Origin of the sequence: Bacillus sp. RC240 (assembly GCF_044907945.1) — a bacterium.
Lineage (GTDB): Bacteria > Bacillota > Bacilli > Bacillales > Bacillaceae_G > Bacillus_A > Bacillus_A mycoides.
Window position 1 is genome coordinate 1 of record NZ_JBIYCT010000010.1, and the last position, 115,343, is coordinate 115,343.

The following is a 115,343-nucleotide window of genomic DNA, read 5'->3' on the forward strand; positions in this document are numbered from 1 at the left end:
GTCTTCAAACGAAAAACACCTCCATTGAATTTGCATACTTAGTATGCGAATTCAGGAGGTGTTTTTTTCATGTACCACTATTCGGGTTCACTTCAATCGCTATAAGGGGTTTTTATTATATTTCGAATATTTATTCCTTCTCAATATTCATCTATATCTTTGTTATAATGGAAAAGTTATTTCTTTCGACTAATACACAAGGAGGATGTTATGGAACAATTTTATTACATTTTAAAATATTTAATTCTTGGTCTATTCCAAGGACTAACAGAACCAATTCCGATTTCTTCAAGCGGTCACCTCGTTTTAGCACAGCATTTGCTAGGACTAAAAATAGAAGGATTTAGCTTTGAGCTACTTGTTAATTCAGCTTCATTATTAGCTGTATTACTTATTTATAGAAATGACTTAATTCGTCTAACAAAGAATGGTCTATCTTATATATTCACAAGAGCAGAAGATGCAAAATCAGATTTTTTCTTTATTATTTACCTTGTTATTGCAACCATTCCAGCAGGTGTAATTGGAGTTTTATTTAAAGATTATATCGACCACTATTTAAAAGGTGTTAAAATGGTTGGGGTTTCCCTTCTTATTACTGCTATCGGCCTTTGGATTATTCGAAACTTGCGTGGACGTAAAAGTGATGGCGACCTTTCTATGAAAGATGCAATCATTATTGGTCTAGCACAAGCTTGCGCACTAATTCCTGGTATAAGCAGGTCAGGTGCTACAATCGTAGCAGCAATGTTACTTGGTATGAAGCAAGAAACCGCTCTTCGTTTCTCATTCTTACTATACATCCCTGTTAGCTTAGGTGGTTTATTGTTAAGTATTACAGACATTGCAAACGATCCAAATTTAGATACATTATTTGTACCTTATATTGTTGCTTTCATCGCAACATTTGTCATGACATATATTTCATTAAAATGGTTTATGAACATTATGGCGAAAGGAAATTTAAAATATTTCTCTTTCTACTGTATTATCGTAGGTGTGCTAACTATCATTTTCTTATAAAGTGAAACTTTAATCAGTGGGGGTTTTGTTCATCCCCCCTGATTATTAGCCCTCACCAATCGGGATTTTACGGGCAGCAGGGCTCCCACCTAACTTCTTTGCTCCGGTCGAATTTTGAGGTGGAAGTTTTACTGCCCACAAATAGCGGGATAAAAAAAGCCTCTTACTGCCCTCATACAGTAAGAGGTTTTTCCTTATGCATAAACTTTCTTTTCCTGACAATACAAGCGAATAACATGTGTATTTTTTTGAAACAAATCATGTGTTAAGCGAATAATAATAAAATTTCGTTTTGTATTATCATCATGAACAAAAATCTGTTCTCCCTCTTGAAAACGCCACGCGCTTTCAAAAGTTGTAATATGATCCCCACTTACAGAAAAAAGCTCATATCGCATGTCTTGTACCCTCTCTCAACTTATAATAATCATAATATCCTTATATTAAATTTAGTATAACTTAATTTCGATAAAATTTGTAATTCTTTCTATTTCGAAATATTTTAACTTTGTTTTAAACTCCTTTTAGCGCTATAATGATAAACGAATTTTCATTGAAAGGAGTTTCATTTTGACTGCATATTTATTTCCAGTAAAAACAGCATTTATTTTATTTCCTATTTTAGCAATGTTTCTCTTAATCCCTTTTTTAATATTTAATTATCGAAAATACGGTTATTTAAATAAATGGCGTTCATTTATTTTGTATTCATTACTACTCTATTTATTAAATGCCTATTTTCTTGTTATTTTGCCGTTACCACAAACGTATGATACTTGTAGCCTACAACCCGCTAATACACAGCATATGCAACTCTCACCATTTTATTTCATACAAGAGATTAGTAATCATACATCGGCAATTTTAACGAAACCTACTACTTATTTCTTGTTATTAAAAGAATCTGCATTTTTACAAGTTGCTTTTAACGTTCTATTAACCGTTCCATTCGGTATTTACTTACGTTATTATTTCCGACGTAGTTTCTTCCAAACAGTGTGCATTTCTTTTTGCCTTTCACTGTTCTTTGAATTAACACAAGTAACTGGATTATATGGTATTTATAATTGTGCATATCGCTTATTCGATATCGACGATCTGTTTTTAAACACACTAGGCGGCGTAATCGGTTTTATCATTGCACCAATATTTACGTACTTCCTGCCAAAAACAAGCGAATTAGATAGTCATATTGATTTGGAAACGAAACCAGTCGGATTCGTTCGTCGTCTCCTCGCTATGCAAATTGATTGGATTTTCTTATCTATCGTTGTACCTTTCATTAAAAACAAAGGAAACTCACTATTTATTTCTAACATCCAATCTTATACAAATGTATACGAATTCCTTTTCATTACATGTTCAATCTTAATTTACTTTATTATCATCCCATATTTTACAAATGGAAGAACAATAGGGAAAGCGTTGCTTCGTATTTACATTAAAGGACAAGCAGAGCGTATTACACTAAAAGAATTATTCATTCGTTACGGTATATTCTATTTCATTTTAGGTGGAATCAATTACATTCTTTCTAGTAGCTCTATTTTAAATCATACAGAGCCTTTAGTATTACTAGTTATACTGTTATTCCAATTTGTAATTAACGGGCTATTTATTATTCATGTTTTATTACATGTATTTAGCAGTGATAAATTACTATTTTATGAGCGTATTAGTCATACAAGAAATGCAATTACACTTAAAAAAGCTGACAAATACTAATTTGTCAGCTTTTTTTCATAATCGTAAATAACTTTTCTGTATAAGGGCTTAAAAATATTCCTGTTTCATCTAGTGACTTCCTCACTTTTAGAAACGAATGCAATTCTGGATATATATTTTGCAATTTTTCGTACGTTAACGTATGCATTTTCCCCCAATGCGGGCGCCCTTCATACTTTAGAAAAATTTTCTCCACTTCACCAAAATAAGCGGCATACTTCATACCTTTATACATATGAACAGCTATATACGCTGAGTCTCTTCCATACGCTGGACTGAGCCATATATCATCATCTCTCACATACCGGCATTCAATCGGGAAGTGCACCTTATACTTTTTCTTTTCAATAAGATTTGAGATTTCTTCTACAACAGCCCTCATATACTTTGAAGGGACACTGTACTCCATTTCATAAAATGGAACTGTACGTGATGTAGCGAACACTTCATAGCTTGGTCCAATTATTTTCATGTTCGGTACAGCCTTAGCTGATAATCGGCTTACTCCTTTACTTATAGAAGGAAACCATTTACACCCTTTAGATAATAAAGAGAACATCTTATTTTCAAGTAACTCCACCTTTAGTTTATGCCATTTCAAATCACTTTCTTTACTCGTTGTTTCGTTTGTAAATTTCACTTGCACTTCATCTGAATAAGGAAAAACGAAAAATTCAAAATGACGATTCTTCTTATATTCTTCTATTTTGTTCATTACAGTAGACAATGATTGTTTTTCACTTTCATAAACGAGAGAATACGCTGGGATAACCTTCAATTTTATCTTTACAATGATACCTAGCATTCCAAGTGACAACTGAAATGCTTTCCAATATTCGGCGTTCTCGGTTTCTGAACAAACTATACTCTCACCTGTTGATAAAACTGCCGTGATCTCTATAACTTGTGTTGATAAACTCCCAAATGTAACACCCGTCCCATGAGTCCCCGTACTAATCGCTCCTGCAATAGATTGTGAATCAATATCCCCTAAATTTTCTTGCGCATAACCTTTTTCCTGAAGTAACTTCCCTAAATCATGTAGCTTTGTTCCCGCCCATACTTCGACAACCATCTTCTCTGCATCAATATTCCCAATGCCCTTCAATTCATCTAAAGAAACTAAAATTTCTTCCGTTTGCACAAGAGGTGTAAACGAATGCCCTGAACCGACAACACGAATTTTCTTTCCTTTTTTTCGTGCAAGCCCCACAACTTCTACTACATCTTGTATACTTTTTGGATACATCGTATAATGCGGTGTGCCTTCTACATTCCCTGTCCAATTTCTCCATTTTTGTCCCTTTATAGAAAGCATTGTCCATCCCCCCGATATGTTGAATACTCTCCAACAATTTCCCCTTGTTTAATGCGATACAAAACAGGAAAGCGTTCACATAACTCTCCAGCTTTACTATGGCGAAACAAGATAGAATCTCCTATATCCACTCGTTCCTCACCGTTATAAAAAATTGGCGTTTGCACTTCACCAGCACCTTCTAAAGCTAATAGTTTTGCACCATGCGGCATCCAAACCTCAGGCTCTTTATCTTTACCAACTGCACCTGAGGCAATATATCCGCCACCGAGGCAAGTATAAATAAAAGGATCCGGTTTACGTACAACTGGTAAAGCAAATCCGACAGCTGGCTGAAATTTTACTTCTTTATAATAATCAAATAGTTTCGGGGAATAAAAAGCAGAACCTATTGTAATCTCTGAAACTGAGTTATCTTGCTCAGTTGTTTTTATACTTCCTGTTCCTCCCCCATTTACAAATCTTAGTTTAATACCAAGGTTTTGTATTTCTTTTACGATACGTCCCCTTCTTTCTTTAACCTCTAATACTGATTTCTTCTTTAAATACGAAACCACTTTACTTTTCATCCATTGATTCGGTATATGATCCCCCACCCCGGCAATTTGAGCTTCATATCCCATTACACCATCTAGTATTAAATATGATGAGCCCTTCACCTTTTCTACTATTTTCAAAGCGCTCTGCACATCTTTTACCGGGGATCTTTTTACACCAAAATGAATTTTTAAAAAACGACTACTCATATCAATATCCAAACAAACGCGAAAACACCCTTTAGACTTCTCAGCAATCTTTTCTAAATAAGTAATATGGTCTTCACAATCCACCATACAAGTTATAATGTGCCCTTGCTTTGTTAGCAAACTAATTTCATGTAAAGCTCTTTCATCATAAACAGGATATCCGAGCAATAAATCATTAAATCCTTGTTCAATTAAAAACAAAGCTTCTCTAGGAGAAAAACACATAATACCTTGAAACCGATTATTTGCAGCTAAAATCTTTTTCATAACTGGAACAGAGCGTAATGATTTACTCGCTATACGAATTTTCTTATCTCCACTTAACTCTATAATCGATTGAATATTCCTCTCTAAAGCCACTTCATCTAAAAATGCACACGGTAATGGAACTTCCTTAAAAATTCCTCTATCCACATTTTTCTCTCCTCTTCTATATATGTCTTATACATATTGGAAAGAAAAAATGATTTTCCTGTTTTCAAATAAAAAAAGTTTCTTCTTCACGAAGAAACTTTTTTAAGACTACTCTATTTCATAGAAATAGTCGCCTCTACTGGATAATGATCAGAGTAATCATTATATGTATATTCTTTGAGCCATGACGTAACAGTCCATTGTGGCGATTTCGACTGTAACACCTTATTCTCTATATACGATGGATTAGCATGGTCCTTACTTGTAATAATATAATCTAAATACTCGGCAGGGCTATCGGGGAAGTTATATTTCGCAATACTGTTTGTCGTCGCATCCCAAGTTGCAGTATATCCAGTATAAGATGGAATAGAGGCGTGCAATGTTTTGAACATGGATGCGTACTCTGAGTCACTATTATTCTCAGCATTTATTTTATTTACATTCATATCACCACCAATTAACACATACTCGTTATTTGGTATATTTTTATTTTTAATAAACTCTTGAATTTCTTGTAGCTGTTTTGTACGTACAGATGCTGGCGAAGTATTTCCACACATACTATCTTCAGCTTGTAAATGAGTCCCAATCACATGTACAAAACGATCATTTTTCTTAACTTTTGTGTATACAAATCCTTTATTTGATAAGTTATCTGGTCCACAGCCTTTTTCAAATACATATTGAATCTTTTCAACAATTGGCCATTTACTCACAATCGCTACACCTCCATCTTCAGGAGTCGAAGATGAATAGTTTCCTAACGTCTTATCCCACTCGCTTCCACTACTACGACCTAATACTGCCGTTTGATTTGGATATTCTTTCTTCAAATTTCCTAATAAGCGATTTGAAGCACTATTATCAAACACTTCATTTAATATAACAACATCTTGATTCTTTATATAATCTGCTGCTCCAATTAAATCAGCACGCTCATTTTGTCCCCAGTTGGGATATAGGTTTGTTGATAGCATGTATACATTATGCGTCATAACTTTTAACGTATCATTTTGATTTGTGGACATTTCTGCTTGAACGGAAGATCCGCTATATAAAGCTGCTAGACCAATCCCAAAGCTTAGTACACCTTTTAGCAATTCACTTTTCACAATTCATATCCTCCGTTTACTGTATAGTGATAAAAAGGCCAAATACTCTATTCTGAGATTTGACCTTTCTCCAATACTTAACGATTTCCGTACGTATCAAACCAAAGCTGAATGTATCCAGCAGTTACACGTTGCGCTTCCATTAATCGCTTACCAGTCATTGGTGTAACTTCAGCGCGCCATTTGTCGGCATAACTTTGTGATACAGCAGCTTGCACGAACCAACTTTTCGTATTACTATTTACGATACCAGGGAAATCTTGTTTCGCAGCTACCGCAGCACCATGAATCCAATCTTCAGGGTTTATACCTTTCCAATTCCAATATCCATTTCCGTCCGTTACTTTGTAATTATCTTTAATCGTATCTACAAAGTTTTCATATTTAGAATGGAATCCTTGTGGATAAGAAATATTCGTAAAGTTTGCTGCATGCATCGGTTGATTTACATCACCTAAATAATGAAGAGATAACCCTAAATAGAAGAATGCTTGTTTCATATCTTTATTTTTATAAGATTCACCAGCTAATTTAAAATACTTAGCTCCAGTTTCCTTCGCTTGCTTTGCAAGTGGAATGTATGTACTTCCATCGTCTGGATCATAGAAATGTGACGCAAATGTACTATTGTCATAATAAGGATTTTCATAATCAGCAGAATAAATGCCATTTTCTAAATCTGTGCGCCATTCATTTAATAGTGCAACTTGATCTTGTTTTACAATTGTCGTATTACGGGACATAATATCAATAGCACGGTTTACAATCCATAAATGAGAATTTACACCTTCTGAGTGTTTATCTTCCGCAGACCAATACTGAGTAATAATCGCTCTACTTTCTTCATTCTTTTCATGTGCAAAAGCTACATTTTGTAATGGCGCTACTAACGTAATAGCTGCTGCTAAAGCAAGTACTTTCTTTTTCATCTGAAATCCTCCATTTTATAATAGAATTATTGTAAAGATTTTTGTTAGGATCCTACGATGTCTTACGGTTAACCTATGACTAGAATATCCCACCTTTCGTGAAAATTCTATCAATAAATTAAAATATGCAAATGTTCATATCACTATAACTTTATACATAGCGAACGTAATGAATGAATGCACTTACATTGTAATACAGTATTGTTAAGCTACTGCAAATACTTGTCTAAACTAATGTAAAAAAAGAGTAAAGCGATTAACCGCTTTACTCTTTTTTTCTTTTCGATAATACACTTGGCAGTTGCACATTAACTGCCAATTTATGAATAAATCCAAACACTAATCCAATCCCGATAAATATGTATAAGATCGTAAATACCTTTCCGAAATCAGTTTGCGGACTAAAATTCCCATCACCGACAGTCGTCAACGTAACCACACTAAAATATAGGGCGTCAAGAGGACGTAATCCTTCAACTGTACTATAAAAAATCGTACCAGATGTTAATGTTAAAAATGTTAATACGAATAATACTTGAAATTCTTTATCTTTCCACGCTCGTAAACAAGCTTTTAGCATCCGTTTCAATGTCAACATAAATGAAAGCATTAGACTTCCCCTTCCAAACAAAATACCTGTAGTTAAAGGAAAGTCTATCACCTTTCTGTATAGAAAAAAAGTAGCCCTCTTCTATTTCTAGAAAAGGGCTACTTTTTACTATTCTCTATTATTTAGGTGAAACAAGAATTTTCACTTGTGTTTTATCTTTTACAAGTGCTTCAAATCCTTCTTCAACAACTTGATCCACTGTGATTTTTTTCGTAATTAATTTCTCTGCTTGAATTTGGCCAGAGCTAATTAATTTAATAACAGCTGGGAAGATATGACGGTATCCAAGAATACCGATAACTTCTTTTTCTTTTAGTACAAGGTTGTTTGGCGTAATTGTCGCATCTTTTTCCCACACACTAACAATTACAGTTTGTCCTTCAAAACTTGTACTTTCAATCGCTTGACGAAGTACTACTTCGACACCTGTTACTTCAAAGCTCACATTTACACCTAAACCATTTGTTAAGTTACGAATTTCTGCTAGTACATCTTGAGTTGCTGGATTTAATACGTAATCAGCACCTGCTAATTTAGCTAGCTCTTGACGTTCTTTAGAAAGTTCCACTGCGATAACAGGAGTTGCTCCTGCTGCTTTTGCTGCTTGGATTACAAGAAGCCCAATCGGACCACAACCAAATACCGCTACAGCTTCTCCCTCTTTTAATTTACTTTGACGTACTGCATGAACTGCTACTGCTGCTGGTTCTACAAGCGCACCTTGCTCATACGTCATTTCGTCTGGAATATGATGAACCATATCTTCTGGTACTACTGTATATTCAGAGAAACCGCCGCCTTCTCCGCCAAGACCGTGGAAAACAAGTTGTTCACAAACATTGTAATGTCCGTGTTTACAAGCTTCACATTTACCACAAGAATAAATTGGTTCTACAACGACGCGATCTCCCACTTTATGAGAAGTAACGCCTTCACCGATTTCAACTACCTCACCACTAAACTCATGACCTAAAATAACCGGTGCTTTTACGTGTGTTAATGGGTGCTCTTCTGTTGGAATAAAAATAGGTCCTGCTAAATATTCATGCAAGTCTGTTCCGCAGATACCACACCATTTAACTTTAATCTTAACTGCTCCTGGTCTTACAGTTGGTTCTGGTACTTCTTCTACTCGTACATCACGTTGATTATGCCAAAGTAGTGCTTTCATTTTATACATCCCTCTCTACGTATATACTTAACCTGGTGAAGTTTGCAAATCTATTATAATACTTCCATCCATATATTTCAAAAAAACAATCTCATTTTCACTAATTTTTAACAAATAACGTTCAATATTTTGTCACTTTGTACTTTTTTCCACATCTGTTAATGCTAATTTCATTGCGGTTGAAATTAGCATTATGCCATAATAGCATAGGAGAGGTGAATATCGCTTGAAATATTTTATTTACTTTATTGTTATCGTAGCGTTTTTAGATACATTTTCACAATTACCTATTATGAGTACTTTCGCTCAAAGTCTTGGAGGAACCCCTCTTGTTATCGGGCTAGTTATCGGTATGTACTCATTCGCTAATATGATCGGTAATATTATCGCTGGAGCCGCTGTCGATAAATTTGGTGCAAAAAAAATCCTTTATATAAGCATGGGAATTACGAGTTTCATAGTCTTGTTATACACCGTTGTTCAAAGTGGTGAACAACTATTAGTTGTGCGCTTTATACACGGTTTTAGTGACGGATTTTTAATTCCTGCTGCCTTTACGTTTTTATCAAAGCAAACGAATTCAGCAAGGCAAGGTAAAGCAATGGCTCTATCTGGTGCCGCTGTTGGAACAGCTGCAATCGTAGGACCTGCTTTCAGCGGCATTATGAAAGCAACAGCTGGTATAGAGTGGGTGTTCATTACTATTTCTATTTTAATGGTCCTTGGTACAATCGTATCTCTATTCTTCTTACCAAATAACGTATCAAGAAAAGATACATCAAGAACACAAATGATGAACAAAGAAGATATGATTGAACTATTGAAATCAGAACCGTTATTACAAGCATATATTGGTGCTTTCACACTAATGTTTTCACAAGGGATTGTCACTTATATGTTACCAGTAAAAGTTGAGGCATTAGCACTTAAAGCATCTACAACAGGCATGATGTTAAGTGTATTCGGAATTACCGCTATCCTCTTCTTCTTACTGCCAACAAATCGCATTTACGATCGATTTAATCGTTCCAAACTAATGCTAATCGGGATTGCAGTAATGGCACTAGCGTTATCTTTACTCGGATTATTTGCAACAAAAGGCATGCTCTTTATCGTTATGATAATTTATGGAATTGGATTCGCTATCCTCTTCCCAGCAATTAATGCTTTACTTGTTGAAAATACAACAGATAGTAACCGAGGGAAAGCATTCGGATTGTTTTATGCATTCTTCTCGTTAGGAGTTGTTGCTGGCTCCTTTACAGTCGGAGCAATCGGGGCATCGCCTAGCGTCAGCTTCGTTATCGGAACTGCATTCTTGTTAACATTTGCTGGAATGATTTTTGTAAGAAGCAAAGTAAAAAAGACAATGATGGGTTAATTCCATCATTGTCTTTTTTTAAAATGCATATTGATATAATCCGTAATATAACGGAAAAGTTGGGATAATGCCAATTAATTTAAATACAAAAGGTAATGGCTCATCTTTCTCTTCATATAATCGTAAAACAAAAACTGCAGTTAAAGTCCAAATGATGCTAAATACGAAGATGCATTGCCAAACGATCGGCTTCAATATTTGTACATCAAAAACAAATCCAAATAGTCCTATCCATGTAATAATAGACACTACAAAATCAAACTTTTGAATCGGTGTTTGAAACATCCCTCTCACTAGCGAAGTAATAGCTAATATCGCTACAATTACCAAATAAATTTTCCACAACATAATGATAATCTCCTATTCAATTCAACTTTTAACTTTTAACTTTTAACTTTTAACTTTTAACTTTCAATAAACCATATTTAATGAATAATATGGCATTATATTTTTCATAGAAATAATACAACGGATAACAAAATAAGAAGAAAATAAGTACGGTTGGTACATTGTCTATAATAGAAAAATGTTTTACTAGCAATTCTTTAATACTCTCTCCAATAATAATAAACAGTGGGATAACACAGATTGCCGCTAATATTAAACATGGTGTTATCCTCATTTCTTTCAGCTTCACCTTACAATGCGGACACCTTAATGAAAAAGGATGTGGGATGTCGATAATATGTTGTGCAGTAATATTCTCTTCACATTGTGGACATGCAATTGTTTCTTTCATTTGTCCCCCCTCCTTTCTACTCATCAAAAAAGAGTTCTATTAAATAGAACTCTTTTTATTGCCTAATATATATTACTTTTGTATATAACCAAATATCAATGTAAATAAACTTACATATAAATGCAATACTACTTGCTCCTTTTAAAAAAGAAAATGAATAAATATCGACGATACTTCGACAATTTCCTCGGAAATATTTCTTTTCCACACATAATTTGATACACTACATATGGATAAACACTTGTATTACATAAGCTAAAATAATAACTTAATGTACAAATAAAAGAGCACACTCTTCATATGAAGAATGTGCTTTTATTTTATCCCGCATTAACGTCTAATCCAAACAGCACCTGCAGACTTATCATCTGCTTGTCCAACAACTTGGAATTTAAGGCCAAGGTTTGGAACTTTGCGTCCTGCGTCAGCAATTTGCTTATTACTGTATACCTTTGAATCATCAAACGTTGTAACACCTTGTAATCCAGTATAATTAAACTGTCCTCGTGTAAATGAATTTACACTCCATGAAGGTGTTTGATCAAATGAAAATGCAGCATCTGCAATTTGAATTCCAGTATTACCGTATGCTGGTTTCCCACCTAAATTTCCAACAATCGCTTCTGGATGAGAATCTACAACACCAAGGAAGCCTTCACCTGGATGTAACCCAACCCAGTTATCTTTGAAACTATCATCTGCATACCAAACGACAAGACCTGTATTATATACCGGACCTTTTCCCGCTTTTAATCCATTATCTGATCCAGCATAGTTTCTCCACTCTAGATAATAATAATGGGGTTTCTGTTCTGTCCCATCAGAAACAACGAATCCATTTAACTTCATTTTAGACTGTCCTTCTGCGTCATCTGAAAATACTACTTGTCCATCAACTGTTACATTTACATTATCCATTGCGAAACCTTTATATGTTAAAGCTGGATCTGTAATATAGTCGAATTGTAGTTTAACTTTCTTCCCTTTAAATTGACTTAAATCGTATGATTTATCAATCCATTTTCCATCTGTTGTATCTTTATCTTCTTGGACTATGTTTTCTCCCAATCTATCAATTAATGTTTTCGTTCCATCTTCAGTTACAGCATGTACTTCGATGAAATCACACTCTGCTTCTAGTTCATAATTCGCTTTATAATCAAATTTTGCATTTGTTCCTTTTGTTAAATCGAAGAATGGTGTTTCTAATGTCGTATGAATATCATCGCCTCTTGTACTATAGTATGCACGCTTTCCAAATCCAGGCTTAATTGTTTCAATACTCTTACCTGGTAAGTTGACACGTACGACACCTGGACGATTTGATTTTGTAACACTTTGATCAATATATGTAGGAACGCCTACACCACTCTTAATTTTATCGTAATCTACTTCTAAAATTTTCGCCCAGTTTCCACCCATATTCTTTTGTAAGAAATCTTTATTTTGTGGTGAAAAACTAGTTGGCTCTGTTCCTGCGATTTTTCCTGTCCAGCTACCTCCACTCATTAATGACCAAGCTTCGACAGGTGATCCCATTCCAGTATAATTCGTATCATACTCATCTGGTAAACCAAGATCATGTCCAAATTCATGTGCAAACACACCTACTGCACCGTCTTCTGGTTCAATTGTGTAATCATGAGCCGCTACTTTTCCATCCCAATAAGGTACTTTAGCTGTTGTTCCTTCAATCGCTACTGGATCCCTTGCTAATTTAGATCGATGTGACCAAATTGCATCATCTCCTAATTTACCACCGCCAGCTTCTTGACCAACACCGGCATGAATTACCATTAAATGATCAATTACACCGTCCGATTCATTAAGATTACCATCGCCATTTGTATCATAACGGTCGAACTGATCGAATTGTGATAAATCTAATCCTTTATCCGCTGCAGCTTTTAATGCTTCTTTCACTAAATCACGCGCACCTTTTGGTCCTTTATTATCGTGACCGCTACTACCATCAGCACCGTAATCAGCAGCTTTTCCTGGCACAGTTAGCCACTCCGTTACATATCCGTCTGTCGTATAACTACCACCAGACTGCTCTTCATAATATTGTTTAAACGTTTTTACTTTCGAACCATCAAATAATGTGTACGGTTCATTACCAAATAACATTTTTTGATAATGCTCTCTACTAAAGTCATTCGAATACATATATCCTGGTGTTTGATCAATATTATTATGTTTATAATCACTAAATTCAACGAGTAATACTAATACTTTATCAGTTCGAACAGACCCTTTATACGGCGCTTGCTTTGCTTTAGAAGTTGGGACTTGTCCATTCAGTTGTTTTTTATTTGGTTCTGGCTTTTGCTCAGGACTCACATTTTTTTCAGGTTTCTTTACTTTCTCCTTTTCCTCCATTTTCTTCTCTTTTACTTTTTTCACGAAATCAGATGCCTCTTTAGCAGTATCCGCTGGAAGAATTTCTTTATTTGCCTGATCCCCTTGCTTCTTTTCAATATATTGCTCTACGGCCTTTTTTGTCTCTTCTTTAGACGATGCTGGATTAATTGTTCCTCTTTCTTTCAGCGCTTCCGCTAAACGATCTTCTTGAATTAAGTTATGATCAATTGGCGTTGTAGACACACCTTCTTTTGCTGACGTTTCTGCATATGCTAACGGAGCACTCATTACAGCTGAGCATCCGATGAGTGTTGCGATCGTTAATGATGACAACACTTTAAATGGCGCTTTTTTTCTCATTTTAATCATCCCCTTGTATCAATCTTAAACTTCAGATAAAAATATGTAATCTATCCTCCCTTGTATAATAAAAGACATGATTCTATAAGAAATAAGCTTTCTGTTATAGAATCATGCCCTCCAGTTTTCTGGTCAGACCCTCTATCTTTTTATGTCGAAATGTGAAAAATAAAGAGTGATTTGTATATATTAAATAGCTTATATTAAAAATTTAAAAGACAATATGCACAATTGCATGAAAATTCTTTCAAACAAAAAAAGAACCCAAGTTAATTAAACTTGGGTTCTCCATTTCGTATTATTTCTCTTGTGTTTTTTCCCAATCAGCTAAGAATTTCTCAATTCCTTGATCTGTTAATGGATGCTTCACTAATGAAGCGATTACGTTTGCTGGGATTGTTGCAATATGTGAACCGTTTAATGCTGCTTCTGTTACATGAACACTGTGACGGACAGATGCTGCAATGATTTCTGTTTCAATGCCGTGAATTGCAAAGATTTCTGCGATTTGGCGAATTAAGTCCATACCGTTATGACCGATATCATCTAGGCGACCTAAGAACGGTGAAACGTATGTCGCACCAGCGCGAGCTGCAAGTAATGCTTGCACTGCTGAGAATACTAATGTAACGTTTGTACGAATTCCTAAATCTGAGAATGCTTTTACTGCTTTTAAGCCTTCTGTTGTCATTGGAACTTTTACAACAACGTTTGGAGCGATTTTTGCTAACTCTTTTCCTTCTTCAATCATTTTATCAGCTTCTAAGCTAATTACTTCTGCGCTTACAGGTCCTTCAATAAAGCTGCAAATTTCACGAATACGCTCATGGAAATCTACGCCTTCTTTTGCTACAAGTGATGGATTTGTCGTTACTCCAGCTACTACACCTAATGCATTTGCCTCTTTAATTTCGTTAATGTTTGCTGTATCAATAAAAAATTTCATTTGTTATTCTTCCTTCCTAATTTTCATTTTATATTTATTTATTTTTTCTTAATAAGCTCTAATTCAATCGGAATAAATTTGTCCACTTTTTTACCTTGTGTTATCTCTTTCGCTGTTTCCATCGCCTTCTCTCCGATTAATTCTGGTTTTTGAGCGACTGTTGCTGCCATACGCCCATCTTTAACCGCTTTTACAGCATCATCTGTTGCATCAAATCCAACAACAACCACATCTGTTTTACCAGCAGATTTCAATGCCTCAATTGCGCCTAATGCCATTTCATCGTTATGAGCAAACACTGCTTTTATATCGCTATTTGCTTGCAAAATATTTTCCATAACGGATAATCCTTTTGCACGATCGAAATCAGCTGCTTGTTTTGCTACTACTTTTAAAGACTTATCAGCTACGTTATGGAATCCTTTCCCACGCTCACGAGCAGCAGACGATCCAGGGATTCCTTCTAACTCAGCAACATTTGTTCCTTCACCAACTAACTCCCGAATGTAATCACTAGCCATTTGACCACCTTCTATATTGTTGGAAGCAATATGAGAAACAACTTTACCTGAATTCGCAACCCGGTCTACTGTAATAACAGGAACATTGGCTGCATTAGCTGCACTTACCGCTGAAGCAACAGCATCTGAATCGGTTGGATTAATAACAATTACATCGACACCTTTTTGAATTAAATCTTCAACATCATTTGTTTGCTTCGCCGCATCATTTTGTGCATCAACAGCAATTAATTCAATGCCGCTATCTTTTGCCTTCTTTTCTGCACCTTTTTTCAACGTGACGAAAAATGGATTATTTAAAGTTGAAACAGAAAATCCAACTTTAATAGTTTTATTTCGACCTTTATCGCTAGAATCCTTTGCCCATTCTGGTGGTTCCATTGAACAACCAGCAGTAACTACCATGATGCATGCAACGAGTATCAGTAACCATTTTTTCATGAATTGCCCCTCCATTACGCTTCTTTTCGACGATCAATTAGTACAGCTAGTAAGATTACAAGTCCTTTTACAACTTGTTGGAAGAAAGAAGATACACCTAATAAATTTAAACCGTTATTTAGTACACCAATAATAAGCACACCGATGAATGTACCAACAATCCATCCTCTTCCACCTGAAAGACTCGTTCCTCCTAACACAACTGCAGCAATTGCATCCAATTCGTAAGAAGTACCAGCAGTCGGCTGTGCAGAATCTAACCTTGATGTTAAGACAATACCTGCAAGCGCTGCCAAAATTCCGGAAAGACCGTAAATCATTACTTTAATTCTCGTAACATTAATACCTGATAAAGCTGCCGCTTCTTCATTTCCACCAATCGCAAACGTACGGCGACCAAACGTTGTTTTCTTTAAAATAAAGTACAGTACTGCAAAAGCGATCATCATTGTAACGGCTGGCACAGGAATACCAAGGAAATAACCACGGCCAAACATTTGGAACATTAAATGATCACCAAGACCGGTGATCGGACGTCCGTCCATATAAACAAGCGTCAACCCGCGAAAAATAGTCATTGTTGCTAAAGTTGCAATAAACGGAGCTACTTTTCCCTTCGCAATAATAATACCGTTTACAATCCCCATTGCAAGACCTGCTAATAATCCAACTACCATTGCAAGGAACGGATCCATGCCACTTGCCATCATTCCGGCAACAAGTGCACTTGATAATGCTAAAATAGAACCTACCGATAAGTCAATACCCCCTGTTAAAATAACGAAGGTCATTCCAAATGCAATGAGTGCATTAATCGATACTTGGCGCAGTATATTAAATAAATTTGGAATTTCAATAAATGCTGGATTTAAAGCTGTAATTACCACGATAATTAATACTAACCCAATTAAAGAACCAAGTTGTTGTAATACATTCCCCTTCTTAGCCATATCTTACTCTCCCCCTGTAGCTAGTGCCATAATAGACTCTTGCGATGCCTGATCTTTCTCTAAAATACCACCGATTTTCCCTTCATGAATAACGAGAACACGATCACTCATTCCTAAAACTTCTGGAAGCTCAGACGATACCATAATAACGGCATCACCCTGCTCAGTAAGCTTATTCATAATAGAGTAAATTTCCTTTTTAGCCCCAACATCTACACCTCTCGTTGGCTCATCTAAAATGAGTAACTGCGGATGAATCCCTAGCCATTTTGCAATTACAATCTTTTGCTGATTTCCACCAGAAAGAGATTTTACAGCTTGCTCTCCGTTTGCTGCTTTCACATTAAGAAGCTTCATCATATCCTCTGTAAATTGCTGTTCTAAAGCTTTATTAACAACGCTTCCCTTTGAAAGACTTTCTAAATTTGGTAAAGCTAAATTTTCACGAATCGAAAAATCTAACACAAGCCCTTCAGATTTTCTATCCTCTGTAATAAAGGCAATTCGTTGTCTAATCGCATCAATTGGACTATCAATTTTTACTTCTTGTCCATTCATGAAAATTTTTCCTGAATCGAGCGGTTCATATCCAAATATTGCTTTCATAATATCCGTGCGACCAGCTCCCATCAAGCCCGCAACACCAAGGATTTCACCTTTTCTAACTTGAAACGAAACATTTTCAAATTTCCCCTTTTTCGTTCCGTTACGCATTTCAAAAATCACTTCGCCAATTTGACTATTTCGCTCTGGATAACGTTGACCAATACTGCGCCCCACCATCATGCTAACTACTTCATCAAAGGATGTTTCTGGAATTAATCTCTTCCCTACATATTCTCCATCACGCAAAATCGTAATGGCATCACATATTGAAAAAATTTCTTCCATCCGGTGTGAAATATAAACGAATGAAACGCCCTCTTTACGTAATTTATTAATAACAATAAACAGCGTTTCAATTTCGCGATCTGTTAATGCTGCTGTAGGTTCATCCATAATAATAACGCTCGCCTTTGTCATTAATGCTTTAGCAATTTCAATAATTTGCTGTTGTCCAACTGATAATTCACCTGCTAGCATAGCACCTCTCACATGTAGACCAAGATCTGCTAATTGTTGCTGGGCAATCGCATTCATTTGACGCGTACGTAAAATGCCCGTTTTCCCATACATTAACTCTTTTCCAAGAAACATATTTTCAGCTACCGTTAAATTCGGTAATATGTTCAACTCTTGATGGATAAATGCAATACCATACTCTTCAGCTTCTTTCGCATTTTTAAAAGTTCGTTCTTTCCCATCAATCATGACTGTTCCACTGTCTTTTTTATATACACCTGTTAAAATCTTCATGAGCGTCGATTTCCCCGCTCCATTTTCCCCCATCAATGCATGGACTTCTCCTGTTTCAATCATAAACTGTGCGTTTTTTAGAACAGGATTACCACTGAACGCTTTTGAAATGTTCTTCATTTCAATATGCATTCTCATCACATCCCTCTATTAAAAAATCACGCCTGCATGTAAAATAACATTCGCATAAGGCGTTGCTTCTCCTGTACGAATAATCGCCTTCGCTCTCTTTGTATGCTCTTTAAATTCCTTATGAGACACATATTCAAATGCTGGCTCTATTAAACGCATCTCAACTTCTTTATTTACCACGTCATTATTCATAATGACTTCTTCTGCCAGCGTCACTTTTTCAATTGCCATATCATCAGCAACTACTTGTAATACGTCTAAAAAGCTAGGCTTTCCAATTTCAACTGCTAAATCAATTCGTTTTACTCCATCAGGAATCGGCAACCCGCAGTCTGCGATTACAATCGTATCTGTATGCCCAAGTGAAGCAAGGACTGCCGCGATTTCACTATTTAATACACCGTGTTTTTTCATCCAACAATCACCTGCACTTCACGTACTCTATCTCTCGTCGGCATACCGCCCTGTGCCCCAAGTTTCGTTACAGAAAGACCACCAGCAATATTAGCGAAACGAATAGCCTTTTGAAGTGTTTCTCCTTCAGAAAGCGCAACTGCTAACGCACCGTTAAATGTATCACCAGCTCCAGTCGTATCTACTACATCTACAGCAATACTTGGAACTTGAACAACTTCCGTTCCATTATGGAAACGAACACCATTAGACCCTTCTGTCATCAATAGCTTATTTGGATATTTAGCCAGTAACTCTTCAATTGGTGATGTGAAATCATTTAATACGATGCGACATTCATGTTCATTCGGCGTAATATAAGTCGCTTTTTCTAAAATATCTTCTGATAAAAATTGTGCTGGAGCTGGATTCAACATAACTGGAATTTTATGCTCCTCACAAATAGCTAGAACGTATTTTACTGTTTCAAGCGGAATCTCTAGTTGGAGAACAACCATATCTGCTTTTACAAGAAGGTCTTTTGAACGATCTACAATCGACTCATTTACAAGAGCATTTGCTCCTTGTACGACAACAATACTGTTATCCTCTTCTGCTAAAACGATATGAGCGATTCCTGTCGTCCTATCTGTAACCGGTACCACATAGTCGATAAAAATGCGTTCGTTCTCCAAATTTTTTCTAACTACTGTTCCGTAATCATCATTTCCTACTGCACCAACCATCGCTACATTTGCTCCTAATCTAGCTGCAGCAACTGCTTGGTTGGCCCCTTTTCCTCCTGGTATCGTATGAAACGCTTCACCAATTACTGTTTCTCCTGCTTTCGGCCGTATTTTTGAAACAGCCACTAAGTCCATTGAAATGCTACCTACTACTGCAATATTTGGCATCTGTCTCATCTCCTTACTTCGTTGTATTTCGTTCTATAATTTCAATCGGTAAACGATAATGTTTCTCTTCTAATGGATTTCCTTCCATCTGCTCTAACAACAATTCTGTTGCAATTTTCCCCATTTCATAAATTGGCTGTGCAACAGTCGTAATAGATGGATACATCATTTCAGTTAAAGAAATCCCATCGAATCCAATAATTTGTAAATCGTCTGGAATAGAAATTCCCTTTTGAAGTGCAGCCTTTACAACGCCGATTGCAATTAAATCATTCCCAGCAACAATTCCATCAATATGCGGATATTCTTCTAATAATTCCACCGCGACCTGTTCACTATTAGCTGGATCGAATGTACTCTCTGCAATCATATAAGAAAGATTATTTTGCGTAATAACGTCTACAAAACCTTCAAAACGTTCATTAGCTGTGCTCACATCACGCGGTCCGCGAATATGTGCAATATGTTTACACCCTTTGTCTATTAATAACTTTGTCGCCGCCTGGCTCCCTGCATAGTTATCTGCATATACAGTAGGAATGCGCTCATTAAACATACGGTCAATCGCAACAACTGGAATAGACAAATTCATGTAATTAACACTATTTTGTGGATTCGTTGCTACAATAAATCCGTCCACATTATTTTGTCTAAGCACATCAATGTATTGCTTCTCTTTTTCTAAATTTTCATCAGAGTTACAAAGTACAACTGTGTAACCTTGCTTATGTGCTACATCTTCTACAGCACGTGCAACTTCCGGAAAGAATGGATTCACGATATTTGGAACAACTAAGCCAATTAAACGAGACTTTTTATTATATAAAGAACGCGCTACTGTACTAGGTTTATAATCTAGCATTTCAATTGCTCGCTCTACTTTTTTTAATGTATCCTCATGAACATATCCATTTTTATTTAACACTCTGGAAACGGTCGCAACAGATACCCCTGCTAATTTTGCAACGTCTTTAATCGTACTCATTCTCTTTTCTCCTCACTTCATGTAACCGTTTACAGAAAATAATATAACGCATTTATAAAAATACGTCAATCATTTCTAACTAAAAAGCTTTTAAGGTTATACTCAAAAAAAGCATCGCCTTATGGCGATGCTTTTTTATTACGAATATGATACAGTTTTTTCCTTTTCTTCTACAGCAGGCTCTTCAGCACCTTTTTTACGATCAGACAGTTTAATTTTCTGTAAGAAAATCGTAAAGATAGCACCTACTACGATAAATACCAATCCTGTTAAGAATACAGTATGAAGTGAGTCCACTAAAGAGCTTTTCAAAATTGGTACGATGCTATTAGAAAATGCTTCTGGCATTTGTTTTAATGCCTCTGGACTAAATAGCATAGAATATAAACTTTGTGGATCTGTATGAATCATATCTTTAAATTTTGTTACCATTTGTCCCGCTTCTTTTGGGAATGTGTCTAATACAGGTACTAATTTATTTGTTAACGTTGTGCCTGAAGTGTTATTCATAATTGATCCTAAAATTGTAATCCCAAACGTTCCACCGATTTGACGGAAGAATTGACTTGATGATGTTACAACGCCAAGATCTTTTTTCGGGAAGCTTTCTTGTAATGCTAATGTTAATATCGGCATAACAAGACCCATTCCTAAACCGATAACCATCATATAAGAAGTAGCGGTAAGCTTAGTTGTGTGCATATCCATCGTTGTTAATAACCAGAAACCACTAGCCATAATAAGCATCCCTGTAATAATTTGTGGTTTCACACCAATTTTTAATACAAGCTGACCACCAATAATACTCATAACGATCATTGTAATCATCATCGGTGTCATAATCGTTCCTGATTCAGCAGCACTTACGCCTACAATTCCTTGCATAAAGAACGGTACGAACATAATTGCTCCAAACATTCCGATACTCATAAAGAAACCGATCGCATTCAGTAGTGTAAATGTGCGGTTTTTAAAGAAGTGCATCGGTAAAATTGGTTCTTCAGCCTTCGTTTCAACGATAATAAAGCTAACAATACCAATGGCAGCTAGTGCAAATAACCCGATAATTTGCCAAGAACCCCATGCATAATCTTTCCCGCCAAACGTTAACGCAAGTAATAAACTTACAACACCGAGAATCATCGTGAATATTCCAGCGATATCAATTTTAATTGGTCCTGTTTGTTTATGTGCTTTTAATCCCATTGCAATAAAGATTGTCGCTAAAATACCAACTGGTAAGTTAATATAGAATACCCATCTCCAGTTCACTGCGTCTACAATCCAACCACCAACTTGTGGTCCAATTACAGAAGCAAGACCGTATAAAGCACCAAAAATCCCTTGCCATTTAGCACGTTCTTTTCCCGTGAACATATCTCCGATAATAATCATAGCCATTGGCATCATAATACCGCCACCAAGACCTTGAATACCACGGAAAATAATTAATTCTGTCATACCGTTGGCCATACCACATAACGCTGAACCAACCATAAAGATAATTAATCCTGCTATATATACGTTACGACGCCCAAGTAAATCCGCTAATTTACCTGCAATCGGTACAACCGTTGTTGATGTTAACATATAAGCTGTTGTTAACCATGTCATTAAACTTAATCCACCTAGTTCACCGACGATACGCGGCATTGCTGTACCAACGATTGTTCCGTCCAATGCAGCAAATAGCATTGCGATTACTAAACCGATTAACAACAACTTTCTATTCTGATTTTCTTGTTGCTCCATGTAATCTCCTCAATTCCTCTTAGTTTTTCTCTTTTTTCTCTGGTTTCCCGCAAATAATTGTTTCTAGCTTTTCAAAGAGGCGCAACAAATCTTCCCTCTCTTGTAATTCTAAGTGTGAGAAGTATTTTGCAATATGCTCATTACGAGCCGCCATCGCTTCTTCTACTGTAGCTTTCCCCTTCTTCGTTAGCTCAATGACAACAACGCGGCGATCATTATCGTCGTGATAGCGCTCTACTAACCCATGATCAATTAAACGATCAGTCATTACTGTAATCGCGCTCGGTTTCACGTACATTTTCTCCGCCAATTGTGTCGCTCTTGAAGCTCCGTAATGATCTAAAATCTTTAAAATATAAAACTGCGGTGGTGTAAGTCCTGATGCTTGCATTTGTTCTAATAGCTCTGTTTGCATTTTCTTTCCTATAGCGAATGTAAGAGCTTGAATCTTATCAATATGAGTCATATCATTTGGCATGTTATCCACCTCTTATTTAAGCAATAAAATATTTAACGTATTTAAATATTAATCCCACAAACAAAATACGTCAACAACTTTCTTTATAAAAACGTTTACATTCTTGTCACAAAGTTGTATAATTTTCGTCGAAGTTAATATTGACAGTCACGGAGAATCGGAGTATATGGCTATGAATCATAAAGAAGGGAACTTTTTTATATTTCATAGTCTTTTTGTATTCTCTCTGTCTTAAAACGCTTCCAATTAATTAGGGGAGGATTTTCATTTTATGTTTTTCACACAATTATTTAAACCTGCGCCCCACGCAGAACGCTTACCAGCTGATCGCACTGATAGCGAATACCGCAAATTGCGTTTGCAAGTATTCTTAGGCATCTTCATCGGTTATGCGGGTTACTACTTTGTTCGAAAAAACTTTTCACTCGCAATGCCATACTTAATCGAACAAGGCTTTAGTAAAGGGGAACTTGGGGTTATCCTTTCAGCAGTATCTATCGCTTACGGATTAAGTAAATTTCTTATGGGTATCGTATCCGATCGTTGTAATCCTCGCTACTTTTTAGCAGCTGGGCTATTTTTATCCGGTATCATTAATATTATTTTCGGCTCATTTTCTTTCATTACAACGAGCATTATACTTATGTTTGTACTTCAGTTTTTAAATGGATGGGTACAAGGTATGGGATGGCCTCCTTGTGGTCGTACGATGGTTCACTGGTTCTCCATTAGTGAACGTGGTACAAAAATGTCTATTTGGAACGTCGCTCATAATGTCGGCGGCGCGCTTATGCCTTCTCTCGTTACATTAGGCTTATATTTCTTTGCAAATGACTGGAAAAGTATATTTTACTTCCCAGGTATTCTTTCAATTTTGGTGGGGATTTATGTATTAATTACGATGAGAGATACACCTCAATCTTGCGGATTACCTTCTATTGAAGAACATACTGGGGAATATCCATCAGATGAAAAAGTAGCGGACCGTGAACGCGAACTTTCGGTAAAGGAAATTTTATTTACATACATATTAAACAATAAGTTTTTATGGTACATCGCTATCGCTAATGTCTTTGTTTATTTCGTTCGTTACGGCGTTGTAGACTGGGCTCCTACTTATTTAGTAGAAGAAAAAAGCTTTACTCACAGTAGCTCACGTACAGCTTATGCTCTATACGAATGGGCTGGTATTCCAGGTACACTTCTTTGCGGATGGATGAGTGATAAACTATTTAAAGGGCGCCGCGCACCTGCTGGCATTCTATTTATGGTCGGTGTATTCATTGCCGTTCTTGTTTACTGGCTAAATCCTGCTGGGCATCCAATCATTGATAGTATCGCACTTGTTTCCATTGGATTTTTAATTTACGGACCTGTTATGCTAATTGGTCTTCACGCGCTTGACTTAGCACCCAAAAAAGCTGCTGGAACTGCCGCTGGGTTAACTGGGTTCTTCGGTTACCTAGGGGGAGCTACTTTTGCTAGCGCAGCTATGGGCTTTATTGTAGATGGATTCGGATGGAACGGCGGATTCATTTTGCTCCTTGCTTCTTGTGTGCTTGCAATGTTCTTCCTTGCTCTTACTTTAAATACAGGATCTGCTAAATCAAAAGAAGTTTAAACAAAATATAATGTGTAGAAAAATAAACATAAAAATAGCTCTTAGCATGTAAGTAAATGCTAAGAGCTATTTTTTATTTATCGTTCTTCTCTTGCTATTTATATTAATCATTTCCCTTCTATTCATGCGATTAAAACATTTGCTGAAACATCTTTATTAAAACAGCTAACATAACAGATCCAGCAAATCCACCTAAACAAATTAAACTTACCCCTTGGCTATAAGACAAATTTTGAAATGATTTCATACCTTCCATCCTCCCTATATCCCCATTGATATTCTTATTGTATCAATGGGGAAAATTTCATAACATCGATTTCGCTGACAGGTAACTTACAAATTTGTAAGTTAACATTTTTTTAAACTTATATATATTCTGTCCACATTCTCCCTCTTAATACATCAAAAAAGACCTCGAATTATATCAAGGTCCTGCTTACACTACAGAATATCTCACTTTATTTTATAATCATAACCGGGCATTTCACACGCTTTGCTATTTTATGACTTACACTACCAAGCACCATCTCTTGCAGTGTATTTAGCCCTCTACTCCCAGCAATAATAAGATCTATATCTCCTGTATTTACATATTGAACAATCGTATCTCCTGGATCGCCATGTAGAATCGTAATTTTGTAGGAAATGTTCTCTTTCTTTAATAAACCCTCAATCTCTTTTAATTTACCTTTTCGACTAGCTGATATTGTTTCTAAATCCGTTTGTCCTTGTATAATATCTGACTTTGCCGTTCTATTATCTACTACGTACACAACTTCAACATGTGTTTCTTCGTTAAATTTCGCAATATATGTTGCATGCTCGGCTGCTCGAAGTGCATGTTCAGAACCATCGCATGCTAATAAAATTTGTTTGTACATATGCTGAATCCCCTTTTCGTTATCCTACCCGTATTATATAATAAAGCCCCCTAAAAAGGAGGCTTCTAACTAGCAATTCTCTTATTATAAGTAGCTAAATTCGCAACGAGCTTCGAGCTACGTTCATTTAACCCTGTGATCCTTACTTTCACACCGTTCTGTTCATACTTCATTATAACTTTATCAATTGCCGCTACTGCTGAATCATCCCATACGTGTGCGTTAGTAAAGTTCATCTCAATTTCTTTCACATCTTCATTGTATGAAAAAGCATTTATATACTCTGCCGTAGATGCGAAGAATAGTTGGCCGTGAATTTCGTATATTTTCTTATTTTCAATATACAAATGTTTCACGTGAATCTTTGCCATATTGAATGCAAATAAAACTGCACTAATTATCGTTCCGATAATTACACCTAATCCTAAATTATGTGTAATTAGGACAATCACAACTGTTACGATCATAACAAATGCGTTTCCTTTTGGTACTTTATGAATCGTCGCTACAGAGTTCCAATCAAACGTCCCAATCGAAACCATAATCATAACTGCAACTAAAGCTGCCATCGGAATATGAACAACGTAATCACCTAAAACAAATAGCAATACGATTAAAAAACCACCGGCTACAAACGTCGATAATCTCCCGCGACCACCTGATTTAATGTTAATAACAGATTGTCCAATCATTGCACATCCTGCCATTCCTCCGAAGAAACCAGCAACAACGTTCGCAATCCCTTGTCCACGTGCCTCTTTATGCTTATTACTTTCCGTATGTGTCATATCGTCTAAAACCGACGCCGTTAATAATGACTCTAGTAAACCTATAACCGCTAGCATAACTGAATACGGTAAAATAATTGCTAATGTCTCAAGTGTAAATGGAACATCAGGAATACTAAAGAACGGTAATTCTTTCGGTAAGCTTCCCATATCCCCTACTGTTTTTAACTGTAATCCGCTCATAAGTGCAATGCTTGTCACAATAATAATTGAAATAAGTGTAGACGGAACAGCCGTCGTAATACGTGGAAATAAATATATAATTGCAAGTCCTAATGCGACAAGTGCATACATTTGCCAAGTTACATTTTTAAAATGTGGCAGTTGTGCTGTAAAAACTAAAATTCCAAGTGCGTTTAAAAAACCACTCATAACAGATTTAGGAACAAACTTCATAAATGAGCTAAGTTTGAACACTCCGAAAATAATTTGAACAATACCTGTTAATATTGTCGTAGCAAATAAATATTGCAAACCATGATCCTTTACAAGAGTGACCATTAATAACGCCATCGCACCCGTTGCCGCCGAGATCATCCCTGGTCTTCCGCCGACAAACGAAATTGTAACCGCAATACAAAAAGCGGCGTATAACCCAACGGTCGGATCTACACCTGCAATAACAGAAAAAGCTATCGCTTCAGGAATTAATGCTAAAGCAACAACAACCCCCGATAGCACGTCCCCTCTCATATTTGAGAACCATTCATTTTTTATAGTTTGAAACAAAGTAACACTCCTCTACTCTTTTATCATTTGATTTTCTCCATAAGAAAATCAGGGCCGACTGCACGAAGGCTATTATATAACGAGCAAAGGATGTTGTGCTATGTAAAAGTTTCCTAAAGAAAAGACGCTACCTTAGCAGCGTCTTTTCTCATTTCATTAATGTCCACCGTGACCTTGACCACTTTCCTGAACAATTTCTAACCTCTCATCCAATATACCTTGTGTTTCAAATGAAATATCACTACTACTTCCTAATAGGAAACCATGGTTATATGGTCCAAGTGTTGGATCATCTTTAAACTTCGGCTGAATAGTAGCAAGGAAGTCATAAACTGGTTGTGAAGCTTTTCCTTCCTCAAGCAAAACAACAGGGGCATGTTTACCCATATGTGAAAACGGTGCTCCCGCAATTGCTAAGTCTGGTGTTTTGCTTGAAACAAATGACAAACCGTGACCTGGTTTTGTGAATCCCCAGCCAAATTTCGTTTTTTCATCTTTAAATTTCGCAAATGCAACCGAATTTTCTGTTGGAGTCTCCCCACTAATACGGGTCACTTTTCCGTATTTATTTAACTCTTTTTCTACTTCTTTCGAAACGATTTTTTCTGGTCCTAACACATATATATTTACTTTATCTTTTCTCATCTTTAATGCCTCTATTGTCGCTTCTGGCACTTTATTTTTTTCAGTATATAGAAGAGGTTCTGGCATATGAGAAATCCAATTTACAGCTGGTGTTGTATATAAACGTCCTTCTTCTTCAGACGAACCGATAATAACGCTATTTGGATAATTCCCTGTTATATCGGCATATTCTTTATCAACATCTTTAGCAAATTTAGCTGGGTCCGTTTCTTTTATTTGCTTTACTTTATATTCTTTTAATTGCTCTAGGCTAGATGCCCCTATATCCCCCATCACCATAATTTGCGTTCCATCTTTCGTTCCGAGCGGATTTAATCGTTTTATTTCTTTTAACGTCATTTCGGGTACCTTTTCTTTTTCTATAAATAAAATCGGTCCGTTATTCGGGTGATGAATAAGATCCGCACTTGCAATACCTAATTGCCACTCGTTCACTGGCACTAAAATAATAGCGCCTGGCTGATTCTCTTTATGCGTTGCTGGCCATATCGTTTGCGAAGTTAATACTGCCATTTGCAGAGGATCATTTGTATTTAATCTCGTTACATTTTTTAAACTTGTCGTTAATAAATCATTCGATGCACCTTGATTCATTTCTTTCGGCGCAGTTACCTCCTGATTCATTTTCATTTCCTTTTGCTCTGTTTTCTTCTCTTCTGTAGATTCATGATTTTTATGATCTGTACTCGTTTGTCCGCATGCCGCAAGACCGACTGCTGCAATTATTGTTATCCCCAAAATTCGGATCATCTTTTTCACTATATCGCCTCCGTATTATTCGTTTTCGAGCCAATATTATTACCTAAAATGGAATTTCAACTTTACAATAACAAGCAATTCTGAAGAAATTATGCAGATGCATTATAATCTGCACCATTTCTTCATGATTTTGACTTACAATTTAAGTAATAACTACAAATGCGGAGGTACTCTATGATCGATATACTACTCGTAGATGATGAACCGAGAATGCTTGAATTATTAACGCTTTATCTTACTCCAATCGGATATAACTGCGTATGTGCAGTATCCGGAGAAGAAGCTATTTCACATATAGAAAATCGAAACTTCAAATTTGTTTTACTCGATATTATGATGCCAAAGATGGATGGGTGGGAAACTTGCAAAAGAATTCGATCATTTAGTAACGTTCCTATCATTATGGTAACTGCTCGTGATCAAACGGTAGATGTCGTTCAAGGGTTAAAACTTGGAGCAGATGATTACGTGACGAAACCATTCCACGAAGAGGAGCTCTTCGCAAGAATTGAAGCTGTTTTACGCCGAACCAATCAACATGCACAAATCCAATATCACGGCATTTTATGGGATGAGGCCAAGCATTTCATTTCTGTCCATAATGAAGAACTTCTTCTCACCCCAATCGAATTCTCTTTACTCGGATTATTTTTACGTCATGTGAACTACGTATTAAGCCGTGATCAGCTCATTGAACGAATTTGGGGATTAAATACAAATACAGAAGATAGAACAGTCGATTCACATATTCGTAATTTACGTGATAAATTACGAAAAGTAAATTTCCCCATTGATCACCATTTAAAAACTGTTTACGGAGTAGGATATCGATGGATTGATATTGAAAACTAAGGAGCAAAACGATGAAGCGAATTTCTATTCAACTCGGATTTTATTTTCTAATTGTTACACTTTTAATCGAAAGTGTTCTATTTGTCTTGCTCTATTATAGCCTTGTAAACAATAGAGTGAATGAAGAAATGACTGCTTTATTAAAGCGTGGAAATAGTCACCGAGATGTCCTTGAAAAATATTTTGACAGGCAAACAATCTCCCATGTTGCTTTAATGGAATCCGAAGCTGAAACAACTGTTATTATTACAAATGCAAATAAGGAAATACTAGCTAAATCCAATGAAATAAATACTACTATAAAAAAACATATTGAAGGAATGCAAACACGAACAGATCATGATGGAGCAATTATAGAGAATCATTGGAAAACATCTAATTATATATGTACAGTTAGCCCAATTGTAGTGGCAGGAAAAACGGAAGGCTATGTATATATGTTTCTCGGGACGGAATCAATCGAAGAAATGGTTAACGGGCTCACACGGCAATTCATTATCGCTGGAGTCATTACTTTCCTATTAACAGCCATCACCATTTTTCTATTATCACGTTTGTTAACAAAACCATTGTTACACATGAAACAAGCGACTGAAAAAATGAGTAAGGGCGATTTATCCGTTTCATTAACAACTACTCGAAATGACGAAATTGGTGAACTAGCACAATCTATCCAAACTCTCGCAAATGATTTACATTATATGAAAACAGAGCGAAGTGAATTTCTAGCAAGTGTTGCTCACGAATTACGAACACCATTAACGTACGTAAGAGGTTATGCTGACATTGCATTAAAAGAAAACACACCCCCAGAGCAACGTTTACGATACTTATCCATTATAAAAGACGAGTCTGATTATATTACAAACTTAGTTCAAGATTTATTTTCACTCGCTCAAATGGAAAAGCATAACTTTTTCATTCAAGTACAGGAAGTGTATTTACACACCTTCCTTACTCGCATCACTGAAAAAATAAATGTGATGTACGGAGAAAAACAAATTAAAGTTGTTTTCACATGTCCTTCCTCACTCTTAGTAAAGCTAGATGAGCAACGCTTTGAACAAGTTATGGCTAACATTTTAAATAACGCGTATAGACATTCAAAAGAACATTCTCATATTAATATTTCTGTTACAGAAGAACATAAACATATTTCCATCAAAATTAAGGACAAGGGAGAAGGTATTCCCCCTGAAGACCTCCCTCACATTTTCAATCGCTTTTACCGTGTTGATAAAGCGCGCTCTAGAGCTACAGGAGGCACTGGTTTAGGGCTCTCCATCGTAAAAGAAATCGTAGAACTACACGGCGGGAATATTACTGTCACAAGTGAAATTGATCACGGATCTTGCTTTACAATTTCATTGCCATCTATATAGAAACACGACTATCATCAATAGTCGTGTTTTCTTATCCTTTAGGACTTTACTTTATAATATAAATTTACGAATTGGCCAAAACGTTTCGTATCCGTTAAAGTTAAATGAATTTCCGGGTTCTTTTCTTTAAATAACGGAACTCCAGAACCTAATATGTGAGGTGTAATCGTAACAACATATTCATCAATTAAATTATTCTTAAAAAATCCTCTCAGTAGACTCCCTCCACCGACCATCCATATTTTAGATCCTTCCTGCTCTTTCAACCTTTTTGTAAACTCTAATACATCTTCATTTACAAACTCTACATGTTCGTTTGAACCTTTTTCTGAATTAGAAAAAACATAACATTTTTTATCTAGGTACGGGAATGTTTCCGTATGCTCTACCACATAATCGTACGTTCTCTTTCCCATAATTATCGTATCAATTGTTTCGTACATTTCTGTATAACCGTTGTCTCCCTCACCTTCTGTTTCCATTAACCACTCTAAATCATCATCTTCTTTCGCGATAAATCCATCTAAGCTCGCTGCAATAAATAAAACAATTTCACGTGACATATCTTTTCCTCCTTACAGCTTCTATTGATAAAATCATCTTATAAGCACTATACTAACCATAAAACATGACAACTTATGTCATGTTAAAAAAGAAAAAGGTGATATCCTTGTCAAAAGCAAAACGTTTACTAGACATTCTTATATTTGCTTCTACGAAAAAAACATTTACAGCTCAAGAAATAGCTGATGAATTTAATATTTCCGTTCGTACGGTCCATAGATATATTTTAGATTTAAGTGATATGGGGTTACCCATTTACGCTGAACAAGGTCGCAACGGGGGATATAAAGTATTAACAAACAGCATGCTTCCCCCCATTTTATTTACCGAAGAAGAAGCGGTCTCCATCTTTTTTGCTTTCCAATCTTTAAGCTACTACCGTAACTTGCCTTTTAATACAGAAATCAATTCTGTTACTCATAAACTGTATAGCTCTCTACAAAATGATGCGAAAGCTAAAGTTGATAAAATACGTTCTTATATCGCTTTTTGGAATCCGAAAAGAACAATTGAGACAACTTTTTTAAACGAAGTATTAACAGCGGCTATTGAAAATAAAAACTTACACTTTCAATACGAGTCTAAATCGGGGATTAAAACAAAACATGTTCATCCTATCGGTGTATATGCTCACGACGGTTTATGGTATTTGCCATCCTATGACTATAGTCGAAACAAAGTATTACTGTATCGCGTGGATCGTATTCTTTCCATATTATCGACCGAAGAAAATAAAGATAAGTTTATGAATTTAGAAGAATGGTTCGCCTCTAACTCTAACGTAATAAACATTCCTACTCGGTTACATATTTTACTAACGACAGAGGGTGTGCGCCAATGCAAAAGCGTTCCTTACCTTGAAGAATTCGTTGTAGTAAACGAAGATGGGACAGGATATATAAATTCAACAATTGATAAAGGTGAAATTAATTTTATTACGCCTCTATTTTATCGGCTTGGAAAAGATGCGCAAGTTTTAGAACCGAGAGAATTAATAGATGGTTTACGTATACGTGCGAAAGAAGTTTTACATATGTATGAAGACTGAAAAAGCTGCTAAATATAAGCAGCTTTTTAGTCCCGTTGTTCCTATTATTTTATTATTGACGAATATCAAACCACCAACGATTTTTCGAATTCATATTTTCAGTGTCACCAATCCCTCTGTAATTGAAAGCATCCAAAAAGATTGAATCTAGTTTATCCTCATCTACAAAATAACCTAAATTAACCTTTACCGTTTGTCCTGGTGTAATACTACCAATATTATAAAAGCTTTTCCCGTCTCCGTGAGGTTCCAAGTAATCAACTTCGCCCGTCATAATACGCGTTGCGTCCATTCCCTCTTCTTTAGCGTAGTTCCATGCATTCCCTTCAAATTTAAGCTGTTTTATAGATGGATGCATATAGATTTCTTCTGTCACCTGTTTACCTATATTTTTCACTGTTGTTGTCAAGTAGACAAATTTAACATTAACTAATTTCGAATCTACTAATGTATCAATTGAATCTTTACCATTCCCTAATTTATATACATCCCGTCTGTACGATAGCAATTTTCCCGTCTGATCTAAAGCCTTCTTCTTGCTTAATATCCCTAAGCCAAGTTCATTAAAGTTCTCTTGTTTAAAATCTTTAATCAAATCAAAAACTTCAACTTTTTCTATCACATATTCAATTTGGCTGTTATCCATAGATATCGTTACTGGAACCTTTTGTCCTATGTGAAATAGTCGTTTACTATCTTTTTTCAAGGGAATCACCTTAGTTTTTTTAGGCTCATCCGCTTCACTAAAATACTTTTTATCATAATCTGTTATATGTGCTGCCTTTTCTTTTGACGTAGGCTCAAGTGAAATGTTCCCTAACACATCCATCATTTGTTCTTCATTTACATCTGATCCAATAAAACTTTCTAACATAATCCCTTCTTTCTCAAAAAAGAGAAAGACCTTCCTATCAAACATTACATTGTTGTTTCCAGTTTCTTTATGAACAATTACTGCTTTCCTGCCATTTATCTCTTTTTCTTCATAGCTTTTTGAATATAAAGTTTGAAAGTCCGCATTTCCCCCCACTCTCCAAAGAGCGAATGAAAATCCACCCATTGCGTCGTTATCTTTAAATGAATATTTCATAGCCGAGTCATCAATTGCTTCCATATTTTCTGGTAATTTACCAACCTTCAACTTATACCACTTATCAATATTTTTCGATTCCTTATTCGTTACTGAAACATTTACTTCGTAATTTTGTTTTTGAACAATCATATTGTAGACTTTCACTGCACCAAAAACTGTTGTCGGCATGCCAATCAATAAGCAGGCAGCAGCGATTAACATGCGATGTCTTTTTCGCTTTGTCTGTGGTTTTCCATCTTTCAGCTTCATTTCCTCCATAAACAATTTCTTTTTGCGCGTATATGTATGTGAAAATTCATGTTGTTCTTCGAGTTTATCAAAATCATCTAAAGCAATTTTTTCAGCAAGTTCATATATTTTTTTGGAGTTCTTTGAATTCGTCATGTTGTATACCTCCTATAATATTTTGGACTCGTTTTCGAGCGCGTTCAAACTGCTTGCGGGCATTAGCCTCGGTTATTCCCATAACACTTGAAATCTCTTGATACGTTAAGTTATAGAAGACTTTATACTTAAACACCTGTCTGTTAGATTCACTTAATTCTGTTAGCAATGTATCAATTTGAACCTCAGACATTTTACGTTTTTCCCACTCTTCAATATTTTCATCTACTGCTTCTATTGATTCTCTTTCATATTCTTCTAAAAATGTTTCATGTCGTTTATTTTTCCGGTAACTATCAATCGCCTTGTTTTTCGCGACCCTCAAAATGTATCGTTTAAGCTCTTCTGTGCTCAAGCTATCGAGCTTTTCCAAGTTCTTATAAAGAGTAATAAACGTCTCTTGAACCGCATCTTCAGCCTGCTGAATATTATTTAAAATAGAATAAGCTACATAATAAATTTTTTGTTCGTACAACTCATATAGCTCTTCCATCTTTTCGTAATCTTTGTTTGTAACTTTCATATAATTCCTCCTCTCATTCTATATAACGAATGAGCGATATACTTTGTGACACTGCAGAATTCTTTAATAGATAAAATTAAATAATAGAATAAAGAAAAGCCCAATTTCTCTATTTTAACTGAGAAATTGGGCTTTTCTTTATTAATATTTCCCTAACTGTCCCCCTAAGAAAACTCCTCTTACACCTTTTCGCTATGTATTATTTTCTCTATTGCTTCTTTTAATAAATTCTTTGTCTCTTCAAAGTTATGATTCTGCTGTTCTCCAGGTTGTACCGTATAAAACTCAGCAAACGAACGCTCTTTATATCTCGGCACAACATGCATGTGATAATGAGTTAACTCGTTAAAGATTCCACCATTTTGATAAAGTGAAACTTTAATCAGTGGGGGTTTTGTTCATCCCCCACTGATTATTAGTTGAACCAATCGGGCTTTTACGGGCAGTTGGATTCCCAACTAACTTCTTTGTTTTCACTGAATTTTGAGGTAGGGGATCTTACTGCCCCGTTAATGCGGGGCAAATTGTAACTCCGTCTGGTTTATATAATGATTTAATAGCCTTTGCGATAACCTTAGAAGCATCCATAATCGCTTTTGCTACACAATCATCTAATTCGTCCACTTCTACAACATGCTGCTTTGGAACGATTAAAGTATGCCCTGTATAGAAAGGCGCATGATCTAAAAAACAAGTTACATAATCATCTTCATACACTTTATATATAATTTCTTCTTCATTTACTAATTTACAACCTAAACATTCCATCATTCTTCCCCCTCTGCCAAAAACATAAAAACGTGAGCGCCCTATTCTCACGTTTTTATGTTTCACTTTACTAATTCAATTGTTTCTGTAACTTTTATACTATCCTTTACAGATTGAACAATTGTGCAATTTTTCACCGCAAGTTGCAGCGCCTTGTCTAATTGTTCTTCTGTAATGTTTTGCGCTTTAATTTTATAGTGCAAATGAACACTTTCAACTGGTTTTGATAAAGCTTCACTTCTACCAATTTCAGTTTCAATTGTAAACGTATCGTATGTAATACGTTTCTTTTCTAAAATTGTTCGGAAGACAATTGCACTACATCCTGCGATAGAAGACACGAGTAATTGTAACGGTGAATATCCGTTTTCTTTTCCAATCGCTAATTGACCATACGATAAATCCGCCTGTATATCATCGTGTTTGATTGTTAGTTTCATTTGGTGTCTCCATCTCCACTTTCATCGGTTTCTGCCGTTTCTTATTTATATAATAATATATGTAGCAGAAAATGATAAATGGAATACCACAATATAACGCCATTCGTTGTTCTGGAATAAACGCTAAACTAATAACAACGATGCTATTTGTAATTAAAGCTAAAATTGGAACAAGCGGGTATAGTGGTGTTCTATACTTTAAGTCCTCTAATTTTCCTCCGCCTTTTAAATACTGACTTCTAAAGCGAAGTTGTGATAAAGCAATAATGATCCAACTTGAAACAGCCGATAAACCAGCTATAGATAATAAATACATATATACTGTATCTTCTGCAAGGAAACTTGTTAATAAAGATAACGCCGCTACAGCAATCGTTACGACTAACGCTGTAATCGGAATACCACGTTTATTTACTTTCTTGAAAGAAGCTGGTGCCATTCCTTCATTTGCAAGTGACCATAGTATACGCGTTGCTGCATATAACCCTGAGTTCGCTACAGATAGAAGAGCTGTAATAATAACGAAGTTCATAATATCAGCTGCATATGGAATACCGATTTTATCAAATACAACTACGAATGGGCTTTCAATTATCCCTGCTTCTTTCCAAGAAATTAACCCTACTAAAATTGTCATTGTTAAAATGAAGAATAACATAATGCGCCATACTGTATTACGAATCGCACGTGGAATTGTTTTTTCAGGATTCTGACTCTCTCCTGCTGCAATCCCGATTAACTCTGTTCCTTGGAAGGAAAAGTTAACTGTAATCATCGTAAGAAGCACTGCAGCTAGTCCATTTGGGAATAGCCCACCATCACTTACAAAGTTAGAGAAAAGAGGCGCTGCTTCTTTTCCATCGTATGGTAAGAATCCTAGTAATGCGCTACCACCAAGTAAAATGAATGCAATAATTGTAACTACTTTAATACTAGAGAACCAAAACTCTAATTCAGCATAACTCTTCGCTGATATTGCATTTGAAGCATATAAAATAACTCCGAATACGAGACACCATACCCAAACATCAACATTCGGAAACCATCTTTTCATCATTAAACCGATCGATGTTAATTCTAATCCTACTGTTACTGCCCATCCAATCCAGTATAGCCAACCGATCATAAATCCAGTTCCTGGTCCAATAAACTTCGTCGCATACTTTTGGAAAGATCCTGAAACTGGCATTGCTACCGTTAGCTCTCCAAGACAAAGCATTGTTAAATACATAATAAATCCGCCCACTAAATATGAAAGGATGGCTCCCCCTGGTCCAGCCTGATTAATGGTGTAACCTGAACCTAGAAAAAAACCAGTTCCGATTACACCACCTAGTGCGATCATAAATAAATGTCTACTCTTCATCGTACGATGTAATTGCTCATTCGTTGTTTGCTGCATCTTAATCCTCCCCCTACAAGTACCCCTATCTCTTTTTAAAATTTTCTGATAATAAAAATATACACGAAAGCGATTACAATTTCTATATAAAATTAAAACTTTTCTGATAAAACAATATAAAAATTCAAATATTAAGAGCTCGCAATACTAATTTGAGGAAAAAAAGGATTTATAAGGAAAAAACTCTTACATTTTTTTGTAAGAGTTAACGTATTTCTAATCTTCTAGATAAAATTGATAAACCGTAGTTTACAACAAAATACATACAGGCTGCTAGTATAAATGTCGGAATCATATAATTTACATTCTGCCCGCTAATAATTTGAGCATTATGCATAAGCTCTGGCAATGATATAACAACCGCTAATGACGTATCTTTTAACAATGAAATAAATTGACTAACAAGCGGGGGGACCATTCTTCTTAATGCTTGCGGCAAAATAATATGCCAAAGCGCTTGCACATACGTTAATCCAGAAGACCTTGCAGCCTCAATCTGCCCTTTTTCGATAGATAATAGACCGCTTCGAACAATTTCAGATATCATTGCCGCTTCAAATATTGTTAAAGCAACAATTGCAGCTGTTATAATTTCTAACTTCAATCCCGCTTCCGGAAGTGCAAAATACGTAAAAAATATAATTAAAAGTAGCGGTAAATTTCGAATGACTTCCACGATAAAGCCTAATGTTTGTGAGACGACAGGTATTTTCGTATAGCGCAATATTCCTATTACACTACCAATAATAAAGCTAAGTACAATTGCTATGAGCGCTACCTCTAACGTTATGAGTAATCCTTTTAATAAAAAGAGGATATGATCACCTGTTATCGCTCCTTTAAAATCCATTTATACCGCCTCCTTTGCCAAGCGTTTTTCTAAATAACGCACTAGCATACTTAGCGGAATTGTTAATACTAAATAAAACATCCCGACAAATATATATACATCAAACGTAACGAACGTCTTCGTTGAAATTAAGTCTCCTTGATACATTAAATCCGTTCCAGCAATAATTCCGAGTATTGAAGAGTTTTTTACTAAATTGAGAAATTGATTTCCTAGAGGAGGAATGACGATTTTCATCGCTTGAGGTAAGACGACATGATACATCGCTTGCGTATAAGTTAATCCTGAAGAACGTGCTGCTTCCATTTGACCTTTCGCGACTGATAAAATACCAGCACGAATTACTTCCGCAATAAAAGCCGCTGTATAAACTGTAAGTGCAACTGTCCCTGCTACAAAACCGTTGAAAGTAATTCCTATTACAGGCAAAGCAAAATAGAAAATGAATGCAATTAATACGAGTGGAATATTTCTAACAAACTCTACATAGGCAGAGCCAATCCAATTCAAAATACGAATAGGTGAAATTCGCATCACTGCCATAACAATTCCTAAAACAAAACTTCCTATTAGTGCAACTACACTGGACATAACCGTATATTTAAATCCTTCTAAATACATATCAATGTTATTCGTTAATATAGAAAAATCAGGCACATATTCTCCCCTCTTTCTTTACAAGAAGAGGATGAGTACTCTCATCCTCTCACTCTTACTATTTATCATGAGAAATAAAGTTTCATTTTACTTCTCTTGTTTTTGACCAATCCATTTTTCATACAATTTATCGTATTCTCCATTCGCTTTCATATCTTTTAATAAACTATTAATCTCTTTCGTTAAATCGTCTGCACCTTTTTGTACTGCAATTCCATACGGTTCATCCGTGAAAATTTTCCCTACAACTTCATAATTAGAATCTTGTTTTGCCATTCCGTAAAGAATCGCATTATCTGTAGTTAAAACATCGCCTTTACCTGCTTTTAACGCTGTAAATGCCTCACTATAATTCTCAAACTCTAATACTGTTGCTTCTGGTGATTTTTGGCGAATGTTATTTGTAGATGTTGATCCTTTTACAGCTAATACTTTAACGCCTTGTTTTATATCATCAATGCTCTTAATATTGCTTCCTTTTTTCACAAGTAACGATTGTCCTGCTTTAAAATATACATCTGAGAAATCTACTTCTTTTTTGCGTTCTTCCGTAATTGTCATTGTCGCAATAATTGCATCAATATCACCATTTTTCAGCATCGGAATACGTGTTTTAGACGTTACTTCTTTCAGCTCTAGTTTCTTTTCATCACCAAGAATTTTTTTCGCAAGTGCCTTCGCGATATCAATATCGAATCCCTCTACTTGCCCTGTTGAAGGGTTTTTCAATCCAAATAAATTCGTATCATTCTTCACTCCAACTACTAACTTCCCGCGCTTCTTAATTTGCTCAACAGCTCCGCCTTGCTTCGTATTCGTTTCTTTCGCCTCGTCTTTTTTCCCCCCGCACCCAGCAACAATAAACACGAATAAACATGAGAATACGATTAGGGTAAACAACTTTTTCATCTTAAGCATGAAATTCCTCCTTTAATGATTTAATACCCGGCTTAAAAATAGACGTGCTCTTTCTTGTTCAGGATTTGCAAAAAATTGTGATGGTGTTGTATCTTCGATAATTTGACCGTCATCCATAAATAAAATTCTATCTGCTACCTCATGTGCAAATCCCATCTCATGTGTGACGACGACCATCGTCATTCCTTCTTTAGCCAGCGCTTTCATAACATCAAGCACCTCTCCGATCATCTCTGGATCAAGAGCGGACGTAGGCTCATCAAATAGCATAATTTTCGGTTGCATCGCGAGCCCTCTAGCAATAGCTACCCTTTGCTGTTGACCTCCGGATAATTGATGAGGGTATACACCTGCCTTCTCCGAGATTCCTACTTTCTCTAAATAAACCATCGCTGTTTTTTCTGCTTCTTCTTTTGAAGTTTTATTTACTTTAATTGGTGCTAGTGTAATATTTTGCAGAACTGTTTTATGTGGGTATAAGTAAAAATGCTGGAAGACCATACCAATATTTCGGCGTAATTCATTCATATCTGCTTTTTTATTGTGTACATCTGTATTTTGTACGATTAACTCTCCATCAGTAATCGCCTCTAACTGATTTATACACCGAAGCAATGTACTTTTTCCTGATCCTGAAGGACCAACAACTACTACCACTTCACCTTTTTTCACTTGCACATTAATATTTTTCAAAACTTGGAAGTTACCATAATATTTATTTACATTACGAAACTCTATCACCATACTCCCCCCTCTCCTAAACAAAGCATGTACATTCTTTTTATATTCAAAAATAGGCAAAAAAATAACTTTCATCTTCATTTTGTCCATAAAAAAGAGCAAAGGGATTTCCCTTTGCTCCTTCATTTCTATTCTCTTAAGATACTTCTTCTTTCTTGTCTTTCCCGTATTCATGCTCCCAGAAATCAGCATTTTTAATTCCTAATTTCTGCGGATCGAATACTGGATCTTTTCCTTCTTTTTTCTGCTTTTCATAATCCTTTAATGCGATCAATGCCGGTTTTTGTAATAATAGAATCGCAATAATGTTAACCCATGCCATAATTCCTACACCAATATCTCCTAAAGCCCATGCTGTTTCTGCTGTTTTTACACAACCGTAGAATACAACTCCTAAGAATACAAACTTTAGTACGATAGACATCCAAGGACGGTCTTTATCACGATTTAAGTAAGCTATATTCGTTTCTGCAATGTAGTAATAAGCCATAATTGTTGTAAATGCGAAGAATAGTAAAGAGATTGCTACGAAACCGTTTCCAAATCCAGGGAAAACAGATTCTACTGCTGCCTGTGTATAACCAGGACCTGGCTGTGCACCATTTAATTTATTGACGATAAAGTTTTTTCCGCTTGCATCAAATACGTTATACATGCCTGTAATAATCATCATAAATGCTGTTGCTGAACAAACAAATAATGTATCAATGTAAACGGAAAATGCTTGTACTAACCCTTGTTTAGCTGGATGCGATACTTCAGCTGCTGCTGCTGCATGGGCCCCAGTTCCTTGCCCTGCTTCGTTTGAATAAATACCACGTTTTACACCCCAAGAAATTGCTAAACCAATAATCCCGCCAAAAGCTGCTTCTAATGCAAATGCACTTTTTAAAATTAACATGAAAGCGTCTGGTAATTTTTCAATATTCATAGCTACAATTACACAAGCTACTAAAATATAGCCAAGTGCCATAAACGGTACTACAACTTGCGCTACGTTAACAATTCGCTTAACTCCACCAAAAATAATAAGTGCTAATGCCGCTACTAATACCGCCCCGGATACAGAAGTATTAATACCAAAAGCTGTTTCTAGACTTACAGCAATACTATTCGCTTGAACACCTGGAAGCAGCATTCCTGTTGCAAGAATTGTCGCTGCAACGAATACTAAAGCGTACCATTTAACACCTAGTCCTTTTTCAATGTAATAAGCAGGTCCACCGCGGAATTGTCCTTGATGTTTCGTCTTATATATTTGTGCTAATGTAGATTCTACATAAGCCGATCCTGCTCCTAAAAAGGCCACCGCCCACATCCAAAAGACAGCTCCTGGACCACCAAAGGCAACAGCCGTTGCAACACCTGCAATATTTCCTGTTCCAACGCGCCCTGATAATGAAAGTGCTAAAGCTTGGAACGAAGAAACACCCGCATCCGATTTTTCCCCTTGAAATGTAAGTTTCACCATTTCTCCTACATGTCTTACTTGTAAAAATCTTGTTCGAATGGAGAAATATAGACCTACTCCTAAACATAAATAGACAAGTGCTGGACTCCAAACAATATTATTTATCCAACTTACGATAGCTTCCAACTTTCCCCCTCCTTCTTTATAAAGAATATTCAGAATATATATAAAATTATAAGTGTATACCGAATCTATAACAATATTATTTTAATAAAATAAACATATTTTTGTATAAAAAAACAAAGTATATATTTATTTTATATACTTTGTTCCCTTATCTCTGTATTATATATTCACTATTGCCTCTTGCTTTATAATTCTTTCATACAACTCATCTGATAACTTTTGAAAATCCTCTGGCATATCTTTCCCCTTAAATTTCTTTTGAATCGTACCGTATAGGCCTATATCACGTAACCGTAAAAATAACGGTAACGATTCATACCAACTATCCGCCAGCCTGTGCTCATATTCGTACCCCTTTCTTAACACTTGTAACTGTTTACGAGCAAATTTCGTCTTTTTCTCCAATGTCCACGGTGTAAAAAGAACAGAGTAATAAAGAACCATTGCCAAATCATGAATGAAGTAATTATAGGCAGCGTCATCAAAATCAAAGATTGTTAGCCCTTTTCCATCATAATGAAAGTTACCTGGATGAATATCACCATGCATAAGCCCGAATGTTTCTCTTTTAACCGGAAGAGCCTTTATTTCCTCCATTAATACAGTGGCAATCCCTTTCACCTTCTCATCTTCTAATCTATTAACAATGCTACTTTCATCCTCTTCCCACGTATCACGGTAGTCTGTTTTAGGATAATCCATTGTAAGGCGGTGCAGCTGTCCAATCGCTTTTCCCCACGCTTCAAAGTAAGCATCTCCCCAATAAGGCGATTCTTCTCCTTTTACTTGCTCACCTTGTGCATATGTAAATAAAGACGCAAAAAAGAAAGTGCCATCTTCCGCTCCAATTTCTTCTACAAGGTTTTGAGATATTGAATTACGAGGTCCCGCCACTTTTGCCCCATGCTCCGCAACATACCGTAAAAAATCTAGTTCGGCCTCTACCTCTTTTTTAGAACGATGAGAAGAATGGGTTAAGCGTAATACGTAACCTTCATTATTTTTACCCTTCGCCTTAAAAATATAATTTTCAAAATCACCAAGTGGCTTTTCTTCCACCGTTACATGATATACCTTTGCTGCTCTTGTTAAAATCTCTTTTGTAAAAACACGTTCTACCGCTATTTCCATTTGTATCCCTCCTATATATCTTCTTAATTCGACATAAATGTAAGAAGTACTGCTATGAAATTAAATAGTGCGTGTGCAATCATAGCCGATAAAATAGAATTTGTTTTTTCATATAACCACGCGAATACTACACCGCTTAAAAAATTCACCGGTAATGTGTTATATGTTGGAATATGAACAACGGTAAATATTATTGAACTTATAATCACCCCGCCCAGTATGCCATATCTATCACGAAAAAACGTATAAAAAACACCTCGATATAAAATTTCTTCATAGATTGGTGATATAACTGCTGCTCCAATTACCGCGATACAGAACGCATATATTGATTTATCATTTTGGATCGTCTCCGTTTTACTATTTTCGAAAGAAATCCCCAGTTTCTCCATTATCATTAATACTCCAACACTCACTACAATCAAACAAATAACCGCTACAAATGTCCACCATAAATCTTTCCATGAAAGCTTCCGAATTCCAATATCTTTCCACGACAGTTTATATCTTTTTATGCAAAAAAGATAAACTACAAATGTAAATATCACTGCCATTATAAGTCCCATTAATACTCCAGCATATAATGAGTTCCCTAGTATTTTTAAAGCATAATCGTAAAAAAGAGATTCAATCATTACTGGTACAATCAGAAATACGAAAACAAATAAATATAAAATTTCTTTCCATCCCCACATACATTTTAAAGTCATCTACACCATCCCCCTATATCCTATTTTCTTTAGTATAAAAGATGACGTAACGTAACTTTCAAGCTACTTTTTTTAAAAGAATATAAGCATAATTTTTTCATAAAAAGCAAAAATTAACAGTGATAATTCAATTCTAAAAGGGTGGGCCTTATGACAGAGCAAAGCAATAACCAACAAAAAAATAAAACGAAGCATATGTTTCCATCACTTCCGGAAAATATTAATTACATTGAAAATAAGCTCTGTCATTCAGATGATATAAAAAAATTAGATGTCCCTTTCCAAAATGGAAAAGGAACAATTATATATATCGAATCTTTAGCAGACCCAAATTTAATTCATCAATTAGCTCTTGAACCATTATTAACTCGATCGGATCTGTCTTTAGATAAAGCTTTTGCCACATTAAATATGAAAAAAGAAACAAATTTAAATTATGGTGTGCAGCTTTTATTACAAGGTAAATCTTTATATTTTCATGAACACGTCGACAGTTTTTGTATTTTCGAAACAGCTCTATCTTTAAAGAGAGATATAACAGAACCTGATAATGAAGGGATTGTCCGTGGACCGCATACTGGTTTAGTAGAAGATTTAGCAACCAATTTAGCTTCTATTCGTAAACTCATAAAAAGTCCACATGTCGTCGTTAAATATTTCACACTCGGTGAAGAAATGCATACGAAAGTGGCAATTGCTTATATGCAAAACATAGCTAATGACGATCTAGTTACAGAAGTAAAAAGAAGGTTAGAAACGATTAAGACAGATGCACTTATGCCTCCAGGATATATACAAGAATTTATAGAGGATACGTCTTTCTCACCCTTTCCGCAACAATTAAATACAGAGCGCCCAGATAGAGTCGCAGCAAATTTAATGGAAGGACGAGTTGCTATTTTATCTGATGGAGATCCAACTGCACTTATCGTTCCTGTTACGTTATTTGCTTTCTATCAATCACCAGATGATTATAATAACCGCTGGATTGTCGGTTCTTTCATCCGAATGATTCGCTTAGTCAGTTTCTTGATTGCCTTTCTCTTGCCCGCTATATATATCGCAACAGTTGCTTTTCATCCTGATGTGTTGCCGCTCGAACTTGTTTATACGATTAAAGCTTCATTAGAAAAAGTGCCACTTCCTCCTATTTTTGAAGCTCTCTTAATGGAATTAATCTTTGAATTATTACGGGAAGCTGGTATTCGCTTGCCAAGCCGAGTTGGACAAACAATCGGTATTGTAGGTGGTTTAGTAATTGGTGATGCAATTGTAAAAGCCGGTCTCGTTTCTTATACAATGATTATCGTTGTAGCTTTAACTGCAATCTCATCTTTTCTTGTTCCATCAAATGATATGAGTTCCGCAGTTCGGATTCTTCGTTTTCCGTTAATGCTCCTTGCTGCCATATTCGGCTATGTAGGAATATCATTCGGTCTCATTATAACTTTCGTTCATTTATGCCAGTTACATTCATTTCATACCCCCTATCTTTCTCCTGTTGCTCCGATGCGGATAAAAGATATGAAAGACTCTTTTGTACGACTACCAATTTGGTCATTTTGGGAACGACCACATGATTCAAAACCGAAAAAAATGCAACGACAACATGTAACGAGAGAGGATGAGAACGGTGACAAACACGCAAAGTAAAATTTCACTTGTTCAATTTACCTTTTTCGTTATTCAATGCCAAATCGGAGTTGGTATACTTTCTCTACCAAACCGTCTTCACCCAATAGCGAAAGGTGGCGGATGGATTTCTGCTCTCATCGCTGGTCTTGCAATTCAACTTATTATTTTACTTATGTGGCTTTTCTTAAAACGATTTCCTGATGCAGATATGTATGAAAGTGTTTGTATGCTATTTGGGAATAAGTTTGGAAAACTATTAGGTTTTGCTTATGTTTTTTATTTTACCCTTATCGGTATGACGGTTATGTTAAATGCTTGTAATGTCATTAAAGTTTGGATATTACAAGCAACTCCTTGGTATGCCACCCTCATGCTATTTACAATAGCTTGTTGTTACATAGCTTATAATACGTTCAAAGTCATCGTACGGTTTTACGTCATGGCTTCTATTCTCATTTTACCAATGGCTCTTTTAATTGCCCTAGGGCTTACACGAGCTGATTTTTCTTACATTTTTCCAATTACAGAAGCCGGATGGTGGAATATTATTCAAGCATCAAAAGAAACCATTACAGCTATGTATGGTTTTGAGATTATTCTTATCGCTTTCCCAAAAGTAAACGGGAGTTCTGTGGCAAAACTGAAAGCAATTTCTATCGCTAATGGATTTGTAACTCTTTTTTATACTTTTACTGTTTGGATTTGCTTTATCGTATTTAGTCCAAAACAAGTTGAACTTATTCCAGAGCCAGTTGCTTACTTATTGCGTTCTCTGCATATTGGGATTATAGACCGAACCGATTTACTATTCATCCCAATATGGATGATAACTGTTGTAGCTTCTATTGCTAGTTATTACTGTGCCGCTTCTATAGGAATTGGACATATCTTCAATCTGGCTAATCATAAAAAGGCTGTTCCAATCGTTGGTATTATTGCTTTTGGTGTAGCCCTATTTATAGATACACCTGAAGAATTAAAAGTAATTGCAACTTTTACTGATAAGTTCACGTATATTTTCATAGTTGTCCTCCCTCTTTTATTTCTACTTTATTCAGTAATAAGGAATAAGAAAGGAGAACAGTATGTTCCAAAAAAGAGTTAAATTACTTTTTATATTATGTACTAGTGCATTCCTTTCTGGCTGTTGGGATCAAGAACCATTAAGAGAAGCGAGATTAGCTTATAGCATTGGATATGATATTACGGAAGAAAATAAACTTCAGCAAACGCTTGAACTCGTAAAAAGTTCAAGCGGAGAGCAATCTTCATTCGAGAATGAAATACATTCAGCAAACGGGCATAACATAAGGGATACAAGCGATGCCCTAAAAAAAAATGTGACTGGGAATATTCGCTATTTTAAATATGGTGTTCAATTACTAGGAACCAAAATTCTAAAAAAAGGTATACTCCCCTATTTAGATGTCAGCTTTCGGGACCCAACAAACCCAACTGCTTTAGTAAAACTTATTGCAGTAGATGGTGAAACATCCGAGGTACTAGAAAAAAAGAAGGTAGGAAATTTACTAATTGGAGATTTTCTAAAGAAAAAAGTGAAAAGCTTAGAAGATATGAGTGTATTTCCAAAAGAAACTTTAGAAACAGCTGCTACAAAAATGTTAGATCCCGGTAAAGACTTTACCCTCCCTTCTATAAAAATAAAAGGAAAAGAAGTAATTACAAACGGGTTAGCTTTATTTAACAACGATAAATTAACTGGGCATTTACCTTTGAAACAATCTGTTCTATTCGTGTTATTAACCGGAAAAATGGGAACAAGTGCCCGTATAACCCAAAAACTTACTAGCGATGAATCAGAGAAGACATCTGATTATTTAACAATGGAAGTGAGCAATCGGAAACTAAAAAGAGACTTGAATATAACGACTGACAAAAAAGGAAATGTTTACGCTCATCTAAAACTAAAGCTACAAGTAATCGCTCTTGAAGCACCGAGAGATAATCTTTATAAAATGGGAGAAAGAAAAAAACTAAACAAAGAATTATCTAAGCAGCTCACAAAAGAAGCAAAACAAATAACGAAAAAGCTACAAAAAGCAAATTGTGACGCTTTCGGTATAGGTAGAAATCTTATCGCTTATCATCCAGAGTTATGGAAGAAAAAGAATTGGAATAAAGATTATGCAAAGGTAAAATTTAAACCGGAAGTAGAAGTAAAGATTTTATATAGTGGCGTCTTAAAATAAAAAGGTTGGACGCCCGCCGGCATCCAACCTTTTATTTCATATAACGATATACAATTGACTCATACGGTCTTAAGTTAAGATTGGTAATATCTTTACTTGAATCTTTGTAATTTGATAATAATACTTCTTGTTTCATACCATCTAATTGAACATGAACTGGTACAGAATACGTTATTTCTTCTCCATAGAAGTTATTTATAACAAGTAATACTTCATTATTTACAGTACGTGTATACGCCCAAATGCTAGGATGATTTCCATCTAAAATAGCATATTTCCCTTCTGTAAGGACATCGTATTTTTTTCTAAGTTCAATTAGCTTTTTATAATGATAAAATACAGATTCTCTATCTTCTAATGCCTTCTCTACGTTTATTTCTTTAAAATTTTCAGCCACAGAAATCCAAGGTGTACTTGTTGTAAAACCACTGTTCACCTCTTCATTCCACTGCATCGGAGTACGGGAATTGTCACGAGATTTTTGTTTTAAAATCCCGATAATCTCTTTTTTTGATAATCCTTCTTCTAGCTTTATATCATATATATTTAACGACTCTACATCACGATATTGCTCGATGGACTCGAATTTAGGATTCGTCATACCGATTTCTTCACCTTGGTAAATGTAAGGCGTTCCTTGCAACATATGCATAGCTGTCGCTAACATTTTCGCAGATTCATTTCGGTACTTCTCATCATCACCAAACCGTGAAACGATACGAGGCTGGTCATGATTACACCAGAATAACGCATTCCATCCTCCGCCCTTTTGCATTTCAATTTGCCAATTAGACATAATTTCTTTTAATTTAATGAAATCAAAATCAGCTTTCGTCCACTTATCACCATTCGGATAATCTACTTTTAAATGATGGAAACTAAACGTCATGCTTAGTTCATTGCGCTCAGGATTCGAATATTTAATACAATTATCAATTGTCGTAGATGACATTTCTCCAACTGTAATTACATCTTTCCCTTCAAAAACATTTTGGCTCATCTCTTGTAAATATTCATGGACGCGTGGACCATCTGTGTAATATTTACGCCCATCACTTGTAGCAGTGGTGCCTTCATCACTTAAAAATCTTTGATCTTTTGAAATTAAGTTAATAACATCAAGGCGGAATCCTTTTACACCTTTATCGAGCCAAAAGCGCATCATATCGTACACTTCTTCACGAAGCTTTTCATTTTCCCAGTTTAAATCAGCTTGCGTCTCATCAAATAGATGTAAAAAATATTGCCCTGTTTTCTCATCATATTTCCAAGCAGATCCTCCAAATTTAGACTGCCAATTATTCTTTTCATCACGCCAAATATAATAATTTCGATACGGACTATTCTTATCTTCTTTTGCTTCTTTAAACCACTTATGCTCCGTTGAACTATGATTTACAACGATATCAAGCATGATTTCAATGTCACGTACTTTCGCTTCTTTTAAAAGCTCTTCAAACTCTTCCATCGTCCCGTAAGATGGATCAATGCTGTAATAATCACTTACATCGTATCCATTGTCATTTTGTGGTGATCGGTATATCGGTGTTAACCAAATATAATCCACTCCAAGTTCCTTTAAATAATCTAATTTCTCTGTAACTCCCTTTATATCACCGGTTTCTTTATTATAGTAACTATTAAAGCTCTTCGGATAAATTTGATAGACTACACTTTTATGCCAATCTTTCATGCTTAATTTCCTCCTACTTCTGTTTTACTCGTTTCGCAAATAACCATGTTAATGTAAATGGAATTACTACTGCGATTATCATCCCTACAATAAACATTGGAATCGATTTCGGAATGATAGAAATAAATGCTGGCAATCCGCCAATTCCGATTGCTGGTGCTAATACACCATTTAATGTAATAAATATCGCTGCTATAGCAGACCCAATAATCGCTGCATAGAACGGGAATTTATTTCTTAAATTCACACCGAACATCGCTGGCTCTGTAATACCGAAGTACGCTGAGATTGCTGATGTTGATGCCATACTTTTATCATTTTGATTTTTAGAAATCCAGAACATCGCTAGTGCCGCACTACCTTGTGCAATGTTAGAAAGAGCAATCATCGGCCAAATAAATGTACCGCCGTGCTGTGCAATTAGCTGCAAATCAATTGCAATAAACATATGATGCATTCCTGTAATTACGAGCGGTGCATATAATGCTCCAAATAATACTGCTCCAAGTACTGGTACCGTTTCATATACGCCAACTAATCCAGCCGTTAATAAATCGCCAATATGACGTGTAACTGGACCGATAATTCCTAACGCTAATACACCTGTTACAACGATTGTTGTAATTGGTACAACTAATAATTGAATTGCGTTTGGCACATGTTTCTTTAAGAAGATTTCAACTTTACTTAATACGAATGCTGCTACTAAAATGGGTAAAATTTGACCTTGATACCCTACCTTTTCAATTTGGAATAGCCCTAAAATATCGAAGTACTCAATCTTTTGTCCCTCTAAACCAGTCGCTGCTTTTCCATAATCCCACGCGTTTAATAAGGCCGGATGCACAAGCATTAATCCCATAACAATCCCTAGTATTGGACTACCACCAAAGCGCTTCGTTGCTGACCAACCAACAAGTGCCGGTAAGAATACGAATGCTGTATTGGCCATCATATTAATTAAATCCCAAAGCCCACCTAAGTTCGGATATACTTCTAATAAATTTTTCCCATCAAAAAATAAGTCCTTTGCCCCTAACAGATTATTAATCCCCATTAGTAAACCTGCCGTAATAATTGCTGGCAAAATCGGCATAAATACATCTGAAAATACTTTTACAAACTTTTGAACTGGATTTAATTTTTTATCCCCTGAACCTTTTACGTCAGCTACTGTCGATTCTTCCATACCTGCAAGCGTTATCAATTCAGCGTATACTCGATCGACATCACCTGGACCAATTACAATTTGAAATACCCCAGCGTTATGAAACGCTCCCTTTACTAATGAAACAGACTGTAATTTATCATTATCTATTTTATTTTCATCTTTTAAAGCGATACGTAGCCTCGTTACACAGTGCGCAGCTTGTTCAATATTGTCTTTCCCACCAATATACTGCAACACTTCTTCTGCTGTTTTACGATAGTCTTTCCCCATATTCCCGTCCCTCTTTTCTTTTTTTGATACCGTTTACACTTACATATTAACTCGTATATATAAGTTAGTCAACACTCGTATATATAAGTTGATGATTTTTTTATAAATAAAGAGATGGAACGATTATTTCGCTCCATCTCTTTATTTTCTTCGCGCCACATCCGAAAAGTGAAAAATATCTAAGCGGTGACGTGATTCCGTATATTCGAACTGACTCCCATCGTATAAATGAGTAAAGTTTTTTACAACGACAACATAGTCTGTTCCATTTAAATCTAAATACTTTCGGTCATCATCTGTACATGGCTGTACTTCAATTACCCTCTGTGAATAGCTAATATGTAGTCCTAATTCTTTTTCGATGTATTTATAAATCGATGCAGTTGCAATTTCTCTCGTTAATCCTGGAATATATTCCGATACAAAATGGTTTATATCTAAAATTACTTTTTCTCCATCAATATTTCGTACGCGTTTAATATGATCTATTTCCGTTTTTTCTTTCACATTTAATAACTTTGCTACATCTTTCGTCGCTTTCATTTTCTCTATTTCCACGACTTCTGTAATACAGTAACGTCCTAAACGTTCATTTTCTTCTTGAAAACTTACAATACCACCAAAGTTAAATTCAATGTTTTTGCGCTTTAATACAAAAACACCTTTTCCGTGTATTTTTTGAACATATCCACGCTCTTGCAATAAATCTACAGCTTTTCTTACAGTACCCCGGCTTGCCTCGTACTGCTTCATTAATTCCGTTTCTGATGGAATTTTGCATCCTTCTTTTAATTGTTTATTATCAATAGACTTGCTGATTTCTGTATAAATTTGTTCATACTTACTCATCATCTACAATAGCCCCTTGTCACCTTCTAATTCTATATGTATTATACCACGCTATACTCTTCTGCCAATCTCTCACTTATTTTCCAGTACAAGAAAACTATAGGTAAATATTTAGTCCCTAAAACGTATTTTTATAAATTTTTTAATATTTTTCTTTTCATTCAAAAAAACATATAGTATACTAACTTCAAAATCAGAGGAGAAAGGGAGCAAAGAACTATGCTTACTTATACAACTGTAGTTACATTTGCACAAAAACATCATCATCATACTTAACCCTTGAAACCTAGCGGGAAAATTACGCGTAGGTACAAGGGTTATTCCCGTTGTACCTACGCTTTGGCAAAGAGCCATGTAGGTATTTTTTATCTACATGGCTCTTTTTTTATTGCCAAAAATGCTAGTAAAAAATGATGTTTAAGCAAAACTTACTACAAAGGAGTTAACAAAAATGGAAACGAAAAAATGGGGATTATGGATTTTAATAGCTTTTGTTATCGGGAATATGGTTGGTGGCGGTGTATTTATGCTTCCAGCAAACTTAGCGCAAGTATCAGGTCCAATGGGATCTACACTTGCATGGAGCATTACAGGACTGGGTGTATTTATGATCGCTCTCGTATTTGGTAATTTAGCAATTCGTAAACCAGAATTAACAGCAGGACCACAAAGTTACGCCCAAGCAATGTTTACTTCCCAAAAAGCAGGTAAAGTTGCAGGATATAGTATGGCTTGGGGGTACTGGGCTGCTAATTGGGCTGCTACAGCATCTGTAATTATTTCCTTTGCAGGATATTTATCAACCTTCTTTCCTGTTTTACAAAGTAAGCAAATTCTCTTTTCAATAAATGGATTTTCACTAGAGCTCGGAAAAGGATTAACTTTCATGGTATGTAGCCTTATGTTATGGGGGATTCAATATATTCTGTCTCAAAATATTGATAGAGCCGGAAATATGAACCTTCTTGCTACCATTGCAAAGATTATCGGATTTACAATGTTTATTGTTATTACATTATTTATTTTTAATGCCTCTAATTTCGGGGACGGTCAAACATTTATGAATGAAGCTGGACAACCTATTTCGTTGGGGGGACAAATAAATTCAGCAGCTATCGCAACACTTTGGGCATTTATCGGTATTGAGTCAGCAGTTATGCTCTCTAACCGCGCAAAATCTCAGCGCGATGTTAAGAAAGCTACGATTTTCGGATTAATTATCGCTCTTCTTATTTACATGGCAATTACTCTACTCACAATGGGCGCTCTCTCGCAAGATGCTTTAAAAGAGTCTCAAAAGCCATTAGTAGATGCTTTAAATTTAGCAATTGGTACTAAAGGTGCTTATATAATGGCACTACTTGCGCTCGTATCTTTATTTGGATCTACTGTAGGCTGGATCGTTGTTAGCTCAGAAGTACCTTACCAAGCAGCAAAAAAAGGACTTTTCCCTAAGGTTTTCGGAAAAACGAATAAAAAAGGAAGTCCTTCAAAATCATTATTTATTACAAATGTGATGACACAAATTTTCTTATTTTCGACGATTTCTGGTACTGTTTCAGAAGCATATAATTTCGCTATTGTTGTAGCAACATTAGCATTTTTAATCCCGTACCTTGTTTCTACCTTGTACCAGTTAAAATTAGTTATTACGGGGGAAACGTATGATATAATGCCTGGATCTCGAGTAAAAGATGGGATCATTACTGCATTAGCATTTTTATATTCCTTATGGGTTATTAAAACGGGAACTGCTGATTTAAAAACATTCTTCTTAGGCATTGGTTTGTTTGTATTAGGTCTTCTTCTTTATCCAGTTTTAATGAAAGATTCACAAAAAAAACAATAAAAAAGAGAAGCTTTTCGCTTCTCTTTTTTTATTAAAAATCAGTTAATAATTTTTCTTTTAGTTCCCCTATATCTAACGGTTTCGCATAATAAAAACCTTGTACAAAGTCGCAACTCATTGATTTTAATAAACTTTCTTGTTCTACCGTTTCTACCCCTTCAGCTACCACTAATAAATTTAAACTATGGGCGATTTCAATAACCGATTTTACAATCGTTCGCTCTGGTTGTGCATGATCATAATGAAACTCACGAATAAAATTACGATCAATTTTCACAATATCAAGTGGTAGTTGTTTTAAATAATATAATGAGGAATACCCTGTTCCGAAATCGTCTAAAGCGATTAAAATTCCCATACTTCTTAATTCTTGTAATGTAGCAATAATATAATCAAAATGACGTACAGCTATACTTTCTGTTATTTCTAATATTAAACGATTTGGCGGAAACCCTGTTCGCTTCAATATACTACGAACAGATAAAATAAATCGCTTTTGCATCAATTGTTGTATTGATAAATTAACAGATAACTTCAGTCCCTCTTGATAATCTGGTAAAGTTTTAAACAGTCGACATGACTTTTCTAGTACCCAGTCTCCTAGTTTTATAATAAGTCCACACTCTTCAGCTACAGGGATAAATTCACTTGGCGAAATAGGACCTTCTTCTGTCTTACAGCGTACTAAAGCCTCAATACCAGTACATTTCTTTGTTTTCAAATCAATAATGGGTTGTAATGCCACTTTTAATTCTTCGTCACGAATCGCTTTTTGCAAAGCAAATTCTATTTTCATTCTACGGTTTATTTTCGCACGTAATTCATCTGTAAAGAAGCACGCCACATTTCTTCCTTGCTCTTTCGCACTATACATGGCTAAATCCGAATTTTTTAATAACGTTTCAACGTCTTTTCCATCTTGCGGATAGGAACAAAGTCCTAGACTAGCTGAAATATATACTTCATGACCTTCAAGCATAAATGGCGCTTGAAAGCATGACAACACGGATGTCGCTAACTGCCTCATCTCATCATGTGTATGAGTTTTTGTTAACAGTACAAATTCGTCGCCACCAAGCCTAGCTAGAACATCTTTCTCTCCTAGCACATAATGCAACCGTGAAGCAACTTCGCTTAAAAGTAAATCTCCTATCATATGACCTAACGTATCATTCACTAATTTAAAACGATCTAAATCAAAGTAAATCATGCCAAACTCTATTTTCTCTGCAATCATCTTATTTACAGTCGTAATTAACTGTAAACGGTTCGGTAAACTTGTTAACGCATCATGATAAGCAAGTTCCCTATAACGACTTTCGCTTAATCGTAATCTTTGTTCTGCTTCTTTCCTACTACTTATATCATTTCGAATTGCAATAAATTGATAAGGTTCTCCCTTTTCATTTAAAAATGGAACAATTGTTGTTTTAACCCAATAATACGAACCATCTTTTGCTTGATTTCGAATTTCCCCCGTCCAAACTTTTCCACTCAAAATACGCTTCCATAGGATTTGAAAAAATGCTTTCGGATGATATCCGGAATTTAAAATACGGTGATCTTTTCCTATTAACTCTTCTCTTTTATATTTTGAGATTTTACAAAATTTATCATTCACATATGTAATAAGACCATTTCGGTCTGTAATAGCAACAATTGAAGACTCATCTAATGCTAATTTTAAATCTTGCAATGAAGAGTCATATAATGCATGACCTCTTTGTTCTAGCATGCGCACCTCTCCTTGCTTCCTATCTGACTAAAACACAACTCGTTTCTCTTCATAGAAATAGAGATATTTCATTTTCTAACAATACGCCTTTACATAAAATGAAACTTTAATCAGTGGGGGGGTGTTCATCCCCCACTGATTATTAGCCTTCACCAATTGGGCTTTTATCTCCCACCTAACTTCCTCACATTCACCGAATTTTGAGGTGGGAGTCTTACTGCCCGTTAATGCGGGATAAATCACAATTTTTTTCTAAATAGGCCGATTAAAATAACATAATATTATTTATAAAAAAAAGCAATATGGTGCTGTTTTAATTATAGTAGAAGCTTCTCATCTCTCTACTTATCTAAGCTTATTATACAGTATTCTCTTACATTCTTTGAATTTGTAAAGTGACAATTTCATCACTATTAGCCTCTGCTCCCTACTAATACGACCTCACACCTAACCTCTTTTATTTCATTAAATGTTAAGATGTAAATCTAACTGCCGATACATAATGAAATAGAGATTAATATACAAAATGCAACGATTCACGAATACTAATATAAAGTGAAACTTTAATCAGTGGGGGTTTTACTACCCACAAATAGCGGGATAAAGCCAAAATTTGCATTTAACATATTGAATTATAATAACAAAATATTAACATATTTTCACCTTGTTTTTGGAAATATTTTATAAATAAAATATTAAACTAAAAAAGAGGATATCCTCTTTTTTAGTTTAATACTGATATGGTATTTGCTGATAACCCGGGTATGGCATTGGATATGGTGCTGGATATGTTACTGGGTACGGTGCTGGATAGTAGCCTCCACCTGCTGCACCCGTTAATGCGCCAGCTGTAAGCCCACCTAACATGCCTCCAGCAAAACTTCCTGGGAAAAATCCTCCGCCCCACGAGCCGCCACCCCAGCCCCATCCACCACCGTGATGATGATGATGATCATAATGATTGTGCCCACCATGGTGATTATGTCCGCCATTATGATGGTGCCCTCCATGATTATGACGATAATACAATCCGTTATTTTCTATATAATTCATTATTTCCCTCTCCTTTCCATTTCCTCACCTTAATAAGAAGAATTCGCGTAATATGGATAACCATATCCTGGGCTTCATAATGCACCTGCTACAAATCCAGGAAAGAAACCTCATTCCCTTTCCTATATAAGAGGCAAGGGTTTTGTCCCTCCTACACTGATCATTAACCAGCAAATAGCGGGATAACAACGTAACAATATACTGTATGTAGGACAAATGCGGAAAGTATAGGACAAATGTCTATATTTTGTAAAAAAAACAAAACACTTTATAATAAGGATGTCAGATTATATCTTCTATTTAAGAAGTCTATATTTAAGAAAGATTAGAGGAATTATATAGAAATGAAGAAACCTATCGTTCAATTATTATTAATATTTACAATCGTATCTATCGTTCTTTTCCTATTAAATACATCGGTTATTTCGTTATATACGTTTGTTGGTGCTCTATGGTCCATCACAATCGTAGGAATTTCATTCGTTATTTTTATCGAAAATAGATCACCCCAAAGCACCTTAGCGTGGTTTTTAGTATTAGCACTTCTTCCTGTTGTAGGTGTACTTTTATACTCTATTTTCGGGCGTAGCCGTTGGAGAAGAAAAAAACATCTTCATCGTTCAGAAGAACAAAGAAAATTATTCCGCGAAATATTAGAAGGAAGACGACTAGAATTATCACTCACAGTCCCATTACATGAACGTTCTATACATTTAACAGAAGTCGTACAAAAATTCGGAGGCGGGCCTGCCGCGGATAGAACGACAACAAAACTTTTAACAAACGGTGATCAAACCTTTTCAGAAATTTTGAACGCAATCGAGAATGCAAAACATCACATACATATTCAATACTATATTTATAAATCTGATGAGATTGGTAAAAAAGTACGCGATGCTTTAATACAAAAAGCAAAAGATGGTGTTATTGTACGCTTCCTTTATGATGGACTCGGAAGTAATACGTTAAGACGACGATTTTTACAACCTATGAAAAAAGTTGGAATTGAAATTGTCGAATTTGACCCTATTTTTTCAGCTTGGTTACTCGAGACAGTTAATTATCGTAATCACCGTAAAATCGTCATTGTAGATGGAGAAATTGGTTTTACCGGAGGGCTCAACGTCGGTGATGAATATCTTGGTCGCTCAAAAAAATTCCCTGTTTGGCGTGATAGTCATTTAAAAATAGAAGGAAAAGCATTGTATAAATTACAAGCCATCTTTCTAGAAGATTGGCTTTATGCGTCTAGTGGATTGAATACTTATTCTTGGGATCAATTTATGAATAGACAATACTTCCCAGGAAAAGAAATTCCGGATGCAGAAGGTGCGGTGCAAATTGTAGCAAGTGGACCAAGCTCAGATGATAAAAGTATTCGTAATACATTACTAGCTATTATGGGCTCAGCCAAAAAATCTATTTGGATCGCTACACCATACTTTATTCCGGATCAAGAAACTTTAACATTATTACGCCTAAGTGCAATATCTGGCATAGATGTACGTATTTTATATCCTGGTAAGAGTGATAGTATTATTAGCGATCAAGCATCTCAATCCTATTTCACTCCACTTTTAAAAGCTGGTGCTTCTATTTACAGTTATAAAGATGGATTTATGCATGCAAAAATTGTACTCGTTGATGATACAATCGCAACAATTGGAACAGCAAATATGGATGTACGTAGCTTTGAATTGAATTATGAAATTATTAGCGTACTATATGAATCAGAAACCGTTCATGATATTAAACATGATTTTGAAGAAGACTTTAAACACTCCAATGAAATTAAATGGAACTCGTTCCAAAAAAGAAGTATCAAAAAAAGAATATTAGAGTCCTTTATGCGACTCATTTCTCCTTTACTATAAGCAATCAATGTGATATTGATTGCTTTTTCTTTTATATTTCCCCCTTCTCCTTTTCTTTGCATACCATATTAAAACAAGTTATCATAAGATGTATTACTTTATGAAAATAATGTTAGGTGGGAAATACATGTTAGAACAATTTCATATACATTCTGATTTAAAACAGCAGCTTTCTACAATTCATGAAAAGAATAAACAAGAAGCTGGTGAAAATGCACATTTAATTGGCAAGAAAATATATAAAGCATCTGATAACAGCATTATTGAAGATGCCATTACAGCACTTTTACTTGGTAAAAACATTCTATTAAAAGGGCCAACTGGTAGTGGTAAAACCGTACTAGCAGAAACTCTTTCTTCTTTATTCCAAAAACCAATGCATAGCATTAACTGTTCTGTCGATTTAGATGTGGAAGGTATTTTAGGATACAACACATTACAAACGAAAGACGGAGCATCTGAAGTTACGTTCGTTAACGGTCCTCTTATGAAAGCAATGAAGAACGGTCATTTCTTATATATTGATGAAATCAATATGGCAAAACCTGAAACGTTACCACTTCTTCACGGCGCATTAGATTACCGTAAAATGATTACAAACCCATTTACACAAGAAGTTGTATACGGTGATGACGAATATCGCGTAATTGCTGCAATTAACGAAGGTTATGTTGGGACAAGTGAACTAAACGAAGCGTTAAAAAACCGTTTCGTTATTATTGAAGTTCCTTACATTCAAGGTGATACATTAAAAGAGCTATTACTATCTGAATCAAAATTAAATGATGTTGCAACAATTGAAAAGTTCGTTGCATTCGCAAGCGATCTTATGCCTTTAGCTCGTGATGGGCGCGTAAGTGAAGAAGCCGCTAGTATTCGTGGCATTATCGATGCATGTGATTTAGGTGTATATATTCCTGTTATGCGTGCAATTGAACGTAGTATTATCGCAAAATTAAACGATGAAACAGAACAAATGACTGTCCGTGAATTAGCAGAAAGTTATTTCTTTGAGGGATAATTCATGAGACAAATTTTTAGTGACAAAAAAATTGATGCGTCGCTGTTTCTACAAATGGAAAACTTAATGTATGCTCTTCTAAAAGAAGACGATGCCTATCTTGAGTATGGCTATAAAGCATACTACGACGAAATTGAAAAAAAGGTTGTCATTAGTCACTTTTGGGATGATCGAAAAGAAGAGGATACAGTAATCGGATTAAAAAGCGAAGTGTTCTTAAAGGCACTTGGTAATAAACATTACTCGGACATGACTTTAATTCGTTCTTATGCGATTGAGTTACAAGAATCGCCTCTAAAAAAGTTTTTAACACAATTATTTGTTCTATTAGAAGATTTACGTGTTGAGGAAATCGTCAAAAATTTACGTCCTGGCACAAAGCATATTTTTAAACGCCGAAAAGAAATGTATCGCAATTACTTTGGCTCACAAAATGAAATAAATCGTGTTCGTAATTATCACGGTGATCGTCTATTTTGTCTATGCTATCTTTCATTAACGAGTGATAAATATGAAATGTTTAATAATGAATATTTCGAGCAAATTGAATCAATTTTGCATGAAACATTCCAAGCTCGTAATACGGAAGATATTATGTATATTGTTGAGAAAATTCGCTATCGTTTAGAAGGACTTCTTGAAAGTGATATGCTTAATAATTATTTCGGACATGCACCGCTTTATTTATCTGTTATTACAGATGAGAAAGACAGTCGCGCTGAAAAATTAGCAAATGATGATACGCAGCTCCTAGATGACGATGATAACAAAAACAAAATGGATGAAAGCTTCTCGACATGGCACCGTGAAAATAAAAACAATGAAAACGAGAACTTTTTACGCTTTGATTTAGAAAGCGGAACAAAAACAAATATGATGGGTGATACTGCTCGTGAATCAGAAGATGGTGACCAAGCACTTGGTTCTGTACAAGGTACTTCCCAAAAAAGTACACAATCTAACTTTGATGGTGCTGATACAGAGGAAGCAAGAGCGTCTCATACTTCTAGCCAAAACGACGGTGCATACGGCAAGTATAATGTGGGAGCTTCTCATACATTTAAAGAAGCTCGCAAATCGAATACTGATGAGAAAAAAGATTACCAAGCTATCAAATCAGTCGTTAATAAAGATGTAAAAGAATTAAAGAAAATTATCGAAAAAACAATTGAAAACAAAACGAATGCAAACAGTGATAAATATTACGGAAGGCTTCGTAAGAAATTCCTTCGTATTTATACTGAAAAGCAGCCGCGTATGTTTTATAAAAAAGGACAAGAATCACAAGAGCTCGACGTTGCATTCCAACTATTAGTGGACTGCTCTGGTTCTATGTATAACAAAATGGAAGAAACGAAGAAGAGTGTGGTCCTATTCCATGAAGCTTTAAAATCTTTAAAAATTCCGCACGCTATTAGTGGATTTTGGGAAGATGCTTCTAGTGCTAAGCCTGAAGATAAACCGAACGTTATCCATGAAGTTGTTACGTATAAAAACTCAACGTTACCAAACGTCGGTCCAGAAATTATGCAACTTCGCGAAGAAGAAGATAACCGCGACGGGTATATTATTCGTATCGTTTCCGAAAAGCTTGCGAAAAGACCAGAAAAACATAAATTCTTACTTGTCTTTACAGACGGTGAGCCTTCTGCGCTAGACTATCAACAAGACGGTATTTTAGATACGCATGAAGCTGTCAAACTTGCTCGTAAAAGTGGTATGGAAGTAATCGGAATCTTCATCGAAGAAGGCGAAGCGAAAGAAGCAACTTATCAATTAATGAAGAACATTTATAACCATCACTTCTTAGTTGCAAATCATGCTGAAGATTTACGCCTGAAGATTAAACCATTGTTGAAGAAACTATTACTGAAGACGATTGAATAGAAAACAGGAGCCTTGTGGCTCCTGTTTTTTCGTTCACTCACTTTGTTTCTGGTTGAAACTTGTATGGAATGGAAACTTCTAATAATAATTCGAACCCTCCATCATAGTATGGGAATCGCTCATTCGCGATTTTTCTATCTACCCACTCGATTGCGGAAATTTCTCCTTCATCTTCTGCACGAAGTTCACCTGTTACTACATTTGCTCGGAATGTAAAAAATAATGCATGATGTCCTTTCTCTTCAAAAAACTTCTCATTTATTGCAACAAGCCCACCTGCTGTAGCAGTTAAACCTGTCTCTTCTTTCACTTCTCTTACTAGTGCTTGCTCTAACGTTTCTCCTTTTTCAACAGCCCCGCCTGGCAATGACCAAACGTTTTGTTCTATATTATGTACCATTAATATTTTATCTTTTTCGCTATCGTGTATTAGTGCATATACGACATCAACTCTTTGCATGTTGCTTTTCTCCCTTCCTAAAATAATTAAGAGCCAATTCCTAAGAATCGGCTCTTCCTATTAATTCATTACTAACTCAGATGCGAGCTTTTTTTTTAACTTAGCCAGCATATCAGTTGTCATTCTGTCTAAATCATATTCTGCCTTAAAGCCCCACTCTTTCATTGCTGCTGTTGCATCAATAGAGTTCGGCCAGCTATCAGCGATTGTTTGACGAGCTGGATCTACTGCGTAATCCATTGTAAAGTTCGGAATGTGTTTACGGATTGATGCTGCAATTTTCTCTGGTTCAAAGCTCATTGCTGTAATGTTAAACGCATTTCTATGAACTAGTTTATTTGGATCAGCTTCCATTAATGAGATGATTGCTTGTAAAGCATCTGGCATATACATCATGTCCATGTATGTTCCTTCTGCAATGTATGAGGTGTATGTACCTTTTTTAATCGCCTCATAATAAATTTCAACTGCATAGTCAGTTGTTCCGCCTCCTGGAGGAGCTACGTAAGAAATTAAGCCTGGGAAACGTACACCGCGCGTATCAACGCCAAACTTTTGATGATAATAATCACATAATAATTCTCCTGCTACTTTGTTTACCCCATACATCGTAGTAGGACGCTGAATTGTATCTTGTGGTGTATTATCTTTTGGCGTTGATGGACCAAATGCACCGATAGAACTTGGCGTGAAAAACTTACAGTTTAATTCACGTGCTGCTTCTAATGCATTTACAAGTCCGCCCATATTTAAATTCCAAGCAAATAATGGATTTTTTTCTGCAGTTGCTGAAAGTAAAGCCGCTAAATGAATAATTGTATCTACTTCATTACGCTTTGCAATATCATGTAATTTTTGTCCATCTGTTACATCTAACGTTTCAAATGGACCAGACGTTACTACTTCACTATCTGTTTCACGAATATCAGTTGCAATAACGTTCGATGCGCCGTATACATCACGAAGTTTCATTACTAGTTCAGAACCAATTTGCCCTAAAGAACCGGTTACTAGAATTTTTTTCATTTTCCCCACTCCTCATTTGCAAGCTATTCAAAAGATGTCGTTACTTAAATGATACCCATTTCTTTCCCTACTTTTTCATACTTACGAATTGCTTCATCTAACAGTTCTTTCGTATGAGCTGCTGTAGGCATATTACGAACGCGTCCCATTCCTTTTGCTACAGTTGGGAATACGATAGATTTTGCGTATACGCCTTCTTCATTTAGACGTTTACTAAATTCTTGTGTTAATACTTCATCACCAATAATACAAGGCGTAATTGGTGTCTCACTTTCTCCAATGTTAAAGCCAAGTTCTTTTAACCCTTGTTTTAAATAGCGACCATTTTCCCATAAACGATCGTGTAACTCTGTGCTTTCCATTAGAATTTCAATTGATCTCATACAAGCAGCTGCATCAGCTGGTGTTAAAGCTGTTGAGAATAAGAATGGACGTGAACGCACTTTTAACCAATCGATTAAGTTTTGTTTCCCAGCTACATATCCACCAATTACCCCAATTGCTTTTGATAATGTACCGATTTGGAAATCAACTTTATCAGAAAGACCGAAATGTTTTACAGTGCCTGCACCTTTGCCAAGTACACCTGAACCGTGTGCATCATCTACATATGTCATTAAATCCAGCTCTTCTGCAATTTCAACAATCTCTGGTAATTTTGCAATATCTCCATCCATTGAGAAAACACCGTCTGTAATAACCATTAATTTATTATAAAGACCTGATTCTTTTGCCTCGATTGCTTTTTTGCGTAAATCTTCCATATCAGAATGCTTATAAACGATGATTTTCGCTCTTGATAGACGACTACCATCAATAATAGATGCATGGTTTAATTCATCTGAAAGAATCGCATCATTTTTATCCATAACAGCTGAAATCGCTGCCATATTACAGTTAAATCCTGATTGATAAGCAATTGCTGCTTCTGTATGTTTAAACTTTGCAATTGTTTCTTCTAATTTAATATGCAAATCTAAAGTACCGTTAATTGTACGAACAGCTCCTGCTCCAACGCCGTACTTATGAATTGCACCAATTGCTGCTTCTTGTAAGCGATTATCAGTCGCTAATCCAAGATAGTTGTTTGAAGATAAGTTAATATATTCTTTTCCGCCAATTGTAATAATCGGTCCATTTGGACTTTCAAGCGGATCAATTACGTTATAAAGCCCCTTTGATTTTAAATCCTCTAAATTTTCTTCTAAAAAGTTTGCAAGTGTTTTACTAGACATCGTGAAGCCTCCCATCGTTCATGTAAGCGGATTATTATCTTAATAGTTCTAATAATCCCTCTACTAGCTTAACACGTTTTCAGAATTTATTATAGAAAAATAGCTTAGAGAAACCGCTTACAATTTTAGATTATATATGATTCATTACGAGAAATCTATCATTTACTTTTCATATTTGATAGAATTAAAAAAATATTTAGGGGGCTTTTAAAATGGCATTTACTGAATCTGATGTATATAATAACGAATCATTTTTAGAGCAATATATGCAGCGAAGATATCGAGAAAATAGTCCAAACGAATCCCTTGAAAAACCAGCATTCTTTCAGCTCATTGGCAATGTAACAGGAAAACAAATCCTCGATTTAGGTTGTGGTGATGCTAAATTCGGCGAAGAATTATTAGAACATGGATGCCACTCTTACACTGGTATTGAAGGCTCCGAGCTTATGTATGAAAAAGCTAAAAAACAACTAGAAAATAAAAATGGCACCGTTCATTTTTTAAACCTCAAAGACTACACATACCCTCCTTCTACTTTTGATTTAGTAACATCTAGACTTGCCTTACATTATATTGAACACCTTGATATCATTTTTCAAAATGTGTTTCAAACTTTAAAAACAAACGGAACCTTCACCTTTAGCGTTCAACATCCCGTTATTACCTCTTCATTTGAAAGCTTGCAAACGAGTGGTAAAAGAACTAGTTGGCTCGTCGATGATTATTTCAAAACAGGAAAACGAGTTGAGCCATGGATTGATCAAGAAGTTATTAAATATCACCGGACTACGGAAGAATATTTTACATTATTACAACAAGCCGGATTTACGATTACAAACTTAAACGAAGCTACACCAAATCGAAACTGTTTTCAAGATGAAGAAGAATATGAACGACGTTTACGTATTCCCCTTTTTCTATTATTTTCTTGCCGAAAATAAAGTGAAACTTTAATCAGTGGGGGATGTTCATCCCCCACTGATTATTAGCCCTCACCAATCGGGCTTTTACAGGCAGTTGATCCCCCAACCAGCTTCTTTGCTTTCGCTGAATTTTGAGATGGGGATCTTACTGTCCTCAAATAGCGGGGTAAAAAAGACGATGAATCCTCATCGTCTTTTTTCGTTATCTCATCGCTTGAACAGCCTCTTTAAGTACACGTCTTCCTCTTCCATGTGGGATACAGAGCGGTGTCCCGAATAACGGATCAGCGCTTATTTGACACTCCATACGGAATACATCCCGAACTAACTTCTGGTCAATAACTTCTTCTGGTTTACCTTGCGCATATATTTGTTTATCTTGAATAGCTACAATATTGTCTGCATAACGACATGCCAAATTTAAATCGTGCAATACCATAACAATCGTTCTTTGCTCTGTTTCATTTAATTCGAATAATAAATCTAACACTTCAATTTGGTGCGTCATATCTAAATATGTAGTCGGCTCATCAAGCAAAATAATATCTGTATCTTGTGCAAGGGTCATTGCAATCCAAGCACGTTGACGTTGTCCACCTGAAAGGGCATGAACATCACGCTCAGCAAATTCTGTCATACCCGTTGCAGCAAGCGCTTTTTGTACCATTTCCTCATCTTTTTCGGACCATTGCTTCAGCCATGTTTGATATGGATAACGTCCTTGCTTTACAAGTTGCAATACTGTAAGTCCTTCTGGAGCTTGTGGCCCTTGCGGTAAAATTGCCATTTGGCGAGCAATTTGCTTCGTTTGCATACTTTGAATTGCTTGATTATCTAACAAAATGTCACCGGTTGTTGGCTTTAATAATCTAGCTAGTGAACGTAATAAAGTTGATTTCCCACAACCGTTAGAACCGATGAAGATTGTAATTTTCCCTTTTGGAATTTCTAAATTCAGCTCATCAATAATAATCGTTTCACCATACGACAGCGTCAAGCGTTTCGTCTCCAATGCTTTTTGCATATTAATCTCCCTTTATGAATTCCGACTTTTATAAAGTAAATAAATAAAATAAGGTGCACCAATTGCTGATGTAAATACCCCTGCTGGAATTTCAAGTGGTGTGAAAACTGTACGCCCAATTAAATCTGCAGCGAGTACTAGAATTGCACCGATAATCGCCGCAACTGGGAGCAATGCACCGTAGAAAGAGCCAACTAATCTTCGCGAAATATGAGGTGCCATTAAACCAACAAATCCAATTCCTCCTGCAAAGGCAACTGCCCCGCCAATTAAAGCTGTACTAAGTAACAACATAAATACACGCGACTTCGTTAAAGGAACACCAAGTCCCACTGCTATATCATCCCCTAGCTCTTGTGCATTTAAATGTCTCGCAGCGATAAATGATATTGTCGTTAAAATGAGAACCCACGGCGCAAGTACCATAACATTTTGCCATGAAGAACCGTAAACAGTACCTGTGATCCATACATTCGCTTGACTTGCTTGATAAATTGGTGCTAACAACATAAATAAAGTTGTTGCTGCTTTCGTTAATGCCCAAAATCCAACACCAATTAAAACAAGACTAATCGGTGATAACCCGTCATTTCTCCATGCAAATAAATATACAAACAACGCTACAATCGTTGCACCAGCAAAAGCTGCTAATGGCATATAATGAATGCTTACTGTTAGCGCATTATTTTTATCACTAAATATAGCTAAAAATAGTACAACTGCAACACTTGCCCCGCCCGTAATCCCAATGATATCAGGAGAAGCCAGTGGATTTCGAACGAGCCCTTGTAAAATACAGCCCGCTACAGCAAGTGCGATTCCTACAAGGATGGCAATTAAAATACGCGGCATACGAAATTTATTTACAACCATATTTGACATCGCATCGCCATTTCCCGTAATCGCTTGCCATACATCATAAGGAGCAATTTTCATATCTCCCATACCTGCACTCGCAAAAAATAATCCTATTAAAACAACTAGTAAACTAAACAAGACTAGAACAGCTCGTTTATACATTAAAAACGAGAGCCCACCTTTTCCTATACGAAACGGAATATACTTCTTCATTTGCTAAGCCCTCTCTTACGTGCAATATAAATAAAGAATGGGGCCCCGATAAATGCTGTCATAACCCCTACTGGTACTTCTTGTGGCATAATGACATATCTAGCTGCTATATCAGCTAAGAGTAATAGTATTGCACCTAACAAGCCGCTATACGGTACTCTCCACCTGTGATCTACTCCAACAAGGAATCTGGCAAAATACGGAGTAACAATACCAATAAATCCAATTGGACCAGCGACCGCAACTGAACCACCAGACAGCAATACAATAATAAGTAGTACGAATGATTTCATTAAAATTGTTCGTTGTCCAAGTCCTTTTGCAACGTCTTCCCCCATCATTAATGTGTTTACTTTCCCTGCCATCATAAGAGATGCGATCCAGCCTATTAATAAATATGGGAATACAGATTGTAAAATTTCTAACTTTCTTCCTTGCACAGATCCGGCAAGCCAAAATAACACTTCTTCAAATGCTTTTTCATTTAAAACAAGTAACCCTTGTGTTAATGATGAAAATAACGCACTGATTGCAACACCTGCTAACGTTAACTTAAGAGGTGTTGTCCCTTCTTTTCCTAAAGAACTAGAGGCGAATACAAGTACTGCTGCAACTGCCGCTCCTAAAAAGGCAATCCAAGTGAAAGCCGATAAAGACGTAACGGAAAAAAGTACAATTGCTACAACTATAAAGAACGCAGCGCCTGAATTTAATCCAATAAAATCTGGAGAAGCAAGCGGATTCTTTGTTAAAGTTTGCATTAAACAACCCGCAATGGCTAAACTAGCACCAACACTAGCTGCAATTAATGCCCTTGGTAGACGCACATTTTGAATAATAATATGTTCATTGGAACCATTAAAATGAAAAAAAGCATCTATCGCTAATTTCCAACTCGTATTTGTATACCCGAAAATAATACTTCCCCAAATACAAATAACGACTGCAATGATTCCAACAAATAATCCAATCCATTTTGCTTGATTTGTTTTTAATAACATGCAGCGTTTCCCCTTCAATGTATAATGATACGTTGTAAGTGTATTTCAACTTAATTCTCATTGTCAATGATAATGAGAATTATTTTCATTGACAAATGGACCATGAAGTATTACTATCATGCTTGCTATTGAAAAAACTTCTCAGTATGTAGGGGGTACATAATGAAATTTATGCGAAAGAACTCGTTTACAGTATTTGTATTTTTACTAGCCTTTTCATTACTTTTAAGTGCTTGTGGAAAATCAAATACTAAAGAGGAAACAAAAGAAGATACGAAAAAAGAAATGATTAAGGTTGAACATGCAATGGGTAAAACAGAAGTTCCTGCTAATCCAAAACGTGTAGTTATTTTAACAAATGAAGGAACTGAAGCTTTACTTGAGTTAGGGGTAAAACCAGTTGGTGCTGTAAAATCTTGGACTGGTGATCCGTGGTATCCACATATTAAAGACAAAATGAAAGATGTAAAAGTTGTTGGTGATGAAGGACAAGTTAACGTTGAAACAATTGCTTCTTTAAAACCTGACTTAATTATCGGTAACAAAATGCGCCACGAAAAAGTGTACGAGCAACTAAAAGCAATCGCACCTACTGTGTTCTCTGAAACATTACGCGGTGAATGGAAAGATAACTTCACATTTTATGCAAAGGCTTTAAATAAAGAAAAAGAAGGTCAAAAGGTTTTAGCTGATTACGAAAAACGTATGAAAGATTTGAAAGGCCAACTTGGCGATAAAGTAAATCAAGAAATTTCTATGTTACGTTTTATGCCTGGTGATGTTCGTATTTATCATGGCGATACATTCTCTGGTGTTATTTTAAAAGAACTTGGATTTAAACGTCCTGGAGATCAAAACAAAGATGATTTCGCCGAACGTAACGTATCTAAAGAGCGTATTTCGGCAATGGATGGCGATGTATTATTCTACTTCACATTCGATAAAGGCAATGAGAAAAAAGGTTCTGAACTAGAAAAAGAATATATAAACGATCCTCTCTTTAAAAACTTAAATGTAGTAAAGAGCGGAAAAGCATACAAAGTTGACGACGTTATTTGGAATACAGCTGGTGGTGTAATGGCCGCTAACTTACTACTAGATGATATTGAAAAACGCTTTGTTAAATAATTTTATTCTAACCAGCTCCCTCTTTTATGGAGCTGGTTTTTTCATTTCACTGAAGTGTCACATTATTTCATTTTGTATTTTTATTACCGATATGTTATATTATAAAAGTAAATATAGTTTATTTTCTCTATATCAGAATAAATATTCTAATCTAAATTTTCTGATTTATCACTATTTTACTTTCTTTTAGAATTCAATTACTACATTTGAAAACGCTTATTATCTTGTTTTCAGGGAAAAATACAATAACGGTTGAAGAAAAATAGATTTTTTCAGAAATTTTCTTGCTATTTCCATATAATTCTATTGACTTCTAAATATTTTGTGAATTAAAATAATTACATAAATATCCGTTATACAGGATTAGGGGGAAACAAACATGGATGCAGCTTTAAAATTAGACAAAGCTGGAGAGCAACAATCACCAAAAAAACATCCACCAGGATTATATTTGTTGTTCTTTACAGAAGCATGGGAAAGATTTAGTTATTACGGAATGCGTGGCTTATTAGTTCTTTATTTAACAACGAGCTTAGTAAGTGGCGGTTTAGGATTTGATAAAGCAGTTGCAGTTCAAATTTACGGTATTTTCACAATGCTTGTATATTTCACACCGATTATTGGTGGCTGGTTAACTGACCATTTCATTACGAAACGACATGCCATTACCATCGGCGGTATCATTATGGCGATTGGTAACTTCGTACTATTTTCAATGAACACGAAAACTGGACTATTTTTAGGATTAGGATTATTAGTTATCGGTAACGGATTCTTCAAACCAAATATCTCGACTTTACTAGGTCAATTATATAGCGACAACGATTCTCGTCGTGATAGTGCCTTCACTATCTTCTACATGGGAATTAACTTAGGAGCTCTTATCGCTCCATTCATTTGTGGTTACTTCACAGATTATAGATACGGTTTCTTAACAGCTTGTATCGGTATGATTATTGGACAGATTGCCTTTAATTTCTTAGCACCTCGTTACTTAGGGTCTATCGGAACAACTGTTGTCGGTAAAAAATCTAAAGAACAAAATGCAAAACCTATTGAGAAAAAACCTTTAACAACACAAGAGAAAAAGCGTACAACTGCAATTTTAATTTTAACTTGTTTCGTTGTATTCTTCTGGGCAGGATTTGAACAAGCTGGTAGTTCTTTAACACTTTACACAGATAAGTTCGTGGATCGTACAATTGGTGGATTTACAATTCCAACACCTTGGTTCCAATCTGTAAACCCACTATTCATTATCTTACTAGCATTACCAGTTTCTGCATTATGGATTAAACTTTCAAAAACAAAAAATGGTGATTTAAAAATCCCTACAAAAATGGCTTTTGGTATGATTTTACTAGGAATCGGGTACTTAGTTTTAACTTTAGCTGTTCTAAAAACTGGTAGCGATGAAGGTAACATTACAATGAAAGCAAACTTACTATTCATTGTATTCACTTACATGTTCCACACAATCGGTGAATTATTCTTATCACCAATCGGATTATCTATGGTAAGTGCAATCGCACCTCTTAAATTAGCATCTTTATTAATGGGTGTATGGTTAGCTGGTACTGGCTTTGCAAACTTATTAGCAGGACAATTAGCTGCTTTCACTCAATCTTTAGGATATTTAGAAGTATTCGCAAGCATCGGTGTTATCGTAATCGTGCTAGGATTAGTACTTCTTATGTTCTCTAAGAAAATTGCACATATGATGGAATAGTGAATAAAAAAGACGCTTCTACAATTAGAAGCGTCTTTTCTATTACATCTCTTCTAAAGCCGTCACATCCACGTGAACGCTCTCTCCTGGGTTGGATACGTCATACACTTGAGCACTACCCTTCTGCTCATCACAGCTCTCAATCCATACGGGGACTCCCTCGTATGTAACATCAATTCTACTTGAAGAAGATAATATCTGTTTCACACGTTTTACATCCATTATATTATTCCTCCTTTGGCTTACAACACTCCTTTCTATCTTTTCATATCCCTTCAGAATATATTCCGTCAATTTAGTACTTCAACCGATAGTTTGTTTCTTTCTAACGCGCTAATATATACGCTCTCAAATCTTCCTATTATTAGATCCTTTCCAAATAAAAAAAGACGTATATTTCACACGTCTTCTTTCCGTAATATTCAAAAATTAAGAAAATAATGTTTTTACTACTTCACTTACTTTATCGTTATGAATTTGATAGTACACTTCTAACCCGCGTCTCTCAAAGCGTACTACTTTATTTTGTTTTAATTTCGTTAAATGCTGCGAAACAGTTGATTGCGGAATTTCTAATACCTCTTGTAATTGTGTTACATTACATGTTCCACGCTGCATCAGTTCCATTACTAAACGTAGACGAAGTGGATGAGCTAATGCTCTTAACATCTGTACGTCTTCTTCTGAAATACGACAGTCAAATTGGTTTTGGTTCATAAAATTCCCCTCATTTTCATTTTTTATTTTCTTTTTATTTATTTATATATCTGTTCTTATATTTCCTGTTACGACATAACTTTATCAACCTATAATGCTGAGAAAATTTTCCGACTTTTATCAGCACACAGTTCAAGAAAAAATCCCACCTGATTTTGAATATTATACTATATGATACAATAAAAAAGCAAAACAAAGGGCTAGCAATACTTTGCTTACAAACGTTGTTTTATCAGGCTTTTTGTTATATTTTCACCTTACTGAAATGTACAGTAATGATATTGTAAAATATCGTCCATAATTGATAACCTATCGTAAAGTAATTTGACCATATTTAACCACTTTGTTACGATAAAAAGGAAATTTAAGTAAGGAGGATGATGTAATATTAAAAAATGGTTTATTATTGCGTTAATTAGCATTGCGGTTGGCTGGACTATTATCGATCACTTCCTATTAGACAACAAAGAAGATATAGCTTCAAAATCAAACACCCCCATTGGAACTGAAGTTGGCAATGTTGCCCGCAATTTCCTTCTAGAAACAACCACTGGTCAAGAAGTTCGTCTTACAGACTATAAAGGAAAAAAAGTAATATTGAATTTTTGGGCAAGCTGGTGTGGTCCATGCAAAATAGAAATGCCTGATATGGAGAAGTTTTATCACGATACTAAAGATATGGGGATTGAAATTGTCGCTGTAAATGCGACAGCTACTGAAAAAGACCCGAACAATGTAAAACAATTTCTTGAAGAAAACAAATATACCTTTCCCGTCCTATTAGATCAGAAAGGACAGGCAAGTGCCGCATATCAGATTATCAGTATTCCAACATCTTTTGTCATCGATTCAAACGGTGTCATTCAATATAAGCATGTAGGACCAATGACATATGAAAAAATGAAAGAATATGTAAATAATTTATAAAAGCGTAATCAAATCAATTTGATTACGCTTTTTGTCTACTTTATGAACAAAATGTTACTTTTAATACTATTATGGAATAATTATACTTTTTCACGTTGACAATAGTGTTGAAGGAGAATATACTAAGCATGTAAGTTGATTGTGAATAGTTTCACAAATAATGTGAATTTCTTCACATATAATAGATAGGAGTTGTCATTATTATGAGTACTTGGACACAAATTTATGACCCATTAAACAATATTTGGTTATCTGCACTAATCGCAGCACTCCCAATTTTTTGCTTCATTATTTGTTTAGTGGGATTCAAAATGAAAGGTTACATGGCTGGGCTTTATAGTGTGATCGTCGCTATTATTCTTGCTATATTTGTTTATAAAATGCCCGCAACTGTAGCTGTAGCATCTGCCGGATTCGGTGTTTTATCTGGATTTTATCCAATTTGTACTATCGTTATCGCAGCTATCTTCCTTTACAAATTAACTGTTAAAACAGAACAATTCAATGTCATTCGTGATAGCATTTCAAGTATTACAAATGATCAGCGTTTACAAGTATTATTAATCGCTTATTCTTTCGGTGCTTTCTTAGAAGGCGCAGCTGGTTTCGGTGTTCCAGTTGCTATTACAGCTGCATTACTTGTAGGTATGGGCTTTAATCCATTAAAAGCAGCAGGTATTTGCTTAGTAGCTAATATCGCTGGTGGCGCTATGGGTGCTATGGGTATTCCAGTTACAGTACCTGCACAATTAACTGGGCTAGATGCATTAACTGTCGGTCGTCAAGCTGTTTACATTTTGCCATTCATTAGCATTGTTTTACCGTTCTTACTTGTTTCAATGGTAGATGGATTTAAAGGCATTAAAGAAACTTGGCAAGGTATTCTTGTAAGTGGTGTTTCTTTCGCAATTACTCAGTTCCTTGTGACTTACTTCTTAGGCGCTGAACTTACTAATATTTTCGCAGCAGTCGTAAGTATGGTCGCTCTTACATTATTCTTACGTGTTTGGCAACCAAAATCTTCTGCTAAAGAAGAAAAACAAGAAGAAAAAGAATCTCATACATTCAATCAAATTTTATATGCTTGGTCCCCATTCGTATTCTTAACTGCATTTGTAACAATCTTTAATTTAAAACCAATTAAAGCTTTATTTGCTCCGGATGGTCCATTGGCAAACTTAGTATTTAACATTCAATTCCCTGGTCTTCATAATGCGGTTATGAAAACTGCACCAATTACAAAGGCTGATACACCTTTCGCAGCGATTTTCAAACTAGATGTATTCTCTTCTACAACTACTGCGATTGTATTAGCAATCATCGTTTCACTTATCGTCTACCGTGTAAACGGCAAAATGATTAAAGAATTAATGATCGAAACAATAAAAGAACTAAAAGTTCCAGTATATACAATTTGTAGCGTTATCGCTTTAGCTTACGTAGAAAACTACTCTGGTATGTCATCTACACTTGGACTTGCATTCTCTTCTACAGGAAATGCATTCCCAGTTCTTTCTCCAATCTTAGGATGGATTGGCGTATTCATTACAGGTTCAGTCGTATCAAGTGGTTCATTATTCGCACCACTTCAAGCAGTAACTGCCGATCAGTTAAACATCGTACCATCTACTCTCGTTTCATTAAACGTAGTTGGTGGTACAATCGCAAAAATGGTTTCACCACAATCTGTAGCAGTTGCTTGTGCAGCAGTTGGACTAGTTGGTCAAGAATCTGCTCTATTTAAAATAGTAATGAAATATAGTTTAATCTTCTTAGCTATTATTAGCTTACTTCAATTAAACGCTGTATTTAATATCTTCTAAAAAAAAGCACCGATCCAAATGGATCGGTGCTTTTTACATTACATTTTTTTAGTCTTTAATAAAGAAGCACCAGCAATTTCAGGATGCGTCATTTCGTATGGATCCAAAATAATATCAAGCTCTTCTGCTGTAAGTACACCATGTTCTAAACATAGCTCCCTAACAGATTTTCCTGTCGCAATTGCTTCACGTGCAATGCGAGAAGCTGCTTCATAACCAATATGAGGATTCACTGCTGTAATAACTCCAACACTTTTTTCAACATATTGCTTAAGCAACTCTTCATTCGCTGTAATTCCCTTTATACAGTATTCACGGAATACACGGAAACCGTTATTCATAATACTGATGGATTGAATTAAATTAAATACTAATACCGGCTCCATTACATTTAACTCTAATTGTCCAGCTTCTGACGCTAAGCAAATTGTATGGTCATTTCCAATTACTTGGAAAGCAACTTGGTTAATTACTTCTGCCATAACTGGATTTACTTTCCCCGGCATAATAGATGAACCTGGTTGACGAGCTGGTAATTGAATTTCCGCCAACCCAACACGTGGACCAGACGCCATAATACGAAGGTCATTTGCAATTTTAGACATATTCATCATACATACTTTTAGTGCTGCAGATACTTCTGTATATGCATCTGTGTTTTGCGTCGCATCAACTAAGTGCTCTGCACCAACAAGAGGGAAACCACTAAAAGTTCGTAAATGCTTCACAACTTGTTCTATATAAGTAGGGTTTGCATTTAATCCCGTACCGACAGCTGTCGCACCCATATTAACTTCGTATAAATGTTGACGAGACTGTTTAATTCTTTTTATATCACGCTCTAGCACTCTGCTATATGCTTCAAATTCTTGTCCAAGGCGAATTGGAACTGCATCTTGCAAATGCGTACGCCCCATTTTAATAACGTGATCAAATTCTTTTGCTTTATCATGAAAAGCAGAGTGAAGTTCTTCCATTGTAACAAGAAGTTCTTCCAGCATCATAAGAGTTGCTATATGAATCCCAGTTGGGAACGCATCATTTGTTGATTGGGCCATGTTCACATGAGTGTTTGGACTAATTTTCGCATATTCACCTTTTTCGTATCCCATACGTTCTAGCGCTCTATTAGCAATTACTTCATTAGTATTCATATTAATTGAAGTCCCTGCTCCGCCTTGAATCGGGTCTACGATAAATTGATCATGGAACTTTCCATCAACAATCTCTTGTGCCGCTTCTGCAATTTCTTGTCCGATATCTTTAGCTAAGTAACCTGTATCTATATTCGCAAGCGCTGCCGCTTTTTTTACAATTGCCATTGCCGTAATGAGTGACGGATGAATGCGGTATCCTGTAATAGGAAAGTTTTCTACGGCACGTAATGTTTGTACACCATAATAAGCTACACTCGGTACTTCCTTTTCACCTAAAAAATCTTTTTCTATACGTATATCCTTCGTTGCTATCATTTTTCATCACCTATACTTTTCATTCTAAATCCTTATCTAAAGAATTCGCCCTATAAAATACGAGTATCATTAAATGAATTCTTCAGTATCCACTTTCACTATATAGCACCTTTTTTGAAAGCGCAAACATTTATTTTTCTATATATACTTTTTATTAAAGTTTATATAATAGAAAATCCATTCATTCTTCTACTTTCTTTATTTCAACTCGCTTAATTTGATGCATATCCTTTTCAAGAACTTTAAAAGAAAAGCCGTGTTTTTCAATAATATCTCCTTCAGCAACGATTTGCTTTTGTACCATAATCCAACCACCAATTGTATCAACATCATCAGCGACCAAATGTATGCCAAATAAATCATTTACTTCGCTAATAAGCACTTTCCCCTCTACAATTTTACACACTTCACTTATATGTTCTATAGGTGGATGCTCATCTTCATCGTATTCATCTCGGATTTCTCCAACAATTTCTTCTAAAATATCTTCCAATGTAACAATCCCTGCTGTGCCACCATATTCATCATATAATACAGCTAATGGAATGTGCCTTCTCTGCATTTGCAATAGTAAATCATGGATTGGGATATTTTCTAACACTTCAATAACTGGACGTGTATATGGTGTAATCGAACACTCTTCATCTCGATTACCATCCATATAACGAATAAATAAGTCCTTTACATTAACCATCCCAATAATTTCATCTTTATCTTCACCAAATACTGGATATCTCGTATATTTTTCTTGTGCGATTACTTTAATATGTGTCTCAAACGGCTCATCTTCATATAAGCCAACAACTTCAGTACGAGGTACCATAATTTCCTTTGCTACCCTGTTATCAAATTCAAAGATGTTATTCACATATTTAAATTCAGTTTGATTAATCTCGCCACTCTCATAACTCTCAGACAAGATTAATCTTAGTTCCTCCTCAGAATGCGCAACTTCATGTTCAGAAGCAGGATGTAAACCAAATAAGCCTGTCACAAATCGTGCAGAGCCATTTAAAGCCCAAATAAATGGATACATAACTCGGTAAAAATAAATAAGGGGCTTTGATAATAATAAGCTAACTTGCTCTGCTTTTTGGATTGCAAAAGTCTTTGGAGCGAGTTCACCAATTACAACATGTAAAAACGTAATAACTGCAAATGCAATAATAAATGAAACTGTACTTGTAATTGCAGGAGATAAATCCAATTTTAAAAACAGCGGTTCGAGTAAATGTTTAATCGTCGGTTCTCCTAACCACCCGAGCCCTAAAGCAGTAATCGTAATTCCTAACTGACATGCCGATAAATACTCATCTAAATTTGAAGTTACTTTTTTAGCTGCCAATGCGCCTCGTCTTTTTTCACTAACGAGTTGATCGATACGACTGCTACGCACCTTTATGATTGCAAACTCTACAGCTACAAAGAAACCTGTTAGCGCAATAAGAACAGCTACCATCAATAATTTTAAAATATCCACATATGTCCTTTAGCTTTTCTTAGCTAAAGTTACACCTCCTTTAAATAAAGAAGTTTCACTTTAGTTTCTTCATTTGCTTGAAAGCAACCCTATATAAAATTCACCAATTTTTAGCCCTCATACAATTCTAATGGCAAACCGTCAGGATCTTGGAAAAAGACGAATTTTTTTCCCGTTATCTCATCAACACGTATCAATTCCGTCTCAACATCGCATTGGTTTAAATGTTTAACAGCATCTTCTATATCAGTAACCGCAAAAGCTAAATGTCTAAGTCCAGCAGCCTCAGGAAAGCTTGCGCGGTCAGGCGGACTTGGAAATGAAAATAATTCAATTTGATACTCTCCTCCTACACATAAATCTAACTTATACGAATTTCGTTCCTTTCTATATACTTCATTCTTCACTTTGAAACCTAATATTCGTGTATAAAAATCCTTTGACACTTCATAATTTGAACAAATAATTGCAACGTGATGTACTCTACATATATTCATGATTCCTCTATTCCTCTCTTTACCAAACATGCATATTCTCACTTTAAATGAAAAACATATATATCAGAATATCTCTTTTAGGGGGCTTATTATGAAATTTATCACTTTTTTCGTTGGACTTATCGTTGTTTTTCTCCTTGCCTACATCGCTAGTAACAATAAAAAACATATTAAATTCAAGCCAATTTTCATCATGCTTATTATACAGTTAATTTTAACCTATTTATTATTAAATACAGAAATTGGCCTCATCCTTATTACGATAATTTCCAACTTGTTTACAAAGTTACTCGACTATGCTGCATCTGGTATAAATTTTGTATTTGGAGGTCTTGCAAACAAAGGTGAAATGCCATTTTTCCTTAATGTATTATTACCGATTGTGTTTATTTCCGTCTTAATTGGTATATTACAACATTTCAAAATACTACCATTATTTATTCATTGGATTGGTTTCTTTCTTAGCAAAATAAATGGTCTTGGGAAATTAGAATCTTACAATGCCATCGCTTCCGCTATTGTCGGCCAATCAGAAGTTTTTATTACGGTAAAAAAACAATTAGCTCAAATCCCAAAACATCGACTTTATACACTTTGCGCCTCTGCTATGTCTACCGTATCTATGTCCATTGTTGGTGCCTATATGACGATGATCGAACCAAAATATGTAGTAACCGCACTCGTTCTGAACTTATTTAGCGGTTTTATTATCGTACTCATTATTAATCCTTACGACGTTAACGACGACGAAGATATTTTAGAAATAAAAGGTGAAAAGCAAAGTTTTTTTGAAATGCTCGGAGAATACATCCTTGATGGTTTTCGCGTAGCAATTGTCGTCGGCGCTATGCTCATTGGATTCGTCGCATTAATGAGTTGTATTAATGACCTATTCCTCATTATATTCGGCATTACTTTCCAACAACTAATAGGCTATGTATTCGCCCCTATTGCATTTCTTATCGGCGTACCAAGTTCTGAGATTGTCACAGCTGGTAGCATTATGGCAACAAAGCTTGTAACAAATGAATTTGTAGCAATGATGGATCTTAGTAAAATTTCCAGCACTCTCTCTATCCGTACAGTTGGTATTATTTCTGTCTTCCTCGTTTCTTTTGCCAACTTTTCTTCCATCGGAATTATTTCCGGTGCTGTAAAAGGGTTAAACGAAGAACAAGGAAATGTTGTTGCCCGGTTCGGCTTAAAATTACTATACGGAGCTACTCTCGTTAGTATTCTATCTGCAATTATTGTAAGTATTATGTTGTAATTAGGTAAAATTTTATCATTTTCTTATCCTTATCTTTTGTATACAATAACGAATAGATGTCTCATAAATAATCGAGACATCTATTTTTTATACATGTACAATCCATTTTATTTAGCGTAAAATATTTTTTATGTGTTTTAATACGCTTCTAGATATATACACTTTGATAGTTTTAAAGGAGAACAAATGATGAAATCCGACGTTAACAAAAATAATCGAACCACAAAAAAACAATTAAAGAAAAAACGCCTACTTTGGTTCATTCTCATTCCATTACTTATTGTAGCAATGGGAGCAGGAGGCTATTCCTTCCATATATACAGTAAAGCAAAATCTGTCTTAAGCAATGCCTATTCTGAACTCGGCCGGGGAGATAAATCCAGCAAACGTGAAAAAGCTGTTAAACCTATGACTGACAACATTTCTGTCCTTATTATGGGTGTTGATGAAAGTGATATCAGGGAAAAAGGTTACGGAAAAGCAACTCGTACGGATGCATTATTACTTGCAACAATTAATAAAAATGATAAATCAGTTAAACTTGTCAGCATTCCACGTGACTCACGCGTCTACATTAAATCACGTGATAAATATGATAAAATCACACACGCACACGTATTTGGTGGTGTAGACAGCACAATTGATACAGTAGAAAACTTTTTAGATGTCCCAGTTGATTACTATGTAAAATTTAATTTCAAATCCTTTATCAAGATCGTTGATTCTCTAGGTGGTATAACTGTCGACGTTCCCGTTGAGTTCACAGAACAAAATAGTAGCGATGAAGCAGATGCAATTCACCTCAAAAAAGGACGTCAACATTTAAATGGAGAAGAAGCACTTGCACTAGCTAGAACTCGCCATATTGACAGTGATTATATGCGCGGTCAACGACAACAACTTGTTTTAGAAGCTATTGCTGAGAAAGCACTATCTCTCAATTCCATTAATAAAATCGGAAGCCTATTAGATGCTGTCGATACAGACTTAAAAACAAATTTAACTTTTGATGATATGATGACTATTGCAAAAAATTCAATGGATTCAAATTTAAAAATGGATAAATTGCAAGTGGAAGGTACTGATAAATATATAGGTGGTATTTATTATTACGTTCCAAACGAAAAGAGTGTTAATGATATATCGACAACACTTCAAGAACATCTCGGTGTTACGAATAAAAATGAGCATAAAAAATTATAATAAAAAGGCTGCTAGATTTTTCTAAGCAGCCTTTTTATTATAATTTTCAACATATTTCTCATTCATATTGTGACAAAAAGAGACAATTATTACAGCAGTGTAACATTTTTTATGAAAACATTACACACGTAGTGAAAATAATAGTATACTAGGACGTACATAATGTTATTTTCATCATTTTTATACAAAAAATGTAATACATATATTTATACAAATTTTTCTGGGGGGAAATAAATGAAGCTAGGCAAAATCCTGATCGGTTCCGCTATCGCTGGTGGCATATTACTTTGCGTTGGTGGTGTTGGTGGATATCAATATGTATCCAAATTAAATAATCAACTAAATACAACTGCACTACCAAACACTACATTTGAAGGTATTTCTCTTGATGGAAAAAATAAAGCAGCTATTCAAGCCCTTGTTAATCAAAAGGTGAATGAATTAAATCAAAAACCTCTTAACTACGTATTCCAAAATGATAAGCAAAATTACACGTGGAAAGATTTAGGAGTAGATTATAAAGAGAAGGATATTGTCGACAATATCTTTAAAGAACAAGAAGGGAACGTAATGAATCGTTACAACATGCGTAAGCAAGCTGAAAACGGTGAAGTAAAACGTGACTATAAATTAACACCACAATTAAATACAACAACTTATGAAACCTTTATAAAGGATAAATATAATGAAACATTAAAAAATCCTGTCAACGCCGAATTAAGTGTTGAAGGCTCTACAGTAAATATTAGCCAAAGTCAAACTGGGGAAAAAATTGATAAAGGAAAATTAACCGATTTAACAAGCGCAGCTATTACTTCTGGCACATCCGATGTTGTATTACCAGTTACACTAATAAAACCTGAACGTTCTACAGAAGATATACAACAAATGGGGATTAAAGAAGTGATTGCTGAATACTCTACCCCAATGGCTGGCCGTAATGGAAATCAGTCCTATAATGTAAATAAGTCAGCTAATACTTTAAGTGGAGTTATTGTAGCACCTGATGAAACGTTTAGTTTTAATGGCCGTGTTGGCGTAACTGATGCTGCACATGGTTATAAATCCGCAGCAGTATATTCACAAGGTAAAGTTATACAAAGTGCAGGCGGAGGTGTTTGCCAAGTAAGTAGTACTTTATACAGCGCAGCTTTAAGGGCAGATTTAGGAATTGTTTCTCGAAGCAATCATTCTATGCCCGTAAATTATTTACCACTTGGGCAAGATGCAGCAGTAGCAGATTATGGTCCGGATTTAAAATTTAAAAACAATACAGGTAAGCATATTTACATTCAAGCATTTTCAAATGGCGGTAGTATTACTACACGTATTTTCGGTACAAATACTGGTAAAAATGTTGAAGTTTCTTCTCAAGTAGTTAGTAATACTGGTGATAAAATAACAGCGGTTACGTATAAAAAAGTAACACAAAACGGTGAAGTACTCTCAAATGGACAAATTTCAAAAAGCGTATATAAAAGTGCCCCAAAACAATGAGATAATATCAAACGGACAAATTTCAAAAAGCGTATACAAAAAGGCGTGATCTACTCACGCCTTTTTCTTTTGCAATAATAGTAAAAAATTTTCCAGATGATCTTTCGTTTCTTCTAAAGACCACACACGATTGCCTTGCTTCGCAGCTAATACGCACGCTTCTTCCCACGCGTTCTTTTTCTTCATATTTACTAATTCATCGCGTAATTTCAAAACAATCTCTTCGTCCTCTTGCTCTATAAACTCTTCCATCACGCTTACTATTTCATCCTCATGAATACTTAACGTACAGTACGATTTAAGAAAGTATTGTAATGTTGGATACATATATACTCCCCCCCTTTATTTATCTGATGGATAAGAAGTAATAATCTTAAATCCTAGATTTCCTGATTTATCTCTCGCTAAAACAGTAACAGTCTTTACTAGCTTGTCTTTTACATTCATATTTTTCTTTATTACTGTTTTTCCAACTGGGAATGAATGAGTTGTATTCAATACAAGACGAGCCTCTTTAGAGTTTTTCAACCAATCCTGAATTTCTTTATCATGTTGTTTTAAACTATCTTTCACAGCCTTTGTCGCTGTTTCCTTATCATAGTATGTACTTGCCGCTGAAACTTTATCTGTCTTCAAACGATTCTTCAAATCCTCTTCCGATTTGCCTACATGCCTTTCAATCGTATGACCATTTTTAGGTGGCCCTTCCATTTCATCTAAAATATTATCACTAATTTTTTCTACTGATGTAGAATGATCCTCTTTTGGTTTTTCTGTTTTTTGTTCTTTTCCTGCACATCCACTTAAAATCAGCATTAGTGCCAATAAACTACTCAAGAAAAGACTACTTAATCGTTTCATCGTATCACCTCTTCCATGATTATTATCGTAACTCCACTAAAAGTCAATTTCACAAAGAAAAAATGTATACGGTTTTAAAATCCTCATTCATTTTGCTATATTTTCCACCCCCCCTTTCATCAAATCACTGTTTTTCGCCCTTCTTAAAATATACCCCCATGTTTTTATAATTATTTCCCGAATGAAAACACCAATCAAAACACTCCACGAGCCCTTTAAATATAGGATTTTCGGAGTGTTTTTCAAATAAGTTAAATATACCCCTGTTTTTATATACCCAATACCTACATAAGGTATATAAACAGCTTTCTATCAACTGTTTTCTACATTATGTAAATTTGCACTTGCCTATACAATAGAAATATGGTGTAATGCAAAAAAAGATAAAGGATTTTATAAAATGGTTGAAACAATTCAAAACTTCTTAACAGATTATTATTCAATCGCAATTCCACTTAGTATCTTAATCAACATCATCATCAGTCTTTTAGGTTTTATCCCTAGTATTTTTTTGACCGCTATTAATATACAACTCTTCGGTGTAACAAATGGTACAATCATTTCGATCACAGGCGAGGCATTAGGGGCTATTATCTCGTTTTATATTTATCGTATAGGCCTTCAAAGGTTCACTCACGATAAAGTAAATAAGTATCCAAAGGTAGAGCGCCTTCTTTACGTAGAAGGCAGGGAGGCATTTCTACTCGTCCTATCTTTTCGTTTTATTCCTTTCATTCCGTCCAGTATCGTTACTTTATTTGCAGCTCTAGGCAAGATGTCATTACTCTCTTTCAGTATTGCCAGCACAATAGGGAAAATACCGGCCTTATTGATTGAAGTATATTCTGCATATCATGTCATAAACGGAACAAATGAAGCGAAGTGGATTATAACAATCGCGGGTTGTGTTGGATTATTTTATTTGTGGAAAAAATGGAGAAAAAAATAAAGAAGGAGCCTATGCTCCTTCTTTATTTTTGAGGTATTTTATTAATAACTATCCCTTAAAGCCTTAGTTTACACCAACAGCACTAAATGATTGCTTAACTGCTGCTACTTCTGCAGAGCTAGCACCATATAAATCAGCTGCAGCTTGTACTGCACCAGCACGAGCTTGACTAAATGTAGTAGATTGCGTGAAATACTGTGTATTTGCACGGTAGTAAATCGCACCTAATTTATCTTTACCGATACCAGTTACAGTTACACCAGAATGCGTACCACCATTTGCTAATAAATAAGCTTGTTTGTTAATAATACCACTGTTTGTATGAACGCCACCGTTATCACTTGAACCAGTGTAACGCTTAGAATAATGGTCTGGATCACCATATTTCGTTGGATCACTCATAGAACGCAGTGCATCTCCTGCTTTACCAGGCGTGTAAATATCTTCACCAATCTCCCAATCCGGGTTACGGTTATCATAGAATTCTACTAACGTACCAAAGATATCAGAAATTGCTTCATTTAATGCTCCTGATTCATTTTGATAAATTAAATTCGAGCTATTTTCCGTAACTGCATGCGTTAATTCGTGACCAATTACGTCAATACCACCAGATAATGAAGTGAATGTTACACCATCACCATCTCCGTATACCATTTGTGAACCGTTCCAGAATGCATTATTATACTTACTTCCGTAATGAACAGTTGATTTTAATGGTGCTCCTGCATCATTAATAGAATTTCGGTTAAATGTATCTTTATAGTAATCATATGTTTTACCTGCATAGTAATGAGCATCTACTGCTGCTGCATCATACGCTGCATTGAAAACATTATCTGCATCTGCCCATAATGTTCCTGGTAACGTCGAACGATTTTTCGCATCATATGTGAAAATTGTTGCTCCGCGCGTATTATCTTGCAAGTAGTAAGATGATCCAGATAACGTTGTATTAAGCGATTTCGTATCTCCTAATACACCTTTACCAGTTCCTACTTTATTCGTTCCTGTTACAGGCTTTATAACCGCTTTCGCATCCTGTTTAGGAGCATCTTGTTTAACAGGAGACTTATCATCATTTGTTACATGATCAATTGTATTAAACTTATTTAATACTTTACCGCTTTCCGCCTCAATGAAATAGTAGTAATTTCCTGGGCTTGGATCTAAGAAGTTTAGATTTACAACGTATGCATATGTCGTTTCTTCACCGTTTTGATATACATATAAGTCCGCTTTTGGTTCTACCTCATATTTAGGTGTTACTCCTAAATCTTGCTGCGCGATTTCAATTGCTTTTGCGCCTTCAATCTTATTTTTGTTTTTTAACTTTTCCTTTTTGTCTAAATCAGGCGCAACTGTTCCAGACAATACCTTTAAAGAACCATCTTTACTTACGTGAGCTACTTGAGTAGATCCCCATACAGGTACTCCCTCGTAAACTTGTTGCATACGTACTACTGTTGAATCAGTTACAGCGTCTTTTTTCACTTGTTTCACTTTGAAAGAATCTTGCGCACTCTTTTCCCCTAACTTATAATCACCTTTTGCCGCGTTTAAGTAATCAAACACAACAGATTCCGCTTTCTTACCAGTCGCTCCAGTTAGATCACCAGAAATAAACTCAGGTGACTGTACCGTCTCATTGTACTTCTTAGTAGAGAGTACATTTTTAGAATCCGCAAATGCAGAGCCTGTCCCTCCGAACGTAGTAACTGCCATTCCTGCCGCTAACACTAACGCTAAACTCTTCTTTTTCATCTAACATTCCCCCTAATAAAAAATTTTTGAAAAAGAGTAGTTTCATATTATCATTATGTTTCCACTATTAATATACTAAAAATTCAAATAATTGTTTTCTCAAGTTTTGTAGAATTTTCGGGAGCAAATATTGAGAAACCCCTTTCCGTTTGGAAAGGGGTTTTTTGGTTATGAATTAATTTGTTGAACCGTTTTAGCTTGTTGACCAACGATATCAGGTTTACTACTATACTGATGTATTCCTCCAGCAACTGTAAGAGTTACTATAAACGCCAATACTCCAAATACCATCTTTTTCATTTTCACTCCTCCTTATTATCATTCATCAAATCAATAACTAACCTATAATATCGATTACTTTCCTCAAATCTCGATAAACTAGCGAAATGTTCTGCGAGTTCAACGTATACTTTCTTTAATTCTATTTTATTTCCCGCAGATTTATACAAAGGAATAGCCTCATTTTCCAAAAATACTTTATAATCTTTTGCTTCTTCAAAATGTTTATATCTAAGAATTAAAAGCAAATATAACTTTGCATTAAATCTCTCTTCTTGTTTTGCTGCAACAATTCCCTTATCAATCCATTCTTTTGCCTCTTCTAATTCTTCTAATTTAATGCATACTAATGCCAGTTCATATATTGTATCTAGATAGTTTAAATCTACTTGTTTTTGAAGTTGCAGACTATCCAAATAATATTTCTTCGCCTGCTGATATTTGCTTTTTTTATAATATATACTTCCCATATTGCTTAAAGTAATAGCTAAAAGTACATCCTTATCCGCAAAAGATGTGGCCTCCCTCAATATACTCTCATACATTCTTAAGGCCTCTTCATACTGACCTTTTTCTGTGTAACTTACTGCAATAAGTATCTGGCAATTAATTATATTTCTAAACTTATATTCACTACGAAATCCTTCTAATGCTATATTCACAAAATGAATTGCAAGGTGATGAATATCTAAATGAGTATATGCAAGCGCTATATTATAGTACATACCCGTTTCATGATACCCTTGTTCCTTGGCCATTACTTCTGTTTTTAATAAGTGGTCTAGTCCATCCTTCCATCTATACTGCAAACAGCACAATAACCCTCTACTGTACGTATATAATAACTTCTGAAATGGAGAATACTTTTTGTAGACTTTCTTTAATCTCTCTAATTCTTCTTCAATTGCAGATATATCCCTTTTCATAATTAAATAACGTGTATACAGCAGTTTATAATAATTTATAATTTCAAAATCCAACACATGCTTCATTTCACCTTGCAACTCTTCGTATATGCGCTCTACTTGTTGCTTGTCCAAATGAACTAATGCATTCAACCACTCGTCCAACTTCACCTTCACATCTTCTTCTACATCTCTCAAATCCGTCACAGCAATTTCTAGTCTTGTGCAGAGCAATTGTAGAATTTCTTCTGATGCTTCAATCTTTCCATTTTCGATCTTACTTAAGTATGAGACAGAACAAATGCCCTGACATAATTCTTCTTGTGTCATTTTTTGCTGTAGCCGTTTATAAAAAACTTGCTTGCCTATTTTTTCTAATGTTTGTTGCATTGTCCTCCTCCATTCTCATTACCCCCATTACTCTAATAATACATAAAATCTTGAGAAATATAAATTGATAAATGTAAATTTTCTAAAAAATATGCATTATTTCATTTTTTTCTCCCTTGACTTCAATCCCCTATTACTTCTTTGCTACGGAAGGGGGAAAATTGGTATACTATAACCAAATTGCGGAGGTGTTTTCACAATGAATCATTATAAAGACGATAGTTACGCCTTACATACAGATTTATATCAAATCAACATGGCTTATACATATTGGAAAGATGGTATTCATACTCGCCGTTCTGTTTTTGATCTATACTTTCGAAAGCTTCCATTCGAAAACGGCTATGCTGTTTTTGCTGGTCTTGAAAAAATTGTAGAGTACATAGAAAATTTCAGCTTTACCGAAAGTGACATCGCTTATTTAGCAGAGCTGCAATTTGAAGAAGACTTCCTTCATTATTTACAAAACATGAAATTTACTGGCACGATTCGTAGTATGCAAGAAGGCGAAGTTGTTTTTAATAACGAACCATTATTACGTGTTGATGCACCGCTTGGCGAGGCACAAATAATTGAAACCGCCCTCTTAAATATTGTAAATTACCAAACATTAATTGCTACAAAAGCTGCACGTATGAAGCACGCTGCAAATAATGATGAGCTTTTAGAGTTCGGTACAAGACGCGCTCATGAGTTTGATGCTGCCCTTTGGGGAACACGAGCTGCCTTTATTGGTGGGTTTTCATCTACAAGTAACGTTCGCGCAGGGAAACGCTTTGGCATCCCTGTAGCTGGCACACATGCCCATTCTTTCGTTCAAGCATATCGCGATGAATATGTTGCATTTAAAAAATATGCTGAAACACATAAAAAATGTGTATTTCTTGTCGATACATACGACACATTAAAATCTGGTGTTCCAAATGCGATTCGTGTTGCAAAAGAGTTCGGGGATCGTATCGATTTTTATGGCATTCGCCTTGATAGTGGTGATATGGCATATTTATCAAAGGAGGCCAGAAAACAACTTGATGCAGCTGGATTTACAAACACAAAAATTATCGCTTCTAGCGATTTAGATGAATATACGATTATGCACTTGAAATCTCAAGGGGCAAAAATTGATGTATGGGGTGTTGGTACAAAGCTGATTACATCCTTTGAGCAGCCAGCATTAGGGGCCGTTTATAAACTAGTCGCTATTGAAGATACTGACGGAAAATTAAATGATACGATTAAGATTTCATCTAATCCTGAAAAAATTACAACCCCAGGACTTAAACGAATTTATCGTATTATTAACCGTGTTAACGATCATGCAGAGGGCGATTATATTGCTTTAGAGTCAGAAGAACCCGGAAAAGAAGAGCGTTTAAAAATGTTTCATCCAGTTCATACATATATAAGTAAATTCGTAACAAGCTTTGAAGCACGCGAACTGCATCAAGATATTTTCATTAACGGTAACAGAGCGTATGAATTACCTAATATATTAGAGATTCAAAAGTATAATGAACGCAGCCTCTCACTATTTTGGGAAGAGTATATGCGAACTTTAAACCCAGAAGAGTACCCTGTCGATTTAAGCCAAGAATGTTGGGATCATAAAATGAATTATATTCAAACTGTTCGAGAACAAGTTGAAAAAAACATACAAAAATAAAGTGAAGCTTTAATTAGTGGGGTTTTGTCCCTCCCCCACTTCTCCATTTTTCAATACTATATAGATATTTGCAAAAAATATATTAAAATAATAAGAAGAATATTGTTTTTTATAATTTTATATATTACATTATTTAAAAACAAAATAATATTTGATGTTATTTTCTTGAGTCAATTTCAACAAAATAACCAATAAAAAAGAGGACGCAATTGCGTCCTCTTTTTTATAAATCTTTTACTCGTAGTACACGCATTGCATTTAATACTGCAAGTAACGTCACACCAACATCTGAGAAGACTGCTTCCCACATTGTTGCAATACCAAAGGCGCCGAGTAATAACACTAACCCTTTTACCCCTAATGCAAATATAATATTTTGCCAGACAATACTACGTGTACGTTTTGCAATTTTTACAGCTGTCGCAATTTTTGAAGGCTCATCAGTCATAATAACGATGTCAGCAGCTTCAATTGCTGCATCTGATCCTAAACCGCCCATCGCAATACCAACGTCTGCCCTTGCTAGTACTGGCGTATCATTAATACCATCACCGACAAATGCAATCTTTTCTTTACCGCGTTTTGCTGCATCAATTTTTTCGATTTCTTCTACTTTTTGGTGTGGTAATAATTCGGCATGGACTTCATCTAAACCTAATTCTTTACCAACAGCTTCACCAACTGATTTTGCATCACCAGTTAACATGACTGTCTTCTTAATACCTAGTTCTTTTAACTTTTGAATTGCTTGTTTTGAATCCTCTTTTACCTCATCAGAGATAACAATATAACCTGCATATTTACCATCTACAGCAACATGAACTAGTGTACCTACTGTATTTGGTTGCTTAAATGTAATGTTTTCTTTTTTCATTAATTTAGCATTACCTGCGAAAATTTCTTTTCCTTGTACCTTTACAACCGTACCAAGACCTGAAATTTCACTATAGTCTTCAATACTATTTTCATCGATTGATTTTCCATATGCGTTTCGAATAGATTGTGCAATCGGATGATTTGAATATACTTCTGCAAATGCTGCATATTCTAATAGCTCTTCAGCTGTGATACCTTCACTAGGCTCCATCTTCGTAACTTTAAAGACACCTTTTGTTAATGTTCCTGTTTTATCAAAAACGATATATTTCACATCATTCAATGCTTCTAAATAGTTACTTCCTTTTACTAAAATACCACTTTTAGATGCCCCACCAATACCTCCAAAGAACCCAAGAGGAATCGATACAACGAGTGCACATGGACAAGAGATTACTAAGAACACTAAAGCTCTATAAATCCAATCGGAGAATGTAGCACCCTCTAAAATAAGTGGTGGAATAAATGCCATTATTGCTGCTGTTATAACTACAACAGGAGTATAATAACGTGCAAACTTCGTAATAAAGTTTTCTGTTGGCGCTTTTTTGCTACTTGCATTTTGTACTAAGTCTAAAATTTTCGATACAGTGGATTCACCGAACTCTTTTGTAACTTCGACAATTAATACACCATTTTGGTTTACAAAACCACTTAATACGTCATTACCAACTTCTACTTCCCTCGGTACAGACTCACCTGTTAACGCTGAAGTATCCATCATTGATGTTCCCTCAACTACTTTCCCGTCTAACGGTACTTTTTCACCTGGTTTTACGATAATATACTCACCAACTTGCACATCTTCTGGTGATACTTGTTTCGTTTCGTTTCCAACTTTCACATTCGCATAGTCAGGACGAATATCCATTAATGACGTAATTGATTTTCGAGAACGATTTACTGCAATACTTTGGAACAGTTCCCCTACTTGGTAAAATAGCATAACTGCTACCGCTTCTGGATATTGTTGAATCGCGAAAGCTCCTAAAGTTGCAATTGCCATTAAAAAGTTTTCATCGAACACTTGGCCGCGAGTTATGTTTCTCGCCGCTCTCCAAACGATATCTCCACCTATTAATAAATAAGCAAGGACGAATAATGGAATTGTTATCATTTGCGGTAATCCGGCTAATGCAGCAATTCCTGTCAAAATTCCACCGACTACTAATCGTCCTATCATCTTTTTCACATTTCCATCACCATCACCATGATCATGGCCATGGTCGTGTCCTTTTTCCTCTTCACGAACAACTTTTACATCAGGCTCTAACTTTTGAACAACATTTTTTATATTTTGTACAGTCGATTCAAGTTCTCGTTTATTTGCAACTTCTACTCGTAATTTCTTTGATACGAAATCAACAGTCGCTTCTGAAACCGTTGGCATTTCCTTTACCTTATTTTCAATCTTCATTGCACAATTTGCACAATCTAAGCCTTCTAATACAAATACTTCTTTTACTGATTTTGTTTTTTGCTCTTCTTGCACTTTAATATGCGGCTCTAATTTTGTAACAAGTCGCTTCGCTTCCGTAACAACTTGATTTTCTTTATTTTGCGGTGTTTCTAAAAGCATCGTTTTTGTTGCAAAGTTTACGGAACAAGATGTTACCCCTTCTATATTCCCAACACCTTTTTCAATTTTCATTGCACAATTTGCACAATCTAAACCTTCTAGCATAAGTTTCTTTTTCACTAATGCTTCTGCCATCGTTCTCCCTCCTCGCTTTTTTATTCTTCCTCGTTTACGTGTTCAAACGCTTGCTCGAAGATATGAATTACGTGTTGATCAGCTAATGAGTAATAAACTACCTTTCCTTCTTTACGGTTCTTTACAAGCTTTGCTTGCTTTAATACACGAAGCTGATGTGAGATTGAAGATTGCGTCATTCCTAATAAATAAGCTAAATCACAAACACACATTTCAGCTTCAAATAATGCATGTAATATTCTCGTACGTGTGCGGTCACCTAATACTTTAAATAATTCTGCTACTTTACTTAAACTTTCATCAGTCGGAATTGTTTGTTTTACTTGATCCACGATTTCCTCGTGAATTACCGTTTGAGAACATGCTTCCTGTTGCGTTTCTACTTTATTTTCAGCCATCACAGCTCACCTCTTCATTTGAACATATGAACAACTATTCATATGTCTTATACCTTTATTATATGAGCGTCCATTCATATGTGTCAATGAATTCTCATACATTTTTTAAAACATTTCGTTCACATTTCAAAATAAACATATAAATATTCTCCGCATCTATCATGCTCTTCATACAAAAAGGATGCACGAAAACTACCGTGCATCCCTTCTTATTTATTAACTTTTACTGCATCCACAATTAACGAAGCAAATCCTAATTTACCATCTTGATTTCTATGATCAAAACGTTTCGATCGATAAATAAATCCACCGTTCTCTTCCCAATCACTATAATGAAACTGGCCATTCTCATCACAGTATTCTAAAAGCTTTACTTGAAAACCTGCTGCTTCAAACATAGATATAATCGTTTTGTAGTTATGTACAATTTTATGACTTGCAGCTGGATGATCTAACGGGCCAGGTCCTCCCACTTGCACACCACGCTGATACTCTTCATTTGGGAAAAATGCATCCGGCACTGCACAGCGAATATATCCATTATCTCCCAAAAACTTACAGCAAACTTTAGCTGCTTCTATACCTTCTTCATACGATAAATGCTCCCATACGTGCTCAGCCAAAATTACTGATAAAGAATTAGACGGAAATTTATTAATCCACGTTTCTCTTTTTAATAAATGTAATTCTTTTTCATTCGTATGTAACCACCCTGGGTTATTATTATATCCCTCTGCTCCAACGACAACTTTCGTCTCCATCTTTCCACCCCTTCTTATATTCCGACATAAAAATTCGACAACATAACATTGGTCTCCTTTATTTCCCCAAAAGAAAAAGCCTTGCGCGCTCCCTAGACGCACAAGGCTTACTAACTTTATATCCCTTTAATTAGCTTTTTCTAAACTATCTTGCGAACTTCCATCGTCTTTTAAATGACTATGTTTTTTCGAATAAACAAAGTATACAACCACTCCGATTGCTAACCAAACACCGAAGTATATCCATGTTTTTAACGGTAGATTTACCATTAAGAATAGACAGCTTGCAACTGAAATAATCGGTAAGATTGGTACAAGTGGTACCATAAATCCACGTTGTAATTTCGGGTGCGTTTTACGAAGAATGATGACAGTTACACCAACCATCGCAAATGTTAATAACGCTCCAATATTCGCTAAATTCGACAATTCTTTTAAATCGATAAATCCGGCAATTAAAGCACTACCAATTCCTGTTAACCAAACTGAAAATGTTGGTGCTTCTGTCTTCTTGTTAATTTTCGCAAAAGATTTTGGCAATAAACCGTCACGGCTCATAGCGAAGAATACACGTGTCGTAGCGTAGATGTATGCGAAAATTACAGCCATAATACCAATTACAGCTCCAATAGCGATTACACCAGCCACTTTATCTTGTCCTACAACTTCTAATACATAGGCCATCGCTTCAGGTACATCTAATTCCTTATAAGAAACCATACCTGTCATAACGAGACAAACTACAACATAAATGATTGTACAAATGACTAATGAAGCAATAATACCAATCGGCAAATCACGTTGTGGATTTTTCACTTCTTCAGCAGAAGTTGCTAATGCATCAAATCCTAAGAATGCGAAGAATACTGCTGCTCCTCCGGCAAAGACTCCACTTAAGCCGTACGGTGCAAATGGTATCCAGTTTTCTGGTTTCACGTAGAATACACCAACTGCAATGAATAAAACAACAATACCAATTTTAATTAATACCATTATGTTATTCACACGCTTACTTTCTTTTGTACCTCGTGATAATAACCAAGTTATCACCAACGTAACGATAACTGCGGGTAAGTTCACCATACCACCTTGCGATGGAATCGTTAACAACGCTTTTGGAATTTCAAGTCCCAATCCACTCACTAAATTATTGAAATAACCTGTCCATCCGCCAGCTACTGCGGCAGTCGTTACGACATATACGGATAGCAATGTCCATCCCATTAAATGGGCAACAAACTCACCAATTGTTGCATATGAATATGTGTACACACTACCTGAAACAGGAAGTGCAGATGCAACCTCTGCATAACATAAAGCTGCAAATCCACAAACAATTGCTGCAATCATAAATGAAAAAATAACTGCTGGACCAGCATCTCTTGCTGCTACTAATCCAGTTAATACTAGAACTCCTGTACCAATTATCGCACCAATCCCTAGCATTGTTAGGTCAAATGCCCCTAGCGTTTTCGTCAAAGTTTTACTTTTACTTTCCCCTAACAATTGCGTAACGGATTTCTTTTTAAATAGGTTGGCCACGATGAATGCCCCCTTTTACCAAGAAGAGCTAAGAGGTATTATCTCTTAGCTCTTATCATGTTGTTTTATATATTGTTCGATTTTGTTTTGTATAATGCTTCTATTAGCAAGATACTGTTTCTGCTTCTAATAATTCTTTAGCACCCTTGTACTCTACACCGTGAGCTTCTGCCACTGCTTCGAATGTTACATAGCCATCTAATGTGTTAATACCTTTTAATAATGCAGTGTTGCCTAGGCAAGCTTCTTTGTAGCCTTTGTTAGCAATTTGTACTGCATATGGTACTGTTACGTTTGTTAATGCAAGAGTTGATGTACGTGGAACCGCACCTGGCATATTTGCAACTGCATAATGAACAACACCATGTTTCTCATAAGTTGGGTTGTCGTGAGTTGTAATACGGTCAGTTGTTTCGAAAATACCACCTTGGTCAATCGCGATATCTACAACAACAGAACCTTGTTCCATTGATTTAATCATTTCTTCAGTTACAAGTTTTGGAGCCTTTGCACCTGGGATTAATACTGCACCGATTACAAGATCAGATTCTTTTACAGCTTCTGCAATATTGTAAGGATTAGACATTAAAGTTTTTACTTGGTTTCCGAAAATGTCATCTAATTGACGAAGACGTTCTGCACTTAAGTCGATGATTGTTACATCCGCACCTAGTCCAACTGCAATTTTAGCAGCATTTGTACCAGCTTGTCCACCACCGATAATTGTTACTTTACCACGTTTAACTCCTGGAACACCTGCAAGTAAGATACCTTTACCGCCTTTGTTTTTCTCAAGGAATTGCGCACCGATTTGTGCAGCCATACGACCAGCTACTTCACTCATAGGTGCAAGTAATGGTAATGAACGGTTTTCTAATTGTACTGTTTCATATGCGATAGCAACAACTTTCTTTTCAATTAACGCTTTTGTTAATTCTGGTTCTGGAGCTAAGTGTAAGTATGTGAATAAGATTAAACCTTCGCTGAAGTGTTTGTATTCGCTTTCAACTGGTTCCTTAACTTTCATAACCATTTCCATGTTCCAAGCTTCTTCAGCCGTCTCAACAATTTTCGCTCCCGCTTCAACATACTGAGCATCTGTGAAACCAGATCCTACACCTGCGTCCTTTTGAATGAATACTTCGTGATTGTTACGAACTAAATGTACAACACCTGCTGGTGTCATTGCCACACGGTTTTCGTTGTTTTTAATTTCTGCTGGTACCCCAATACGCATAATGAAATGCCCCCTTATAATTAACAGAAAAAAGGAATTCTTTTTTCTTTTTTAAATAATTAATAACTTATGTCCTTATTCTAGCATAACTTAAAAGTTATGAAAACGCTAACATACTATTTTTTTAAAGTTTATATATTTAGAATAGTGTAAATATATAAAACATTGATTTTATTGGGTTCTCCGTACCACTCCATCATCTATTACTCTATTTCTATTATATCCATTCAAAATGCATAGTAATTATTTATTATTTGACTATAATAAATAATGTAAAAAAACTAAGCAATGACGTATACATATACACTTATTACTTTGTTCAATACTTTAGAAATATATTCTTTTCACAAAAAAACAGCTACTGGCATTTAGCCAGCAGCTGGATAACTTATAAATAACTTTGAAAATAGATCTTCTGTCGTCTCACTAATTTTATCAAACATATCACTTTCACGATCTTCTTGCTCTTTTAACATCTTAATTGTTTCACGTGCATCTTCAGGATAATCGGTAATGATACCATCTACGTTTAACTTATAATATCCCTTTAACCTTTCCATATCATTTACCGTCCATACGTAAATTGGCTTGTTTAACTTCCTTGCTTCTTTTACTAATTTCTTATTTAACATGTATTCTTCTGCTACATAAAAATCAGCCTTCACATTCTTTAAGTTAGCTCTACTCGCATACAGTATATATCCTACTTTTATATTTGGATTTGCACGTTTAAACTCTTTAATAAGCGGATAGTGTAACGTTTGAATGACACATTGCTTCTCAAATTCATTATCTTTAATCGCTTTTAATACTTTGTTTACGAAATCTTTTTCGCCACCATGAAGCTTCACTTCAATATTAAGTTTGATTTTTCCTTTTGCCAGCTTAATGATCTCATCAAGTGTACTTATTTGTCCTGAAAAACCATCTTGACTAAGGGTAAGCTGTCTTAACTCCTCCATCGTTAAATCTGACACATGAACATTAGCATTAGCAAGACGTTTTAGCTTCAAATCATGTATAACTGCTAGTTCACCGTCTTTTGTTTGCAGTACATCAATTTCAGCGTAGTCTGCTTTGGCATCAATAGCCCCCTGCACAGCTTCTTTCGTATTCTCTACACCTTTTGAAATATAACCACGATGAGCCATAATAATTGGTTCTTTATATGAATTTGAAATAAACGTTACAATGAAGGCAACGACCATTCCGGCGGTAATAATTCCTACAATATATACACCAATAAATTTCCAACGATGTTTTTGGAAGAAACATTTATCTGCTTTTGTTTTCGAATAATCTAATCCTTCTTCTAATAAAACATCTTCAACCGGAACCTTTTGTAAATACAATCGTGTTATTCCCATAATATAAAATGGCGTCACGATAAAACTAAATAAATACAATGTACTCGTTAAAAATACAGACATTGTTGATTCCGCTAATAATGCAAATGTTCCCTGTGGATTTGTAAATTCATACATGCCCCATAGACACAATAAATACACTCCCAAAAATACACCGTAAACAATCCCTATTGAAATAAAAAATCCTACTAAAAAGAATAGTACTTTAAAAAAACTTTCTTTTACTAACGTTGCACTTTTACGTGCTGCTGTGCGAAACGGCTTTTGCTCTAAAACAACAATAGGTAGAACAAAAATCCAGCGAAGGTTCAAATACGCAACTACAGCAAAGAACGTGTAATAACCAACTTGTCCCATCGTTGTCTTAAACAGTTCTCCTGTAATAAAGTTAGGAATTTGAATTTGTGGAATTAATGCCGTTTCATATCCAATATTTAAAAGAGGTAACAATACAACCGCATATAAAATAAATCCTGGTAAGCAATATGTGAAAAGAGTAGGTAAATACGTTACGGTTTTATATAAAATCGGACGTAATTTCACCTTTTGTCTTTTATGAGCGAAGTACGAAATGATAATAAGCACCGCAAATTCCGTAAAGATAAGAAACAGTGCTAACAATGATAAAATGACGATTGCCAAAATGCCGTATGATGTCTTTAAAAACGCTAATAATTCATCATTCGTCGCATTTGCATAACCACCAAAATACAATAACTTATTAAAAATGATCCCAAATAGCGGGACAAATACAATCGCTGCTAATAATTTATAAGCAAGTTGAAAGGTTAATACATTCCAAAAAGCAAATCTAACTGTTTGAAAGGAATGTCCCATTACTCCTGGTATAGATAGTCTTTTACGGTGTTGCATATATTCCTCCACATTCTAAAACGATATTTGAGATGGATTCCACATTTCCAATTTCAATCCATCTTTTTAATAATAATATATTCCGCTTAACATGAACACTCTTATACATATAATGAAAAAAGTGATGGCTAATCCCATCACTTTTTTCACTCACTCTATTTTTTCTCTAATCCTTGTCCAAATGCTTTTAAGAAACTAAAACCGAATGTAATCGCCCTGTTGATATCTGGATCTTTTAATACTTTAAAGAAATCCATCACTTTTGTTTTCTTTCCGTTTTTCAGCTCATCCGTTGCAAATTGTAATCCAGTGACTAAACTAGATGTTATTTGTTTCGTTATTTCTGGGTCCACTGAAGATAATGCCTCTCCTGCCCCCATCATATTGTTTAATGCGTTTTTTACTGGTTCACGATTCAATTGTTCAACAGCTATTTTGGAAACATCTTCTTTTGCAGCAAGTAAACTAATTGCTGCATCTAAAATTCCAGCTTTTTGCAACTGCGCTAATAGCTGCATCGTCTCTTCTACTGCTTCTCTATTTTCAGCTAGATCATTTAACAACTCATCTGTTACTTGCTGTTTTTTTTCTTCTTCTGTTACAATCTTCTTTTTAATTAAAGTAATCTCTTTTGCCATTATCTCCGCCCCCTAATTCTGGTCCACAAGTGATACGTATTGTTTTCTTTGCCACTTTCGCTCGATTTCAACACCATTTTGCGGATGACGTTTTTTATCTCTCGGGTTTGAAGATGGTAACGGACGATTTCCTTTTTCACGTAATACGCGCAGTTTCACCATTGTTTGTTTATAAGCTGGTGTACACGTATAAATGTCTGTTGCTGTTCCTGTTAAAATATTGATTGCCTCTTCATTTACTGTCGCATGCATCGGCAAATATAACTCATTTCCAGTTACACGATCTGTAACAAGCGCTTGTACTTTGATTTTTCCAAATGGTGATGCTAACTCTACAAGACCACCATCTTTCACATTGCGTTCTTTAGCAAGTTCAGGTGAAATTTCAACAAATACTTCAGACACTTTAGATAAAATACCAGCCGACTTATTCGTCATATTCCCTTCATGGAAATGCTCTAGCATACGGCCATTATTTAATAGTAAATCATACTCATCTGGTGCTATAACTGGCGGAACCCATTCATCTAGTGATAAACGTGCTAGTTTGTCTGGGAAGTTAAATCCATCTACATATAATAATGGTGTATCACTACCATCATGGCTACCCCAACATAAACTATTCCAGCCTTCTAGACGGTCGTACGTCGCTTGAGAGTATAACGGTGCAAGCGATGCAATTTCGTCCATAATTTCACTTGGACTTCCATAATTCCAGTCTCCGCCCAGTGCACGAGCTACTTTTTGTAAAATCCACCAATCTGGTTTTGAATCACCAAGCGGTTTCAATACTTCGTATAATCTTTGAATACGGCGCTCTGTATTCGTAAACGTTCCTTCTTTTTCTAAGCTTGGTGCTGCTGGTAAAATAACATCGGCGAAACGAGCTGTTTTCGATAAGAACATATCTTGAACAACAAGGAAGTCTAAATTCGCTAAAATATGTTGTACATGGTTGGCATTTGAATCTACTAAAGCCATTTCTTCTCCCATAACATACATACCACGCAGTTTTCCTTCTTCGGCCGCAAGTAACATTGCGATATTATTTAATCCCGGTTCTTTCGGAATGGTAGTACCGTATGCTTTTTCAAATTTCGCACGATGCACATCATCTGAAACTGCTTGGTAACCCGGAAGCCAGTTCGGTAATGTCGCCATATCACAAGCACCTTGTACGTTATTATGCCCGCGTAACGGATACGCACCGGCACCAGGACGACGGTAGTTACCTGTAACGAGAAGTAAATTTGAAATTGCTGCTGACGTTGTACTCCCTCCTGTATTTTGAGTTACACCCATTCCCCAAAGTACACAAGTACCATCTGCTTCATATACCATACGAGCCATTTCTTTTAACTGATCTTTAGAAATCCCTGTAATTCCCTCAGTATAATCAAGCGTATATTTTTCTAGCATTTTGCTATATTCATCAAAATTCTTTACATTTTCAGCTATGAACTTTTTATCGTGCCAATCTTGATCGATAATGTATTTCGTTATCCCAGCAAGCCATACATAATCCGTCCCTTGACTCGGGTGAACAAATATATCAGCACGCTCCGCCATTTCATGTTTACGAAGGTCTGCGACAATTAGTTTTTGTTCATGTAATTTATGAGCACGCTTCACTCTAGTTGCAAGTACAGGATGTCCTTCTGTTGGATTTGCCCCAACAATAATAACAAGACCTGCCTCAGCAATATCTTTCACTGTTCCAGCATCTCCGCCCATACCGACAGTTTTAAATAAACCGTCTGTTGCTGGAGATTGGCAATAACGGGAACAGTTATCTACATTATTTGTTCCATATATTTGACGAGCTAGTTTTTGCATAAGATAGTTTTCTTCATTTGTTACTTTCGAAGAAGAAATAAACCCAAACGCATCGCTACCATACTCTGATTTAATATGTTGCATATTAGATGCAACAACTTCAAGAGCCTCTTCCCATGAAGCCTCAACAAACATATCCCCTTGGCGAATTAACGGCTTTGTAATACGCTCTTCACTGTTCACAAAGTCCCATCCGAATTTTCCTTTTACACATGTGGAAATACCATTAACCGGTGCATCTGAAACAGGTTGCACTTTTAAAATTTGACGATCTTTCGTCCATACCTCAAATGAACAACCTACACCACAAAATGTACAAACTGTTTTTGTCTTATTAATTTTCGTCTTACGCATCGCGGACTCTACTTCTGAAACTGCTAAAATACTGCTATATCCAGGCTCTACATCTTTTACAAAATCAATCATTGGATTTAGCACATCTGGTTTTAAACCAGTCATAAATCCAGCTTCTCCTAGCATCGTTTTTTCCATTAATGCATTACAAGGACACACTGTTACACATTGCCCACAACTAACACAAGACGAGTCATTTATACTCACACCATCGTCCCAAATAACACGTGGACGGTCTAAACTCCAATCAATCGATAAAGTTTCATTTACTTGTAAATTTTGGCATACTTCTACACACTGCCCACAAGCAATACATTGATTTGGATCGTATCGATAGAATGGATGCGACGTATCCACTTCGCATGCACTTACTTTCGGTTCATATGGATATTTCTGTTCTTCAATCTCCATCATATGTACTGTATTATGGACTTTACAGTTACCATTATTATTATCACATACTGTACAATACAATAAATGATTCTCTAATATTCGATCCATCGCTTCAGTTTGTGCTTCCTTTGCACGTTCCGATTGCCTCTCAATATGCATGCCATCTTCCAACTTCGTCGAACAGGCACGTAGTAAACTTCCATTCACTTCTACAATACATGTATCACAAGTTTGAATAGGATCTACCTCTGGTACATGACAAATTTGAGGATGTTCTAAATTACTTTCGTTAAACAATTGGAGTATCGTCTTTTCACCTGATACGAAAAATTCTTTACCATCAACGGTTACACGGACTGTCTGTTCTGTCATAGTTTCCCCTCTCCTTACAACTAACTGTACAACACAATTATGAATCCGTTTTCATAATTGTGTTGTACATATTTTTGAAGCGCCCTGTTGAAATACTTTCCTTTGGAAGTCGATTCTAGATGTTATAAGGTATAACTACGAAAGCTTGAAAATGTCGCTATTCTACAAATCTATTATATCGTACATATACAATAATAACCAAAATAATCTGCCATCTTCTTGTTAGTAGATGCTTTTGTTTTTTCGATGTTTTATGATAAATATGGAGAAAAATACATATAAAGGGGAATTTAATATGGGGTCTATTCAAGAAACATATACAATTGTACGTTATCAATCTGGTACATTTTCAAAACAAACCGATGAGGTTGTTACGGAATCTCCTATTACAATTAAATTAAATAGCGAAGAATACGTAACAGTTGTATGCACTCCTAATTACATTGAAGATATGGTAACCGGTTTTTTAATTTCTGAAGGAATTATTTCTTCTTATAAAGATATTGAAGAATTATGGATCCAAAAAGAAAACGGAATTGTCCATGTAAAATCATCAAAAATTAATCCGCTCTATCAAACTTTATATAATAAACGGTACGTAACTTCTTGTTGCGGGAAAAGTAGACAAGGTTTTGTTTTCGTCAACGATGCAGCAAAAGCAAAAAAGTTACATGATATACATATAACTATTACTCCGGAAGAATGTTTTCACCTAATGACTTCCTTACAACAATCTTCAACTACATTTCGCCAAACGGGTGGTGTGCATAATACCGCTTTATGTGATCGAAATAACATTCTTTTATCAAGAATGGATATCGGAAGACATAATGCGCTAGATAAAATATACGGTCATTGTTTACGAAACAATATCTCTGTTCAAGGGAAAATCATTGCGTTTAGCGGACGCATCTCATCTGAAATTTTGTTAAAGGTTTCAAAAATAGGTTGCGAAATTGTTCTATCTAAATCAGCTCCAACTAAACTAGCATTGCAACTCGCCCACGATTTAGGTATTACCGTAGTAGGATTTATTCGAAATGGATCTTGCAATATTTATACACATCCGGAACGAATCGATGGCTACAAAATAAACGATTGAATACGTAAAAGAAAGTGAAAATTTAATCAGTGGAGGGTTTTCCCTCCCCACTGATTATTAGCCCAACCAATCGGGCTTTTACGGGCAATCCGAATCCCACGAATAATTGGATAAAAATTACTCCTTTACAAAGTGGGAATTTTAGTTATAAAAATGTAACATATTAAAACCTTGAATAGTTAATAAAGTTAATATATAATTTCATTACATAAAGTGAAACTATAATCAGTGGGGGGTTGTTCATCCCCCACTGATTATTAGCCTTCAGCAATCGGGCTTTTACGGGCAGCAGGGCTCCCACCTAACTTCTTTGCTCCAGCCGAATTTTGAGGTGAGAGTTTTACTGCCCGCAAATAGCGGGATAAATAAAATGAAAACATAGTAGCATAATCTTTTCATTCTTTTACAAATTAAGAAAGAATAGTCACAGAATACATTTAACTAAACTTAATCTTACAAAGTTAATGAATTAAATTTGAATCAATCTAGGAGGTTACAACTATGGAAATTCGCTTATTAACAACAGAGGATGCAGAAATTTATTTGAAAGTGTGTATGGAAGGTTTAATGAAAAACCCTGAGGCTTTTAGCTCTTCTTATGAAGATGTTCTTAAACAGGAAAACCCTGTCGCTGCTATGGCAAAGCGATTAAGCAATCCGGATAAGTATACTCTAGGTGTCTTCAAAGATAATGATTTAATCGGTATTGCTACTCTAGAAACAAAGCCATTTATTAAGCAAGAGCATAAGGCAAAAATCGGCTCAGTTTTTGTTTCTCCAAAAGCGCGTGGCCTCGGTGCAGGACGAGCTTTAATTAAAGCGATTATTGAAAATGCCGATAAATTACATGTAGAACAGCTTATGCTTGATGTTGTCGCTGATAACACTGCTGCAAAAAAATTATATGAGTCCCTCGGCTTCCAAACTTACGGTGTGCAAGAACGGTCCTTAAAACATAATGGCCAATATTGGGACGAAGAGCATATGGTTTTATTCTTAAATAATTAACATTTTAATATAATTTTTCAAAAGCATCTTCTTATTAATTAAGATGCTTTTTTCATTACAACAATGTAATCTTCATGTCACCTTTATCGATCGTTCCAATCCTTTCCATTCGTTATACTAAAAATATAAAGTGAAACTTTACTCAGTCGAAGTCTTTACCTCCACTGAGTATTAGCCCTCACCAATCGGGCGTTTATGGGCAGCCCGACTCCCATCTAACTTCTTCACATCCACTGAATTTTGAGATGGGAGTCTTACTGCCCCCAAATAGCTTGATAAAGTGAAACTTCACTCAGCGAGGAGGATCCGTCTCCCGCTAATTATTAAATGAACGTATAGCATGCAATTGATATGTAGAGGAGAATGTAACGTGAAACAAAACAAACAAGCTATCTTTTTAATATTTGCTACAGCAATTGTAACTTCTGGACTGGCAATTCTACCCTGGTTTATTATATAGAACACATTAAAAAAGCTTATTGCTTCTTAAGAAGCAATAAGCTTTTTTTCTATTATAAAATCCCGAAAAATTTATTTACACAACTTATCATAATAAGCATAGATACCGCAACACACATTACAATCGCATTACGATCTTGCTTTTCTTTTTGTAAACGTTCTACTTTTTTACTCATGTGTACAATCCCCTTTATATTAAAAAAAGTGTGAGATAGGAAATTTTTCTTATCCGATGCGAGGTGAATACGAAAACCCTCTCTATCTCACATACACAATAGAATGGAATTGTCATTTTATAAATAAAATGACATGACGTTATGTCGCAACATAGGGTATTTGTGTCGCTACGTTTTCTATTATAAAAAATAGTTGTGCAAAACTAGTGCATTTTTTATGTCAATTGCCCTGATTGAAAAAATCAGCCATCCATTCAATCACATAAAAAGAGTTTTTTATTATTTTCATGTAAACTATACAAGTAGAATGAATAGTTTGGGGTGCACAAGATTATGGTGAAAATTTTATTAGTAGACGATGAAGAACGTATGTTACGATTGTTAGATCTGTTCTTAAGCCCTCGTGGCTATTTTTGTATGAAAGCTACTTCTGGCCTTGAAGCGCTAGAATTAATCGAACAAAAGGACTTCGATATTATTTTATTAGATGTTATGATGCCGAATATGGATGGGTGGGATACTTGCTATCAAATCCGTCAAATTTCCAACGTTCCAATTATTATGCTAACAGCTCGCAACCAAAATTATGATATGGTCAAAGGTCTGACTATGGGAGCAGATGACTACATTACAAAACCATTCGATGAGCATGTATTAGTCGCGCGAATCGAGGCTATATTACGTCGCACAAAGAAAGATGGCTTTGTTAGCTTCAATGGTATTGAGTGGGATAAAACAAAACATACTGTTACAGTTTATGGTGAAAGAATCTCACTAACTCCTATTGAATTCTCGTTACTTGGACTATTTTTACAAAATATAAACCGCGTTTACAGCCGTGATGATTTAATTGAAAAAATTTGGGGATATCAAACAGACATCGAATACAGAACTATCGATTCACATATTCGTAATATCCGTGATAAATTACGCAAAAAAGAATTTCCAGTTGAAGATTACTTAGAAACCGTCTATAAAGTCGGATATAAATGGAAAAGTGAATAATTACTTTAATCAGTGGGGATGGATAAAACCCCACTGGTTAAAGTTTCACTCTATATGAAATAAGGTATGGTGAGAAAATGAGCAAACTTTCCCTTAAAGTTGGGACATACTTTTTAATATTAGCTTTATGTATTGAGACAATTGCTTTCGTATCTTTTTATAAAAGTCTTTCAAAAATGCGTGTTGAAGAGGAAACCGTTGCTCTATTAGAGAAAGGAAATCGCTATCGTGATACGATTGAACGGCGTGCCAAATGGAATGAATACGCTCAGCAAAAAAAACATGCTGAACGTTTCAAACGCCCTGAATCCCCCGATTTCTCTATTGAACATGCGGCTGAAGATTTAATGGAAACAGAAGCACTTACTAATTCTGATATAGCTATCGTTATAACTGATAGTAATGGCAAAATTACATCTGCCTCAGAAACAGTTACAAAAGATATGCAAAAACACCTTCATTGCAAAACACCACCTGTTACAAGAGATGGCTTAATAGTAGAAAAGAACTGGAAAAACTCAAAATCCATTTCAACAGTAAGCCCAATTAAAATAAAAGACTTTAACGGTAACTTACATATGTTCTTAAAAACATCCTTCTTAGAAAATATGTTAATGAGACTCATGAATCAGTTCATTATCGTTAGTGTTTTAACATTAATTTTAACAACTATTTCTGTCTTTGTTTTTTCTCGAGTTATTACGGATCCTCTTATAAAAATGAAAAGAGCAACAGAAAAAATTTCAAAATTAAATAAACCAATTAAATTAGGCATTAAGCGTAATGATGAACTTGGCAGTTTAGCTAAAACCATTGAAGAATTATCTAACGAGCTGACTTATATGAAAAAAGAACGAAACGAATTTCTCGCTAGTGTAGCGCATGAATTACTAACTCCATTAACCTATATGAAAGGTTATGCAAAGGTAGCAAAAAGAGATTCTCTAACGAAAGAAGAACGTGAAGAATACTTACAAATCATTGAGGATGAAACGGATAGTGTAACCGATCTCGTACAAGATTTATTTATGCTTGTACAATTAGAGCAACACCAGTTTGTTATAAAAAAACAAAAAGTAATTCTTAAACCATTTTTAGAACGAATGGTTGAAAAAACAAAAACAACATTAACAAACAAACAAATGCAACTACATGTACATTGCAAAGATGATTTAGAAGTTTGCATAGACGAAAGACGTATGGAACAAGTTATGTTAAATTTATTACACAATGCTTATCAACATTCACCAGAAAACACTTCTATAATAATACGTGTACTAACCAGTGCGAATACTTTTACAATAAGTGTACAAGATGAAGGTGAAGGTATTCCAAAAGAAGATATCCCACATGTTTTTGATCGCTTTTACCGTGTCGATAAATCCAGAACACGAGCTACAGGTGGAAAAGGTATCGGACTGGCTGTTGCAAAAGAAATTGTAGAACTTCATAATGGTTCTATTGAAGTTAAAAGCGAATTAGAAGTCGGAACAGAATTTATAATTGAATTACCATTTGTATAATATATGCGTGAAATCACCAGTAGCAGTCAACACTACTGGTGCTATTTTATTTATAAAACCAACTATTATAAGCTAAGCTTTTGAAATTATTCTTATTTCAATATAAAATATAGGTATAACTGTCAAAGATTTGGAGGGTGATACAATTGGATATCCATGTATTAACAAAAGACGAAGCAGAAATTTACTTAGAACTTCGAGTAGAAGGATTAAAACAAAATCCGGAAGCTTTCAGCTCTTCTTATGAAGATATTATTAATAAAGAGTGTGCTATTGAATATAAAGCCCAAAAATTAGCACAAGATGAGAACTATACACTAGGTGCATTTAAAGATGGCACTTTAATCGGAGTTGCAACACTGGAAACGAAACCATATGTAAAACAAGAACATAAAGCAAAAATCGGTTCAGTATACGTGTCTCCAAAAGCACGCGGACTTGGAGCGGGAAAAGCACTTATTAAAGAATGTCTTGAGCTTGCTAAATCTTTAGAAGTAGAGCAAGTTATGCTTGATGTTGTTGTCGGAAACGATGGTGCAAAAAAACTTTATGAGTCATTAGGCTTTAAAACATTTGGCGTGCAAGAACGTTCATTAAAATATAACGGACAATATTGGGATGAAGAGCATATGGTTCTTTTCCTAGATGAAGAAAAGTAATAAAAAAACATCCTCCATTTATGAGGATGTTTTTTTACTTTCTTGTAAACCATGCTGTATATAATAATTGAATGGCCTCTTCAATTTCTTCCTCTAATAAAGTCGCAAATCCAAGCAATACTGTACTTTTGGGAGAAGTCCCTTCCTTATAGTATATCGAAGCAGGATACACTTTAATACTCCTTTCAGCTGCAGCTTCCATTAATTCTTTCTCTTCCATCCCATTATGCACTTTTAATAAAATATGTAGGCCGGAATCTTCCCCTATTACTTCAATGCGATTAGAAAAATATTTTTCTAATACCGAAACAAAACGGTCTCTCTTCTTTCGGTACACAACACGCATTTTATGAATATGTTTTTCCCAATGCCCGTCATTTAAAAATTTCCTAATGATCTCTTGATCTATTCTTGAAACGCTTTGTGTGTAAAATAAATATTGCTCTTGATACTGCTTAATGAGGGATTTTGGCAACACCATATAACTCATCCGTAATGATGGCAATAGCGCTTTAGAGAGCGTCCCCATATAAATTACTTTCCCATCTCTATCTAACCCTTGCAGCGCTGGAATCGGCTTTCCTGAATAACGGAATTCACTATCATAATCATCTTCAATAATATATCTTCCTTCATCTTTTTTTGACCATTGTAAGAGCTGCATCCTTCTCGTAATCGGCATAATCATCCCGCAAGGAAACTGATGCGAAGGTGTAACAAATACAACATTTGCATGGCTATCAGTTAACTGTGACATACAAATTCCATCTCCATCTAAAGATAACATTTGGACATTTTGTTCCCCTTGCTCAAAAACAACCATTTTCCGGTGGTACCCAGGATTCTCAACTGCATAACGACTTCCCTTTAACAGCTGAAATAACATTTTTACTAATATTTGCGTGCCCGCCCCTATTACAATTTGACTAGCTACGCATCGTACACCTCTAGATTCATACAAATAGCTCGCGATTGCTTCTCGTAAACTTACCTCCCCTTGCGGATGTCCAATAAAAAGTAAATCTTTATTTTCAAATTGCCATACCTCGTTCGTAATTTTTCGATATACATGAAACGGAAAAGTACTAGTATCCACACCCGTTTGAGTGAAGTCAAATTTATACACCTGCTCTTGAAAAGGTACTTCCCCTATTACCTCTTCGCTACCTTCCACATAAATCATTTGCTCGATTTCACATACAAAATAACCTTTTCTAGAAATCGACTCAATATATCCTTCGGCAAGAAGTTGCTCATAAGCTGCCTCTACTGTATTTTTACTTACTTGTAAATATGTTGCTAGCTTCCTCTTAGCCGGTAATTTCGTAAAAGCCGGAATCGTTCCATCTTTAATCTCCTTTTTTATATACTCATACAATTGTACATACAATGCCGTCTTACTATTTGCATTCAAATTAGGCGTTAATTCTAACACAATAACTGACCCCTTTCAAAAACACATAACTGATACTTTTTACAGTACCAGAAGTTCTATATAATTCCTTTTATCATGTAACGCATTAATAATCAAATACTAGAGAGGAGATGCATGATAATGAACAAAAGTAGACGTATTGGACTCATTATGATTATTACAGGAGCCACATTATGGGGATTATCTGGACCGATGATTCAATGGCTATTTCAACATACTAACGTATCATCACTTGATTTTTTAACAATTCGCTTGTTGCTTGCAGGAATATTTATTTTGTCTTTCTTACTAATAAAGAAACAAAACATATTTCAAATTTGGAAACACCCTAGACATTCTATACAGCTTATTATTTTCTCTATTCTTGGCATGCTCGGTGCGCAATACGCCTTTATCGAAACAGTTCATATTAGTAATGCGGTCACAGCAACACTCTTTCAATTTCTAGGCCCTGTTCTTATTACTATTTACGTTGCGTTTGAGCAAAAGAAATTCCCTGCTTCTATGCAAATACTAGCAATTATAACTGCTCTAACAGGGACATACTTTATTATTACAAACGGTTCAATTGAAAATATTGTTTTATCTAAAGCAGCTATTACTTTCGGCCTACTAACAGCGATTGGTTTTGCGTTTTATACCCTTCATCCGGCTTCCCTTATTAAAGAATGCGGAACAACTATAGTAATTGGCTGGGGGATGTTAATTGGAGGGATTGCACTGCTTATTTGTAATCGTTCTTTTGGATGGAATCAGATTTCGCAAACTTTCACACTTCAAACTTTTTCTATGCTTATTCTTATCATTATAAGTGGCACTCTTTCTTTCCTTCTTTATATCGGGAGTCTTAAATATTTAGCAGCAACAGAAACAAGTATTTTATCTAGCATTGAACCACTTGTAGCTGCCATCGTTTCAATCGCTTGGCTTAATGAATCTTTTGGAGCATATCAATTATTAGGCGGAGTATGTATCGTCCTTTCTGTTATTTTCTTAACAATGCCTCAAAAAGAGAGAGAACCAACCTTTTCAACTGAACAAATATAAAGTGAAACTTTAATCAGTGGGGGGTTCCATCCCCCACTGATTATTAGCCCTCACCAATTGGGATAGAAAATGTCAAAAGAGGTCGTACAAAACTTACGACCTCTTTTTATGATTTAAAGGAATTGTCTCGTCTTCTAGCAAATACAATTACACTAACAATAAAAATTAGGAGTGTGGCACTATGAAAAAAATCGGAACTATGCTACTTTTCTCCTTCCTCATTACTGGCTGCGCGCAATCGCAACCCGATTCAACAGCACCTAAAAAAGAAGTAATAGAAACGTCATCCTCTCAAATTAACGCACCTTCCTTTTTTCACCTTAGTGTCTTAAAAGATGTAAATTGGGAAGAAGCACCATCATTCGTAGAAGGAAAAATACCGTTAAAAGGCATTGAAAGAAAAATTGCAATGGCTGATAGCTCTATTATCGCAAATGAGCAAAATGAAATAATGTGGTTCTTCCTGGATCCTGAAATGCCAACTGGAAAACTATCTATTATCGCGTTAAAACAAGGAACTACAACTCCAACACCAGTACTCTTTCAAAAAAAAACCTCCAAACAAACTTGGACTACTTCAAATACAGTCGATACAACCGTAAAGGAACTCCCTCTCGTAATGTCACTACCTTCATCTGGATTATGGGTATTAAACATATATGTGAATGAAAGATATTATGATCAATTTGTAATCAATGCCGAATAAAGTGACAAAACTGAAACACTTCCTTACAACAATGTAATTTCTACGTCACGTACTTCGATAGGTGGATTATCTCACTTCTCTTATACTTAAAGTAAGAAATGACGCAAGGAGAGATGAGAGATGAAAAAAATGATAGAAGTGATCGTAGCAGTAACTGAGGTTTTAATAAATGGTAAACAAGTTGCAATGGAATTAAATAAAGTGAAACTTTATTCAGTGGGGGTTTTCCCCATCCCCCGCTGAATATTAGTTGAACCAATCGGGCTTTTACGGGCAGTGAATCTCCCAACTAACTTCCTTGCATCCACTGAATTTTGAGTTGGGAGTCTTACTGCCCGTTAATGCGGGATAAATAATGAAAGGGGCTTGAATAAATTTACACTTCTTCATTATTTTGATTTCTTATCTCAAAAAAAGCAGTGCCTTTTTAAGGCGCTGCTTTTGACTATTTATAACTTGGCATTTTCGTAATCTGTGCCACTCCTGAATCGATGGCTGCTTTCGCTACTACTTCTGCAACACTTGGAACAACTCTTTTATCTAATGGATTTGGAATTACATAATTCGCATTACGCTCTTCGTCCGTAATTATGTTAGCGATCCCATATGCTGCTGCTAATTTCATCTCTTCTGTAATATCAGTCGCGCGTACGTCTAATGCACCACGGAATATACCAGGGAACGCTAATACATTATTTACTTGATTTGAATAATCAGAACGACCAGTTCCAACTACAGCAGCTCCAGCCTCTAATGCATCTTCTGGGAATATTTCTGGAATTGGATTCGCCATTGCAAACACAATTTGTTTCTCGTTCATCGTCTGTATAAGTTCTTTCGTTAATACGTTTGGAGCAGATACACCGATGAAAATATCAGCTTGATGAATCGCTTCCTTTAATGTTCCACGTACATATTCTCGATTTGTCTTCTTTGAAACTTCGATTTGCGCTTCGTTCATCCATGTTTCACCTTCACAAACAATACCTTCTAAACTAACTAACGTAATGTGTTTTGCGCCAGCTTTTAATAATAATTTTCCAATTGCAATTCCTGCCGAACCCGCACCGTTAATAACAATTTTCACATCGTCCATTTGTTTACTTACAACTTTTAGTGCATTAATAACAGCTGCTAAAACGACAATAGCCGTCCCATGTTGATCATCATGGAATACAGGAATATTCGTTTCTTCTTTTAATCGTCTTTCAATTTCAAAGCAACGTGGTGCTGCAATATCTTCTAAATTAATTCCTGCAAATGTAGGCTCTAAATTTTTAACAAGGGTAACGATTTCATCCACATCAGTCGTCCCTAAACATAACGGGAAAGCATCTACATTCGCAAACTTTTTAAATAAAATACTTTTCCCTTCCATAACAGGCATAGCCGCTTTCGGTCCAATATTCCCTAAACCAAGTACTGCAGTTCCATCTGAAACAACTGCAACCATATTACCACGTGCTGTATAGTCATAAGCTGTTTCCTCATCTGCCGCAATTGCTTTACAAGACTCTGCTACCCCCGGTGTATAAGTCAAACTTAAATCGTCCGCTGTATTCACTTCTACTTTACTTGTAATTTCAATTTTCCCTACTAATTCTTTATGCAATAACAATGATCTTTCATTAATTTGTTTTTCTAACATACTTATAATCTCCCCTTAATTTGACAAGCTAGCTATATGAATATAGCTAGCTTGTTTGATCATGAAAACATTTTTAATAAAATTGTCGCTGTTACAACCATTGCTGCCCCACCTAAACGCGTTGAAATTTGTGCGAACGGCATTAATTCCATACGATTTGAAGCTGATAAAATAGCAACATCTCCAGTTCCACCTAAACCACTATGACATCCAGTTACAATCGCTGATTCAACTGGATACATTTTCATCACTTTCCCTACAAGAAAACCTGACGCTACCATTGTAAGAACAACCGATGCGCACACAACAACATATCCTACCGAAAGAACTGCTGCTACGTCTTTTAACGGAATATATAGCAATCCTAACCCGACCATTAACGGCCAAGTTAAATTCTTTGAAATAAATTTATATAAATGGAATGCTCCTTGCTCCATTTTTGCTGGCATTAATTTAAAGTATTTCACAAGTGCTGCTGAGAAAATCATAATGATTGCCCCAGGAATACCGATGAACTTAGAAGCAAATCCTCCGAAGATGAAGAACGTACATGCAATTAATAAACCTGCTCCCATTAATGAGAAGTCAATTGGCTTCTCTGTATTTTGTTCTTTTAATAAATCTGCTTGATTGTCTGTTTTCACTAATACACCGTTACCACTAAGCTCCGGTTTCTTCTCACCTAAACGCTTCATATACCCTGCACTCACGATTGCAAACATATTCCCAATAATAGCTGCCGGAATAAGCTGTGATACAAATGTTGCTGATGATTCGTTTAAAATATCGCTGTAAGCTAGTGACAATGGTAAAATCCCTTCTCCAATACCACCACTCACAATAGGTACAATGATAAAGAAGAATGTCTGCTTCATTTCAAATCCAAATAGTGAGCCGACTAATAAGCCTACTGCTACAGAAGCTAACGTTCCTACTACTAAAGGAATAAACATGCGAACGAAACCTTGTACTAACACTTTCCGGTTCATTCCTAAAATACTTCCAACTACTAAACAAGAAATATATAAATATAAAAAGTTCGATTTTTTCATTAACATAGTGGCAGCTTCCATTGAAGCTGGATTCATCCAGTTAAAAAATACAAGTAACGATGGAATAAATAATGAGAGAATTGCTGGACCACCGATATTTTTTAATATTGGAATTCTCATTCCAATATCACCTAAGAAAATACCCATGATCATAATAACTGCAAAACCACCAATCATATCTGCTGGTAATTTATTATATACAGATGCTCCATAAATAATAGCAGCCAATACTACATATAACGGTAAAGGTATAACACCGATTTTAACGTTCATAATTTTAGAAGCGAAAGATTCATTTTTCAATTCATTGCCTTCAGAAAATGATACCGCTTCCACATTCTTTTGAATTCCCATATGGCACCCCCTTGTTTTCTTAATAACAATATTAAAACGCTTTCAATATTAAGAATAGTTTTTGTAAGTTTTGTAATTGGTTTTGTAATTAAAAAAAGTATAAGCGACTTATAATAAGCCGCTTATACGTAAAAGTCTATTTTATTCCGGTCAATACACCTTAATTTACTCACCGGTCTTCCCACATTTTGATACACCATTTCATTCTCTAATACTCCGATTTCAGTCAAAAACATTACATACTTTCGAATAGAAACTCTCGAAACCCCTACTAATTGCGCCATTTCATCAGTTGTAAATGCTTGTCCATTAAGCGATTCGATTTTCTGCCAAATTAGTTGCAACGTTTGCTTTGTTAACCCTTTTGGAAGCTCTTTAGTAACAAGAGCCTCTCTTTTGTCTTTTTGTAAAATTAGTGAATCTAGTTCCGATTGACTAATTTTTTGTTGTTCTTTCATGAAAGTAAATTTTTCTCGATACACCGTTAATGCTTCCTTAAAGCGTTCAAATGTAAATGGTTTAATTAAATAGTCTACAACTCCATATTGTAATGCTTTTTTAATACTTCCCATATCATGTACAGCTGAAATCATCATAATATCAATTTCTTTTTCTTGATTTCGAATATACATTAAAAGCTCAAATCCAGTCTCCTCAGGCATAAAAATATCAAGTAATATGAAGTCTACTCGTGACTTCTCTAACACTTCTATCGCTTCTTTAACTGAGTTAACTGCATGGACAAGTTCAAACCCTCCCACTTGCTCTAAATAGAGTGTATTTAACATCGCAACCATCGGATCATCTTCTACAATTAAAACTTTAATCATATTTGCTTCTCATCCCTACCTTTAGGTATTTCAATTGTTATCGTTGTTCCCTCTCCTAATAAGGAGGAAATGTCAATCTCCCCATTTATTCGCTGTATACTTTCTTTTACAAGATACAAACCATAACCGCGATTATCCCCTTTTGTGGAATAACCTTTTGTAAATAATGCATCCACTGCGTCTTCTTCTATACCTTTCCCCGTATCTTGCACTGTAATAGTTAATGCATTCTGATATTGTATCCCAACTTCAACTTGTTTCTTTTTGCAATGTATCACTGCCTCTAATGCATTATCTATTAAGTTCCCTACAATCGTAATAAGTTCATGAGTAATACTTTCATCATATATTTCCGGCAAGTAAGAATCTTCACTTATAATTAACTTTATATTTTTCTCCCTAGCATAGCTAAGTTTACCTAGTAAAAAACCAGCAAATACTGGACTTTTTATTCTTTTCATAACCCCACCAATTTCATATTGATGCTCTGATACCATGCCGCTTATATACTTTTGTAATTCTTCATATTGTTTCATATGTGTAAGCCCTAATACGACATGCATCTTATTCATAAACTCATGAGATTGTGCCCGTAATGCTTCCGCATATAGCCTAATACCAGTTAGTTCCTCGGCTAGTTTTCTAATCTCTGTTTTATCACGAAATGTTGCAATTGCGCCAACTATTTCTCCTTTTACATATAAAGGAACACGATTCGTCACAATCGTAATTCCATAAATATTTTGTTCTTCGTTTAATTGTACCTCTCCCGTTTGCAACACTTCTTTTATACGCGAATTTGGCATATACAACTCAACATCTTTACCAATAAAATCTTCTTCCAGTCCACTTTTTTTAAATAGCCGTTTCGCTTCATTATTAATTAATGTTACTCTCGCCTCTTTATCTACAGCAATAATGCCTTCTTTTACAGATTGTAACATCGTATTTCTTTCTTCAAGAATTTTCGCTATCCTGTGCGGCTCAAGACCGAATAAACTTTTCTTTATATGCCTAGCTAGCAATATTGCTCCTATAAGTCCGACTAATACTCCAACTCCGACACCGATATAAATAATATGTCTACTTTCCTTAACTCTCTCTTTTACATTATCTGCCGAGATACCAACGGCCACCGCGCCAAGTTGTTCACCTGTTTCAGAAAATATAGGTACAAACACTCGCATTGAAATACCTAAAGTTCCTTCTGCTAGCGATACATGTTCCTTTCCTTTCAATGCAGGCCCTTCATCTCCCCCAATAAAATGATGACCTATTTTTTGAGGATCTGGATGTGATTTTCTTATTCCATTCATGTCCATAACTACAATAAATTGAACACCTGTGTTTTTTAATATTCTATTTGTATACGTTTGAATTGCAGAAGTATCTGCTTTCCCAATCAAACCATCGATTACAATCGAATCATTCGCCACAATATGTGCAATTGTTTTCGCTTTCTCTGCCTGGCTATCCTCCGTTGTCCGCTCTACATTATGACTAATTAATATATCTGTAACAAGTAAAGAAAAAATTACAACTGTACAAACTAACAATGTAATCGTTTTCCATAAATTCCATAGTCTTTTTCTTTTTTTCATCCCGTTAATGACTCCCCTAATTACTGAATATAAAAATAAATAAGGTGATATTATTTTCACCTTACTTATTTGCTGTTATTATACTTTAAATTTACTAGTCATTGCTTGTAGTTCTTCGGCCATCTCAGCTAAGTTTTGCGAAGCCGAACTAATTTCTTTCATCGAATTTACTTGTTCTTCTGTTGAAGCTGCAACACTTTGCATACTAGCTGTATTTTCTTCTGCAGCCGCTGCAATTTCATCAATAGCGTTTTTCACTTCATTTGCATCTCCAGCGATTCTCTTCGTTGTTTCTACCATTTGATTAACTTGAGAAACAATATGAGTAGTAAAACTTAAAATTTCTGTAAAACTTACTTTCGTTTTTGTTACAACATCTAAGCCTTGTTGGACTTCCCCACTCACATTATCCATTGCCTTAACAGTATGTTCAATATCAGCCTTAATTTCTGCAATTAAATTTGCAATCTCTCCAGATGATTCTCCTGATTGCTCTGCTAATTTTCTAACTTCATCAGCTACAATAGCAAATCCTCTTCCCTGCTCACCTGCTCTTGCCGCCTCAATAGCCGCATTTAAAGCTAATA

At 35.5% G+C, this 115,343-nt stretch carries 103 protein-coding genes and 3 pseudogenes (1 of these 106 running past the window's edge); 32 read left to right on the forward strand and 74 right to left on the reverse strand.

Translation table 11 applies throughout. The features are described 5' to 3' along the window. The first annotated feature begins 210 nt into the window (after nt 1–210). Complete coding sequence (locus tag ABH955_RS23805; RefSeq protein WP_113937922.1) at nt 211–1,023, forward strand: undecaprenyl-diphosphate phosphatase; 813 nt, start codon at nt 211–213, stop codon at nt 1,021–1,023. Between the two features lie 194 nt (nt 1,024–1,217). On the opposite strand, the gene ABH955_RS23810 is transcribed toward ABH955_RS23805, so the two are convergent. Then, nucleotides 1,218–1,421, reverse strand: coding sequence for a hypothetical protein (locus ABH955_RS23810; protein ID WP_002134416.1), 204 nt, complete (start codon nt 1,419–1,421; stop codon nt 1,218–1,220). 172 nt (nt 1,422–1,593) lie between these two features. Here ABH955_RS23810 and ABH955_RS23815 point away from each other — a divergent pair, with 172 nt between their 5' ends. Continuing rightward, nucleotides 1,594–2,748: a VanZ family protein gene (locus ABH955_RS23815; RefSeq protein WP_404448986.1), complete on the forward strand. Its 1,155-nt coding sequence runs from the start codon at nt 1,594–1,596 to the stop codon at nt 2,746–2,748. Nucleotides 2,749–2,752: 4 nt separating this feature from the next. Here the strand turns inward: ABH955_RS23815 and ABH955_RS23820 are convergent, their stop codons facing one another. The 6 genes from ABH955_RS23820 to bdhA form a co-directional block, all read right to left on the reverse strand. Beyond that, nucleotides 2,753–4,066, reverse strand: coding sequence for a D-arabinono-1,4-lactone oxidase (locus tag ABH955_RS23820; protein ID WP_404491749.1), 1,314 nt, complete (start codon nt 4,064–4,066; stop codon nt 2,753–2,755). Next, the gene (locus tag ABH955_RS23825; RefSeq protein ID WP_404491750.1) at nt 4,054–5,226 is read right to left on the reverse strand and encodes an amino acid deaminase/aldolase; all 1,173 of its coding nucleotides are present in this window, start codon (nt 5,224–5,226) and stop codon (nt 4,054–4,056) included. The genes ABH955_RS23820 and ABH955_RS23825 overlap by 13 nt, the downstream gene beginning before the upstream one ends. A 113-nt stretch (nt 5,227–5,339) precedes the next feature. Next, nucleotides 5,340–6,341: a sphingomyelinase C gene (gene sph, locus ABH955_RS23830; protein WP_404457187.1), complete on the reverse strand. Its 1,002-nt coding sequence runs from the start codon at nt 6,339–6,341 to the stop codon at nt 5,340–5,342. Between the two features lie 77 nt (nt 6,342–6,418). Beyond that, a complete protein-coding gene (gene cerA / locus ABH955_RS23835) occupies nt 6,419–7,270 on the reverse strand; it encodes a phospholipase CerA (protein WP_404448994.1) in 852 nt (283 codons plus the stop codon). A 265-nt stretch (nt 7,271–7,535) separates the two neighbouring features. Continuing rightward, a complete protein-coding gene (locus ABH955_RS23840; RefSeq protein ID WP_002090921.1) occupies nt 7,536–7,880 on the reverse strand; it encodes a potassium channel family protein in 345 nt (114 codons plus the stop codon). A 118-nt stretch (nt 7,881–7,998) separates the two neighbouring features. Further along, nucleotides 7,999–9,051: a (R,R)-butanediol dehydrogenase gene (gene bdhA / locus ABH955_RS23845; protein ID WP_000645834.1), complete on the reverse strand. Its 1,053-nt coding sequence runs from the start codon at nt 9,049–9,051 to the stop codon at nt 7,999–8,001. A gap of 226 nt (nt 9,052–9,277) precedes the next feature. Between bdhA and ABH955_RS23850 the strand changes: the two genes are divergently transcribed. Next, nucleotides 9,278–10,432 (forward strand): MFS transporter, encoded by a 1,155-nt coding sequence (locus tag ABH955_RS23850; protein WP_404457185.1) that lies wholly within the window; start codon nt 9,278–9,280, stop codon nt 10,430–10,432. A gap of 18 nt (nt 10,433–10,450) precedes the next feature. On the opposite strand, the gene ABH955_RS23855 is transcribed toward ABH955_RS23850, so the two are convergent. From ABH955_RS23855 to ABH955_RS23910, 12 genes are all read right to left on the reverse strand, one after another. Further along, nucleotides 10,451–10,780, reverse strand: coding sequence for a hypothetical protein (locus tag ABH955_RS23855; protein ID WP_404449001.1), 330 nt, complete (start codon nt 10,778–10,780; stop codon nt 10,451–10,453). 49 nt (nt 10,781–10,829) lie between these two features. Next, complete coding sequence (locus tag ABH955_RS23860; protein ID WP_002029794.1) at nt 10,830–11,171, reverse strand: hypothetical protein; 342 nt, start codon at nt 11,169–11,171, stop codon at nt 10,830–10,832. A 330-nt stretch (nt 11,172–11,501) separates the two neighbouring features. After that, nucleotides 11,502–13,895 (reverse strand): M6 family metalloprotease immune inhibitor InhA2, encoded by a 2,394-nt coding sequence (gene inhA2, locus ABH955_RS23865; protein ID WP_404491752.1) that lies wholly within the window; start codon nt 13,893–13,895, stop codon nt 11,502–11,504. Nucleotides 13,896–14,193: 298 nt separating this feature from the next. Beyond that, nucleotides 14,194–14,841, reverse strand: a complete 648-nt coding sequence (fsa, locus tag ABH955_RS23870; RefSeq protein ID WP_000667669.1) for a fructose-6-phosphate aldolase — start codon at nt 14,839–14,841, stop codon at nt 14,194–14,196. 38 nt (nt 14,842–14,879) lie between these two features. Next, on the reverse strand, nt 14,880–15,803 hold the full coding sequence (gene rbsB / locus ABH955_RS23875; RefSeq protein WP_002125255.1) for a ribose ABC transporter substrate-binding protein RbsB: 924 nt from the start codon (nt 15,801–15,803) through the stop codon (nt 14,880–14,882). 14 nt (nt 15,804–15,817) lie between these two features. Next, entirely contained in the window at nt 15,818–16,753 is a 936-nt protein-coding gene (locus ABH955_RS23880) for an ABC transporter permease subunit (RefSeq protein WP_002029798.1), read from the reverse strand. 3 nt (nt 16,754–16,756) lie between these two features. Further along, nucleotides 16,757–18,241 carry a ribose ABC transporter ATP-binding protein RbsA gene (rbsA, locus tag ABH955_RS23885; RefSeq protein WP_404491765.1) on the reverse strand — a complete coding sequence of 495 codons (1,485 nt, stop codon included), beginning with the start codon at nt 18,239–18,241 and terminating at the stop codon, nt 16,757–16,759. Between the two features lie 18 nt (nt 18,242–18,259). After that, nucleotides 18,260–18,655 carry a D-ribose pyranase gene (gene rbsD / locus ABH955_RS23890; RefSeq protein ID WP_113937914.1) on the reverse strand — a complete coding sequence of 132 codons (396 nt, stop codon included), beginning with the start codon at nt 18,653–18,655 and terminating at the stop codon, nt 18,260–18,262. Beyond that, nucleotides 18,652–19,548, reverse strand: coding sequence for a ribokinase (rbsK, locus tag ABH955_RS23895; protein ID WP_113937913.1), 897 nt, complete (start codon nt 19,546–19,548; stop codon nt 18,652–18,654). The genes rbsD and rbsK overlap by 4 nt, the downstream gene beginning before the upstream one ends. A 13-nt stretch (nt 19,549–19,561) precedes the next feature. Then, the gene (gene rbsR / locus ABH955_RS23900) at nt 19,562–20,533 is read right to left on the reverse strand and encodes a ribose operon transcriptional repressor RbsR (RefSeq protein ID WP_113937912.1); all 972 of its coding nucleotides are present in this window, start codon (nt 20,531–20,533) and stop codon (nt 19,562–19,564) included. A gap of 138 nt (nt 20,534–20,671) precedes the next feature. Next, on the reverse strand, nt 20,672–22,285 hold the full coding sequence (locus ABH955_RS23905) for an MDR family MFS transporter (RefSeq protein ID WP_113937911.1): 1,614 nt from the start codon (nt 22,283–22,285) through the stop codon (nt 20,672–20,674). A 19-nt stretch (nt 22,286–22,304) separates the two neighbouring features. Next, a complete protein-coding gene (locus ABH955_RS23910) occupies nt 22,305–22,763 on the reverse strand; it encodes a MarR family winged helix-turn-helix transcriptional regulator (protein WP_002125240.1) in 459 nt (152 codons plus the stop codon). 271 nt (nt 22,764–23,034) lie between these two features. On the opposite strand from ABH955_RS23910, the gene glpT reads away from it, so the two are divergent. Further along, nucleotides 23,035–24,384 carry a glycerol-3-phosphate transporter gene (gene glpT, locus ABH955_RS23915; RefSeq protein WP_404449012.1) on the forward strand — a complete coding sequence of 450 codons (1,350 nt, stop codon included), beginning with the start codon at nt 23,035–23,037 and terminating at the stop codon, nt 24,382–24,384. Between the two features lie 130 nt (nt 24,385–24,514). On the opposite strand, the gene ABH955_RS23920 is transcribed toward glpT, so the two are convergent. The 4 genes from ABH955_RS23920 to ABH955_RS23935 form a co-directional block, all read right to left on the reverse strand. After that, entirely contained in the window at nt 24,515–24,631 is a 117-nt protein-coding gene (locus ABH955_RS23920; RefSeq protein ID WP_002125236.1) for a DUF4027 family protein, read from the reverse strand. Between the two features lie 211 nt (nt 24,632–24,842). Then, nucleotides 24,843–25,265: a universal stress protein gene (locus ABH955_RS23925; protein WP_404457179.1), complete on the reverse strand. Its 423-nt coding sequence runs from the start codon at nt 25,263–25,265 to the stop codon at nt 24,843–24,845. 65 nt (nt 25,266–25,330) lie between these two features. Continuing rightward, entirely contained in the window at nt 25,331–26,782 is a 1,452-nt protein-coding gene (locus tag ABH955_RS23930; protein ID WP_404491754.1) for a SulP family inorganic anion transporter, read from the reverse strand. Between the two features lie 156 nt (nt 26,783–26,938). Then, nucleotides 26,939–28,186, reverse strand: a complete 1,248-nt coding sequence (locus ABH955_RS23935; protein WP_404491755.1) for a cell wall-binding repeat-containing protein — start codon at nt 28,184–28,186, stop codon at nt 26,939–26,941. A gap of 174 nt (nt 28,187–28,360) precedes the next feature. Here ABH955_RS23935 and ABH955_RS23940 point away from each other — a divergent pair, with 174 nt between their 5' ends. Both ABH955_RS23940 and ABH955_RS23945 read left to right on the forward strand, forming a co-directional pair. After that, a complete protein-coding gene (locus tag ABH955_RS23940) occupies nt 28,361–29,038 on the forward strand; it encodes a response regulator transcription factor (protein ID WP_002029819.1) in 678 nt (225 codons plus the stop codon). Between the two features lie 11 nt (nt 29,039–29,049). Beyond that, nucleotides 29,050–30,420: a sensor histidine kinase gene (locus ABH955_RS23945; RefSeq protein ID WP_404457174.1), complete on the forward strand. Its 1,371-nt coding sequence runs from the start codon at nt 29,050–29,052 to the stop codon at nt 30,418–30,420. Nucleotides 30,421–30,458: 38 nt separating this feature from the next. Here the strand turns inward: ABH955_RS23945 and ABH955_RS23950 are convergent, their stop codons facing one another. Beyond that, on the reverse strand, nt 30,459–30,983 hold the full coding sequence (locus tag ABH955_RS23950; protein ID WP_002010525.1) for a dihydrofolate reductase family protein: 525 nt from the start codon (nt 30,981–30,983) through the stop codon (nt 30,459–30,461). A gap of 65 nt (nt 30,984–31,048) precedes the next feature. Here ABH955_RS23950 and ABH955_RS23955 point away from each other — a divergent pair, with 65 nt between their 5' ends. Next, a complete protein-coding gene (locus ABH955_RS23955) occupies nt 31,049–32,032 on the forward strand; it encodes a helix-turn-helix transcriptional regulator (RefSeq protein WP_404457172.1) in 984 nt (327 codons plus the stop codon). Nucleotides 32,033–32,084: 52 nt separating this feature from the next. Here the strand turns inward: ABH955_RS23955 and ABH955_RS23960 are convergent, their stop codons facing one another. From ABH955_RS23960 to ABH955_RS24020, 13 genes and pseudogenes are all read right to left on the reverse strand, one after another. Beyond that, nucleotides 32,085–33,509, reverse strand: a complete 1,425-nt coding sequence (locus tag ABH955_RS23960; protein ID WP_404457170.1) for a DUF4367 domain-containing protein — start codon at nt 33,507–33,509, stop codon at nt 32,085–32,087. Beyond that, complete coding sequence (locus ABH955_RS23965; protein WP_002167092.1) at nt 33,475–34,032, reverse strand: RNA polymerase sigma factor; 558 nt, start codon at nt 34,030–34,032, stop codon at nt 33,475–33,477. The genes ABH955_RS23960 and ABH955_RS23965 overlap by 35 nt, the downstream gene beginning before the upstream one ends. A gap of 179 nt (nt 34,033–34,211) precedes the next feature. Then, nucleotides 34,212–34,397 (reverse strand): annotated as a pseudogene (locus ABH955_RS23970) (HIT family protein); the annotation flags it as partial. A gap of 154 nt (nt 34,398–34,551) precedes the next feature. Next, a pseudogene (locus ABH955_RS23975) lies at nt 34,552–34,800 on the reverse strand (HIT family protein); the annotation flags it as partial. Nucleotides 34,801–34,862: 62 nt separating this feature from the next. Then, nucleotides 34,863–35,240: an OsmC family protein gene (locus tag ABH955_RS23980; RefSeq protein ID WP_000778855.1), complete on the reverse strand. Its 378-nt coding sequence runs from the start codon at nt 35,238–35,240 to the stop codon at nt 34,863–34,865. Next, a complete protein-coding gene (locus ABH955_RS23985) occupies nt 35,215–36,642 on the reverse strand; it encodes an amino acid permease (RefSeq protein ID WP_002010506.1) in 1,428 nt (475 codons plus the stop codon). The genes ABH955_RS23980 and ABH955_RS23985 overlap by 26 nt, the downstream gene beginning before the upstream one ends. Before the next feature lie 205 nt (nt 36,643–36,847). Beyond that, on the reverse strand, nt 36,848–37,492 hold the full coding sequence (locus tag ABH955_RS23990) for an amino acid ABC transporter permease (RefSeq protein WP_113937904.1): 645 nt from the start codon (nt 37,490–37,492) through the stop codon (nt 36,848–36,850). Next, the gene (locus tag ABH955_RS23995) at nt 37,493–38,149 is read right to left on the reverse strand and encodes an amino acid ABC transporter permease (RefSeq protein WP_002090963.1); all 657 of its coding nucleotides are present in this window, start codon (nt 38,147–38,149) and stop codon (nt 37,493–37,495) included. Between the two features lie 87 nt (nt 38,150–38,236). Next, entirely contained in the window at nt 38,237–39,067 is an 831-nt protein-coding gene (glnH, locus tag ABH955_RS24000; RefSeq protein ID WP_002125212.1) for a glutamine ABC transporter substrate-binding protein GlnH, read from the reverse strand. A 12-nt stretch (nt 39,068–39,079) separates the two neighbouring features. Further along, nucleotides 39,080–39,934, reverse strand: a complete 855-nt coding sequence (locus ABH955_RS24005) for an amino acid ABC transporter ATP-binding protein (protein ID WP_309473018.1) — start codon at nt 39,932–39,934, stop codon at nt 39,080–39,082. A gap of 10 nt (nt 39,935–39,944) precedes the next feature. After that, a complete protein-coding gene (locus ABH955_RS24010; protein WP_002010512.1) occupies nt 39,945–41,405 on the reverse strand; it encodes an alanine/glycine:cation symporter family protein in 1,461 nt (486 codons plus the stop codon). A 159-nt stretch (nt 41,406–41,564) separates the two neighbouring features. Continuing rightward, a complete protein-coding gene (locus ABH955_RS24015; RefSeq protein WP_113937902.1) occupies nt 41,565–42,536 on the reverse strand; it encodes a phosphotransferase enzyme family protein in 972 nt (323 codons plus the stop codon). Between the two features lie 23 nt (nt 42,537–42,559). Continuing rightward, a complete protein-coding gene (locus ABH955_RS24020) occupies nt 42,560–43,246 on the reverse strand; it encodes a CPBP family intramembrane glutamic endopeptidase (RefSeq protein ID WP_113937901.1) in 687 nt (228 codons plus the stop codon). A 150-nt stretch (nt 43,247–43,396) separates the two neighbouring features. Between ABH955_RS24020 and gerKA the strand changes: the two genes are divergently transcribed. Genes gerKA through gerKC form a run of 3 tightly spaced genes read left to right on the forward strand, consistent with a single transcriptional unit; the run spans nt 43,397 to nt 47,091 of the window. Continuing rightward, nucleotides 43,397–44,899 carry a spore germination protein GerKA gene (gene gerKA, locus ABH955_RS24025; protein ID WP_113937900.1) on the forward strand — a complete coding sequence of 501 codons (1,503 nt, stop codon included), beginning with the start codon at nt 43,397–43,399 and terminating at the stop codon, nt 44,897–44,899. After that, entirely contained in the window at nt 44,880–45,986 is a 1,107-nt protein-coding gene (locus tag ABH955_RS24030) for a GerAB/ArcD/ProY family transporter (protein WP_404491757.1), read from the forward strand. Before gerKA ends, ABH955_RS24030 begins: the two co-directional genes overlap by 20 nt. After that, a complete protein-coding gene (gene gerKC, locus ABH955_RS24035) occupies nt 45,967–47,091 on the forward strand; it encodes a spore germination protein GerKC (RefSeq protein ID WP_113937899.1) in 1,125 nt (374 codons plus the stop codon). The genes ABH955_RS24030 and gerKC overlap by 20 nt, the downstream gene beginning before the upstream one ends. 31 nt (nt 47,092–47,122) lie before the next feature. Here gerKC and treC read toward each other — a convergent pair whose 3' ends face one another. The 3 genes from treC to treR all read right to left on the reverse strand — a co-directional run bounded on the left by treC (nt 47,123) and on the right by treR (nt 51,077). After that, nucleotides 47,123–48,784: an alpha,alpha-phosphotrehalase gene (treC, locus tag ABH955_RS24040; protein WP_113937898.1), complete on the reverse strand. Its 1,662-nt coding sequence runs from the start codon at nt 48,782–48,784 to the stop codon at nt 47,123–47,125. 13 nt (nt 48,785–48,797) lie between these two features. Further along, on the reverse strand, nt 48,798–50,225 hold the full coding sequence (gene treP / locus ABH955_RS24045) for a PTS system trehalose-specific EIIBC component (protein ID WP_002063769.1): 1,428 nt from the start codon (nt 50,223–50,225) through the stop codon (nt 48,798–48,800). 141 nt (nt 50,226–50,366) lie between these two features. Next, nucleotides 50,367–51,077 carry a trehalose operon repressor gene (gene treR / locus ABH955_RS24050; protein ID WP_002063767.1) on the reverse strand — a complete coding sequence of 237 codons (711 nt, stop codon included), beginning with the start codon at nt 51,075–51,077 and terminating at the stop codon, nt 50,367–50,369. Nucleotides 51,078–51,525: 448 nt separating this feature from the next. Here treR and ABH955_RS24055 point away from each other — a divergent pair, with 448 nt between their 5' ends. Continuing rightward, on the forward strand, nt 51,526–52,923 hold the full coding sequence (locus ABH955_RS24055; protein WP_404449034.1) for an amino acid permease: 1,398 nt from the start codon (nt 51,526–51,528) through the stop codon (nt 52,921–52,923). 31 nt (nt 52,924–52,954) lie between these two features. Here the strand turns inward: ABH955_RS24055 and ABH955_RS24060 are convergent, their stop codons facing one another. Then, nucleotides 52,955–54,658: a putative bifunctional diguanylate cyclase/phosphodiesterase gene (locus ABH955_RS24060; protein ID WP_113937896.1), complete on the reverse strand. Its 1,704-nt coding sequence runs from the start codon at nt 54,656–54,658 to the stop codon at nt 52,955–52,957. A 729-nt stretch (nt 54,659–55,387) separates the two neighbouring features. Next, nucleotides 55,388–55,711: a hypothetical protein gene (locus ABH955_RS24065; RefSeq protein WP_016097214.1), complete on the reverse strand. Its 324-nt coding sequence runs from the start codon at nt 55,709–55,711 to the stop codon at nt 55,388–55,390. Between the two features lie 344 nt (nt 55,712–56,055). On the opposite strand from ABH955_RS24065, the gene ABH955_RS24070 reads away from it, so the two are divergent. From ABH955_RS24070 to ABH955_RS24080, 3 genes are all read left to right on the forward strand, one after another. Further along, on the forward strand, nt 56,056–57,585 hold the full coding sequence (locus ABH955_RS24070; RefSeq protein WP_113937895.1) for a cardiolipin synthase: 1,530 nt from the start codon (nt 56,056–56,058) through the stop codon (nt 57,583–57,585). A gap of 127 nt (nt 57,586–57,712) precedes the next feature. Then, complete coding sequence (locus ABH955_RS24075; protein WP_000892986.1) at nt 57,713–58,606, forward strand: ATP-binding protein; 894 nt, start codon at nt 57,713–57,715, stop codon at nt 58,604–58,606. 3 nt (nt 58,607–58,609) lie between these two features. Further along, complete coding sequence (locus tag ABH955_RS24080; protein WP_404448599.1) at nt 58,610–60,493, forward strand: vWA domain-containing protein; 1,884 nt, start codon at nt 58,610–58,612, stop codon at nt 60,491–60,493. 37 nt (nt 60,494–60,530) lie between these two features. Here ABH955_RS24080 and ABH955_RS24085 read toward each other — a convergent pair whose 3' ends face one another. From ABH955_RS24085 to ABH955_RS24095, 3 genes are read right to left on the reverse strand one after another with little or no spacing between them, the layout of a single operon-like run. Continuing rightward, complete coding sequence (locus tag ABH955_RS24085) at nt 60,531–60,953, reverse strand: NUDIX hydrolase (protein ID WP_113937893.1); 423 nt, start codon at nt 60,951–60,953, stop codon at nt 60,531–60,533. A gap of 60 nt (nt 60,954–61,013) precedes the next feature. Further along, a complete protein-coding gene (locus tag ABH955_RS24090) occupies nt 61,014–61,979 on the reverse strand; it encodes an L-threonine 3-dehydrogenase (protein ID WP_113937892.1) in 966 nt (321 codons plus the stop codon). 44 nt (nt 61,980–62,023) lie between these two features. Further along, nucleotides 62,024–63,214, reverse strand: a complete 1,191-nt coding sequence (locus tag ABH955_RS24095; RefSeq protein ID WP_113937891.1) for a glycine C-acetyltransferase — start codon at nt 63,212–63,214, stop codon at nt 62,024–62,026. A gap of 212 nt (nt 63,215–63,426) precedes the next feature. Between ABH955_RS24095 and ABH955_RS24100 the strand changes: the two genes are divergently transcribed. Then, nucleotides 63,427–64,158, forward strand: coding sequence for a class I SAM-dependent methyltransferase (locus ABH955_RS24100; RefSeq protein WP_113937890.1), 732 nt, complete (start codon nt 63,427–63,429; stop codon nt 64,156–64,158). A gap of 184 nt (nt 64,159–64,342) precedes the next feature. Here ABH955_RS24100 and ABH955_RS24105 read toward each other — a convergent pair whose 3' ends face one another. The 3 genes from ABH955_RS24105 to ABH955_RS24115 are packed head-to-tail and all read right to left on the reverse strand — an operon-like array spanning nt 64,343 to nt 67,236. Beyond that, nucleotides 64,343–65,164, reverse strand: coding sequence for an ABC transporter ATP-binding protein (locus tag ABH955_RS24105; RefSeq protein WP_002134356.1), 822 nt, complete (start codon nt 65,162–65,164; stop codon nt 64,343–64,345). 12 nt (nt 65,165–65,176) lie between these two features. Continuing rightward, entirely contained in the window at nt 65,177–66,235 is a 1,059-nt protein-coding gene (locus ABH955_RS24110; protein ID WP_113937889.1) for a FecCD family ABC transporter permease, read from the reverse strand. Beyond that, nucleotides 66,232–67,236 carry a FecCD family ABC transporter permease gene (locus ABH955_RS24115; RefSeq protein WP_404448603.1) on the reverse strand — a complete coding sequence of 335 codons (1,005 nt, stop codon included), beginning with the start codon at nt 67,234–67,236 and terminating at the stop codon, nt 66,232–66,234. The genes ABH955_RS24110 and ABH955_RS24115 overlap by 4 nt, the downstream gene beginning before the upstream one ends. Nucleotides 67,237–67,398: 162 nt before the next feature. Between ABH955_RS24115 and ABH955_RS24120 the strand changes: the two genes are divergently transcribed. Both ABH955_RS24120 and ABH955_RS24125 read left to right on the forward strand, forming a co-directional pair. After that, nucleotides 67,399–68,364 (forward strand): ABC transporter substrate-binding protein, encoded by a 966-nt coding sequence (locus ABH955_RS24120; RefSeq protein ID WP_404491758.1) that lies wholly within the window; start codon nt 67,399–67,401, stop codon nt 68,362–68,364. A 379-nt stretch (nt 68,365–68,743) separates the two neighbouring features. Continuing rightward, a complete protein-coding gene (locus ABH955_RS24125) occupies nt 68,744–70,093 on the forward strand; it encodes a peptide MFS transporter (protein ID WP_061674012.1) in 1,350 nt (449 codons plus the stop codon). 42 nt (nt 70,094–70,135) lie between these two features. On the opposite strand, the gene ABH955_RS24130 is transcribed toward ABH955_RS24125, so the two are convergent. Both ABH955_RS24130 and ABH955_RS24135 read right to left on the reverse strand, forming a co-directional pair. Continuing rightward, nucleotides 70,136–70,315, reverse strand: a complete 180-nt coding sequence (locus ABH955_RS24130) for an acid-soluble spore protein H (protein ID WP_002010492.1) — start codon at nt 70,313–70,315, stop codon at nt 70,136–70,138. A 207-nt stretch (nt 70,316–70,522) separates the two neighbouring features. Then, on the reverse strand, nt 70,523–70,810 hold the full coding sequence (locus tag ABH955_RS24135; RefSeq protein ID WP_001075217.1) for an ArsR/SmtB family transcription factor: 288 nt from the start codon (nt 70,808–70,810) through the stop codon (nt 70,523–70,525). Between the two features lie 498 nt (nt 70,811–71,308). Between ABH955_RS24135 and ABH955_RS24140 the strand changes: the two genes are divergently transcribed. Together ABH955_RS24140 and ABH955_RS24145 are read left to right on the forward strand one after the other, a co-directional pair. Continuing rightward, nucleotides 71,309–71,737: a TlpA disulfide reductase family protein gene (locus tag ABH955_RS24140; RefSeq protein ID WP_080001734.1), complete on the forward strand. Its 429-nt coding sequence runs from the start codon at nt 71,309–71,311 to the stop codon at nt 71,735–71,737. Between the two features lie 203 nt (nt 71,738–71,940). Continuing rightward, nucleotides 71,941–73,560: a lactate permease LctP family transporter gene (locus ABH955_RS24145; RefSeq protein ID WP_113937886.1), complete on the forward strand. Its 1,620-nt coding sequence runs from the start codon at nt 71,941–71,943 to the stop codon at nt 73,558–73,560. A 38-nt stretch (nt 73,561–73,598) separates the two neighbouring features. On the opposite strand, the gene aspA is transcribed toward ABH955_RS24145, so the two are convergent. The 3 genes from aspA to gloA2 all read right to left on the reverse strand — a co-directional run bounded on the left by aspA (nt 73,599) and on the right by gloA2 (nt 77,009). Beyond that, entirely contained in the window at nt 73,599–75,032 is a 1,434-nt protein-coding gene (gene aspA, locus ABH955_RS24150) for an aspartate ammonia-lyase (protein ID WP_002029742.1), read from the reverse strand. 181 nt (nt 75,033–75,213) lie between these two features. Beyond that, the gene (locus tag ABH955_RS24155; protein ID WP_404448609.1) at nt 75,214–76,512 is read right to left on the reverse strand and encodes a hemolysin family protein; all 1,299 of its coding nucleotides are present in this window, start codon (nt 76,510–76,512) and stop codon (nt 75,214–75,216) included. A 110-nt stretch (nt 76,513–76,622) separates the two neighbouring features. Then, a complete protein-coding gene (gene gloA2, locus ABH955_RS24160) occupies nt 76,623–77,009 on the reverse strand; it encodes an SMU1112c/YaeR family gloxylase I-like metalloprotein (protein ID WP_404448611.1) in 387 nt (128 codons plus the stop codon). A gap of 91 nt (nt 77,010–77,100) precedes the next feature. Here gloA2 and ABH955_RS24165 point away from each other — a divergent pair, with 91 nt between their 5' ends. The 3 genes from ABH955_RS24165 to ABH955_RS24175 all read left to right on the forward strand — a co-directional run bounded on the left by ABH955_RS24165 (nt 77,101) and on the right by ABH955_RS24175 (nt 80,979). Next, nucleotides 77,101–78,279, forward strand: a complete 1,179-nt coding sequence (locus ABH955_RS24165) for a NupC/NupG family nucleoside CNT transporter (protein WP_113937884.1) — start codon at nt 77,101–77,103, stop codon at nt 78,277–78,279. Nucleotides 78,280–78,465: 186 nt separating this feature from the next. Continuing rightward, entirely contained in the window at nt 78,466–79,482 is a 1,017-nt protein-coding gene (locus ABH955_RS24170; protein WP_242310844.1) for an LCP family protein, read from the forward strand. Between the two features lie 234 nt (nt 79,483–79,716). Next, nucleotides 79,717–80,979 carry a VanW family protein gene (locus ABH955_RS24175; RefSeq protein ID WP_113937882.1) on the forward strand — a complete coding sequence of 421 codons (1,263 nt, stop codon included), beginning with the start codon at nt 79,717–79,719 and terminating at the stop codon, nt 80,977–80,979. 54 nt (nt 80,980–81,033) lie between these two features. Here ABH955_RS24175 and ABH955_RS24180 read toward each other — a convergent pair whose 3' ends face one another. Together ABH955_RS24180 and ABH955_RS24185 are read right to left on the reverse strand one after the other, a co-directional pair. Further along, entirely contained in the window at nt 81,034–81,306 is a 273-nt protein-coding gene (locus ABH955_RS24180) for a hypothetical protein (protein WP_016097207.1), read from the reverse strand. 15 nt (nt 81,307–81,321) lie between these two features. Continuing rightward, nucleotides 81,322–81,840, reverse strand: coding sequence for an RNase A-like domain-containing lipoprotein (locus ABH955_RS24185; protein WP_002125157.1), 519 nt, complete (start codon nt 81,838–81,840; stop codon nt 81,322–81,324). A 400-nt stretch (nt 81,841–82,240) separates the two neighbouring features. Here ABH955_RS24185 and ABH955_RS24190 point away from each other — a divergent pair, with 400 nt between their 5' ends. Beyond that, a complete protein-coding gene (locus ABH955_RS24190) occupies nt 82,241–82,789 on the forward strand; it encodes a TVP38/TMEM64 family protein (protein ID WP_113937881.1) in 549 nt (182 codons plus the stop codon). A 63-nt stretch (nt 82,790–82,852) separates the two neighbouring features. On the opposite strand, the gene ABH955_RS24195 is transcribed toward ABH955_RS24190, so the two are convergent. The 3 genes from ABH955_RS24195 to ABH955_RS24205 form a co-directional block, all read right to left on the reverse strand. Continuing rightward, nucleotides 82,853–84,553, reverse strand: coding sequence for a M4 family metallopeptidase (locus ABH955_RS24195; protein ID WP_113937880.1), 1,701 nt, complete (start codon nt 84,551–84,553; stop codon nt 82,853–82,855). A gap of 168 nt (nt 84,554–84,721) precedes the next feature. Then, on the reverse strand, nt 84,722–84,853 hold the full coding sequence (gene nprX / locus ABH955_RS24200) for a quorum-signaling peptide NprX (protein WP_002174820.1): 132 nt from the start codon (nt 84,851–84,853) through the stop codon (nt 84,722–84,724). A gap of 2 nt (nt 84,854–84,855) precedes the next feature. After that, nucleotides 84,856–86,127 (reverse strand): tetratricopeptide repeat protein, encoded by a 1,272-nt coding sequence (locus ABH955_RS24205; RefSeq protein ID WP_016101848.1) that lies wholly within the window; start codon nt 86,125–86,127, stop codon nt 84,856–84,858. Between the two features lie 199 nt (nt 86,128–86,326). Between ABH955_RS24205 and ABH955_RS24210 the strand changes: the two genes are divergently transcribed. After that, a complete protein-coding gene (locus tag ABH955_RS24210) occupies nt 86,327–87,790 on the forward strand; it encodes a nicotinate phosphoribosyltransferase (protein ID WP_078178067.1) in 1,464 nt (487 codons plus the stop codon). 223 nt (nt 87,791–88,013) lie between these two features. Here the strand turns inward: ABH955_RS24210 and ABH955_RS24215 are convergent, their stop codons facing one another. The 9 genes from ABH955_RS24215 to fdhF form a co-directional block, all read right to left on the reverse strand. After that, entirely contained in the window at nt 88,014–90,380 is a 2,367-nt protein-coding gene (locus tag ABH955_RS24215) for a heavy metal translocating P-type ATPase (RefSeq protein ID WP_404491759.1), read from the reverse strand. A 20-nt stretch (nt 90,381–90,400) separates the two neighbouring features. Further along, a complete protein-coding gene (locus ABH955_RS24220; protein WP_002010461.1) occupies nt 90,401–90,778 on the reverse strand; it encodes an ArsR/SmtB family transcription factor in 378 nt (125 codons plus the stop codon). 209 nt (nt 90,779–90,987) lie between these two features. Further along, entirely contained in the window at nt 90,988–91,539 is a 552-nt protein-coding gene (locus ABH955_RS24225; RefSeq protein WP_404491760.1) for a class I SAM-dependent methyltransferase, read from the reverse strand. Between the two features lie 126 nt (nt 91,540–91,665). Continuing rightward, complete coding sequence (locus ABH955_RS24230; RefSeq protein WP_002063741.1) at nt 91,666–93,081, reverse strand: amino acid permease; 1,416 nt, start codon at nt 93,079–93,081, stop codon at nt 91,666–91,668. 103 nt (nt 93,082–93,184) lie between these two features. Next, the gene (gene ald / locus ABH955_RS24235) at nt 93,185–94,318 is read right to left on the reverse strand and encodes an alanine dehydrogenase (RefSeq protein ID WP_113937877.1); all 1,134 of its coding nucleotides are present in this window, start codon (nt 94,316–94,318) and stop codon (nt 93,185–93,187) included. Nucleotides 94,319–94,686: 368 nt separating this feature from the next. Further along, nucleotides 94,687–96,558 (reverse strand): glycerophosphoryl diester phosphodiesterase membrane domain-containing protein, encoded by a 1,872-nt coding sequence (locus ABH955_RS24240; RefSeq protein WP_404448623.1) that lies wholly within the window; start codon nt 96,556–96,558, stop codon nt 94,687–94,689. Further along, entirely contained in the window at nt 96,545–96,712 is a 168-nt protein-coding gene (locus ABH955_RS24245; protein ID WP_157264618.1) for a hypothetical protein, read from the reverse strand. The genes ABH955_RS24240 and ABH955_RS24245 overlap by 14 nt, the downstream gene beginning before the upstream one ends. Before the next feature lies 1 nt (nt 96,713). Beyond that, a complete protein-coding gene (locus ABH955_RS24250) occupies nt 96,714–97,196 on the reverse strand; it encodes a helical membrane plugin domain-containing protein (protein WP_002010449.1) in 483 nt (160 codons plus the stop codon). Between the two features lie 12 nt (nt 97,197–97,208). Beyond that, a complete protein-coding gene (gene fdhF / locus ABH955_RS24255; RefSeq protein WP_404457160.1) occupies nt 97,209–100,151 on the reverse strand; it encodes a formate dehydrogenase subunit alpha in 2,943 nt (980 codons plus the stop codon). A 295-nt stretch (nt 100,152–100,446) separates the two neighbouring features. Here fdhF and fdhD point away from each other — a divergent pair, with 295 nt between their 5' ends. Further along, the gene (gene fdhD / locus ABH955_RS24260; RefSeq protein WP_404448627.1) at nt 100,447–101,253 is read left to right on the forward strand and encodes a formate dehydrogenase accessory sulfurtransferase FdhD; all 807 of its coding nucleotides are present in this window, start codon (nt 100,447–100,449) and stop codon (nt 101,251–101,253) included. Nucleotides 101,254–101,754: 501 nt separating this feature from the next. Further along, entirely contained in the window at nt 101,755–102,261 is a 507-nt protein-coding gene (locus ABH955_RS24265; protein ID WP_002010444.1) for a GNAT family N-acetyltransferase, read from the forward strand. Between the two features lie 512 nt (nt 102,262–102,773). Here ABH955_RS24265 and ABH955_RS24270 read toward each other — a convergent pair. Continuing rightward, the gene (locus ABH955_RS24270) at nt 102,774–102,896 is read right to left on the reverse strand and encodes a hypothetical protein (RefSeq protein ID WP_002029704.1); all 123 of its coding nucleotides are present in this window, start codon (nt 102,894–102,896) and stop codon (nt 102,774–102,776) included. 333 nt (nt 102,897–103,229) lie between these two features. Between ABH955_RS24270 and ABH955_RS24275 the strand changes: the two genes are divergently transcribed. The 3 genes from ABH955_RS24275 (at nt 103,230) to ABH955_RS24285 (ending at nt 106,083) form a co-directional block, all read left to right on the forward strand. After that, nucleotides 103,230–103,901, forward strand: a complete 672-nt coding sequence (locus tag ABH955_RS24275; protein WP_404457158.1) for a response regulator transcription factor — start codon at nt 103,230–103,232, stop codon at nt 103,899–103,901. A 77-nt stretch (nt 103,902–103,978) separates the two neighbouring features. Next, a complete protein-coding gene (locus tag ABH955_RS24280; RefSeq protein ID WP_404448632.1) occupies nt 103,979–105,424 on the forward strand; it encodes a sensor histidine kinase in 1,446 nt (481 codons plus the stop codon). A gap of 146 nt (nt 105,425–105,570) precedes the next feature. Next, a complete protein-coding gene (locus ABH955_RS24285) occupies nt 105,571–106,083 on the forward strand; it encodes a GNAT family N-acetyltransferase (protein ID WP_002029700.1) in 513 nt (170 codons plus the stop codon). Nucleotides 106,084–106,117: 34 nt separating this feature from the next. Here ABH955_RS24285 and pdxR read toward each other — a convergent pair whose 3' ends face one another. After that, nucleotides 106,118–107,518 (reverse strand): MocR-like pyridoxine biosynthesis transcription factor PdxR, encoded by a 1,401-nt coding sequence (gene pdxR / locus ABH955_RS24290; protein ID WP_404457156.1) that lies wholly within the window; start codon nt 107,516–107,518, stop codon nt 106,118–106,120. Nucleotides 107,519–107,638: 120 nt separating this feature from the next. Between pdxR and ABH955_RS24295 the strand changes: the two genes are divergently transcribed. The 3 genes from ABH955_RS24295 to ABH955_RS24305 all read left to right on the forward strand — a co-directional run bounded on the left by ABH955_RS24295 (nt 107,639) and on the right by ABH955_RS24305 (nt 109,514). Continuing rightward, the gene (locus ABH955_RS24295; protein WP_404457154.1) at nt 107,639–108,565 is read left to right on the forward strand and encodes a DMT family transporter; all 927 of its coding nucleotides are present in this window, start codon (nt 107,639–107,641) and stop codon (nt 108,563–108,565) included. Between the two features lie 181 nt (nt 108,566–108,746). Further along, nucleotides 108,747–109,271 carry a DUF4871 domain-containing protein gene (locus ABH955_RS24300; protein ID WP_404457152.1) on the forward strand — a complete coding sequence of 175 codons (525 nt, stop codon included), beginning with the start codon at nt 108,747–108,749 and terminating at the stop codon, nt 109,269–109,271. 120 nt (nt 109,272–109,391) lie between these two features. Further along, on the forward strand, nt 109,392–109,514 hold the full coding sequence (locus tag ABH955_RS24305) for a hypothetical protein (protein WP_016093371.1): 123 nt from the start codon (nt 109,392–109,394) through the stop codon (nt 109,512–109,514). Nucleotides 109,515–109,716: 202 nt separating this feature from the next. On the opposite strand, the gene ABH955_RS24310 is transcribed toward ABH955_RS24305, so the two are convergent. The 5 genes and pseudogenes from ABH955_RS24310 to ABH955_RS24330 form a co-directional block, all read right to left on the reverse strand. Next, on the reverse strand, nt 109,717–110,919 hold the full coding sequence (locus ABH955_RS24310; RefSeq protein WP_404457150.1) for an NAD(P)-dependent malic enzyme: 1,203 nt from the start codon (nt 110,917–110,919) through the stop codon (nt 109,717–109,719). Between the two features lie 59 nt (nt 110,920–110,978). After that, nucleotides 110,979–112,325: a 2-hydroxycarboxylate transporter family protein gene (locus tag ABH955_RS24315; protein WP_404457148.1), complete on the reverse strand. Its 1,347-nt coding sequence runs from the start codon at nt 112,323–112,325 to the stop codon at nt 110,979–110,981. 122 nt (nt 112,326–112,447) lie between these two features. Next, nucleotides 112,448–113,155: a response regulator gene (locus tag ABH955_RS24320; RefSeq protein ID WP_404448643.1), complete on the reverse strand. Its 708-nt coding sequence runs from the start codon at nt 113,153–113,155 to the stop codon at nt 112,448–112,450. After that, nucleotides 113,152–114,756: a sensor histidine kinase gene (locus ABH955_RS24325; RefSeq protein ID WP_404448645.1), complete on the reverse strand. Its 1,605-nt coding sequence runs from the start codon at nt 114,754–114,756 to the stop codon at nt 113,152–113,154. Before ABH955_RS24325 ends, ABH955_RS24320 begins: the two co-directional genes overlap by 4 nt. Nucleotides 114,757–114,834: 78 nt before the next feature. Beyond that, a pseudogene (locus tag ABH955_RS24330) lies at nt 114,835–115,343 on the reverse strand (methyl-accepting chemotaxis protein) (its annotated part continues 124 nt past the right edge of the window); the annotation flags it as partial.

Bases quoted from the DNA above. Each gene is read 5' to 3' on its own strand.
- ABH955_RS24265 (WP_002010444.1), top strand. From the start codon at position 101,755: ATGGAAATTCGCTTATTAACAACAGAGGATGCAGAAATTTATTTGAAA.
- treR (WP_002063767.1), bottom strand. From the start codon at position 51,077: ATGATGAGTAAGTATGAACAAATTTATACAGAAATCAGCAAGTCTATT.
- rbsK (WP_113937913.1), bottom strand. From the start codon at position 19,548: ATGCCAAATATTGCAGTAGTAGGTAGCATTTCAATGGACTTAGTGGCT.
- fdhD (WP_404448627.1), top strand. From the start codon at position 100,447: ATGGGGTCTATTCAAGAAACATATACAATTGTACGTTATCAATCTGGT.
- ABH955_RS23925 (WP_404457179.1), bottom strand. From the start codon at position 25,265: ATGTACAAACAAATTTTATTAGCATGCGATGGTTCTGAACATGCACTT.
- rbsA (WP_404491765.1), bottom strand. From the start codon at position 18,241: ATGCATATTGAAATGAAGAACATTTCAAAAGCGTTCAGTGGTAATCCT.
- ABH955_RS24100 (WP_113937890.1), top strand. From the start codon at position 63,427: ATGGCATTTACTGAATCTGATGTATATAATAACGAATCATTTTTAGAG.
- ABH955_RS24240 (WP_404448623.1), bottom strand. From the start codon at position 96,558: ATGCAACACCGTAAAAGACTATCTATACCAGGAGTAATGGGACATTCC.
- ABH955_RS24090 (WP_113937892.1), bottom strand. From the start codon at position 61,979: ATGAAAAAAATTCTAGTAACCGGTTCTTTAGGGCAAATTGGTTCTGAA.
- ABH955_RS23945 (WP_404457174.1), top strand. From the start codon at position 29,050: ATGAAGCGAATTTCTATTCAACTCGGATTTTATTTTCTAATTGTTACA.
- ABH955_RS24115 (WP_404448603.1), bottom strand. From the start codon at position 67,236: ATGTTATTAAAAACAAATCAAGCAAAATGGATTGGATTATTTGTTGGA.
- ABH955_RS23860 (WP_002029794.1), bottom strand. From the start codon at position 11,171: ATGAAAGAAACAATTGCATGTCCACAATGTGAAGAGAATATTACTGCA.
- ABH955_RS23805 (WP_113937922.1), top strand. From the start codon at position 211: ATGGAACAATTTTATTACATTTTAAAATATTTAATTCTTGGTCTATTC.
- ABH955_RS24310 (WP_404457150.1), bottom strand. From the start codon at position 110,919: ATGTTAGAAAAACAAATTAATGAAAGATCATTGTTATTGCATAAAGAA.
- ABH955_RS24175 (WP_113937882.1), top strand. From the start codon at position 79,717: ATGAAGCTAGGCAAAATCCTGATCGGTTCCGCTATCGCTGGTGGCATA.
- ABH955_RS24325 (WP_404448645.1), bottom strand. From the start codon at position 114,756: ATGAAAAAAAGAAAAAGACTATGGAATTTATGGAAAACGATTACATTG.
- ABH955_RS24135 (WP_001075217.1), bottom strand. From the start codon at position 70,810: ATGAACCAAAACCAATTTGACTGTCGTATTTCAGAAGAAGACGTACAG.
- gloA2 (WP_404448611.1), bottom strand. From the start codon at position 77,009: ATGAATATATGTAGAGTACATCACGTTGCAATTATTTGTTCAAATTAT.
- ABH955_RS24315 (WP_404457148.1), bottom strand. From the start codon at position 112,325: ATGGGAATTCAAAAGAATGTGGAAGCGGTATCATTTTCTGAAGGCAAT.
- ABH955_RS23910 (WP_002125240.1), bottom strand. From the start codon at position 22,763: ATGCCAAATGATATGACTCATATTGATAAGATTCAAGCTCTTACATTC.
- ABH955_RS24250 (WP_002010449.1), bottom strand. From the start codon at position 97,196: ATGGCAAAAGAGATTACTTTAATTAAAAAGAAGATTGTAACAGAAGAA.
- ABH955_RS24055 (WP_404449034.1), top strand. From the start codon at position 51,526: ATGGAAACGAAAAAATGGGGATTATGGATTTTAATAGCTTTTGTTATC.
- ABH955_RS24080 (WP_404448599.1), top strand. From the start codon at position 58,610: ATGAGACAAATTTTTAGTGACAAAAAAATTGATGCGTCGCTGTTTCTA.
- ABH955_RS24145 (WP_113937886.1), top strand. From the start codon at position 71,941: ATGAGTACTTGGACACAAATTTATGACCCATTAAACAATATTTGGTTA.
- ABH955_RS24060 (WP_113937896.1), bottom strand. From the start codon at position 54,658: ATGCTAGAACAAAGAGGTCATGCATTATATGACTCTTCATTGCAAGAT.
- ABH955_RS24070 (WP_113937895.1), top strand. From the start codon at position 56,056: ATGAAGAAACCTATCGTTCAATTATTATTAATATTTACAATCGTATCT.
- fdhF (WP_404457160.1), bottom strand. From the start codon at position 100,151: ATGACAGAACAGACAGTCCGTGTAACCGTTGATGGTAAAGAATTTTTC.
- gerKA (WP_113937900.1), top strand. From the start codon at position 43,397: ATGACAGAGCAAAGCAATAACCAACAAAAAAATAAAACGAAGCATATG.
- rbsD (WP_113937914.1), bottom strand. From the start codon at position 18,655: ATGAAAAAACACGGTGTATTAAATAGTGAAATCGCGGCAGTCCTTGCT.
- ABH955_RS23965 (WP_002167092.1), bottom strand. From the start codon at position 34,032: ATGAAAGTTACAAACAAAGATTACGAAAAGATGGAAGAGCTATATGAG.
- ABH955_RS23990 (WP_113937904.1), bottom strand. From the start codon at position 37,492: ATGGATTTTAAAGGAGCGATAACAGGTGATCATATCCTCTTTTTATTA.
- ABH955_RS24075 (WP_000892986.1), top strand. From the start codon at position 57,713: ATGTTAGAACAATTTCATATACATTCTGATTTAAAACAGCAGCTTTCT.
- ABH955_RS24320 (WP_404448643.1), bottom strand. From the start codon at position 113,155: ATGATTAAAGTTTTAATTGTAGAAGATGATCCGATGGTTGCGATGTTA.
- ABH955_RS24130 (WP_002010492.1), bottom strand. From the start codon at position 70,315: ATGGATGTAAAACGTGTGAAACAGATATTATCTTCTTCAAGTAGAATT.
- ABH955_RS23980 (WP_000778855.1), bottom strand. From the start codon at position 35,240: ATGAAACTAACAATCAAACACGATGATATACAGGCGGATTTATCGTAT.
- fsa (WP_000667669.1), bottom strand. From the start codon at position 14,841: ATGAAATTTTTTATTGATACAGCAAACATTAACGAAATTAAAGAGGCA.
- ABH955_RS24170 (WP_242310844.1), top strand. From the start codon at position 78,466: ATGATGAAATCCGACGTTAACAAAAATAATCGAACCACAAAAAAACAA.
- ABH955_RS24305 (WP_016093371.1), top strand. From the start codon at position 109,392: ATGAAAAAAATGATAGAAGTGATCGTAGCAGTAACTGAGGTTTTAATA.
- inhA2 (WP_404491752.1), bottom strand. From the start codon at position 13,895: ATGAGAAAAAAAGCGCCATTTAAAGTGTTGTCATCATTAACGATCGCA.
- aspA (WP_002029742.1), bottom strand. From the start codon at position 75,032: ATGATAGCAACGAAGGATATACGTATAGAAAAAGATTTTTTAGGTGAA.
- ABH955_RS23855 (WP_404449001.1), bottom strand. From the start codon at position 10,780: ATGTTGTGGAAAATTTATTTGGTAATTGTAGCGATATTAGCTATTACT.
- ABH955_RS24220 (WP_002010461.1), bottom strand. From the start codon at position 90,778: ATGGCTGAAAATAAAGTAGAAACGCAACAGGAAGCATGTTCTCAAACG.
- ABH955_RS23905 (WP_113937911.1), bottom strand. From the start codon at position 22,285: ATGGAGCAACAAGAAAATCAGAATAGAAAGTTGTTGTTAATCGGTTTA.
- ABH955_RS24085 (WP_113937893.1), bottom strand. From the start codon at position 60,953: ATGCAAAGAGTTGATGTCGTATATGCACTAATACACGATAGCGAAAAA.
- nprX (WP_002174820.1), bottom strand. From the start codon at position 84,853: ATGAAAAAGATGGTATTTGGAGTATTGGCGTTTATAGTAACTCTTACA.
- ABH955_RS23985 (WP_002010506.1), bottom strand. From the start codon at position 36,642: ATGCAGCAAACAACGAATGAGCAATTACATCGTACGATGAAGAGTAGA.
- ABH955_RS24275 (WP_404457158.1), top strand. From the start codon at position 103,230: ATGGTGAAAATTTTATTAGTAGACGATGAAGAACGTATGTTACGATTG.
- ABH955_RS24185 (WP_002125157.1), bottom strand. From the start codon at position 81,840: ATGAAACGATTAAGTAGTCTTTTCTTGAGTAGTTTATTGGCACTAATG.
- ABH955_RS23920 (WP_002125236.1), bottom strand. From the start codon at position 24,631: ATGAAATCATTTCAAAATTTGTCTTATAGCCAAGGGGTAAGTTTAATT.
- ABH955_RS24300 (WP_404457152.1), top strand. From the start codon at position 108,747: ATGAAAAAAATCGGAACTATGCTACTTTTCTCCTTCCTCATTACTGGC.
- ABH955_RS24270 (WP_002029704.1), bottom strand. From the start codon at position 102,896: ATGAGTAAAAAAGTAGAACGTTTACAAAAAGAAAAGCAAGATCGTAAT.
- ABH955_RS24205 (WP_016101848.1), bottom strand. From the start codon at position 86,127: ATGCAACAAACATTAGAAAAAATAGGCAAGCAAGTTTTTTATAAACGG.
- ABH955_RS23950 (WP_002010525.1), bottom strand. From the start codon at position 30,983: ATGTCACGTGAAATTGTTTTATTTATTGCAGCGAGCTTAGATGGATTT.
- glnH (WP_002125212.1), bottom strand. From the start codon at position 39,067: ATGCTTAAGATGAAAAAGTTGTTTACCCTAATCGTATTCTCATGTTTA.
- ABH955_RS24110 (WP_113937889.1), bottom strand. From the start codon at position 66,235: ATGAAGAAGTATATTCCGTTTCGTATAGGAAAAGGTGGGCTCTCGTTT.
- ABH955_RS24195 (WP_113937880.1), bottom strand. From the start codon at position 84,553: ATGAAAAAGAAGAGTTTAGCGTTAGTGTTAGCGGCAGGAATGGCAGTT.
- ABH955_RS24020 (WP_113937901.1), bottom strand. From the start codon at position 43,246: ATGACTTTAAAATGTATGTGGGGATGGAAAGAAATTTTATATTTATTT.
- ABH955_RS24165 (WP_113937884.1), top strand. From the start codon at position 77,101: ATGAAATTTATCACTTTTTTCGTTGGACTTATCGTTGTTTTTCTCCTT.
- ald (WP_113937877.1), bottom strand. From the start codon at position 94,318: ATGCGTATTGGGGTACCAGCAGAAATTAAAAACAACGAAAACCGTGTG.
- ABH955_RS24280 (WP_404448632.1), top strand. From the start codon at position 103,979: ATGAGCAAACTTTCCCTTAAAGTTGGGACATACTTTTTAATATTAGCT.
- ABH955_RS24215 (WP_404491759.1), bottom strand. From the start codon at position 90,380: ATGGCAGAAGCATTAGTGAAAAAGAAACTTATGCTAGAAGGTTTAGAT.
- rbsR (WP_113937912.1), bottom strand. From the start codon at position 20,533: ATGAGTACGATTAAAGACGTTGCAAAATTAGCAGGGGTATCTGTTGCG.
- ABH955_RS23820 (WP_404491749.1), bottom strand. From the start codon at position 4,066: ATGCTTTCTATAAAGGGACAAAAATGGAGAAATTGGACAGGGAATGTA.
- ABH955_RS24180 (WP_016097207.1), bottom strand. From the start codon at position 81,306: ATGTATCCAACATTACAATACTTTCTTAAATCGTACTGTACGTTAAGT.
- ABH955_RS24210 (WP_078178067.1), top strand. From the start codon at position 86,327: ATGAATCATTATAAAGACGATAGTTACGCCTTACATACAGATTTATAT.
- ABH955_RS24005 (WP_309473018.1), bottom strand. From the start codon at position 39,934: ATGAAGGAGCAAAGGGAAATCCCTTTGCTCTTTTTTATGGACAAAATG.
- ABH955_RS24125 (WP_061674012.1), top strand. From the start codon at position 68,744: ATGGATGCAGCTTTAAAATTAGACAAAGCTGGAGAGCAACAATCACCA.
- glpT (WP_404449012.1), top strand. From the start codon at position 23,035: ATGTTTTTCACACAATTATTTAAACCTGCGCCCCACGCAGAACGCTTA.
- ABH955_RS23955 (WP_404457172.1), top strand. From the start codon at position 31,049: ATGACAACTTATGTCATGTTAAAAAAGAAAAAGGTGATATCCTTGTCA.
- ABH955_RS24015 (WP_113937902.1), bottom strand. From the start codon at position 42,536: ATGGAAATAGCGGTAGAACGTGTTTTTACAAAAGAGATTTTAACAAGA.
- rbsB (WP_002125255.1), bottom strand. From the start codon at position 15,803: ATGAAAAAATGGTTACTGATACTCGTTGCATGCATCATGGTAGTTACT.
- ABH955_RS24295 (WP_404457154.1), top strand. From the start codon at position 107,639: ATGAACAAAAGTAGACGTATTGGACTCATTATGATTATTACAGGAGCC.
- ABH955_RS23840 (WP_002090921.1), bottom strand. From the start codon at position 7,880: ATGCTTTCATTTATGTTGACATTGAAACGGATGCTAAAAGCTTGTTTA.
- ABH955_RS24095 (WP_113937891.1), bottom strand. From the start codon at position 63,214: ATGTCTAGTAAAACACTTGCAAACTTTTTAGAAGAAAATTTAGAGGAT.
- ABH955_RS23940 (WP_002029819.1), top strand. From the start codon at position 28,361: ATGATCGATATACTACTCGTAGATGATGAACCGAGAATGCTTGAATTA.
- cerA (WP_404448994.1), bottom strand. From the start codon at position 7,270: ATGAAAAAGAAAGTACTTGCTTTAGCAGCAGCTATTACGTTAGTAGCG.
- gerKC (WP_113937899.1), top strand. From the start codon at position 45,967: ATGTTCCAAAAAAGAGTTAAATTACTTTTTATATTATGTACTAGTGCA.
- bdhA (WP_000645834.1), bottom strand. From the start codon at position 9,051: ATGAAAGCACTACTTTGGCATAATCAACGTGATGTACGAGTAGAAGAA.
- ABH955_RS23880 (WP_002029798.1), bottom strand. From the start codon at position 16,753: ATGGCTAAGAAGGGGAATGTATTACAACAACTTGGTTCTTTAATTGGG.
- treP (WP_002063769.1), bottom strand. From the start codon at position 50,225: ATGGGGAAAGACTATCGTAAAACAGCAGAAGAAGTGTTGCAGTATATT.
- ABH955_RS23810 (WP_002134416.1), bottom strand. From the start codon at position 1,421: ATGCGATATGAGCTTTTTTCTGTAAGTGGGGATCATATTACAACTTTT.
- ABH955_RS24120 (WP_404491758.1), top strand. From the start codon at position 67,399: ATGAAATTTATGCGAAAGAACTCGTTTACAGTATTTGTATTTTTACTA.
- ABH955_RS24105 (WP_002134356.1), bottom strand. From the start codon at position 65,164: ATGCAAAAAGCATTGGAGACGAAACGCTTGACGCTGTCGTATGGTGAA.
- ABH955_RS23960 (WP_404457170.1), bottom strand. From the start codon at position 33,509: ATGACGAATTCAAAGAACTCCAAAAAAATATATGAACTTGCTGAAAAA.
- ABH955_RS24190 (WP_113937881.1), top strand. From the start codon at position 82,241: ATGGTTGAAACAATTCAAAACTTCTTAACAGATTATTATTCAATCGCA.
- treC (WP_113937898.1), bottom strand. From the start codon at position 48,784: ATGAAAGATTGGCATAAAAGTGTAGTCTATCAAATTTATCCGAAGAGC.
- ABH955_RS24225 (WP_404491760.1), bottom strand. From the start codon at position 91,539: ATGGAGACGAAAGTTGTCGTTGGAGCAGAGGGATATAATAATAACCCA.
- ABH955_RS24065 (WP_016097214.1), bottom strand. From the start codon at position 55,711: ATGAATTATATAGAAAATAACGGATTGTATTATCGTCATAATCATGGA.